Origin of the sequence: Paenibacillus flagellatus, from assembly GCF_003217775.1 — a bacterium.
Classification (GTDB): domain Bacteria; phylum Bacillota; class Bacilli; order Paenibacillales; family NBRC-103111; genus Paenibacillus_AB; species Paenibacillus_AB flagellatus.
In genome coordinates this window covers 1-115343 of record NZ_QJVJ01000012.1, presented here as the reverse complement: position 1 = coordinate 115343, position 115343 = coordinate 1, and the positions used below count along the sequence as shown (strand labels likewise).

Annotated in this window: 76 protein-coding genes, 1 pseudogene and 2 riboswitches (1 of these 79 running past the window's edge); of the genes and pseudogenes, 25 read left to right on the top strand and 52 right to left on the bottom strand. The window is 58.1% G+C overall.

Annotation, left to right across the window (positions count from 1 at the left end; all coding sequences use genetic code 11):
• From DLM86_RS24270 to DLM86_RS24245, 6 genes are all read left to right on the top strand, one after another.
• Positions 1–308 carry the 3' end of an FAD-dependent oxidoreductase gene (locus DLM86_RS24270; RefSeq protein ID WP_211326581.1) on the top strand. 1507 nt of this gene lie to the left of the window's left edge, so 308 of the gene's 1815 nt are visible here — the last part of the coding sequence; the start codon falls outside the window, past its left edge; the stop codon is at positions 306–308.
• 35 nt (positions 309–343) lie between these two features.
• The gene (locus DLM86_RS24265; protein ID WP_245954872.1) at positions 344–1261 is read left to right on the top strand and encodes an ABC transporter permease; all 918 of its coding nucleotides are present in this window, start codon (positions 344–346) and stop codon (positions 1259–1261) included.
• 15 nt (positions 1262–1276) lie between these two features.
• Positions 1277–2152, top strand: coding sequence for a carbohydrate ABC transporter permease (locus DLM86_RS24260; protein ID WP_211326580.1), 876 nt, complete (start codon positions 1277–1279; stop codon positions 2150–2152).
• Between the two features lie 50 nt (positions 2153–2202).
• The gene (locus tag DLM86_RS24255) at positions 2203–3726 is read left to right on the top strand and encodes an extracellular solute-binding protein (protein WP_110842659.1); all 1524 of its coding nucleotides are present in this window, start codon (positions 2203–2205) and stop codon (positions 3724–3726) included.
• A gap of 128 nt (positions 3727–3854) precedes the next feature.
• On the top strand, positions 3855–6197 hold the full coding sequence (locus tag DLM86_RS24250) for a DUF4838 domain-containing protein (protein ID WP_245954890.1): 2343 nt from the start codon (positions 3855–3857) through the stop codon (positions 6195–6197).
• Positions 6136–8460 (top strand): hypothetical protein, encoded by a 2325-nt coding sequence (locus DLM86_RS24245; RefSeq protein WP_146250284.1) that lies wholly within the window; start codon positions 6136–6138, stop codon positions 8458–8460. Before DLM86_RS24250 ends, DLM86_RS24245 begins: the two co-directional genes overlap by 62 nt.
• 121 nt (positions 8461–8581) lie before the next feature.
• Here DLM86_RS24245 and DLM86_RS24240 read toward each other — a convergent pair whose 3' ends face one another.
• The 10 genes from DLM86_RS24240 to kdpF all read right to left on the bottom strand — a co-directional run bounded on the left by DLM86_RS24240 (position 8582) and on the right by kdpF (position 18231).
• Positions 8582–9352, bottom strand: coding sequence for an ABC transporter permease (locus tag DLM86_RS24240; RefSeq protein WP_110842656.1), 771 nt, complete (start codon positions 9350–9352; stop codon positions 8582–8584).
• On the bottom strand, positions 9352–10110 hold the full coding sequence (locus DLM86_RS24235; protein ID WP_110842655.1) for an ABC transporter ATP-binding protein: 759 nt from the start codon (positions 10108–10110) through the stop codon (positions 9352–9354). Before DLM86_RS24235 ends, DLM86_RS24240 begins: the two co-directional genes overlap by 1 nt.
• Positions 10111–10124: 14 nt before the next feature.
• Positions 10125–10475, bottom strand: a complete 351-nt coding sequence (locus DLM86_RS24230) for a DUF1048 domain-containing protein (protein WP_110842654.1) — start codon at positions 10473–10475, stop codon at positions 10125–10127.
• A gap of 9 nt (positions 10476–10484) precedes the next feature.
• Positions 10485–10832 carry a DUF1048 domain-containing protein gene (locus tag DLM86_RS24225; RefSeq protein ID WP_110842653.1) on the bottom strand — a complete coding sequence of 116 codons (348 nt, stop codon included), beginning with the start codon at positions 10830–10832 and terminating at the stop codon, positions 10485–10487.
• The gene (locus tag DLM86_RS24220; protein ID WP_110842652.1) at positions 10829–11158 is read right to left on the bottom strand and encodes a PadR family transcriptional regulator; all 330 of its coding nucleotides are present in this window, start codon (positions 11156–11158) and stop codon (positions 10829–10831) included. The genes DLM86_RS24225 and DLM86_RS24220 overlap by 4 nt, the downstream gene beginning before the upstream one ends.
• Before the next feature lie 178 nt (positions 11159–11336).
• Positions 11337–13655 carry a universal stress protein gene (locus DLM86_RS24215; protein ID WP_110842651.1) on the bottom strand — a complete coding sequence of 773 codons (2319 nt, stop codon included), beginning with the start codon at positions 13653–13655 and terminating at the stop codon, positions 11337–11339.
• 100 nt (positions 13656–13755) lie between these two features.
• Positions 13756–14364 (bottom strand): potassium-transporting ATPase subunit KdpC, encoded by a 609-nt coding sequence (gene kdpC, locus DLM86_RS24210; RefSeq protein WP_211326579.1) that lies wholly within the window; start codon positions 14362–14364, stop codon positions 13756–13758.
• A 27-nt stretch (positions 14365–14391) separates the two neighbouring features.
• Positions 14392–16422, bottom strand: coding sequence for a potassium-transporting ATPase subunit KdpB (kdpB, locus tag DLM86_RS24205; RefSeq protein WP_110842650.1), 2031 nt, complete (start codon positions 16420–16422; stop codon positions 14392–14394).
• Between the two features lie 20 nt (positions 16423–16442).
• Entirely contained in the window at positions 16443–18122 is a 1680-nt protein-coding gene (gene kdpA / locus DLM86_RS24200) for a potassium-transporting ATPase subunit KdpA (RefSeq protein WP_110842649.1), read from the bottom strand.
• A 31-nt stretch (positions 18123–18153) separates the two neighbouring features.
• Positions 18154–18231, bottom strand: coding sequence for a K(+)-transporting ATPase subunit F (gene kdpF / locus DLM86_RS33235; RefSeq protein WP_425453997.1), 78 nt, complete (start codon positions 18229–18231; stop codon positions 18154–18156).
• 244 nt (positions 18232–18475) lie between these two features.
• A riboswitch (cyclic di-AMP (ydaO/yuaA leader) is annotated at positions 18476–18673 on the bottom strand.
• A gap of 339 nt (positions 18674–19012) precedes the next feature.
• Here kdpF and DLM86_RS32830 point away from each other — a divergent pair.
• From DLM86_RS32830 to DLM86_RS24185, 3 genes and pseudogenes are all read left to right on the top strand, one after another.
• Positions 19013–19327 (top strand): annotated as a pseudogene (locus DLM86_RS32830) (DUF4118 domain-containing protein); the annotation flags it as partial.
• 78 nt (positions 19328–19405) lie between these two features.
• Positions 19406–20545 carry a sensor histidine kinase gene (locus DLM86_RS24190; RefSeq protein ID WP_245954889.1) on the top strand — a complete coding sequence of 380 codons (1140 nt, stop codon included), beginning with the start codon at positions 19406–19408 and terminating at the stop codon, positions 20543–20545.
• Entirely contained in the window at positions 20532–21233 is a 702-nt protein-coding gene (locus tag DLM86_RS24185; RefSeq protein WP_110842647.1) for a response regulator, read from the top strand. Before DLM86_RS24190 ends, DLM86_RS24185 begins: the two co-directional genes overlap by 14 nt.
• A 144-nt stretch (positions 21234–21377) precedes the next feature.
• Here the strand turns inward: DLM86_RS24185 and DLM86_RS24180 are convergent, their stop codons facing one another.
• The 9 genes from DLM86_RS24180 to DLM86_RS24140 all read right to left on the bottom strand — a co-directional run bounded on the left by DLM86_RS24180 (position 21378) and on the right by DLM86_RS24140 (position 35396).
• Positions 21378–23882 (bottom strand): M60 family metallopeptidase, encoded by a 2505-nt coding sequence (locus DLM86_RS24180; protein WP_110842646.1) that lies wholly within the window; start codon positions 23880–23882, stop codon positions 21378–21380.
• A 31-nt stretch (positions 23883–23913) separates the two neighbouring features.
• The gene (locus tag DLM86_RS24175; RefSeq protein WP_110842645.1) at positions 23914–25101 is read right to left on the bottom strand and encodes a glycoside hydrolase family 88 protein; all 1188 of its coding nucleotides are present in this window, start codon (positions 25099–25101) and stop codon (positions 23914–23916) included.
• A 22-nt stretch (positions 25102–25123) separates the two neighbouring features.
• Positions 25124–27490 (bottom strand): helix-turn-helix domain-containing protein, encoded by a 2367-nt coding sequence (locus tag DLM86_RS24170; protein WP_110842644.1) that lies wholly within the window; start codon positions 27488–27490, stop codon positions 25124–25126.
• 112 nt (positions 27491–27602) lie between these two features.
• Entirely contained in the window at positions 27603–29303 is a 1701-nt protein-coding gene (locus DLM86_RS24165) for an alpha-L-fucosidase (RefSeq protein WP_110842643.1), read from the bottom strand.
• A 31-nt stretch (positions 29304–29334) separates the two neighbouring features.
• A complete protein-coding gene (locus tag DLM86_RS24160; protein ID WP_110842642.1) occupies positions 29335–30216 on the bottom strand; it encodes a carbohydrate ABC transporter permease in 882 nt (293 codons plus the stop codon).
• A gap of 15 nt (positions 30217–30231) precedes the next feature.
• On the bottom strand, positions 30232–31203 hold the full coding sequence (locus DLM86_RS24155; protein WP_110842641.1) for an ABC transporter permease: 972 nt from the start codon (positions 31201–31203) through the stop codon (positions 30232–30234).
• A 78-nt stretch (positions 31204–31281) separates the two neighbouring features.
• A complete protein-coding gene (locus DLM86_RS24150) occupies positions 31282–32838 on the bottom strand; it encodes a type 2 periplasmic-binding domain-containing protein (protein ID WP_425453996.1) in 1557 nt (518 codons plus the stop codon).
• 441 nt (positions 32839–33279) lie between these two features.
• Positions 33280–34710 (bottom strand): HAMP domain-containing sensor histidine kinase, encoded by a 1431-nt coding sequence (locus DLM86_RS24145; RefSeq protein WP_110842640.1) that lies wholly within the window; start codon positions 34708–34710, stop codon positions 33280–33282.
• On the bottom strand, positions 34707–35396 hold the full coding sequence (locus tag DLM86_RS24140; protein WP_158289643.1) for a response regulator transcription factor: 690 nt from the start codon (positions 35394–35396) through the stop codon (positions 34707–34709). Before DLM86_RS24140 ends, DLM86_RS24145 begins: the two co-directional genes overlap by 4 nt.
• A 185-nt stretch (positions 35397–35581) precedes the next feature.
• On the opposite strand from DLM86_RS24140, the gene DLM86_RS24135 reads away from it, so the two are divergent.
• Positions 35582–40477 (top strand): cadherin-like beta sandwich domain-containing protein, encoded by a 4896-nt coding sequence (locus DLM86_RS24135; protein WP_110842638.1) that lies wholly within the window; start codon positions 35582–35584, stop codon positions 40475–40477.
• A gap of 270 nt (positions 40478–40747) precedes the next feature.
• On the opposite strand, the gene DLM86_RS24130 is transcribed toward DLM86_RS24135, so the two are convergent.
• A complete protein-coding gene (locus tag DLM86_RS24130; RefSeq protein ID WP_110842637.1) occupies positions 40748–43861 on the bottom strand; it encodes a polysaccharide lyase family 8 super-sandwich domain-containing protein in 3114 nt (1037 codons plus the stop codon).
• Positions 43862–43921: 60 nt separating this feature from the next.
• Entirely contained in the window at positions 43922–47143 is a 3222-nt protein-coding gene (locus DLM86_RS24125; protein WP_110842636.1) for a M60 family metallopeptidase, read from the bottom strand.
• A gap of 292 nt (positions 47144–47435) precedes the next feature.
• Here DLM86_RS24125 and DLM86_RS24120 point away from each other — a divergent pair, with 292 nt between their 5' ends.
• Positions 47436–48269: a stalk domain-containing protein gene (locus DLM86_RS24120; RefSeq protein WP_110842635.1), complete on the top strand. Its 834-nt coding sequence runs from the start codon at positions 47436–47438 to the stop codon at positions 48267–48269.
• 479 nt (positions 48270–48748) lie between these two features.
• On the opposite strand, the gene DLM86_RS24115 is transcribed toward DLM86_RS24120, so the two are convergent.
• Positions 48749–48958, bottom strand: coding sequence for a hypothetical protein (locus DLM86_RS24115; protein WP_245954871.1), 210 nt, complete (start codon positions 48956–48958; stop codon positions 48749–48751).
• Positions 48959–49264: 306 nt separating this feature from the next.
• Here DLM86_RS24115 and DLM86_RS24110 point away from each other — a divergent pair, with 306 nt between their 5' ends.
• From DLM86_RS24110 to DLM86_RS24095, 4 genes are all read left to right on the top strand, one after another.
• Positions 49265–51424: a WG repeat-containing protein gene (locus DLM86_RS24110; protein WP_110842633.1), complete on the top strand. Its 2160-nt coding sequence runs from the start codon at positions 49265–49267 to the stop codon at positions 51422–51424.
• Positions 51425–51479: 55 nt separating this feature from the next.
• Positions 51480–51571: riboswitch (cyclic di-GMP riboswitch) on the top strand.
• 127 nt (positions 51572–51698) lie between these two features.
• On the top strand, positions 51699–52778 hold the full coding sequence (locus DLM86_RS24105) for a copper amine oxidase N-terminal domain-containing protein (RefSeq protein WP_110842632.1): 1080 nt from the start codon (positions 51699–51701) through the stop codon (positions 52776–52778).
• A 47-nt stretch (positions 52779–52825) separates the two neighbouring features.
• The gene (locus DLM86_RS24100; RefSeq protein ID WP_158289642.1) at positions 52826–55195 is read left to right on the top strand and encodes an S-layer homology domain-containing protein; all 2370 of its coding nucleotides are present in this window, start codon (positions 52826–52828) and stop codon (positions 55193–55195) included.
• 240 nt (positions 55196–55435) lie between these two features.
• Positions 55436–56443 (top strand): polysaccharide deacetylase family protein, encoded by a 1008-nt coding sequence (locus tag DLM86_RS24095; RefSeq protein WP_245954869.1) that lies wholly within the window; start codon positions 55436–55438, stop codon positions 56441–56443.
• An 87-nt stretch (positions 56444–56530) separates the two neighbouring features.
• Here DLM86_RS24095 and DLM86_RS24090 read toward each other — a convergent pair whose 3' ends face one another.
• A complete protein-coding gene (locus DLM86_RS24090) occupies positions 56531–57565 on the bottom strand; it encodes a zinc-binding alcohol dehydrogenase family protein (RefSeq protein WP_110842630.1) in 1035 nt (344 codons plus the stop codon).
• A gap of 128 nt (positions 57566–57693) precedes the next feature.
• Between DLM86_RS24090 and DLM86_RS24085 the strand changes: the two genes are divergently transcribed.
• Positions 57694–58059 carry a winged helix-turn-helix transcriptional regulator gene (locus DLM86_RS24085; protein WP_110842629.1) on the top strand — a complete coding sequence of 122 codons (366 nt, stop codon included), beginning with the start codon at positions 57694–57696 and terminating at the stop codon, positions 58057–58059.
• A 171-nt stretch (positions 58060–58230) separates the two neighbouring features.
• Positions 58231–58863: a hypothetical protein gene (locus DLM86_RS24080; protein WP_110842628.1), complete on the top strand. Its 633-nt coding sequence runs from the start codon at positions 58231–58233 to the stop codon at positions 58861–58863.
• Between the two features lie 11 nt (positions 58864–58874).
• Here the strand turns inward: DLM86_RS24080 and DLM86_RS24075 are convergent, their stop codons facing one another.
• The gene (locus DLM86_RS24075; RefSeq protein ID WP_110842768.1) at positions 58875–60011 is read right to left on the bottom strand and encodes a nitric oxide synthase oxygenase; all 1137 of its coding nucleotides are present in this window, start codon (positions 60009–60011) and stop codon (positions 58875–58877) included.
• Between the two features lie 165 nt (positions 60012–60176).
• Between DLM86_RS24075 and DLM86_RS24070 the strand changes: the two genes are divergently transcribed.
• Positions 60177–60845, top strand: a complete 669-nt coding sequence (locus DLM86_RS24070) for a cysteine hydrolase family protein (protein ID WP_110842627.1) — start codon at positions 60177–60179, stop codon at positions 60843–60845.
• Between the two features lie 44 nt (positions 60846–60889).
• Here the strand turns inward: DLM86_RS24070 and ptsP are convergent, their stop codons facing one another.
• The 9 genes from ptsP to DLM86_RS24025 all read right to left on the bottom strand — a co-directional run bounded on the left by ptsP (position 60890) and on the right by DLM86_RS24025 (position 69878).
• Positions 60890–62671, bottom strand: a complete 1782-nt coding sequence (gene ptsP / locus DLM86_RS24065) for a phosphoenolpyruvate--protein phosphotransferase (protein WP_245954868.1) — start codon at positions 62669–62671, stop codon at positions 60890–60892.
• Positions 62671–62937 carry an HPr family phosphocarrier protein gene (locus DLM86_RS24060; protein ID WP_110842626.1) on the bottom strand — a complete coding sequence of 89 codons (267 nt, stop codon included), beginning with the start codon at positions 62935–62937 and terminating at the stop codon, positions 62671–62673. Before DLM86_RS24060 ends, ptsP begins: the two co-directional genes overlap by 1 nt.
• 17 nt (positions 62938–62954) lie before the next feature.
• The gene (locus DLM86_RS24055) at positions 62955–63689 is read right to left on the bottom strand and encodes an SIS domain-containing protein (protein WP_110842625.1); all 735 of its coding nucleotides are present in this window, start codon (positions 63687–63689) and stop codon (positions 62955–62957) included.
• Positions 63690–63769: 80 nt separating this feature from the next.
• Entirely contained in the window at positions 63770–64504 is a 735-nt protein-coding gene (locus DLM86_RS24050) for a creatininase family protein (protein WP_110842624.1), read from the bottom strand.
• A gap of 14 nt (positions 64505–64518) precedes the next feature.
• Positions 64519–65511: a phosphotriesterase family protein gene (locus DLM86_RS24045; RefSeq protein ID WP_110842623.1), complete on the bottom strand. Its 993-nt coding sequence runs from the start codon at positions 65509–65511 to the stop codon at positions 64519–64521.
• Between the two features lie 29 nt (positions 65512–65540).
• Positions 65541–66836, bottom strand: a complete 1296-nt coding sequence (locus DLM86_RS24040) for a PTS ascorbate transporter subunit IIC (RefSeq protein WP_110842622.1) — start codon at positions 66834–66836, stop codon at positions 65541–65543.
• 36 nt (positions 66837–66872) lie between these two features.
• A complete protein-coding gene (locus DLM86_RS24035; protein WP_110842766.1) occupies positions 66873–67139 on the bottom strand; it encodes a PTS sugar transporter subunit IIB in 267 nt (88 codons plus the stop codon).
• A 28-nt stretch (positions 67140–67167) separates the two neighbouring features.
• Positions 67168–67611, bottom strand: a complete 444-nt coding sequence (locus tag DLM86_RS24030) for a PTS sugar transporter subunit IIA (protein ID WP_110842621.1) — start codon at positions 67609–67611, stop codon at positions 67168–67170.
• Positions 67608–69878: a BglG family transcription antiterminator gene (locus DLM86_RS24025; protein WP_110842620.1), complete on the bottom strand. Its 2271-nt coding sequence runs from the start codon at positions 69876–69878 to the stop codon at positions 67608–67610. The genes DLM86_RS24030 and DLM86_RS24025 overlap by 4 nt, the downstream gene beginning before the upstream one ends.
• Before the next feature lie 284 nt (positions 69879–70162).
• On the opposite strand from DLM86_RS24025, the gene DLM86_RS24020 reads away from it, so the two are divergent.
• Entirely contained in the window at positions 70163–73945 is a 3783-nt protein-coding gene (locus DLM86_RS24020; protein WP_158289641.1) for an S-layer homology domain-containing protein, read from the top strand.
• Positions 73946–74006: 61 nt separating this feature from the next.
• Here the strand turns inward: DLM86_RS24020 and DLM86_RS24015 are convergent, their stop codons facing one another.
• Both DLM86_RS24015 and DLM86_RS24010 read right to left on the bottom strand, forming a co-directional pair.
• On the bottom strand, positions 74007–74534 hold the full coding sequence (locus DLM86_RS24015) for a DinB family protein (protein WP_110842618.1): 528 nt from the start codon (positions 74532–74534) through the stop codon (positions 74007–74009).
• A 115-nt stretch (positions 74535–74649) separates the two neighbouring features.
• Entirely contained in the window at positions 74650–76803 is a 2154-nt protein-coding gene (locus DLM86_RS24010; protein ID WP_110842617.1) for an OTU domain-containing protein, read from the bottom strand.
• 337 nt (positions 76804–77140) lie between these two features.
• Between DLM86_RS24010 and DLM86_RS24005 the strand changes: the two genes are divergently transcribed.
• Both DLM86_RS24005 and DLM86_RS24000 read left to right on the top strand, forming a co-directional pair.
• Complete coding sequence (locus DLM86_RS24005; protein WP_110842616.1) at positions 77141–77713, top strand: dihydrofolate reductase family protein; 573 nt, start codon at positions 77141–77143, stop codon at positions 77711–77713.
• 68 nt (positions 77714–77781) lie between these two features.
• Positions 77782–78510: an alpha/beta fold hydrolase gene (locus DLM86_RS24000; RefSeq protein ID WP_245954866.1), complete on the top strand. Its 729-nt coding sequence runs from the start codon at positions 77782–77784 to the stop codon at positions 78508–78510.
• Positions 78511–78636: 126 nt separating this feature from the next.
• Here DLM86_RS24000 and uvrA read toward each other — a convergent pair whose 3' ends face one another.
• The 3 genes from uvrA to DLM86_RS23985 form a co-directional block, all read right to left on the bottom strand.
• Positions 78637–81156 carry an excinuclease ABC subunit UvrA gene (gene uvrA, locus DLM86_RS23995; RefSeq protein ID WP_110842765.1) on the bottom strand — a complete coding sequence of 840 codons (2520 nt, stop codon included), beginning with the start codon at positions 81154–81156 and terminating at the stop codon, positions 78637–78639.
• Between the two features lie 125 nt (positions 81157–81281).
• Positions 81282–82136 (bottom strand): ABC transporter permease, encoded by an 855-nt coding sequence (locus DLM86_RS23990; protein ID WP_110842614.1) that lies wholly within the window; start codon positions 82134–82136, stop codon positions 81282–81284.
• Positions 82133–83110, bottom strand: coding sequence for an ATP-binding cassette domain-containing protein (locus tag DLM86_RS23985; RefSeq protein WP_110842613.1), 978 nt, complete (start codon positions 83108–83110; stop codon positions 82133–82135). The genes DLM86_RS23990 and DLM86_RS23985 overlap by 4 nt, the downstream gene beginning before the upstream one ends.
• A gap of 316 nt (positions 83111–83426) precedes the next feature.
• Here DLM86_RS23985 and DLM86_RS23980 point away from each other — a divergent pair, with 316 nt between their 5' ends.
• Positions 83427–84431, top strand: a complete 1005-nt coding sequence (locus DLM86_RS23980; protein WP_110842612.1) for a hypothetical protein — start codon at positions 83427–83429, stop codon at positions 84429–84431.
• A gap of 74 nt (positions 84432–84505) precedes the next feature.
• Here DLM86_RS23980 and DLM86_RS23975 read toward each other — a convergent pair whose 3' ends face one another.
• The 3 genes from DLM86_RS23975 to htpG all read right to left on the bottom strand — a co-directional run bounded on the left by DLM86_RS23975 (position 84506) and on the right by htpG (position 90796).
• Entirely contained in the window at positions 84506–87382 is a 2877-nt protein-coding gene (locus DLM86_RS23975) for an S-layer homology domain-containing protein (RefSeq protein ID WP_110842611.1), read from the bottom strand.
• A 73-nt stretch (positions 87383–87455) separates the two neighbouring features.
• Positions 87456–88769 (bottom strand): hypothetical protein, encoded by a 1314-nt coding sequence (locus DLM86_RS23970; protein ID WP_110842610.1) that lies wholly within the window; start codon positions 88767–88769, stop codon positions 87456–87458.
• 146 nt (positions 88770–88915) lie between these two features.
• The gene (gene htpG, locus DLM86_RS23965) at positions 88916–90796 is read right to left on the bottom strand and encodes a molecular chaperone HtpG (protein WP_110842609.1); all 1881 of its coding nucleotides are present in this window, start codon (positions 90794–90796) and stop codon (positions 88916–88918) included.
• 177 nt (positions 90797–90973) lie between these two features.
• Here htpG and DLM86_RS23960 point away from each other — a divergent pair, with 177 nt between their 5' ends.
• Entirely contained in the window at positions 90974–92992 is a 2019-nt protein-coding gene (locus DLM86_RS23960; RefSeq protein ID WP_110842608.1) for a hypothetical protein, read from the top strand.
• A gap of 376 nt (positions 92993–93368) precedes the next feature.
• Positions 93369–98039, top strand: a complete 4671-nt coding sequence (locus DLM86_RS23950; RefSeq protein ID WP_110842606.1) for an S-layer homology domain-containing protein — start codon at positions 93369–93371, stop codon at positions 98037–98039.
• A gap of 99 nt (positions 98040–98138) precedes the next feature.
• Here the strand turns inward: DLM86_RS23950 and DLM86_RS23945 are convergent, their stop codons facing one another.
• The 6 genes from DLM86_RS23945 to DLM86_RS23920 all read right to left on the bottom strand — a co-directional run bounded on the left by DLM86_RS23945 (position 98139) and on the right by DLM86_RS23920 (position 105776).
• Positions 98139–99524 carry a stalk domain-containing protein gene (locus DLM86_RS23945; RefSeq protein WP_158289640.1) on the bottom strand — a complete coding sequence of 462 codons (1386 nt, stop codon included), beginning with the start codon at positions 99522–99524 and terminating at the stop codon, positions 98139–98141.
• Between the two features lie 399 nt (positions 99525–99923).
• The gene (locus DLM86_RS23940; protein ID WP_158289639.1) at positions 99924–100901 is read right to left on the bottom strand and encodes a DUF2268 domain-containing putative Zn-dependent protease; all 978 of its coding nucleotides are present in this window, start codon (positions 100899–100901) and stop codon (positions 99924–99926) included.
• 1019 nt (positions 100902–101920) lie between these two features.
• The gene (locus DLM86_RS23935) at positions 101921–103036 is read right to left on the bottom strand and encodes a slipin family protein (RefSeq protein ID WP_110842604.1); all 1116 of its coding nucleotides are present in this window, start codon (positions 103034–103036) and stop codon (positions 101921–101923) included.
• A 544-nt stretch (positions 103037–103580) separates the two neighbouring features.
• On the bottom strand, positions 103581–104999 hold the full coding sequence (locus DLM86_RS23930) for an RtcB family protein (protein ID WP_110842603.1): 1419 nt from the start codon (positions 104997–104999) through the stop codon (positions 103581–103583).
• A 164-nt stretch (positions 105000–105163) separates the two neighbouring features.
• Positions 105164–105451, bottom strand: a complete 288-nt coding sequence (locus DLM86_RS23925) for a hypothetical protein (RefSeq protein ID WP_110842602.1) — start codon at positions 105449–105451, stop codon at positions 105164–105166.
• Between the two features lie 37 nt (positions 105452–105488).
• Positions 105489–105776, bottom strand: coding sequence for a hypothetical protein (locus DLM86_RS23920; RefSeq protein ID WP_110842601.1), 288 nt, complete (start codon positions 105774–105776; stop codon positions 105489–105491).
• A gap of 120 nt (positions 105777–105896) precedes the next feature.
• On the opposite strand from DLM86_RS23920, the gene DLM86_RS23915 reads away from it, so the two are divergent.
• Entirely contained in the window at positions 105897–106112 is a 216-nt protein-coding gene (locus DLM86_RS23915) for a helix-turn-helix domain-containing protein (protein ID WP_110842600.1), read from the top strand.
• Between the two features lie 337 nt (positions 106113–106449).
• On the opposite strand, the gene DLM86_RS31805 is transcribed toward DLM86_RS23915, so the two are convergent.
• The 5 genes from DLM86_RS31805 to DLM86_RS32190 all read right to left on the bottom strand — a co-directional run bounded on the left by DLM86_RS31805 (position 106450) and on the right by DLM86_RS32190 (position 115196).
• Positions 106450–107433: a hypothetical protein gene (locus tag DLM86_RS31805; RefSeq protein WP_146250282.1), complete on the bottom strand. Its 984-nt coding sequence runs from the start codon at positions 107431–107433 to the stop codon at positions 106450–106452.
• Between the two features lie 340 nt (positions 107434–107773).
• Positions 107774–108463: a DNA/RNA nuclease SfsA gene (locus DLM86_RS23905; RefSeq protein WP_158289638.1), complete on the bottom strand. Its 690-nt coding sequence runs from the start codon at positions 108461–108463 to the stop codon at positions 107774–107776.
• Positions 108464–108532: 69 nt separating this feature from the next.
• Positions 108533–113197 (bottom strand): FtsK/SpoIIIE domain-containing protein, encoded by a 4665-nt coding sequence (locus DLM86_RS23900; RefSeq protein WP_110842597.1) that lies wholly within the window; start codon positions 113195–113197, stop codon positions 108533–108535.
• Positions 113198–113200: 3 nt separating this feature from the next.
• Entirely contained in the window at positions 113201–114676 is a 1476-nt protein-coding gene (locus DLM86_RS31800; RefSeq protein WP_146250281.1) for a hypothetical protein, read from the bottom strand.
• A gap of 4 nt (positions 114677–114680) precedes the next feature.
• The gene (locus DLM86_RS32190) at positions 114681–115196 is read right to left on the bottom strand and encodes a hypothetical protein (protein WP_158289637.1); all 516 of its coding nucleotides are present in this window, start codon (positions 115194–115196) and stop codon (positions 114681–114683) included.
• Positions 115197–115343 lie beyond the last annotated feature (147 nt).

Genomic DNA, 115343 nt, shown 5'->3' with positions numbered 1-115343 from the left:
AGCCGGTAACGGTTTCCCGGATTACGATCGTACTGGATACCGGGCTTCACCGTTTGTTGATGCTATGCCATTTGGACGTGCTTCAGAAGCATATGCAGTGGGGGCGGCCGCAAGCCGAAACGCTGAAGGAGTTTAAGCTGATTGCGCATAGCGAGCAAGGGAGGACGGAAATCGCGCATATCAAGGGCAATTATCAACGAATGATTCATTTGCCGGTAACGCTGAAAAATCTGAAGACGCTCCGTCTGGAGGTCATCTCTACGAACGGTTTGGACCATGCGCGAGTGGTTGAAATCGTTTGCGAGTAACTCGCTTGCGGTCACGTTCTTGGAAGGAGAATGGGATGAATAACGGCAAAGCAAGTCCTGTCTGGCTGTATATGAGAAAAAACAAGTGGCTGTATGTTTTGCTGATACCGGGATTTGTTTATCTGCTTATTTTCAAGTATGTCCCGATGTTCGGCATCGTCATTGCGTTCCAGGATTTCAATTTGCTGAAAGGCATCTGGGGAAGCGATTGGGTCGGCTTCGAAAATTTTCGCTATCTGTTCCAGTCGGATGATTTCTTCACGATTTTACGAAATTCGTTAATCATCAGCTTCTATCAAGTCTTGTTCGGATTTCCCGCGCCGATCTTGCTGGCTATCCTGCTGAACGAAATTCGGAATCTGCTGTTCAAAAGGGTCGCCCAAACGGTGCTGTATTTGCCGCACTTCATATCGTGGGTCGTTATAGCCGGCATCATTATCAACATGCTGTCCCCGTCGTCGGGCTGGGTCAACAGGCTGATCGCAGATTTCGGCGGGGAGCCGATTCATTTCCTGCTGAAGCCCGAATATTTCCGGACTATACTGGTTTCCGCGGAAATATGGAAAGAGCTCGGATGGGGAACGATTATTTACCTGGCCGCGCTTACGTCCGTGGACCCGTCCCTTTATGAATCGGCCACCATCGACGGGGCCAACAGGCTGCAAAAAATATGGTATATTTCGCTTCCCGGCATAACGACGACGATCGTCATTATTTTGGTCTTGCGAGTCGGGAGCGTTTTGGATATCGGCTTCGAGCAAATCTTCTTGTTATACAATCCCGCCACTTACAAAGTGGCCGATGTGTTTGAAACCTATACGTACCGGGTCGGTTTGTTGGAAGGAAGACTCTCGTTCACGGCTGCCGTCGGCTTGTTCAAATCGGTGGTCGGACTCGTTATGATCGTGCTGGCCAACCGGATTGCGCGCTTATTCGGAAAGTCATTATGGTAGGAGGTGAAGAGGAATTTGCACAAGAAAATCGAGCTTTTTGACATCGCCGTCTATCTAATCGTGTCTTTGATTTGCGTGGTCATGCTGTATCCCCTTCTGAACGTCGCCGCGGTTTCGATCAGCTCGCACAGCGCGTATTTGGAAAACCCGATGCGCATATGGCCCGGCGAAATATCGTTCGACGCCTATAAGGACATCCTTTCGCATCCCGTTCTTGCCAGAAGCTATTTAAATACGCTCATTGTTACCGTCAGCGGCGTAGCATTAGGCATCTTTCTGTATATCATTACGGCGTATCCTCTCTCCAAACCGCATTTGAAAGGCAGAGCGATCCTGATCAATTTGGTCATCTTCACGATGCTGTTCAACGGCGGACTCATTCCGAACTTTTATTTGATTCGTTCGCTCGGCATGCTGGACACGCTGGCCGCTCTCGTGTTTCCCGGATTGTTTTCCGCATTCAGCTTGATCCTGATGGTCAATTTTATGCAGAACATTCCGGAGGAGCTGGAGGAAGCGGCCAAGATGGACGGAGCCTCCGAGCCCTACATTTTGTTCAAAATCGTCGTTCCGCTCTCCATGCCGATTATCGCCACATTGACGCTGTTCGCGGCGGTAGGCTATTGGAACAGCTTTTTCTCTGCGGTCATCTATATCCGAAGCGTGGAAAACTGGCCGTTGATGCTATTTTTGCGGGAGGTCATCGAGGGCGCCAAAATGCTGCAAATTTCTGCGGGCGATAACAGCGCCGAGATCGGCAATATGAACGTCATGCCGGAGACGCTGAAATACGCGACGATCATGATCGTCATGGTCCCGATTTTGTCGGTGTACCCGTTTCTGCAACGATTTTTCGTCAAAGGAATTATGCTGGGGTCCGTAAAAGGTTGATTGCGCCGGATCCTTGTCATAGATAAACATTCCAAGGGGGCTGAACCAAGATGTTTAAGAAAGTATGGGCCGGGGTGGGAGCCGCGGTGCTGCTCGCCGGAGTTACCGCGTGCGGAAGCAAAGACAAGCCGGCGGAAACCGCCAAAGCCAAAGCAAGCATGAAGATTATGGGCAATTTTGCATCATCCAACCTTTCGGAAACGGACAAGCTGCTTGTTCAATCCATCGAGAAAGCAACGAATACGGAGATCAAATTCGACATACCGCCGTCGACAGGCTACAGTGAGCGGCTTCAATTATCGCTTACGACCGGAGATTTCCCCGACGTCGTCTATTTTCCGAGTCCCAGCGATGCCGCGTTCTTGAAAGCGGTTAAGGACGGCGTTATCCTCCCGATCGATGATTATTTGAAGAGCGCCGACAACATTAAAAAATATTCGTATGACATCTCATGGGACGCCTTGCAGGTAAACAACGACGGCAAAATTTACGGCATTCCGCGGACGACCGTTATTCGCTCCGACGGGTACTGGCTCCGAAAAGACTGGCTCGATAAATGGAATATCAAGCTCCCGGACAATAACGAAATTACGCTGGATCAAATGATCGAGATTATGCGCAAATTTTCGAAGGAAGACCCGGACGGCAATGGAAAGCACGATACGTACGGGTACGGTACGGCCGCATCCGGAAGCAATAAATCGCTCAAGCCGATTTTCCAGAACGAGCTCGGCCTTTACGGCTGGCAGGAGACCGGCGGGGGCGAGTATAAATACATGAATCCCCAGTACGATGTGAACTCCGATCAATATACGAAGGCTTTGGAGTTAACGGCCAAGCTGTTCAAAGAAGGGCTGATCGATCCGGATTCGCCTTCGATCGATGCCACTAAAACGCTGGAACGGTTTCAAAGCGGCAAAACGGGGGTAATCGAAGGGTTTGCAGGTCATTACGAAACCTTCCTGAATGCCGGTAAAAAGATCAACCCGAATTTCGATCTTGCCTATGTATTCGTTAAGAACGAGCAAGGCGAGATGAAAGGTCTGGGGCTTGGAACAGGGTTGTGGGGCTTCTGGGCGGTAACGCGCAATGCGAAGGATCCGCAAAGAGTCGTCGACGTATTCGACTACATGCTATCGGACAAAGGCTGGGATTCCATCTACGCCGGCGTGGAAGGGTATGATTTCAAGGTGGAAAACAACAAGCGCACCTTTGTGGAGCCGCCGCTGGAAACGTTTGTCCGCAAAAATATGGTTCGCCGCGCCAACGACTACATGTTCTTCATTAATCCGGCTATGTCGGAGGAGCTGAAACAGAAGCTCGTGCCGAATATCGAGAAGGCCGTAAAAAGAATCGTGATGTCCAAGGACCGCGATTTCACGCCGGCGATTGCGAAAACGCCGCCTTACCTGGATTTCAACAAAAAGTTCAGCGAAGTTACGACGAAAATCATTATCGGCGATGCGGAGCCGTCCGAGTACAAGAAGGTGCTGCAGGACTGGCATACGAAATTCGGCCAAACGTATCTGAAGGAAATGAACGATTATATCGCTCAAATGGAAAGCAAGAAGTAAGGTGGAAAGATTGTTCCCGCTCCCTCTATTGGGGGTGAAACAATAAAACACCTCGGCCATCAGGCCGGAGCCTCTCGGAATGATCGTTCCGAGAGGCTTAAAAAAAGGAGGATTCGATTTTGAGCTTGATGAAAGGAAAAAGGTTCATTTTGCTGTTGATTTTCATTATGGCCGTAACCCCGTTAGTAACGGCGGCCGGGCAAGCGAGCGCCAATGATCAGGGCTTGGCGGTTGAGGCAGGAAAGAACCAAGGCTTGGAGCAAGGCGTTGTGCTTGTAAGCGACGGCAACCCTTCGGCAACGGTTGTGACGACGGTATATGCTGCGGCATTGGAGAAGAAGGCGGCAACGGAGCTGGTGTCTTACATCAAAAGCATATCCGGGGCGGAGCTCCCCATTGTGACGAATGAGGCGGAGGCAACCGGAACGAAAATCTTTATCGGAGGGGCAACACCTGATATCGACTTGAACGCCATTCGTCAAGGCGGAGACGATCCCGCATCTTTCCGTTTAGCGGCAGCGGCGGACTCCATCCGGTTGTACGGGCTTTCGGATCAAGGTACGTTATTTGCAGCCTTCGAGCTTCTTGAGCAGCTTGGCGTACGTTGGTTCATGCCCGGCGACATGGGCACGGTAATCCCGTTCAACAAAACGATAGCGCTTCCAATACAAGATACGATTCAGCACCCGGGTTTTTCGGCCAGGGCGATGCAAGCAACCGAAGCCTATCAGAAACCGCCCGGACTTCCGAATGGTGTCCATTTGAATGAAGGCAAGCCTTGGGTCGAGCATATGAGGCTCAATCAAAAGTTTTACGGAACGCATGGCATTCCGTGCGCCTTCACCCCAAAGACTCGGCCCGATCTGTTTCTGCCGAACGAGAATGGAACGCCGACGAATCAATTCGACGTCACGAAGTCTGACGTTTTGGCCTGTGTCGTACAGAGCTCGGTGACGAAATTGCAGCAAGATCCGAATCTGAAAGTGCTGCACATGGGACCGAACGACGGTCTTGTGAAGGTGCTTCAGCCTAATCCGGACTGGGATGGGACCGACTGGGATGCTACGCACGACACGTTGTCGTTAACGGATCGTTATGTGAAATTTTACAATCTTGTTCTGGAAGAGCTTGAGAAGCTCGGATATACGGATGTCAGCATCGCCTTCTACGCTTACGACACGTACTACCAACCGCCGGTACGCTGGACACCGAATCCGAAACTCATTCCGGTTATCGCTTCGATTACGGTAGACCGTTACCATGCCATAGACAATCCTCTTTCCTGGGAGCGCGGTCACCTGAAAGATATGATTGATGGATGGAGAAGGTTGGGTGTTAAACCTTTCATTTATCAATACTTATACAATCTTGCCGATCCCGGCCTTCCCTTTTCGCCCGTCGATCAAGTGTCCAGCGAGTTTAAGTTTTATAAGCATAACGGCATCACCGGCATTCGCGCCGAAAACTTGCCGGCTTGGGCCTATCACGGTCCGGGACTTTATTTGGCGGCCAAGATGATGTGGAATCCGGATCTGGATGTCGAGGCTTTGCTGGACGATTACTATACGAAGTTATACGGTCCTGCGGCCAAATCTATGCGGGAGCATTTTGAAGCGCTGGAGCAAGCTTTTGCCAAGGCCGATTCCTTTGCCGGAAACATCTATGATTTCCCTCACATTTTGACGGACAAGGTTAGGAAAGAAATGGAGAAAACGCTCGGCAAAGCCGAGAAGGAAGCGAGTCAATCGAACGACCCGGTATACGGCAAACGCGTTGCGATGGTGCGGCTTGCTTACAGCTTCGGCGACAATTTCCTCGGCATGATGGATACCATCAATCGCTTGGATTTTGTGAAGGCCAAAGAGCAGTTGGATCGAATTTATGCTCTCCGGAATGAAGCTGTCCTCCATTCCCCTGTCGTTTTAAATCCGTGGGCATCGTTTCTGTATACGGATATATTTTGGAAAAATATGGTCACCCAAGGCGAGCAGCGCGTTACCGGAGGAAACCGGGTTGTCGCCCAAATGCCCGACGAATGGAACGTCATGCTGCTCCCGCACGACAACGGCGATCTGTTAGGCTTGTGGAAACCCGGCTTGGGAACGAAGTCGTGGATGAAGCTGAAGACGTATTCCGAGACATGGTCCAGCCAAGGACTTCGCTATTACAAAGGCCACGCTTGGTATCGGACGGAGGTTAAGGTAGACAAGAAATTCGACAACGGCAATCCGATCCGCCTTTGGTTCAGCAGTATCGACGAGACGGCCCGGGTTTGGATGAACGGGCAAGAACTGCCGTTAGTGAAAAAGGGCAGCGGGTTAACGTCGCCATGGGAGTTTGATGCTACTAACGCAATCCAATTCGGACAGTCCAATTTGATCGTTGTTGATGTAGGCAATGCCGTATTGGATGAATTGGGTACAGGCGGTATTACGGGCCCGGCCATGCTTTGGGAGGCTGTGTCCGACTAATCTGTCATTCATTGGTGAGGGAGGATTCGGCATGCCGGGTAAACGGAAGCAAGGCAACGCGAAAGCGCAAGGGCACGCATTCGATGAGACGGAGGCGGCGGGCGGGCAACCCTGCGCAAGCATCGAGGAACGGAAAGGTGCAGAAACGGAGGGCAAAATTACCCGCAGGACACTGATCGCTTCTTTAGGTACGGCCGGGGCCGCAATCGCGTTTGCCGGACCTGCGGCATGGGGGAAGGCGGCTTCCGGCCCACCGGTGACGTCAGCGGTTTACGGGGGTCCGGACAGCGGGGTTTCCTTGTCCTGCAAAGTGGAAACCATCGATTCCGTTCATGCATTGTTGGATCAAACGGCAGATGAACAAACCATGTATTGGGTAAAAGCGTATTATGTCGGCGAACGGGTCGGCGGCGGCGAATTTTTCTACAAGCCGGATGAGCCGAAGGCGAACCATAACGGCGGCGACATCATTAGCAGCACCGTTCCTTGGGACGGGTCGGCAGCGGCACTGGCCGATTTTTTAAGCGGAACGGGCGAGACGAACCCGGGCGGTAACGGCTGTTTCGTCCGCAAATCTTGCGTATTGAACCCGTATATGTTCGGTTGCCTTGACGGCGTGGACCTCACCGCAGGGTTGCAAGCGTTTGCGGCGCGTGCGTCGACAGTGAAAGGTGAGATCAACTGGGACATCGACACGATCGTTTCAAGCAAAATCGTATTTCGCGGCGGCAGTGCGGAGTGGCCGTCGACAGTCTGCGGCACGCTCAAGCTGCAATCGAATTACGCCTCCGACGACTGGATGCTGGAAATCGACCGCTTCCCGTATACCCAGTTCGACAGTTTTGTTTTGAAAGGAAAAGGCAATCCGGTTCTGACGTCAAGAACGAATCATCGGGGAGCCAAAATCACGGACGTCAGCGGCAGCGTATTCCGCAGGATGGACGTACGTTATATGAAAGTGCAAGGAATCGAAATCAACTTCAACGCTTACCACGTGCAAATCGAATCGGTTGCGGCGTTTTATTGCGGATTTGGTATCACGCCGACAATCGGGAAAGTGTTTCAATATGCCGGGCATTCCTTGTCCGGATCCAGCGGAGGTCCCGCGCAGTTTACCCAATTTACCGGCGTCACCGATATTCCGGACGAAGCGCAAGTCGGCTCTAGCCTTGTTATCGGCAGAAACGAATATACGATTACGGATATCGACCGCAACTCGGGGACCGTCACCGTCCGGCTGTGGGTGACCAACGACGATTTCGCGTTTGCAAAAGAACCGTACTGGTGCATCGGGTCCGGCTTTAAAGTTGCGGGCGGCACGACAGGCCCGCTTTCCGTAACTTCGATGACAACGCTTGGCTGTTCCATCGGCTATTTTATCTCTCAATTGTATCCCGGTTTTGTCGGCAAGCTGAGCGGCGAATCCAATCTCGTAACGGCCAAACTCGGCTCCAGTCCTTACAACGGCCATTTAGGCGGTTTTCTCGATACCGTATATGCCGAAGCCGGACGAATCGCTGTCTCCAATAACAACGTGATCGGACGGTACGTCATCGGAAATCTGGATCCGGTTACATGCGACCAGCGAATCAGCCAAGGCGTCGGGCGCTATCTGATCGATTTTGATTTCAGCAAAGGCGCCGTTGAAGCGATCGATCTCGATTTCCAGGATCCTTCCGCCGCCACCGCCTACCGCAGACTGGAAGTGCCGGTCGTGGATCCCGCCATTTACGGTCCGGACGTGCCTGCCACCGTCGTTACCGGTACAAGTGCGACGCTTGCTTTTTCGCGCGACGACTTCATCTCATCCGGCATTTCCCACCGGCTGCTCGTGTTTCCGCGAACGGGGACGCGAACGGTCACCATCAATGCCGGTGCCGGTACGACGATCGGCAGTCCCGCCGCTTCCTCGCAATCGTTCATGTTGAGCGGGCCGAGCCTCCTGTTTGCGGAATTTTACCGCGCCTCCAAAAATTGGCGCATCAGCCGCTTTGACGCGAGCTCCGCGCTCGTTGCCGCGACATTGTACAATGCGCCGTCTCTCGCAAGCGGAGAGCGCGATCCGGCCCCGCCTTCTCTCCCTGTATCCGGCGCCGCATTGGGCGATTTCGTCGAAGCGTCGCTGAGCGTCAACCCCCAGGGCATCGAGTTGTTTCCGTACGTTTCGGCGCCGGGTACGGTCACCGTGGAAGTGGTCAACCGGATGCCGACAACGATCGATTTGCCCAATGCCACGTTGACCGTGCGCGTGCACAAACGGTAGACGCAACAAAAAGCGATCGTTAACGAAACGGTCCGGAGCAGGATGCTCCGGGCCTTTTCCTTTTTGTTTACTCTTCAGGCAACGGTCGCATGACGTTTATGAAGCTCTCGTTTTCGTACCATTATGCGGCATTCCGTTTGTATGCGCGCACCGCAAATCGATTGGCGACGATCATGATCCCGATGCACCACGCTAAAGCGACCCAGATATCGTTGCCAACCGGCTGACTGGACAATAATGCACGGATGGTCTCGACGATCGACGTCACCGGCTGGTTCTCGGCAAAGACGCGTACGACGGACGGCATCGTCTCGGTCGGCACAAAGGCGGAACTGATGAAGGGCAGGAAGATCAAAGGATAGGAAAAGGCGCTTGCTCCTTCCACCGTTTTGGCGGACAGTCCGGCAATGGCCGCGATCCAAGTCAAAGCCAGCGTAAACAGCACGAGAATACCGACTACGGCAAGCCAGGACAGTATCCCCGCAGACGAGCGAAAGCCTATAAGGAGCGCTACGAGAACGATGACGGCAACCGAAATGACGTTGGATACCACCGACGTCAGCACGTGCCCCCACAGCACGGTGGAACGCGCAATCGGCATGGAGCGGAACCGCTCGATGATGCCCCGTTGCTTATCCAAAAACAGGCGGTAAGCCACGTAGGCCACCCCGCTGGCAATCGCCATAAGCAGTATGCCGGGCAGCAGGAAGTTCACATAGTTATCCGTACCGGTCTCGATTGCGCCGCCAAACACATAAACGAACAGCAGCATCATCGCAATCGGAGTGAGGCAGACCGTGAAGATGGTGTCCAGACTGCGGAAAATATGGCGCATGGAACGTCCGAGCATCACGCTCATATCGCTGAAAAAATGGCTTTTTGCCGTCTCCATCAGATAGCCTCCTTTTTACCGATGATGGCGAGGAATATTTCCTCCAAGGTCGGCTGTTTTTCCACATACTCGACCTTCGCTTTCGGGAACAGCCGCTTCAGCTCCGCGAGCGTGCCGCCGGCGATAATCCTGCCCTCGTGCAGAATGGCAATTCGGTCGGCAAGCTGCTCGGCTTCCTCCAAATACTGCGTGGTCAAAAATACCGTCGTGCCGCCTTCGGCGAGCTCTTTTACAATTTTCCAAACCTCGATACGCGCTTCGGGGTCAAGGCCGGTCGTCGGCTCGTCGAGGAAAAGGATCTGCGGGTTTCCCACAAGGCTTAAGGCGATGTCGAGCCTGCGGCGCATACCACCCGAATAGGTGGACGGCTTGCGGTCGGCCGCGTCGGTTAAACCGAAACGTTTCAGCAAGTCGTCCGCAACTTGACGCGGACGATCCAGATGCCGCAGCCTGGCTATCATGATCAGATTTTCCCGCCCGGTCAAGATTTCGTCCACGGCGGCGAATTGACCGGTCAGACTAATCGCATGCCGCACATTCTCGGGTTTTGCCGCGACGTCAAATCCGTTTACGGCGGCGGTGCCTCCGTCCGGTTTGAGCAGCGTGGCGAGGATTCGGACAATGGTCGTCTTGCCCGCGCCGTTTGCGCCAAGCAGAGCGAAAATCTCGCCCCTCTTCACTTCCAAATCGACGCCCTTCAGGACTTCCGTGTTCTTGAAGGACTTTCGCAGACCTTTCACTTCAATTGCTTTTTTCATCCCGATATCCCCTTTTACTTTGTTTTATCGGAAGCCTTGTTCATGGCCTTGTTGCCTTCTCGGGCAACAGATTCTTGATAGATATCGGAGTAAGTTTTCGAGTCTTTGATTAGATCGTCGCAGAAAGCCGCTACGTCGCTGCCCGTCACTTCAAGCACACCTTTCCCCAAGGACGCGCCCTCTTCAAAAAGATCGACAATCCCCGAGAGCAAACCCGTCCCGTCGGTTAGCTCGACAGGTCCGACCTTAAAGAGATATTTTTGAATCTCTTTATAAACAATCTGATAATCTTTCGGGAGCGCTTTGACACGGGCCATGTGCGCCCGCCACTCCTTTTTGCCTTCGATGATCTCTCGTATTTTCATTGGAACCTCCTATTTCCCTAGTTTTTTGGCGATATTACGGTTCAGCTGCTCGCGCCACTTGTCGCGAAAAGACTTTGCCCCCGCTTCGCCGGCCAGCGCCGAACAGAAGCCTTCGATATCGTCACCCAAAGCCTCTCGGACGCTCTGACCGTCCGCCGCCGTTTCTTCAAGCAGGCCAAGCACACCGTCAAGAATGGGCATGAGGCTGCGGCCGGTGAAATCGGAGTGCGGCCAAAGATTGGCATTAATTTTCTCCCACGCCGCTTGATATTCAGCCGGCAGCTTTTTGACTCTCGATTCAAACGCTTTGAATTCTTTCGTCATGTCGCTGCCGGTGATTTTTTCCCAAAAATTCATTGTTTTGCCTCCTTTAACTCGTTCAGTTTCGACGAGACGAACTCCCACTTTTCCCAGAACCTCCGCAGCTCCTCGCGCCCCGCGTCGTTGATCGCGAAAAACTTTCGCGGCGGTCCCATTTCGGAGGGCTTCTTGGTAATCTCCACCAGCTTGTTTTTCTCAAGCCGGATCAGGATCGTGTACACCGTTCCCTCCACGACATCCGTGAAGCCGAGGGCGTTCAGCCGCCGCGTGATTTCGTAGCCGTAGCTTTCCTTGCGGCTTATAATTTCAAGAACACAGCCCTCGAGCACGCCTTTGAGCATTTCCGTCAGGTTTTCCAGCATAAACACTCCTTGCTATTCTGTATCACTGGTATGAAGTATTACTTACTACCACTATAAAGTAACACGCAGTAGCCGGTTTGTCAATGGCGTTTGCGCTGATACGAAGGTAGCTGTGCGCGACGCGGCCCGACAGCTTGCGCGAGGCGATTGCCCGGCGAGCTGTAGCCGTGCGAGAAGCTCACATCGGATCGTAGTCGGCAACGACCAGAACATCCATGTGCCGAGCGGACCGAAGCAATTTTTTCAAAATAGAGCCTTGCCATAATCCCTTCCAAAAGGACGCCTTCGTTTGTCCTACAATCATTTGCGTAGCTCCATGCTCGGTCGCTTGGCGTACGAGAACGTCGGCAACCTCCTTCGTCTTTCTCGAATGTCGGATCTCAAAAATCCCCCCTAATCTCTCCGTCAATTTTTTCAGGACTTCAAGCCGTTGCGCCAATTCGGAAGGTTGGGTTGCATGCTCTACCCGAACGTACGTCACGTACCAAACGGCTTTCAACCGGTAGGCAATCCGAAATCCTCTGCGAATGAGTCTTTCGGCGTTCTGCATGCTGCCCACGCACACATAAATGACTTCTTTGCGTCGCCACGGTCCTCTGAGAGAACCGCTGCGTTCCCATGCCTCCAGCCTTTCGTCCACATCATCGGCTATTTCCCGAAGCGCCAACTCCCGAAGCGCAATCAAATTACCCGTTTTGAAAAAGTTGTTAAGGGCTTGGTGAACCTTTTCCATCGCATAGATTTTGCCTTCCTTCATCCGCTGCTGCAACGATTGAGGAGTCACATCAATCAGCTGCACTTCGTCCGCCAATCTCAATATATGATCCGGCACCGTCTCTCGGACTCGCACGCCCGTTAATTGTTCGACGGAATCATTCAAGCTCTCCAGATGCTGAACATTGACCGTAGCAATGACCGATATGCCTGCAGCCAACACTTCAAGGACGTCTTCATACCGTTTCTTGTTTTTGCTGCCGGGAACGTTTGTATGCGCAAGCTCGTCGATCAATACGACATCCGGATTGCGCCGGATCAACTCGTCCGTATCCATTTCTTCCAATCGGGTTCCTCTGTAATCGATCGCCTTTCGCGGCAAAACTTCAAGCGCGCCTACTTGATCCATCGTTTCTTTGCGGCCGTGCGTCTCGAGCAATCCGACACATACTTGGATCCCCTTTTTCAACAGGTCGTTACCTTCCCGCAGCATCGTAAAGGTTTTTCCGACTCCGGGAGCGGCGCCGATGTACACCTTGAACCGTCCTCGCCGGATATGCCTCATTTTTTGATTCAACTCTTGCGAGCTTAACCGGCGGAACAAATCGGCGTCTTCATCCGGCTTGGACATTTGGGCCGGCAAAATGCGCTCTCCTTCGTGTTCCACCCGGTCGGCTACGACGAAAATATCGACATTGCGCGTCTTCTTCAGCATGGCATGCACGATAGAACCTTGCCAAAATTCCTGCCATCTGTTTTTTTTGGAATGACCGAGCACGATGCGTGTCACATTATTATTCAGGGCATACTGGACAAGGACGCCTGGCAAAGCTCTTCTTGAACCGAGCGGTAACTCTTCAAACTCGGCTCCGATTCGTTCGACCAGCTTCATGATGGAACGTTTTAATGCGGCCTCATCATTGCCGAGTTGTTTTTTGGGATTGACAAACGTTACGACACGCATATCCCCGTTTAGTCTTCTGGCGATTTGTTGTCCTTTGCGTACGTAGATTGAGCCGTTCCAGTGATATTGCGCAGACACCAGAATCCGTTCCGCGGCGCCGGATGGACCGACCAGCCCCAGTTCCTCGCGGAACTTTTCAAGGGAATCGTTAACCCCTTCGGCAACCAAACGCAAAGCTAGCTCGCGCAGCACCTCCAAATTGCCGCGCTTCAACATCTCGGAGCTTTGTCCGCGCAACGTTCCTTCCTCTACCCGGCTTAATATCGTTTCCGGGGTCACATCGATGAGCACCACTTCATCCGCCATATCCAGCGTGTCCGGCGGCACCGTTTCGGAAACTTCGATACCGGTCAGCTTCTTCGCGATCATGCGAGCATCTTCCAGCTCGTATACGTTCACGGTCGTGATGACGCTGATGCCGCGGCGGAGTAAAAACCGGATATCCTCGAGCCGGGTCGGAAATCGGGCGTTGTCCCGATTGTGATGAGCCAATCCGTCGACGAGAACGACTTCGGGATTTCTTTCGATCAGGGCCTCCAAGTTTAGGTCTTTCCTTTCCTTTCCATCCTTTTGCCAATGTATGCTCGGAACTCGCTCCAGCCTCCCGATCTGTTCCGCCGTCTCCGGACGCCGCATCGTCGATACGGCGCAAATGACGACATCGATCCCTTGATCACGCAGCGCTTGACCCTCTCGCAGCATATGGTACGTCTTCCCCGATCCGCTCACGGCACCGATATATACTTTCAGCCGACCGCGATGGAGCTTGGAGATGGATAGCAGTATTTCTTCCGGCGTCTTCCTTTTGAAATTCACCATGGGACCCCACCCTCGGATTCGATTTCCCATTCCGGACCATGAAGAAGAACATGTCGAGAAGAACTCAGCGCGTCATCCCGACATGTTCTCCAAAACCTTGTTAGTTGCCAAGCCATCCATTCAAGGCCAAGTTCAGCTTCAGCACGTTTACCCGAGGCTCACCGAATAGGCCGAGATCCCTCCCGTCGGTTTTCGCATCGATCAGCTTGTTCAACCGATCGATGGAAAGCCCGGTCCGCTTACTGATTCGAGGCACTTGCACTTTGGCCGATTCCGGCGTAATGTGCGGGTCGAGCCCGGAGCCGGAGTTCGTGATCAGGTCGATCGGAAGCCGGCCAATCGGTACTTCCGGGTTATTCTTTTTCCACTCTTCGATCGACTCCTCCGTCCGCTTCAACATATCCGGGTTGGAAGGCGCGTAGTTGTTCGAACCCGACGCCTCCGCCCTATAATCGATGCTGGACACGCGGCCATGGAAATAGTTGGGGTCCGTAAACTTCTGTCCGATCAGCTCCGAGCCGACAACCTCTCCTTTGGCGTTCTCGACCAAGCTGCCGTTTGCATGGGCCGGGAATAGCACCTGGGCTACCCCCGTGCATGCCAGGGGATAGACGATGCCGCACAGCACGATAAATACGAAACTGATCCGTATGACGACTCCCGGAGACAGCCGGTCCGTCTCCCGCTCGATGTTCGCCGATTGCTTCATCCTTTGCATCCCTCTCATGGTCTTTATTTAAATCCACAAATGAACGACAAGATCGATCAGCTTGATCCCGACGAACGGAACGGCGATGCCGCCCAGACCGTAAACGAAAATATTGCGCTGCAGCAGCTTCGTCGAGCTCATCGGCTTATACGCGACCCCTTTCATGGCGAGCGGAATAAGCAGCGGAATAATGATTGCGTTGAAAATGAGCGCAGACAATATGGCCGAGAGCGGCGAGCCGAGCTTCATGACGTTCAATACTTCCATTTCGGGAATGGCCAGCGTGAACATCGCCGGGATGATGGCGAAATATTTGGCCACATCGTTGGCGATGCTGAACGTGGTCAAGGCGCCGCGCGTCATGAGCAGTTGCTTGCCGATCGCGACGACTTCGATGATTTTCGACGGATCGGAGTCCAAATCGACCATGTTCGCCGCTTCTTTTGCCGCCACCGTACCGCTGTTCATCGCGAGCCCGACGTCCGCTTGCGCCAGCGCCGGGGCGTCGTTCGTGCCGTCTCCCGTCATCGCCACGAGCTTGCCTTCCGCCTGCTCCCGGCGAATGACCGCGATTTTATCCTCCGGCTTGCTTTCCGCGATAAAATCGTCCACGCCGGCTTCGAGGGCGATCGTGGCCGCTGTGAGCGGGTTGTCGCCCGTGCACATCATCGTTTTGATCCCCATTTTGCGCAGCTGATCAAACCTCTCCCGCATTCCCGGTTTGACCGTATCCTTTAAATAAATCAATCCGAAAATGGAGTTGTCTACGGCTACGGCGAGAGGCGTACCGCCTTCTTTGGCAATTGAATTTCCTTTTTGTTCCAAATCGGACGGAATGGATCCGCCTTGGGCTTCCACCCACTTTTTGACGGCATCGACCGCACCTTTGCGGACTTTGCGTCCGTCCTTCAAATCGATGCCGCTCATGCGGGTTTCGGCTTTGAATGCGATGAATTCCCCGTCAATCGGAACGGATTCGTCATAAGAGAGTCCTTGCTTCTTCATCAATTCCAGCACCGAGCGGCCTTCCGGCGTCTCGTCCTTCACGGATCCGATCGCCGCCCATTCTGCAACCGTCATAACGTTCTCGGAGCCGACGGGGACAAATTCGCTTGCCATCCGGTTGCCGAACGTGATCGTCCCCGTTTTGTCCAGTATCATCGTGTTGATGTCGCCCGACGCTTCCACCGCTTTGCCGGACATGGCGATCACATTGAACTGCGTCACGCGGTCCATGCCCGCAATTCCGATCGCGGACAGCAATCCGCCGATCGTCGTCGGAATCAAGCAGACGAGCAGCGAAATGAGGACCGGGACGGAAAGCCCGATTTCCAAATATTTCGCAATCGGGGCGAGTGTCACGACGACAATCAGAAAAATGAGCGTCAGGCTCGTAAGCAACGTATTCAGCGCGATTTCATTCGGCGTCTTCTGCCGCTTCGCCCCTTCGACCAACGCGATCATCCGATCGAGGAACGACTCGCCGGGATCGCTCGTCATCTTCACTCGGATCCGATCGCTTACGACGCGGGTCCCCCCCGTTACGGAACCGAAGTCGCCGCCGGCTTCCTTGATGACCGGTGCCGATTCTCCCGTTATCGCCGATTCGTCGACGGATGCCAACCCTTCGATCACCTCGCCGTCGCCGGGAATTAGTTCGCCCTGCGACACGACGACGATATCGCCTTTGCGAAGGTCGGATGACGGTACTTGCTTCATAACGCCGTTTACGTCTATGTTCGCCGTTATCTCCTTCTTCGTCTTCTTGAGCGAATCGGCTTGCGCTTTGCCGCGGCCCTCCGCCAACGCTTCCGCGAAGTTGGCGAACAATACCGTAAAAAGCAGGATCAGAAATACGGTCAAGTTGAAGCCCATGCTTTCTTCCGTGCCGAAGTAACCCGGAATCAAGGTCATCAGAAGTACGATGAACGTCCCAACCTCGACGACGAACATGACCGGATTTTTCGCCATGGCGATGGGATTCAGTTTGATGAAGCTGTCTTTGACGGCGTTTATGACGATGTCGCCGGTCACCGATTTCTTCCTATTCGTACTCATGGTCGCAGTCCACCTCTTTATCAACGAATCGTCAAATATTCCGCAATGGGACCCAGCACGATCGCCGGCAAAAACGTCAGCGCCCCGATAATCAGCACGGTGCCCACTAAAATTCCGGCGAACAGGCCGTTATCCGTACGGAACGTACCGATCGTCTCCGGAACCCATTGCTTGCGCATGAGAGATCCGGCGACCGCCAGAAGCGCGAGCATGGAAATGTAACGGCCGAATAGCATGACGAGCCCCGTGGACATATTCCAAAACGGCGTATTGTCGCCGAGCCCCTCGAAGCCCGAGCCGTTGTTGGCCGCAGAGGAGGTGTATTCATACAAGACTTGCGAAATGCCGTGGAAGCTTGGATTCGTAATAGCCGCTTTGCCGAGCTCCGACCCGAACGCAATGGCGGTCGGAGCCAAGATGATTAGCGGATGGGTCAATATCGCGATCGCGATCAGCTTCATCTCGCGCGCTTCGATTTTGCGTCCCAAAAACTCCGGCGTCCGCCCAACCATCAAACCGCACAAGAACACGGCCAAGATCGCGTACATCAGCATGTTGACCAGACCGACGCCTTTGCCGCCGAACACGCAGTTCAGCATCATAAGTGCAAGCGGCGTTATTCCGCCGAGCGGCGTCAGCGTATCGTGCATATTGTTGACCGTACCGGTCGTTGCCGCCGTCGTTACTGTCGTGAACAAGGCGGATTGCGGGATGCCGAATCGCACTTCTTTTCCTTCCATGCTGCCTTGGGAGGCGTCGATGCCCAGTCTGTTCATCGCCGGATTGCCGTTGGATTCGGATACGTACGCCAACGACAAGAACATAACAAACAAGATCATCATCGCCGAGAAAATGACCCAGCCCTGCTTGCGGCTTTTGGCGAACAAGCCGAACGTGTAAGGGAGTGCCGCCGCCACCATCCACATGGACAACATTTCGATCACGTTGGTGACCCCGTTCGGATTTTCGAACGGATGGGCCGAGTTTGCACCGAAAAATCCACCGCCGTTCGTACCCAAATGCTTGATGGATTCCAAAGAAGCGACCGGTCCGATGGCGATTTTCTGTTCCTGTCCTTCGAGGCCCGTTACGGACAGCGTCGGCTTCAGCGTTTGCGGAACCTGGAAAGCGACCAGAATCATCGCGACGATAAAGGCGAGCGGGAAAAAGATGCGCGTATGCGCCTTGACGAAATCCTCGAAGAAGTTCCCGATCGTTCGTCCTTTGCTCGTGATTCCTCTTACGAACGCGATGGCGACGCACAAGCCCGTCGCGGCGGACGTGAACATCATCATCATGATAACGGCCATCTGGGAAAAGTAAGACAGCCCCGTTTCCCCGCTGTAATGCTGCAAGTTCGTGTTGGTCATGAAGCTGATGACCGTATTGAACGTCAGCGTCTGTTCCATGTTGTCGATCCCGTTCGGATTGAACGGCAAAAACTTTTGCGTCCTCAGTATGAAATAACCGACGGCCGCCATCGCGATATTGGTTAACAGAAAGCCGAGGCCGTATGTTTTCCAAGTCATGCCCTTGCGTTCCTTCAATCCGATCAAGGCAAAGATCGGTTTTTCGGCCCACGCGAACCATTTGTCCGTGACGTTCGCCTCATTGCGGAAAACGTTGTACAAATAAGTGCCCATCGGTTTGACCGACAGGATCAGCAGCACGATCACGACGACAATCTGCAAAATGCCCATGGTTAACGATGCCCTCCCTTATCCCGACCCGTTAAAACTTCTCCGGGTGCATCAATGCGTAGACCAAGTAAAGAAAAAGAAATACGGTGCATGCATAAACAATGATCATTCGCGTTCCCCTCCCGTATCCTCGATCACCTTGCCGCACCAGGCCATGAAACCGGCGAACAGGATATAGGTACCTGCAAGGATCACAATCATGTATAGATCCAACATTCGAATCCCTCCAACAACGATGTCGTTCAAGTCGTCAGAGAAGGCAACAAAAAAAAGCCTGCGAACGGAGAAGGTCTCCTCTAGCGGCTTCTTCTGGCACGGCCGAATAAACCGTGTCGTCGGAATGACGATCGATGGTTGCCTCTCCCTTGCGCTTACGAGGTTAGCTGACGGATTCGGGCGGTGAGAGTCGCCCTACCTTGTGCCCATTGTCGTACATCGGCACAAGGATTCACCCCATGCGGCTCCGGCCGGCTCGCTCTCACACAAGCCCGATCCGCGAACCGCGATTGGTTCCCCCGTTTTCCTGATCGGAAATTCAGCGATTTCGGAATGGAAATCGTTCCATTCATGGATCGTATCTTACTCCCCTCCATGCCAGGTGTAAAGCAGCACGCGTTGCGTGTCCGTCGATATAGGGAGCGAAACGATGGAGATAGCGTTCTCTTCACAGGCGATCTCCGTATTTCTCGCCAATACTTGCCGTTTCACCCCTTTATCTCGATTTTTATGGAATTTTTACGCCGAATGCGATATCTTTTATCCGTTTTTTACGGTACATTGGATTCGGATTACCGTTTCCGGGACCATGTCCTGTCATGGAAAGGGGCCGGAATAAGGAAGGCGGGAAGTGATACAACGTGCTTAAGCCTAAGCTCTTCGGCAAGCCGTGGATGCCTTATGCAAGCGTCACGATGATGATCGCTCTACTGACAGCAGCCTTGCATCCGTTTGGACTCGCTTTCGATTTGGTCAATATCGCGCTTGTTTTTTTATTTCCCGTGCTTATAAGCGCGGTCTATTGGGGAAGCCGCCCCGCTTTCTTCGCGGCGGTCTTGAGTGTATTGGCGTTCGATTTCTACTTCGTCCCTCCCGTGTTAAGCTTCACGGTGGCGGACTTGCGCTATTTGGTTTCATTCGGCGTTTATTTGGCGGTAGCCGCGCTAACGGCCAGCTTGGCGGCCAGGCTAAAGCAGCAGTTGCACGTTTCCAAGCGGAGAGAGGCGCATACGGCCGCACTCTATGCGCTAAGCCGACAAATTAGCGCCTTCGCGGACGTCCCTTCCTTGCTGGATAACGTCTCCCGGCAAATATCGCTGACCGTCGGCGCGGAAGTCGCCGTGTATATGGCGAATGACGACAACAGGCTGATACTCGCCCACCGGTCCGCCGCTCACAACGATTGGGGAGAAGGCGATGGAGAAAAGGTTATAGCCAAATGGGTATACGAGCACGGCCAACCGGCCGGAAAAGGGTCCCCTACGTTAAAAGAATCTCCGGGTTATTACGTTCCGCTCCGGACCGAGGACCGCGTATACGGGGTGTTGGCGATTAATCTAAAAGAATGGAACGGCGAGTTCTCCACCGATCAACGGCTTCTGCTGGATGCTCTCGGCGGTTTGGCGGCAAGCGCGATAGCCCGCGCGGAGTTGGCGGAGAAAGCCAAAATCGCCCATTTGACGGCAGAATCGGAACGACTGCGCACCGCGATTTTGGATTCCGTCTCCCATGAGCTTCGTACACCGTTGGCGACCATGATCGGCTCGGCAACCGCACTTATCGAGGGCGATCCGCTGTTCTCGGCGGAGGATCGGACGGAACTGCTCTCGACGATCAGGGACGGCGCCCTGCGTATGAATCGATTGGTGAAAAATTTACTTGGCATGGCGCAATTGGAAAGCGGGATGCTGCGTCTAAGGAAGCGTTGGTGCGACGTGGAGGATTTGATCGGTGTCGCCCTGGCTCAGGTCAAAGATTTTCAGCAGCATCGCAAGATAAGGGTACGGCTGCCGGAATGCGTCCCTCCGGTGCCGGGCGACGAAGGGTTGTTGGAGCAGGTGCTGGTCAATGTGCTCGGCAACGCGATCAAATATAGCCCGGATCGCAGCGAAATCGATATCTCCGTTTCGGCCGATGAAGACGAACTGATCCTCTCCGTCGCCGATCGAGGGAACGGACTGGCCGCCGACGAATACGATCGGATATTCGAAAAATTTTATCGCTCCGATGCAACCGTGCATGTGACCGGTACGGGACTGGGATTGGCGATTTGCAAAGGGATCGTGGAGCTTCACGGGGGGACGATTTCGGCGAAGCCGAATCGGCCTCAAGGCACCGTGATTCGAATTGCGCTTCCCCTGAACGAACGAAGCGGACCAGACGCGGCGCCTCAAGAAAAGGGATCAGGGGGGGATGACCATGAATGAGCACGGCGCCCGCATTTTGATCGTCGATGACGAGCCTCAAATTCGCAAGCTTCTGAAAGTGACGTTGCAGGCGCATCAATTCGACATTCACGAAGCGTCTACAGGCGAGGAAGGCGTGCGGCAGGCGTCCATGATCGTTCCGGATTTGATCGTGCTCGATCTCGGGCTGCCGGACCTGTCCGGCATGGACGTGCTTAGCCGCATCCGGGACTGGTCGAGTGTGCCGGTCATCGTCCTGACGGCAAAAGACCGGGAGGAAGACAAGATTGCGGCGCTGGACAGCGGCGCCGACGATTACGTGACCAAGCCGTTCGGCATGGGCGAGCTGATCGCCCGAATTCGCGTGGCGCTGCGGCATGTGGCCAAGTCGGCGAATGAGCCCCTTCTCCAAATCGGCAAACTGACGATCGATCTGGCGCAGCGAATCGTGGAGTTGAACGGCGAGCGGGTCAAGCTGACGCCGACGGAGTACGACCTTTTGAAGATATTGGCCTCCAACGCCGGGAAAGTCGTGACACAGCGGCAGCTGCTCCAGCAAGTGTGGGGCGGTCAGCACCATGAGGCCGATAGCCATTACTTGCGGGTGTATATCGGCCACTTGCGCAAAAAGCTGGAGGAAGACTCGACTCGACCCAAATTTATCATTACGGAACCGGGTATCGGGTATCGCTTTTTGTCCCGGGAATAACGGGATTCGATTTTTTGCTGCCGTCTAGCGGTACAATCATGCTCCCATTTTCGACACAAACCTATCCTCGTTCTCCGCGCAGCGAAAAGACGCGTTCCCCGCCTCGGCCGAGGTTGGTTACGCGTCTTTTCAGCATTCGAACCGCTATTCCCGAAGCGTCCAAGGCGGTGTTTGCGGCTGCGGCAAATTCATCGCCCGGATGCGCGCCTTGCCTTCGTCTGACAAACCGACCGACCATTTGACGAAAAATTCCGTCAAATCTTCCCCGGCCAGCTTGGACGCCGTCACGGCGAACGTGTCGATCTGCTGCTGATTCGTTCCGGGCCGCTCCTCCTTCGGCATTTCCCGGTAATGCGCGAACAGCCGGGTATAGAACGGCCAGCCGTATGCCATTTGCAGCTGCTTGAACAGCACGAGACGATCGTAGTTGTCAAGCTGGCCGTATTTTTTGTTCGGATCGGCGCTTTCCAGGAAGTCGATCGCCCGCTGGTAGTACGTTTTGCCGTTTTTCGTCTTCAGCAGCTCCGAAGGGTTTCCGTACTTCTCTTGAATGAACAGGGAGTAGATGTTGACGGTCACTTCGCCCACGTCCCCCCACGTCCACGCGCTTTGCTGGTACTCGTGCCCGAGCTCGTGCCAGTACCCCCACGCCTTCGTCTTGATGTAGTCCAGATTCGTCAAGTCTTTACCGGCGCCGAACGGAGCCATGATCGGGTAACCGGCGTGCAGCGCCCCGGAGCTGATCTGGCGGTCCACGACGTAATAGCGGGGGTACCGCTCCGCCGTATGCGGCAGCGGCGCCGTCGGCGATTGCCCGGACAGCCCGTCGTAGCTGTCCACGATGTCGTCCCACGTCTTCATCAGCTCTTCCGGATTCGTCAGCTCGCGGATAAACTCGGACGGCACGGTCAGCACGATCCGCTCGCTCTTCAGCTCGGCGTACGGGGTAGCCGGGCTGCCGCGCATCGCGTCCCACTGCTCGGCCGTCGTCTTGCCCAGCTCGTAATAAGGCGCCTGAACGGCCCCGCTTATCGTCACCGTCACGGTTTTGCCCGCCGTCGGCTTCATCGGGATCAAATAAATCATCCCGCCGTACGGGCTGCTGACCTGCACCGTACCCGGCGTCAGCTTCTTGAAGTGCACGAGCAGCGGCACCCGGTTCCACGTCGACGATCCGCGCAGGTCGTCGTCCGTCGAGCCGATTTGGACGGACACGTTCTCGGTTCCGGCCGGTACCTCGAGCGTCACCGTCTTTCCCGGAGGCGCGTACAGGCCGGTGCTGACCCAGTTTTTGTTCGGCAGCCGCAGCGAATAATTCACGTCCTCCGGGAAATCGAGGTCCACCTCCACTTCCCTGCCGGTCACCGTCGGGGCGTCGTCGGCCACTCGTCCCGGAAAATCGTCCGCGTACGGAGACTTCGCGTTGCCCGGATCGAGCGTGAAATGACTGAACTCGAAGTTCAGCAGCGCGTTGCGATACGGTTGGTTCACCTTGACGATCGGGAAATCGACCTCTCCGAAACGCCGCACCTCCTGCTCCGCCCAGGCGTACAGGTCCGTCTCCGGCGTGATCGTCTCGAGCGTTTCCGTCAAAACGTCCGTCAGCAGCTGCCGCTTCTTGGCCGGGGCGGCCCCGGGGAGCCCGATGTCGATTTGCTCGATGGCGAGCGTTCCTTCCTCCAGCCCCTTTCCTTGCTCCAGCCGGACGCGGATCCGGTTGTTCACCGCCTGCTCGGGCGTGAGCGCCGTCGGCGAGGCGACCGCCGCCAGCTCCCGGTTCATGAGCGACAAGCCGGCACGGTTGAGCAGCCTCTGCACCGGGAAGTCCGCACTGATCCGGGCGCCGCGCCAGTTGCCGATGCGGACGCGCTCCTCGAGCGGCGTGGAGCGGGTAATGCTCTCGAGCGGCCGTCCGTTCTGCGCGACGATCAAGGCCCCGCCCCGCCGGACGTAGTCGTCGAGCGCTTCCGCATCCGCTTCGGTCATCGTGCCGTCCGCATAGGCGACCGCCACCTTTTGCGGGTTCAAGTTCCCATTCGCCCAGCTTTCGACGCGGACGACCTCAATCGGCAGCGCGGGGTCGACGGCCAAGCTGCCGGACGTCGTCGCCAGCCGAATTTTTTTGTTTCCCCGGCTCGCCAAAGCGTCCTCGTACCGGTTCGTCCTGTCGTTGCCGCCCCCTTGGTTCGTATGGGCTTCGTCGGTCAGCCAGAGCAGCACGTTCCGCGCCAGCGTCCTTTGCGCTTCGTCGGCCGACGGGGAAAGGTTCGCATATTGCGCGCTGCCGGACAACACGATCCGCCCTTTCCCGTAGCGGGCCGCACCGATGGAGGCCATCCCTTCGGGAGCGGATACCGGAAACGCCGACTCGCCGAGGATGCCGACGCCGCCCGTTCCTCCGTATACGGGAATGCCCGTCAAATCCCGGTACAGCATATCCAAATCCCGCCGCAGCACGCGGTCGGCAGAATCGGGCTGTGCCTTCCTATCCGCAGCCGTATCGATCGAAGCGCCGGCCGCGCCCGCCTCGGCCGCAGGCGCGGCCGCCTGCGACAGCCCGCCCTCCGCCCGCACGGCGGGAACGGCCGGCGTCAGCGTGACGAGCGAAACGCAAAGACATGCGCCGATTGTCGTTTTGATGAGGTTCATCCCATCGTCTCCTTCCTTGTTCGACGATCCGTTACCAATATCGCTGCCAATCTTTCATGATGCGCACAAGCGCTTCGAAGTAGAAGTAATCGCCCCAGATGCAGCATTCGTCGATGCCGTTGCCGAGCGGCTTTCCGTATACGGCGTGCAGCAGCACGCCGTTCGAATGCGGCGCGGACGCCGTCGTATAACGGTCCGCGAGCGATTCGAGCATGAGCAGCGCCGCATTCTCGTAGAGGCGGCGGTCCGGATCCGCAAGGGGCATATGGCCGGCCAGCTCCAGCATGCCGCAGGCGGCGATGGCGGCGGCCGAGCTGTCCCGCTCCTGGTCGCCTTCGGTGAAGATCAGATCCCAATAGCACACATAGTCGTCCGGAATCCGGTTCAGGAAATAGTTCGTCACGCGCCGGGCGTCCTCCAGCAGAGCCGCCTCCTTCGTGTACGCATAGCTGAGCGGCAGCCCGTATATCGCCCACGCCTGGCCGCGCGACCAGCACGAGTCGTCGGAGTAGCCTTGGGCCGTCTTGCCGAACCGGGGCTCCCCGGTCTCCGCATCCATATAGAACGTATGGTACGTGGACGAATCGTCGCGGATCAAATACGCCGCCGATTGCCGCGCGTGGCTGACGGCGGCGCGACGATAGGCGGGGTTACCGGTCACCCCGGAAGCCCAATAAAGCAAAGGCAAATTCATGCAGCAATCGACGATCATCCGGCCCCGCTGGTTCGGATTGCCCAGATTCCCCCATGCCTGAATAATGCCCGCCCGCTCCAAATACCGCTCCATCAACAGATCCGCCGCCGTCAGGGCGATCCGCTTCGCCTCCTCGCTGCCGGTCAGCTTGTGCGCGGCGACGCAGGAGAGCGAATACAGGAAGCCCAGGTCATGCGTTTCCGTGGCGATCCGCTTCTCCGCGCGCTCCTTATAGCTTTCCAGCTGCCGCTCGGCGGCGGTCCGGTATTTGTCCGCGCCCGTCGTCTCGTAGGCGAGCCACAGCATGCCCGTCCAGAACGACGACGTCCATTCCGTATTGCCGATCGGCTCGTAGACGTTGTGGCGGCTCGCCGGCGACGGGAATCGGTCGGAGAACGCGTCCAAATTCCGGTCGATCCTCTCGACGACAAATGCGGCCGCCGACTCGGCCTTTTCCAGCGTCCAAGCCGGAGCTTGGGCGAATTTCGAAGGGGTGCGTATCGCTTCCTTCCGCTTGTTCTTCATGTCAGTCCTCCCTGTGTCGTACTTACGGGGCGAATGCGCTCACCCGATATTTGCCCGGCGTGACCCCCTCCAATTTTTTGAACGCCCGGATGAATACGACGTCGTTCGTATACCCGACCATCTGGGCCAGCTGCGCGTTCGTCAGCTCGGATCGTTCCATCAACCGCTTGGCCATCTCGATGCGGGAGCGCGTAATGTGGTCGATCAAATTGTGCCCGCTCGTCTTCTTGAAGAAGCTCGACACGTATTGGGGGGTCATGCCGAATTGATCCGCGATCATGGTCAAGCCGAGATTGGCGTCGGACAAGTTCCGCTCGACGAAAGACATCATGTCGTGCAGCAGCTGCTTGCTGTGGTCGCTCGCATCGGTTTGGAACGAACGGGCGAGCGTATCGTACAGCCTTTTCGTCTCCGCATGCATCTCCTCCGCCGTCCCGCAGCCGAACAACTGCTTGACCGGATCGAAGTCGCGTCCCAGCAGCGCGTCGGGATCGAGGTTGCTTGCGTTAATAATTTTCAGGAACGTGCTTACGATGTTGAAAAACAAACATTTTCCGAGCTCCGGGGTCATCCCCCCCGAGTGAAAGTTCATCTCGAACAAATTGTCCAGCAGCTTGCCGACATGCTCCGCATCCCCGCTTTTCACCGAATTGACGAGCTGAACCTCGAATTCGATCGGGTAGTAATAATGCGGCTTCGCTTCACGAATGTCCCCGAAATGGATGATGGCGTTTCTCCCCTTGAACATGCGGTAATCGAGCGCCGCCATCGCTTCGAGATAAGCGGCCCCGATTCGCCCCGCCCCTTCATGGACGCCGCTCGCGGCGATCGTGAGAGACACGGCGAACCGCTCCTTCATGATCGTATGAAGCGTCTCCGCCATCTCGTGCAGCTCCTCGGCCTCTGCGGCGCCGGTCTCGCGGAAATTGATCAGAAACGCCACCCGATCGCGCTCCAGATCGACGGCATAGCCCAGATGACGCGCATTCGCGACGTCCGTCCCGATATTCGAGACGATGAAACGGATTTGCGCCCACAATCGCTCCGTCTGCTCCCCTCCGAACCGGGATATTTCCTCCACTTGGACGAGGAAAACGGCAAACCGTTCCGATTCGAAGCGCACGCCCATGAAGTCGAGCGACAGCTGCTCCTCCTCGACCTGCTCGGGATCGACATGCCCCCGGATCAGCCGCGACAAAAAATTGGCGCGGATGGCGGGGGTTTGCCGGGAAAGCCGGTCGCGCAAATGCCGTTCCTCCGTAAACGAGCCTTCGATCGTTTGCCGGATGAATTCGTATTCGTTCGCCACCGACCGGCCGGCGATCGGCTTGCCCTGCATAATCGCGTCGACGGTACGCTTCACCGGACGGTAATGCCGGTAGGCGAACCCGCACGCCGCGACCGCCCCGATGACGAGCGAGAAGACGAGGACGGTCAGCGCCAGCTTCTTGATTTGGGTGACGCGCTGCATGAACCGGTCCATCGGCATGACGGACACGTAGTGCCAGCCGGTCTGCTCCGACGACGTGTAGGAGATCATGCTGTCGACGCCGTCGAGCGGCTCGTCGAACAAGCCCGAAGGTCCCGCCAGCCGGTTCAGCACCCGCTCCGGGAGCGGCTCGCCCTGCCCGGTGCTGGCGATGACGGTGCGGTTCCGGTCGACGATATAGATGGCGCTGTCGTTCGCCGTTTCGATCTGCCGGAACATGTCCTGTACCTGCTCTTCGTCGATCAAAATGACGAGCGCCCCCCGCATGCCGGACACGTCGTGAAGCGGCAGCGACTGGACGTAGGTGATGACGCCCGCCGGGTTGCCGTCGCCGTCCTCCGGGTTTTGCAGCAGCACGCGGGAAGGCAGGTAGGCCATATTGCGGTAGCCGCTCAGCACCGATTGCCGCCACGCTTCGTAGTCCATATCCCGGTACTTGTAATATTTGTCGTAAAACGTCCGGGCGTCGGTGCGCAGGCCCGGCTTCAGGATGACGTCTCCCGTCTGCACATGCACGTAAAAATCTTTCACGAATCCGCTTACAAAACTTTGGTAGCGGTTCAAGTAATCGCGGACGAACTCCACTTGCCGGTAGGACTCCGTACGATCGTCGCCTTCCGTATTGAGCAGGAAGTTCAGCTTCGGATTGAAGGCGACCTGCTTGGCGAGAATATCCACTTCCTTGAGCTTGTTGTCCACCGACAGCCGCAGCTGTTCCAGCATCGCCGAATTCGAGCGCTCCGCATTGTGCTCCATCACCTTCTCCACCCAGACGTACAGGAACAATCCCATCGCCATCGGAAGCAGCAGAATGAGCATGTTGGAGACGATCATCGCGTTCAGCACTCGGCTCCGGCCGCGCTTGCGCAGACGGGGCATCAGGTCGGATATCCGGATCATGACGCATTCCCCCATGGATAAGTAAGGTAAACTGATCATGACTGTTTCGCCAAGCCGGTGCCGGTCTCCTCCCGTCCGAGCCCGCCGCGCCCCGCCGCCGCCCGTCCGAGCGCTAGACGCGGACGAGCTTCACCGAGCGCAGCTTCACGGCGGCCGCCTGCCAAATTTCCGGGCCGGCCGGCTTCGGCTTCGCCTGCCGCGAGCGGAGGACGAGCGTGTGCGTGCCCGGCGCCTCGATCGCGATGCGCCCGATCACCGAGTGAATTTCCTGATACGGGTGCTGGCACGAAATGGAGTCTTCGACGACCCGGTCTTCCTTCGGCACGCACGCCACCGACCGGCCCGCCGCTTCGACGGACACTTCATGATCGTATTCGCGCTCCCATACGGCGCCGCTTTTCTTGAAGCTGACCAGCACGACGTCGAACAGCCCCGGCTCGACCGCCTTGAAGCTCCAGCGGGCCGTATTCGTCCCGCTCCCCTCGGCGATGTCGGCTAGCGCCAAGTCCGCCTTCAGCGATCCGGACGCTTGCGGGACGAGCGTGCGGTCCACGTCCGGCTCGCCCTCGATCTCCAGCGCGATCACCGACACGTAATCGTCCGGAGCGTGTTCCGGTACGCGAACCGCCATCGTATGATGATCGGTTTCCGCCCGGTATTCCTGCCGCACGTCGAGCGGCCGCCGTTCCGGATCGGCGAGCGCATACGCCTTGCGGACGTTGTTCTTCAGTCCGTTCAGGACGAGCTCCCCGTTCGGCCAATTTCCGTTGTACACGTGGAGGTAGACGACGCCCGGCTTAACCGTTACGGCGCCCCATTCCAGCTCGTACGGGAACGGGCTCTCGCCGGTGCCGTAAATCGCTTCGCCGTTCCTCCCGAGCCAGGCGCCCACCTCCTCCAGCCGCTCGACCGACTTCTCCGGAATGACGCCCAGCTCCGTCGGCCCGACGTTCAGAAGCAGGTTGCCGCCCTTGCTGACGATATGCACCATTTTGCGGACGAGGGCGTCCGCCGTTTTCCATACTTGATCTCTCGTGCTGTATCCCCACGACTGGTTCAGCGTCATCGGCGTTTCCCACGGTCGCGTCTCTTCGCCGTACATCGGAATTTCGTTGTCGCCCTTCGACTGGTAGTCGCCGAAGCCCGGCCAATGGCTCACTCTGCTGTTGATCAGGCAATCCGGCTGAAGCTCGCGGATCATCGCCACGATCGCTTCGCTTTCTTTGCGGGACAGCCCGCCGGACGTGTCGAACCAGAGCAGGCCGACAGGCCCGTACTCGCTCAGCAGCTCGCGGATTTGCCCTTTCGCCTTGTTGTTCCAGTAGCTGTAGAACGCCTTCTTCTCCAGCTCGTAATCCCACAAGTTGTTGTACGTGTCGTGCAGCGCGTGCGGGTGGTGCCAGTCGATCACGTGCGAATAGTAAAAGCAGAGCCGGATTCCCGCCTCCCGGCACGCGTCGGCCAACTCCTTCATCGGGTCTCGGCCGAACGGCGAGGCGTCGACAATATTGAACGGATCCGCCTTCGAACGGTACATGGCGAAGCCGTCGTGGTGCTTCGCGGTAATGACGATATACTTCATGCCGGCCCTTCGGGCGACGTCGACCCATTCCTTGGCGTCGAACTCGACCGGATTGAACTCGCTTGCCAGCTTCTCGTATTCGCTCACCGGGATTTTCGAGGCGTACATCACCCATTCGCCCCGGCCGAGCAGCGAGTAAACGCCCCAATGGACGAACATGCCGAACTTGGCGTCCTTCCACCAGCGCAGCCGGCTTTCCTTTTCGGTTTCGGTTCCTATCGCGTTGACCATGCGGCTTCCTCCTCGTTCATGGTGCTGGTTGTCATTCTTTTAACGAGCCGATCATGACGCCCTTGACGAAATATTTTTGCAGAAAGGGGTACAGGAGCAAAATCGGCAAAGTGGACACGATGATCGTCGCGTATTTGATCGTTTCCGCTATGGCGATCTTGTCCTCCGCCGCCGCTCCCGTCATCATGCCGTCCGTCGTGTTCGTGATCAAAATTTCGCGCAGCACGAGCTGCAGCGGGAACAGCTCCCGGTCGCGCAGGTAGATCAAGGCGCTGAAGTACGAGTTCCAATGCCCGACCGCGTACCACAAGATCATGACCGCGATGACCGGCATGGACAGCGGAATAATGATCCGGAACAGCACGGTCAGATCGTTGGCCCCGTCGATTTTCGCGGATTCCTCGAGGCTTGCGGGAACGGATTGGAAGGCGGTCCGCATGATGATCATGTTGAACGTGCCGATCGCTCCCGGAATGAGCAGCGCCCAAACCGTGTTCAGCATGCCCAGCTTGTTGATGAGCAGGTAGGTCGGAATCAAGCCCCCTCCGAAAAACATCGTGACGACGATCAGCAGCATGAGCGCGTTTTTGAAATACAGGTTTCTCCGCGACAGCACGTACGCTCCGATCGCCGTCGCCACGAGATTGATCGCCGTCCCGGCCGCCACATAAAACAGCGTGTTCCGGTAGCCGGTCGTGATCATCGGGTTGTCGAACACCGCCTTGTAGGCGTCGAAGTTGACGCCGAGCGGCTTGAGCAGCAGTCCGCGGTGCTGAGCGAGCGAGGCGGGGTCGCTGAGCGAGGCGAGCGCAACGTACACGAACGGGTACAAGGTCGCAAAGCAAAGCCCGAGCATGAACAGCGTATTGAAGACGGTGAACGCTTTTTCTCCGGCGGATAACCGGTTCGGCATGGCCCTGCCCCCTTTCTACCACAAATGGTGTTCGCTGACCCGCTTGCTGATCGCGTTCGACAACATGAGCAGCACGAAGCTGACGACGGAATTGAACAGCCCGACGGCCGCCGTGAAGCCGTAGTCCGTCTCCAGCACGCCTCTCCGGTACACGAAGGTGGAGATGACGTCCGCCGTCTCGTACGTGAGCGGGCTGTACATGAGCAGCACCTTCTCGCTCCCGACGCTCATCATCGAGCCCATGTTCAGAATGAAGATAATGACGATCGTCGGCATCATCCCGGGGAGCGTGATGTGCAGCATCTGCTTCCATCGGCCGGCCCCGTCCATCTTCGCCGCTTCGTACAAGGTCGGATCGATCGTGGCGATCGCCGCCAGGTAGATGATCGAGCCCCAGCCGACGCCCTGCCATATGCCCGAGCCGACGAACAGCGTCCGGAACCAGCCGGGCTCCTTCATAAACTGGATCGATTCGATGCCGAAGAAGGCTAGGATTTGGTTGACCAATCCGTCTCTCGCGAGGAAATCGAACAGAATCCCGACGACGACGACGATCGAGATGAAATGCGGCAAATACGATATCGTCTGCACCGCGCGCTTGAACAAGCCGCCGCGGATTTCGTTCAGCAAAAGCGCCAGGATGATCGGCGCCGGAAAGGCGAACAGCAGCTCGTAGACGTTGATCAGAACCGTATTGCGCAGCAGCCGCCAAAAGTAATAGCTTTCGAAAAAATTGCGGAAATGGTCGAACCCGACCCACTTGCTCCCCCAGACGCCGTCCGGTATGCTGTAATCTTTAAACGCGATCAGCAGCCCGTACATCGGACCGTAGTGGAACACGGCGTAATACAGGACGACGGGCAGCGCCAGCAGGTAAATGATTTTATTCCGCTTCCAATCCTTCGCAATCGTCTTCCACGTTCCCGGCTCTCGGACGGAAACGGCCGCATCCCGGTTTTCGAGCGTATAGTGCCGTGCAGCAGACAACCGAATCCCCACTTTCCCGATGTAAAATGCGGGCGGCGGAGGAGGCGACGGCGCTTCCCCCGCTTTGCCCGCGCCCGATTAACGTTTGGCGTAACGCTCCAAAGCCGATTGCTGGATTTTCAGCGCTTCGTCGAGCCCCATCCCTTGAATCGTCTTCACGTATTTGTCGAAGTTATCCAAAGGCTCGGCGCCCATAATGAACTTCAAATACATTTCGTCCTTGTACGTGTTGATATCGGCCATAATCGACGCATACCGGCTGCTCTCTTCCTTCGTCGGCGTCGTGCGCGGCATTTTTTTCTCGAGCGTCGGGGCGGCCCATATTTTCTTCGATTCCAGCTGGTCCGGCGAGTTCGTATACTGCTCGTCGAAGCGGATATCGAGCATGAACGGACCGCTGAACGTGGCGCGGTTATGCTTCGACATCGATTGGATGAGCGGAAGCCCCGTCGGGTCGTTCATCACTTCGGGCTTGAACGTCGGCTTGCCGTTCTGCATCGTGTAGCTGACGCCTTCCTTGCCGAAGTTGAACAGCAGCGTGCCTTGCTCGGAGTACCCGTAATCGAGCCATTTGATCGTTTCGATCGGGTTTTTGTTGCTCGTCGAAATGGCGGCGCTCGTCGGCGCGACGGAGAAGTCCTTGTACCCCCAAATTTGCTTGTCGCCTTTGTTCAAAACCGGATACGGCGCGGCCACGAGCCGGAAGTTTTTGTCCTTGTCCTTCATGAGCGTCGCATATTTGCCGATGCCGCTGCCGGTGTACAGCACGGCCGAGCCGATCTGGCCGCCGGTAATTTTCGCCTCCAGCATTTTCGCGTCGGTCGTGGCGAAATCTTTGTCGAGCAGCCCTTCCTTGTACCATTTGTTCATGAGCGTCAAAAACTCTTTGAATTTCGGGTCGGTCGGGCCGTATTTCACTTTGCCGCCTTCCTGGTAAAAGCCGGCGTTGATGCCGAAGGCGCCGAGGAACGCGGTCGACGTGTCGACGTCGCCCTTCGCCAGATAGAGCGGAATTTCGTCCGGCTTGCCGTTGCCGTTCGGGTCCCGTTCTTTAAACGCTTTCAAGACGGCGTACCATTCGTCGATCGTCGTGGGCAGCTGCAGCCCCAGCTTGTCGAGCCAATCTTTGCGGATCGTCGGGCCGAGGAACACTTTCAATTGCTCGTGCGAGCGGATGAACGGCAGCCCGTAAATGCTTCCTTCGTCAGTCATCATTTCTTTTTTCCAGTCGGGATGGTCGGCCAGCACTTTTTTGAAGTTCGGCGCGTACTTGTCGATCAGGTCGTTCAGCTTCACGATTTTGCCGTCCTTGATCGCCTTCTCCGGCCCGCCCGGATAACCGGTCCACGAATATTCGATCACGTCCGGCAGCTTGTCGGACGTCATCATCAGGTTGAATTGCTCCGTCGCCTGCTGGCCTTGCGGCGGATGCTGGAAGTCCACCTTGACGCCGGTGACGCGCTCCAGCTCCTTGTACGCTTCGATCTCGTTGTAGCTTTTCATCGTCGCGGTCACTTGACTGACGGCTTGCACCCAGTAGGTCAAGTTGGTCAGCTTCGGGGCCGCCTCCTGTCCGTTGTCCGCCGCCGGTTTATCCCCGGACGAACCGCCGCAGCCTGCCGCCGCCGCGGCCATCGCGGCGGCCAGCAGCACCGCGCCGCTTTGCTTCAGCTTGTGTCGAGCCAATTCGATGCCCCTCCCTTGTTTATGCGTGAGCGAATAGGTAAGATCCGACCGTCGGGTGCACGGCTCGCGGCTTGCTTGCAGCAGGTTGCCGCATATCGATCGTCCGCCGGCCGTTTCGAACCTTACGGCTCTCACTTTACCGGCGGCGCCTCCATTTGAACACTTCCACGTTTACTAGGGTACAATATTTTTTTAAGCCGAATCACTGCTTTTATTTAAGATGCACTGCCTTTTTTACGGATTGCCGGACGAAATGGCCTGAACTTCCGCCAGGCTGAGCGGGTTCGTCCCGGAATCCAATCAAACGCGTCGGGCAACGTTATGAACCGGGAAAAGCCGCAACCCGCTTTGTCGAGGCGGGCTGCGGCTTGAGGTGGATAATGGGGGAATTTACGCTTTTAGCGAAACGGGCGTTTTGGGCAGACGGAGCTCAAAGACGGTTTCCGCTCCGCCGTCTTCGGCGGGCGCGAGCAACCGGACGGTACCGCGGTGCAGCTCCGCAATTTCCTTGACGATCGACAGACCGATACCGAGCCCCTCGCCTTTGCGCCCGCCGTCGGCGCGGTAAAACCGCTCGAAAATCCGTTCCCGGTCCTCGACTGCGACGCCTTTGCCCCGATCCCGGACCGTCAGCCGCACCTCATCGGCCGTTTCCTCCAATCCGACCCCGAGAAACTGTCCGTCACCTCCGTAGCGAACGGCGTTGTCCAGCAAATTGCGCAAGGCGCGTTCGATCAGGGGCGCGTCGAAGACGACCTCGATGTCGTCGTCGGGGATGTCCGCCGCCACCTCGAACGGCTTTCCGTCCAAGACCAACAGGTAGTCCGCGACGATCTTCCGCAGCAGCTCCGACAAGTTATGCCGGGCCGGACGAAGCTCCGGCACATGATCTTCATGCCGGGCGATGTCGAGCAGCTGATCCAACAGCTTGTCCATGTACCGGGAGCGCTGCAAAATAATTTTGGCTCCGGTCTGCAGCTCGTTTTCGTCCTTGTACCCGCCGGTGCGGATCGTTTCGGCATAGCCGAGAATCATCGTCAGCGGCGTCCGCAAATCGTGGGACAAGTTCGACAGCAGCAGCCTGCGCCGATTTTCGAACTGCCCGATCTGGGCGGCCTGGCTGCGAATCCGCTCCACCATCGAATTGTAATGCCGGGTCAACTGGCCGATCTCGTCTCTCGATCCGTCTTCCAGCAAGACCGCGTCGCTTCGAATCCCGACCCGATTCAGCGCGGTGTTGAGCCTTCGAATGCGCCGATCGGACGATGAGAAAAACCATAGGGAAATCCCGTAAGGCAAAAGCGCCGCCACCAGAAAAGGCAAGGCGAACGCCATCAGCGTCTGGTACGTGCGCAAGTAAAAGTAAATCTGGCCCGGCTTCATCGCCTCGCTGGACAAGCTTACCAGCAAATAATAGGACTGTCCGCCATGCTCGGCCGTATCCACGAGCGTGACCACGCCGTCTTCGCTCCACAAGTTGTTCGGCATATGGACGAAGCGCTCGGCCAATTGGCGGAAGTCGTAAGTGTGCGATTGGCCGGAAGTATCATAAAGCGTCGATCCGTCCGCGGCCAGCCACTCCAGACGAAGCTCCGGGTGCCGGGCATGCGCTTCGTCCAGAATCGCTCGAAGCCGCGTTCCCGAGAATGCGTTCTGCCGCTCGATGGACGTCAGCGTCCCTTGCGAGACGGCATTCAGCGAGTTCAGGTCGTAGCCCTTGTTCCATGCCTTCCCCGTGACCATGGAAATCGTAAAAAACAAGACGATGCTGCTTGCAGCGCCGATCAGCATAACGAGCCATAGCTTCGTGCGGCTCTTCATCGCCCGTCCCCCGAGAAGCGATAGCCGACCCCGCGAATGTTATGCAGATGAACCGGCGAATCGGGGGCGCTTTCGAGCATTTTGCGGATGCGGCTTATAAACACGCTCAAGTTGTTGTCGTCGTAATTTTCATGCTGCCAAATGTGCTTGTAGATTTCCCGTTTGGTCAGCACCCGATCGGGGTTGCGCATAAGAAACTGCAGAAGCTCGCACTCGACCGGGGTCAAGTCGTGCCGCCGCCCGTCGTTATAAAGCACGAAATTGTCGATATCGAGCACCAGCTTGTTCAACCGGATGACATCCGGCCGATGATGTCCGTCGGGACGGTGCCGGCGGAAGTGGGCCTGGATTCGGGCTTGCAGCTCCATCGGACTGAACGGCTTGGTGACGTAGTCGTCCGCTCCGAGGCCAAGCGCGTCGATTTTATCCTGCACCTCGCGGCGTGCGCTAAGCGCGATCACGAGCGTGTCCGGGCAATGCTCCCTTGTATGGCGCAGCAGCTCGAAGCCGTCGCCGTCATCCATCATGATGTCCAGCACGATTAGCGAGACGGGCCTCTCCCGAAGCCGTTCGATCGCCTGTCGTCCGGACTCCGCCTCGACGGTTTCCCATCCCGCGCGCTCCAGATGAAACCGGATCAGCTCGCGAATTTCCGGCTCGTCGTCAACGATCAAAATCCGTTCCATAAACTCGACCTCTCCCCCGCACATAGGCTGCGATTCCATCATAGCAGGAGCGGTGCCAAAAGAACATCGTCGCCTTCGCGGCGGTACATTCCATTAAGACTTCATTAAGATACGGGGGAAGAATCCCCCTCTACAATAAAAAGGAATCAGGCAATCGACAATATGGAGCAAAGGTGTGTGAGGCATTGATCATCAAACGTAGCATCGCGATATGGACGATGATGTTTTTGTTGCTGGGGATGCTCCCGTCTCCGTCGTCCGCCGCTTCCGGCAGCATGAGAGCCGTCGAATACGGAGGGGGGTTGTTCGTCGCCGTGGGGGACGAAGGAGCCGTGCAAACATCCCCCGACGGGACGACGTGGACGAGTCGAAGCTCGGGAACCCATATGGATCTGTATGCCGTCGCCTATGGCGGGGGGACCTACGTGGCGACAGGGATGTTCGGCACGATCCTCACTTCCGTCGACGGGATTCAGTGGACGGCGCGCTCGTCGGACACGATGGAGTACTTGAACGACGTCGTCTACAGCAACGGCATGTTCGTGGCGGTCGGCAACAAGGGAATGATACTCACTTCCGCCGACGGCATCGTCTGGGCGAAGCAATCGTCCGGCACGACGAACCATTTGGGAGGTATCGCCTACGGCAACGGCACGTACGTCGCGGCAGGCGCTTCGTCGACGCTCCTGACTTCGACCGACGGTACGGTGTGGACGGCGCGCGACGCCGGCATAAGCGGCAATTTGACGGCATCGGTATTCGCCAACGGAAAGTTTGTCGTAGTAGGGTACAGCGGCATCGCCCTCTATTCGGCGGACGGAACGACCTGGACGGTTGCCGACACGGGGACGTACTCCATGTTGCACGATGTCGCCTACGGCAACGGGAAGTTTATGGCGGTTGGCGCCGACGGTCTCGCGTTAACTTCCGCCGACGGCATCGACTGGACGAGTCGATCCTCGGGAACGATGAATACGCTCTATGGGATCGGATACGGCAACGGCATATTCGTCGTCGCCGGCGCCTCCGGCACGGTGTTCATTCCGAGCGAAGGGTCGACCTGGACGACGCCCGATTCGGGCACCATGCAAAACCTAAGCGGGGTCGATTACGGGGACGGCAGGTTCGCGGCGGTCGGCGCGGCCGGTACGATCGTCACCTCCGACAACGGCATCGACTGGACGGCGCGCTCGTCGGGCGTCGATTACGGCTTGCTCGGCATCGCCTATGGCAATTCCCGATTCGTGGCGGTCGGGTACGGCGGCATGGTCCTGAACTCCGCCGACGGCGTTTCGTGGACGAACCATCAGGCAACGTCGGGGACGACGAATCCGATCTGGAGCGTCGTCTACGGCAACGGCAAGTTCGTGGCGGTCGGCAGCGGAGGGGTGATCCTGTCTTCTTTTGACGGGGAAACCTGGGCGACCCGTTCCGCCGGAACGACCGAGCTATTCTACGGGGTAGCCTTCGGCGGCGGCATGTTCGTGGCGGTAGGGGAGAACGGAACGATCGTGACGTCCCCGGACGGCGACAACTGGACGCCCCGCGTCTCGGGGACGGATCTGTTTTTGGGAAGCGTCCGGTACGGCAACGGCATCTTTTTGGCCGGGGGCTCGGTGGGTACGGTTCTGGTTTCCGAGGACGGCGGCGTCACTTGGGAGGAGCGCACTCCGTATTTAAGCGAGCATATTTTCGGCGTGGCCTTCGCCAACGGCCGGTTCTTCACCGTCGGCAACGGCGGCACGATCAAGTCTTCCGCCAACGGAGTCGAGTGGAGCGACTTGTCGTGGGCAACGACGAAGACGCTTCGCAGCTTCGCCTACGGCAAAGGGATGTATGTGGCGGTCGGGGAAGGCGGGACGATCGTGCAATACAGCGTGGCGGATCTGAGCGGCTTGTCGTTGTCCGGAGGGGCGCTCGCCCCCGCGTTCGACAGCTCGACCGGACGCTATGCGGTGAACGTGCCGAACGACGTGAGCAGCGTAACCGTGACGCCGACGACGATGGACGAAGGCGCGACGGTGACGGTGAACGGCAAGGCGGTCGCAAGCGGCTCGGCGTCGGATGCGATCGCGCTGGACGTCGGCGGCAACACGATCAAGGTCGACGTGACGGCGGCGGACGGCGTGGGGACGAAGACGTACACGATTACGGTGACGCGGGCGGCGCCGGCGCCGATCGGCAACGCGGACCTGAGCGGGCTTGCGCTTTCCGGCGGCGCGGAACTGGCCCCGGCGTTCGCGTCGGGGACGACGAGCTACGTCGCGGGCGTATCGGACGCCGTGAGCGAAATGACGGTGACGCCGACGACCGCAGACGCGGGAGCGAAGGTGACGGTGAACGGCAAGCCGGTCGCAAGCGGCGCGGCATCGGACGCGATCGCGCTCCAGGACGGCAGCAACACGATTACGGTCGTCGTCACGGCGGCGGACGGCAAGACGACGAAGACGTATACGGTGACGGTGGTGCGGTCGAAATCGCCGCTGGTCAATGCCGACTTGAAGGGGCTGGCGCTCTCCGGCGGCGCGGCGCTCAATCCGGCGTTCGCGGCGGGGACGACGAGCTACACGGCGAGCGTGCCTCATGCGGTGGACGGCATTGCGGTTACGCCTACGCTGGCGCAGCCCGCCGCGACCATGACGGTGAACGGCAAGAAGGTGCTTAGCGGAGACGCGTCGAGCCTGATCCCGTTAAACGTCGGCGGCAACACGATCACGATCGTCGTGACGGCGGCGGACGGCGTGACGACGAAGACGTATACGGTAACGGTGACGCGGGCGGAGCCGGCGCCGATCGGCAACGCGAACCTGAGCGGGCTCGCGCTCTCCGGCGGCGCAGCGCTGACCCCGGCGTTCGCCGCGGAGACTACAGGGTACACGTCGAACGTGCCGAACGACGTGGGCAGCGTAACGGTGACGCCGACGACAGCCGACCCCGTTGCGACGGTGACGGTGAACGGCAAGACGGTCGCAAGCGGCGCGGTGTCGGACGCGATCGCGCTGGACTTGGGCGGCAACGCGATTACGGTCGTCGTGACGGCCGCGGACGGCGTGACGACGAAGACGTACACGATTACGGTAACGCGCGCGGAGCCGACGCCGCTTCCCGGCAGCGACGCGAACCTGAGCGGACTCGCGCTTTCCGGCGGCGCGGAGCTCAACCCGACGTTCGCGGCGGGGACGACGAGCTACACGGCGGGCGTATCGAACGCCGTGAGCGAAATGACGGTGACGCCGACGACCGCGGACGCAGGCGCGACGGTGACGGTGAACGGCAAGGCGGTCGCAAGCGGCTCGGCATCGGACGCGATCGCGCTGGACGTGGGCGGCAACGCGATTACGGTCGTCGTGACGGCGGCGGACGGCAAGACGACGAAGACGTACACGGTGACGGTGATACGGGCGAAATCTCCGCTTTTCAATGCCGACTTGAAGGGGCTGACGCTCTCCGGCGGCGCGGCGCTCCATCCGACTTTCGCGGCGGAGACGACGAGTTATACGTCGAGCGTGCCTCATGCGGTGGACAGCATTGCGGTTACGCCGACTCTGGCACAGCCCGCCGCGGCCATGACGGTGAACGGCAAGAAGGTGCTTAGCGGAGACGCGTCGAGCCTGATCCCGTTAAACGTCGGCGGCAACACGATCACGATCGTCGTCACGGCGGCGGACGGCGTGACGACGAAGACGTATACGGTAACGGTGACGCGGGCGGAGCCGGCGCCGATCGGCAACGCGAACCTGAGCGGGCTCGCGCTCTCCGGCGGTGCTGCGCTGACCCCGTCGTTCACGGCGGAAACTGCGGGTTACACCGCCAGCGTGCCGAACGATGTAAGCAGCGTAACGGTGACGCCGACGACAGCCGAAGCCGGTGCGACGTTGACGGTAAACGGCAAGACGGTCGCAAGCGGCTCGGCGTCGGACGCGATCGCGCTCCATGTCGGCGGCAACGCGATCACGATCGTCGTGACGGCGCCGGACGGCGTGACGACGAAGACGTATACGGTAACGGTGACGCGGGCGGCCGACTCGTCGTCCCCATCCGACTCGTCTTCCCCGGCCCCCTCGTCCTCCGGGCCCGCCCCTTCCAACAATAACCGGATTTCGGATAACGGCGAGCTGTCATTGTCCGCGGGGCAATCGGGCGAAGTGAGCCTGAACGACGCGATCAAGGTCGTCGTTCCCGCCGGCGCTTCCGACCGGGCGCTGCGAATCGCGATCGAAGAAGTGAAGGACCATCAAGATCTGCCGACAGGCCAAGACATTTTGGTCAGCAAGATCTACGAAATCACGAAAAGCATGACGGAAAACTTCGATGAGCCGGTCGCGTTGATCTTTTCGTTCGATCCCGGCAGCTTGCGGCCCGATCAAAAGCCGGTCGTGTTTTATTTCGACGAAAAGAAGCGGGAATGGGTGGAAGTAGGCGGCGAGGTCACCGGCAATCAAATTCGCGTGGAGGTCGACCATTTCACAAAATTCGCCGTGTTTGCCGTAGACGAGAAGGCCGGGCCGGAAACGCCGGGAGCGCCGGAAACGCCGATCGAGGAAATCACCTTCCGGGATACGGCGGGACATTGGGCTGAAGCGAACATTCGACAGGCGGTAAGCGCCGGCTTCGTGGCCGGGTACGCCGACGGCACGTTCCAGCCGGATCGTACGGTAACCCGGGCGGAATTCGCGGTCATGCTGACGAGAGCGCTGAAGCTCCCGCCGTCCGGCACGGCACCGACTTTCGCAGATGCGGAGGAATTCGGGGACTGGTCGAAGGAAGCTATCGCCCAAGCGGCGGAGGCGGGAATCGTCAAAGGCTATGCTGACGGTACCTTCCGCCCGAATGCCGAGGTGACGCGTGCGGAGATGGCGGCGATGATCGCGGCGGCGGTGAACGTATCCGCTCCGACCGGCTCCGCCACCGGATTCTCGGATGACGAACTTATCCCGGCTTGGGCCAAGGGAGCGGCAGCCGCCCTCCGCGCATCGGGCTTGCTGGAAGGCGCGGACGACAATCGGTTCGACCCGCTAGGCCAAGCGACGCGAGCGGAGGCCGTGACGCTGCTTCTTCGAATATTGGATTCTCAAGCTTAATATACCGGCAGATTCAACGGGTCGAAGGTATCCCCAGGAACGACTGAACGTCGTTGCGGGAAACCTTCGACCCGTTGATTTAGCGTTAGGTGAATCGGGGCGCTACTCGGCGGGATTCCGCTGGAAGAATCGGAAAGTCCGTCTAACGCGGGCGCTCGATCTCGACTTCCCCGACGATATCGTTTTTCGGCCGCTCGTCGCCAGACAGCGGAGGCCCGGGGTCGCAAACGCGAGCGTCGTATCCTTCAGCCGGTTTTGCCGTGCCTTTTTTTACGGATTGCCGGACGAAATGACCTGAACTTCCGCCAGGCTGAGCGGGTTCGTCCCGGAAAGCTGCACTCGGACGTACCGCCCGGTCCGGCCCACCTCGATCGCCGTCGGCCTGCCCGCCGTTCCGGATTCGTACGTCGACCAGACGTCGGGCTGTCGGAGCGTATCGGCCAGAGAGGCGCTCTCGAACGGGCGGTCGGAGACGAACACGTAATACTGGCTCAGCCGGTTGGAGCAGCAGTCCGTCCGGTTCCAGAGGACGATTTCGTCGACAAGGTAATCCGCCCCGAGGTCCGTCTGCCAATAAGGCTGCGCTTCCGGCGCGGTATGGGATACGGAGCCGGCCGAATACGCCCCGTTCGTGTTGCCGTCCACCGCCCGCTCCGGCACCCCGCCGAAAGCGGTGCTGGATTGCGAGGCCGGCTTGCCCGCCGCCACGTTCCGTTTCACGACATCGACGGCGTCGGACCCTTCGAACGTCGCGTTCCCCGTTTTCTGCACGGCCGTGATGCGGTGCCGGGCATACGCGGCGTTCGAAGGCACGTATACGGTCGCCGTCACCGTCGCCGATTCGTCCGGGCCGAGCGACCGGATCGGGTAACGGAGCGGTCCGTTCGCCGTCCAGCCGTCCGGCAGCCGAAGCTCCAGCGTGCCTCCCGGGGTGCGCTCCCCCAGGTTCGTGACGGTAACCGCAACGTTTGCGGAATCTCCGCGATACAGCCTGCTCTCGGCGATGTCGACCGTCACCCGGTTCACATCCGGAAGATGATTCCGGCTCGCCGGATTGATGCGAAGCTTGACGGTGTGCGTTCGGCCAAGCGATCCGGCCGTATCGATGTCCAGCCGGATGTACGGAGCTTTGCGCGTGACGGCGACCGTTTCGTCGGCGCTAAGGACCGATACGGCGCTTTTGCCCAGCTCGATCGTCAGCTTCTCCTGCAGCATCGTCGGATCCGACACCGCGACCGTCAGCTCGTCACCGTCCTCCTTGATCATGACGGAGGCGGGCTGGTAGCTGCGGACGAAGTCGTACGTGCCGTCCTGCCAGAAATTCAAGCCCGTCACCCCGAGCTTGCGCTCCCGCACCGCCTGAAGACGCTCCGTATTGCTCAGCACCCCGACATCCGGATCGGCGCCATAGCTTCCGGTGGAAGCGGCGTCCCGGTTCGGCAGCAGGACGTACGAATACGATTCGCCGGACGGATTCGTGCCGTGATCGAGCGACAGGCTCAAGTAGTTGCGGGTAATCGGCTCGGTCGGATTCATCAGCGTATTGATGTCGCTCCAGCTGCCGGTTCGCTGCTCCCGAAGGCCGTTCACCGTCGGACGGTCCGGGAAATAATACCCGATGTCCGCGCCCGGCCGGCTGCCGGCCAGATGCGCCCATGAGACGCTCTCCATCGTCTCGGACCATCCGAGCTCCGACGGCATCGCTTCTCCGTTTACGGTGAACGCGTTGTCGCCGGCGATCATGCGGTTTTCCACGATCGTCTCCACCCTGCGGTTATCCGTACTGGTAAGCCCTGCACCCAAGGCGACGATTTCGTCGTCGAACAGAAACCACGATTTTTTCCCGCCTAGCGTACTGTTGTCGGGATCGAGATCCATCCCGGCCGTTCCGTACAAGCCGTCGATCGACGAGCCGCCCACCCATGTTTTGGACGTGGTCCGCAAATGCCGGCGCGTGGCGCCGTCCGACGTCGTGCCGGGCAGCCGCATCGCGTCGACCGTCGGCCAGAAGCCGTCGAAAAACTGGTCGATGTCGCTGTTGTACAAGTACGTCATGCCGTCCCCCGTGTACCAGCCCTTCAAGTTTTCGGTGCCGGACTCGAAGTTCGCGATCCGGGCGGACGACATGCTGATGCCGAACCCGAAGCCGGGCCGCAAGTGAACGTACCGGTCCATCGCCGCGAACGGCTTGCTCATGATCAGGCTGCCCTTCGGCTGCACCGCGGGGTCGTTCAGGATCGATTTGACCATCCGGATCGCGCTCAACCCCGATTTCTCGTAAAGCGACGGCAGCCACGGGTTGGCGGTCAGCCATCCTTTGACGATGCGCTTGTATTCGGCCGCTCGGTCGGGCGGGGCGAATTCCGCCATCCAGGCGATCGTCGAGATCGGTCCCCACATGGAACGGTCTTTCCGGGAAATCGACCGGCCGTTGACCATATCCATCATGACTCCCCGATACACGAGCGGCTCGAACGAATCGGTCACCCACCGAAACGCGTTGTCCAAATTCGGGTCGGTCACCTGCCAGGAGGAGCCGGTCAGCAAGTAAAGCAGCTTGGCGATGTCGCCGAGCAGCACCGAGCCATAGCTTCCGGTATAAGCCAAGTTGTCGTGGAAGACGAACGAGCCGTCGCGATAAAATCCGTCGTCCTTCGTCACGTACGGGAACACTTGACTCATGGCGTCGCGCCCTTGCTCGATTTTGGCGGCGGACTTCGTCACGATGCCCCGCAGGACGACGATCAGCGCCTTGTCCAGACGGTTCGCGCCGGTTTCCTCGAAATTGCTCAAATTCGTCCGCTTCGTCGGGTCGGGACAAAACTTGTCGATCGCCCTTACATAGTCGGCGATCTGGGTCGCGGACAGGTGGTCGTACATCAGCGTCATCGTATCGGCAAGCAGCATCGGCGAGCCGATTTCCCAATCCCACCAGTTGTTGTATTCGGATTTGCGCTCGTTGTACCGGTTCGCGTACGTCCAATCCAGACCGCCGACGATATCGTTTTTCAACCGCTCGTCGCCGAACAGCGGAGAGCCCGGAGTCGCGAACGCGAGCGCCATCTCCTTCAGCCGGGTGTAGTGGGACGATACTTGCGCGGAGTTCGTCGTGCTGGTCAAATCGCTCCACAGGTAGCCCCGGTCCGGCGCCTTGTTCATCCGGTCCCAGACGCCGGTTCCCTCCGCATTCGTCACGCTGCGGGCGATCCGTTCGATCGCCTTGGCGTAATCCGGATCGGACGGATCGACCTCCGTCCCTCCGGTCAAGTAGTCGCGCCACTTTAGGCGAAGCGCATCGTATTCGTCGGCAGCCGAAACGGCCGAGCCGTACAGAACCGGAATGGCGATAGCGAAAACGATCAGCAGCAGCAGCATTTTTCTCATTAGAATGCCTCCTTCGGATGGAAAGTGAACGAAGGGCGGCCTTCCGACCGCCCTTCTCTATTACGGATTGGCGCTCCGGCTCTTGATGTAGGCGATATCGCCGATCAGAAGTCCGGCAAATCCGGCATCGATATGTTTGCCCGACTGGGCGTTCACCTCGTTTTCCAGCGCATTCAGGGCGTTCGACGCTTCCTGGCTGCCTGCGGGCTGCTGCTGCAAGCGCTCGATTTTGGCCAATAGGCTCCGAGCGATCCCCTCGTTGCCGATCCACCCCTTCGCCCTTCCCGCTTGGACCGCTTCGGCCAGATGGGCGGCATCGATCGCGACTTCGAAGGCGAACTCCTTCGCGACGGCGTTGCCGGCGGCGTCGACCGCCTCCACGCGGAGCGTATGCGGCCCTGCGGCGAGCGATAACGGCTCGATGGCGACGGGCGCTGCGACTTCCTTGCCGTCCAGCCGAACGGTCGTCGCCGCTACGCCGCTCTCCCCGTCGGAGACGGTAACCGGGATCGTCAAGCGTTCGGTCTGATATACCGACTGCGTAACGGTCGCTTCGACAGCCGGCGCGATCCGGTCGATTTTCACCGTCTTGACCGCTTCCGGGCCGGTCACCCCGGACAGCTCGGCCGAGCGGGCGTATACGGCCGTCCCTCCCTCGGCCTCTACGGTTACCGGACCGGTGTAATCGGTCCACTTGCCGTTAGGGCCGAGCTTGTATTGGCCTCGCAAGCCGGCGGTACCGGACGTCTGCACGTTCACCGTCACGCGAACCTCGCCGTTATGCCATTCCTTGGCCGGCTCGAGGACGATCTCCGGAGCGCTCAGCACGTTCGTCTCCCGAAGCGTCCAGATATCCTGCGCCGGCATCGGCAAGTTCAAGGCGGCGATTTGCGCCCGCACCGCGTCCTTGGAATACGGCACCGCCCACTTGTCGAAAAACGCGGTCAAGTTTTCGCCGGCCGTTTTCGAAGCCATGACGACAAAGGTGTCGATTTCCTCTTGATTCGTCTTCGGCAGTTGAGCCGCCGGCAGCTCCCGGTACGCCCGGTGCAGCTTGGCGTAGAATTCCCATCCGTAAGCGAGAGAAAGCTGGCGGAAAAGGACCAGATAGCCGAACAGGTCCAGCTGGGCGGTATCGCCGAACGACTTGTTCGGGATGCTGCTCGCCATATAATCGAAGGCGCGGTCGTAGAAGTCTTTTCCTTCGGCGTTGCGGATCAGCAGGTTGCTGCTGTTGCCGAACTTTTGCTGGACATAGAGGGAGTAGATGTTGACGGTAATTTCGCCCGTCACGTTCCAGTTCCAAGCCCCCTGCTGGAACTCGTGTCCCGTCTCGTGCCAGAACCCCCATCCGCCTCGCGTCACCCGGTTGATATCGACGGCGTGGGCCGCCGAAGGGTCGATCTGGAACATGATCGGGTAGCCGGCATGCATGAAGCCCGCGCTGATTTGCCGGTCCGCCACGTAGCGAAACGGGAGGTTCGCGCTTTTATGCGGCAGCGGATTATCCGGCGAGAGGCCCGCCACCTCGTCCTGGTAGTCGACGATGGCGTCCCATTTCTCCATCAGCTCCCGCGGGTCGTCCAGGCTGCGAACGACTTCCGACGGCAGCGTCACGATGACGCGGCGCCCTTGCAGCTCGGCCCATGGCGCGGGGTTGTTCCGGACGGTCGTCCTCCATTCGTCCGCGGACGTCTGCCCGAGCACGTAATAAGGCGCGGCGAACCCGCCGGCGATCGAAATGTCTTTCGCGACGCCCGGCTGCGGCTTCGTCGGGATCAAGTAGATCAAGCCGCCGTAAGGGCTGCGGATCCGGTTCTCGCCGGGGACGAGCGTCTTGCGCTGCGTAATGACGGGGACGCGCTTCCATACGTTCTGGCTCGTCAAATTGTCGGTGTGCGCCCCGACCTGCACGTCCAAATTCGTCGTGCCGGCCGGAACGTTGACGGTCACCCACTCGCCTGCGGGCGCATACAGTCCGGTGCTGATCCAGTTTTTCGGCACCGTGCCCTGGCGCAAATAATCGAACGTCGAATAGTCGAAGTCGACGCGGACGACCCGATTCGGCACGGTCGGCGCGCCGGCCGGAACCGCGCCGGGGAAGTTATCGGCGTACGGCGACTTGGGCGCGTCCAGATTGGTGCCGACCCGGTTCAGCTTGTAGGCGAGAAGCGCGCTCGTGTAAGGCGCCTTGGACCGGTCGAGCGGGAACGCCAGCCGCGTGTCCAGCTCGGCCGCATCGCGCTGCACCGCCTCGTACAGCGGGCTTGCGGGAGATACGCTGCTGAACGTGCCCCCGGCGACGGCCGCGATAATTTGCAGCTTCTTGGCGGCGTCCGCTCCGGGAGGACCGACGTTCACGTCGTCCGGGGACAGCGTGCCGGCCTCGATCGCCTTGGCCTGCTCCACCAGCTTGACCGCATGGTAGTTGGCGGACTGCTCCGCCGTCAGCTTGGGCAGCGTCGCGGTCCGGGTCGTGGCCGTATTGTTCATCAAGCCGAGTCCCATCCGGTTCAAGAGCCGCTGCACCGGAAAATCGTCGCTCAGCTTGCCCGAGCGTCCCTCGTATTCGCTGCCGAGGAAGACGTGCGGATACTGCTCCATCACCCATCCCTTCAAAGGAACGACGACATGCCCGCCCTGACGGACATAGGCTTCCAGAGCATCAATCTCTTCAGCACGAAGCGTTCCGTCGACATAAGCGACCGGGTAGCGGGCCGGGTCGAGATGTTCCGCCGTGAACTTCGCCGCGTTGAACAGCTCGATCGGCGCGCCGTTTTCGATCTTGTAATTTTTCCACGTCGCCGACAGCATGGGCAGCTTCCCTTTGCCGTCCAGCGCCTCCTGGTACGTCAACGTATCCGAGTCCTCGGTCAGCCACAGCAGGATGTTGCGGGCCACCGTTTTCCGGTCGTCGGCGATATCGGGCGTAAACTTGAAGTAGGAGTCGTCGCCGGCGACGACCACCTTGCCCGCGCCGTAGCGGGCCGCCGCCAAAATCGGCGTCGTATCGGGATTCACGGCCAATACGAAAGCGTTGTCCCCGATCGCCGCAACGCCGCCGTTATAGGTGGCGGATACGGACGGATAGCCGGACAAATCTTTGTATATGACGTCGAGGTCGTGCTGCGTCGCCGCCCTTGCAGCGGTCGAATTCTGCACGGAGCTGGAAAGCGTGCCGTCAGCCGCCGCGCTTAGAGTCGAGACGGGCGGTAGAACGCAAATGGTAAGCGCAACCAAAGAAGCGAGCAATCGAACCGATTTTTTGGCGTGTCTGTTCATTCTCTTCGATTCATCTCCTTTTTATCGAATGTAGCGCCGCGATCGTATAAACCGCATTCCGGTTTCGGCCTATCCCCTCCGTTTCGAGCGGTCGTACAGCTTCCTGCGCTGCCGCTTTCACTATAAAGCGGACGGTCGGACGTCTGCTACAGCCGATATTAAAGATCGGACCGTATTTTTTTCCGAACGGCGGTTTCCTCTTTTTAATAGGGATAGAAAATATTTCACCGATATTGGGCGAATTTTGGTATTCTGGGAGGAAGTGATAACAATCTTTGGAAGGAGACTCCATATGAAAATCAAATATGCGGCCGCCAGCGTGCTGCTGGTCTTGGGCTGCGCCGGCGTCGTCCAAGCCTCCAGCCTTCATGGCGACTTCAACGGGGATCCGATCGTCAACGTGATCGCCGGAGGGAAAAAACTGCTCGTCGAGGATGTACCGGCCGTCATTCGCGAAGGGCGCACGTTGGTGCCGCTCTATTTGCTGAAACAAGCGGGTGTGGACGTCAAATGGGATGCCGACAACTACAACGTCGAGCTCACCTTGCCCGACCCTTCCCAGTCGTTTTCCGGCAATCTGAAAAAGATGAATGAACAAGCGAAAGAGCACGAAGCCGGAAACGTGCGGCTGACCTACAACGAATACGGCCCGTATTTGCAGGTCGACTTGAAGAAGGCGAACGATTCGAACAAGGATAACGATCGGATACTGGCCTTATCGAAGTTTTTGATCGATTCGACGGCGGAGACGCTTGTGATCGACATCATTCATTTGGATGACGTTGCGGGCAGGGTGATCGTGCGGAAGGCGGATGCCTTGGAGTTTCATAACAAGAAGCTGGAAGATTATAAATTCGTGAGCAAATGGGAAAGAGCGACCGTCGAGAAGTGGAAAAGCGGCTATGTGCCCAACAAGCCGCCGGAGCCCGAGACGCCACAGGCGCAATATCCGGGAATGGCGTGCCGCGAGATGATCGCCGCCTATGACGCGCGGGTCCGAGAAGCGGTGGCCAATTACAACCGGAACAACCCCAACAATCCGCAAGGGCTGGAGCAGTACATCGAGGATTTTAAGAAGGGTATGAATACCGTTTTGAAAGAAGCCAATTGCGGGCTATTGGAGTAGCGCGGTACGAACGACGGCGTTCTCACATGAAAAAATGCGGACCGGAGCTCGCTTGGAGCCCTGTCCGCATTCGTCGTTTTCCAGACGTCCCCTCCAACAATCGTCGGGGGGCGTTCTCCATTACTTCGCCTGATCGCGAGCACCCCTTGTAGAAAAATCGCTTTGGATACAAACATATATTTATGTGTTTGAGCAACACCCACCATTTGGCGACAAAGCGAAAGGGTTGCTTGAGAAGATGGAGGAAGGAACCTATTCGGCAGTTGCTTAGCCATTTCCAGAGATCCTCGTGAAACCGATTCGGGATGGAAGCTCAGCTTGAGAGAAGCAATATGAGTTGCTCTATGCCAGCCCGGTTGCCGAAAGGGCATTGGTAATCGCATCCGCTATTGTTGCCCCAGCGGACGTGTTTGTAACAAATGATCTGCGATTAGTGCAAGTGGAGCTTACATCAATTATCGATAATCACCCTTATTTCATCAAGGATCAAGAACATGGTTTTCTCGCTCGTTATCCTCATCAATAAGCTCTACCCGATATGTTTTGATATGTTTTGAGCCTTTGAAAACATGGACTCTATCACATTGTTTACAATGCCATACTTCATATTTGGGTTCGGGCATATAATCCAATGAATCAATTTCATTAATGACTTCCCACTCTACACTGGTGTAGACAATCAACTCCACATCATTAGGTATCCTATGATTCGATAAGCCCATTCCACACCTGCACCTAAATTTTCCCATCGGACCCTACACCCCTATATATTGCTCCCTCTTGTCAGTCGCCTGCAACGCGAATCCGTTCAACGATTATTGTAGCGAATAATCTTACTTAATGCGAGCTACGAGTGATATTCAGGATCATCAAGGAATATCGACAAAATAACCCGCCAATCAACTCCACCTATCCCCCTTTTCCTCACCAATCCGCCCGTTCGCCCATATGCTGTAGGCAAACATCCAAAATCGAACATAAGGAGTTTGACTCGCATGTCGATGAGAAACGAACTTCACTGGCTCCGCGCGGCCTTGCCGGCCGGGGCCGAGTGGGTCATACCCGATCAGTGGCCGTACGGCGATTCTCCCGTCGTGGCGACGGACGTGGACGGGGACGGAATGCCGGAATGGATCGGCGCCTGCCGGTGGCAGGACGACTTGTACGTCGTCGTCTTCAAATGGAACGGCGCGCAATGGGTGCCCGTCGCCGCCGAGAAAGGCAAGGGCGACGGCATCGGCGCCTTCTACGCCGCCCATACGAGCGATCCGTACCGGGCCGACGTGATCGTCGGCTGGGCTCGCCGGGACGGCCGCCCCCGGCTGTCCATCTACCAATGGACCGAATATGGGCTAACCGATATCGCCCCCGATTGGCGGGAGCTCCCCGCGGACGATGGCTATCGGACGGACGACGCCGACCGGGAGACCGGCGAAGATCGGGCGATCCGCCTTTACCCGATTCCGGTCAAAACGACGCGGGGAACGCTGTGGGGCTATATCGACAAGCGCGGACGGACGGTTCTTCCCCCGACGTACGAGTACGCGATGAGCTTCCAGGACAACGGGCTGGCCGTCGTGCAGCAGCACGGCAAGCAGGGCGTGATCGACGCGAAGGGCGACTACGTGGCCAAGCCCGTGTACGATTCGATTTCCCCGTTCTCGGAGGGCGTCGCTACCGTCTATGATCGCGAAGGGTCCAAGATGATGGACGACCTCGGGCACATCCTCACGCCCCGTGCCTACGATTACATCGGTACGCTCAAAAACGGCCGGGCCGTCTTCAACCGGATGGACGAAGCCGGACATACCCGGTACGGCTATCTCGATCGTCAAGGCAAGGAAGCGATTCCCGCCCGGTACGAGGAGGCCGGCGATTTCGAAGACGGCCGGGCGGTCGTGAAGATCAAGGACGGCGAATACGCGCTGATCGGCAAAAACGGCCAACGGCTCGCCACCTACCGTCAGGCGTCCGTCGGACCGTTAAGCGAAGGGCGGATGTCGTTCCAGCGGGAGCCGAACGGCAAGTACGGCTACATCGACGAGAAAGGCCGGGTCGTCATCCCTCCCCGCTTCACGGCGGCCATGCCGTTCCGTGACGGCCGGGCGGTTGTCGATACGGCGGGCCAGCCCGACAGCCGGTACGGGCTGATCGACAAGTCGGGCGCGTTCGTCATTCCGGCCGAGTACAACGACATCCTGCCGCTCGGCGACCAGCGGGTGGCGATCGGCCAGGCGATCGATCCGGCCCGGGCTTACATCGGCTCCAAGTACGCCTTGGCCACGACCGGCGGCAGACGGCTGACCGGGTTCGACTTTTACGAGATGCTCCCGTTCGACAAAGGCTATTCGTCCGTGTCGGACCGGAACTACACGTACTTCATCGACCGTAACGGCAAGCCGGCCGCCGGCCTCCCCCGGCTCGAGGGCAGCGGTTCGCTGGAATTTACGGGGAGCCTGATCGGCGCCGACGTCGATCAGCGGAGGTCGTATTACGACCGATCCGGCAAGCCCGTCTGGAAGCCGGACCCGACGATCCCGCTCGAGCCCCCCTACCTCATCCGGGAGATGAAGTACCGGCCGAACCGGGACTACGTCGTCTACTACCCGCAAATCGAAGGGATGGCCGATCCCGCCGTCGAACGGAGAACGAACGAGAAGCTGAAGCGGCTGTCGGCCGTGAAGCCGGTTCCCGCCGACAAGCAGCTGGATGCGGATTATACCGGCGACTTCGACGTCGTCTTTTACCGGGACGACCTGCTCGTCCTCGAGCTGTTCGCCTACAACTATCCGTTCGGTGCGGCCCACGGCATGCCGTCGAGGGAATACGTCCACCTCAACCTGGCGAACGGCGACATGTACGCCCTGAAGGATTTGTTCAAGCCGGGCGCGCCCTTTACGAAGACGCTGACCGACATCGTGAAGAAGCAAATCGCGACGAACCCGGAGTATTCTTACGTGTTTCCCGACAGCACCGTGGAGGTGAAGCCGGACCAGCTGTTCCACGTCACCGAGGACGCGCTGCATATCCTGTTCCCGCCGTACGAGATCGCCCCTTACGCGGCCGGCTTCCCGACATTCGTCATCCCGTTCTCGCAATTGGCGGACATCGTCGATACGAACGGGGCGTTCTGGAAGTCGTTCCATCGAGCTTGAGTCCGACCCGCAACGCAAGTCGAAATTTGTTGCATCATCTAGGATGTACGACCTATAATGAAGGTGGCAAAACTCCCGAAAGGGAGTGACGCAAAGCCATGGGTCTACCGCTCCGCCCTACGGAGCCACGATCGCCAGGTTGCCGGCATGCGAGCGAGCACGCCGTAATCGAATTCGGTTTCGCGTATCGATTCGGTTTCAGCCTGCGCTTTTGTGGCGCAGGCTTTTTGCGCTTTATCGCCGGGCAGCGGCCAACCGGAAAGGGGAATAAGGATTGAACAAGAATCGACTCATTCGGCATCGGACAAGCATCAGGGCGCTCCTGTGCGGAGCGCTTGCCGTGCTGCTCGCGCTCCCCGCCGCACCCCGAGCTTCGGCCGAGCCGGACATTTCCGTCTATGCGGAAGGCCGGCCGATCCGCTTCGAGACGCCTCCTTTGATGCTCGGGGATACGACGATGGTCCCCTTCCGTCCCGTATTCGAAGCGCTTGGCTTGAAGGTGCAGTGGGACGCCGACACGCAAACCGTAACCGGGACGGGAGACGCCCTTATGATCCGGCTGCAAATCGGCAGCGCACAGGCGGATATTAACGGGGCTGTCAAGCGGATGCCCCTCGCCCCGCGTCTCGTCGGCTCCACCGCTTACGTGCCGCTTCGCTTCGTCGGCGAAGCGACCGGCCGCGAGGTCGTATGGAACGAAGAAGGACCGACGGTCACGATCGGCCCGGCGCGGGATTTGTTCGTGTACGAAGGAGAGACGAAGGACGGCGTCCGCGAAGGGCGCGGCAAGCTGTACTGGAACGGGGCGCTCCTTTACGAGGGGGAGTTTCGCCGGGGTTTGCCCGACGGCCGGGGCGTCAAATATTACGCCGACGGGACCGTCATGTACGAGGGCGGCTTCTCCGCCGGCGCCATGGAAGGCAAAGGCAAGCTGTACCGGTCCGACGGCACGCTCTGGTACGACGCTACGTTCGACGACAACGGCATTAACGGTCCGGGGACGTGCTACTTCCCTCAAGGCCACCGTCTCGTCGGCTCGTTCCGGGACGGCGTCCCCGAAGGTCCGGGCGAATATTACTACGGAGACGGAACCCTCCGCTTCGTCGGCGTCTGGAAGAACGGCACCCGCAACGGCTTCGGTACATGGTATTACGCGAACGGCAAGCCTTTCTTCGAGGGGGAGCTCGAGTACAGCTATCCGCTGCACGGCAAGCTGTACTACGAATCCGGGACGCTGAAGTACGAAGGGAAGCTGAACCGGGACTTCGCCCCCGACGGAGAAGGTACGCTGTACGCCGAGGATGGAACCGTCCGCTTCCGGGGTTCGTTCGACGACGGAGTCCCCGTAAAGTAACAACGCACGATTGCATCTTACATAAGCCGGAGAAGGAGTTTATCGCCATGACCATCGCCAAGACGCTCGCATGCGGCGTCGCCCTGACCGCGGCACTGCTGCTGGGCGCACCCTCGGCCGGAGCCGCCGATTGGGCCAAAGCCGAATCGGCCCGCTTCACGGACAGCCATAACGAGAAAGGCAAGCTGTACGGCACGGTCGAATTCAAGCCCCCTGCAAACGCAGCCGGCATTACGGATTACGCCGTCTATTTCACCGATTCGAAGGGTCGCAAAATTCGTTACGTGGGGAACGTCAACGTCAAGGAGCAGGAGGAATTTCGCGCCTATACGCGCAGCATGGGGTTCGACTTCACCGACGGCTATTACGGCTTGAACATCGAGAACGGCACCGCGCTGCCGCCCGGGGCGGACTCGTTCGGCATTTTCGCCAAAAATGCGGACGGCGAAAGCGACAGCGGCGCGATCGTCTACATCTGGGACCGCCCCGTCTCCCTCGTCACCGACGTGTCGTTCGCGGACGAAAACCCGAAACGCGGCTTGAAAGGGGCGATCCGCTGGAAGGCGGCGCCCGGCTTTCCCGGCGTAACGGGCTACCGGCTGACCTACTTCAACGGCACCGACTGGCTGCCGCTGCAGGTGCCGGAATCGCTGTTGGCGCCGGGCAAGGAAGCGTACGACATTCCGTTCGACAGCGGCGATTTCCCCGCCCGCTCGGCTTTCATTACGCTGAAGGTGGCGCCGCTGACGAGCGGCGGGGGCGATGCGCCGGCCGGTTACGCGGATATGGTCGACGACATCTCGGGCGAGACGTCCGGGATCGGCGTGAAAACGTCCGGCACGCCGAAGCTGTCGGAGCTCCGGTTTACCGACACCGACGAACGGCCCGGCTTGATCGGCGGCCAATTCCGGTTCGAGGCGGACGATGAATCCTTTCTGAAGAAGGACTATTCGACCGGAGGCTCCCCGTTCGTGTACAGCCTGTACTTCTTGGACGCGTCGAACCGAAAGCTGAAAGGCCTTATTTCGAAAGCTCCATACGAAGATGCGGCCGGCTACTATTATTACCAAATCCCGAAAGGAACGGCCGTTCCGAAAGGCGCGGCCGCGATCGGCGCGTTCGCCGAGCTGCCGGCGGCGGAAGGGGTCGATTTCGGCAAAGTCGAGCTGCGGGATTACGCCGGCAACGACCTGTACGCGCAGGATGTCCGGTTTATCGACGCCAATCCGGCGCCCGGCGTCATCGAGGGCAAGCTGACGTGGAAAGCGTCTCCTCACGAGGAGGAGCTCCGCGGATACGCCTTGTTCGCCGGCGACGACGCCGCGCCCTTCGCCACCGTCGACAAAGGCGCCTCGCCCTACGAAGCGGCGGTGCCCGCCCTTCTGACGGCGCCGGGCAGCCTGAAGCTGTCGGTCATTCCGATCGCTGCGGACGGCACGTATCGCTACAGCGTCAACTTCAAGGACGGTACGACGAATTTGGCGGATACGGCGATGGTGTCGGAAGGGTTCGAAGCAGGTCAAACGGACCGTTTCGCCGGTTATTCGAGCTCGAACTTGTTCAAGGACGACGATCCCCGTCCCGGGTATATCGGCGGCTTGATGAATTTGAACGTGTACGGCGACCCGGGTCAGGGCTCCGCGGACATTTATTTCTACGACCGTTACGGCAAACGGATCGCCAAGCTCGGCCAGCTGACCTACAGCGGCCGCGGCAGCACGGGTTCGGTCTACTTCACCGTACCGGAAGGAACGGCCGTTCCGGCCGACGCCCTGTACATCGGCCGAAGCGCTCCCGGCCCGGAAGGCAAGCCGAACGAATTGGCCGCCTTTCTGAACGACAACAGCCTGCAAAACAAAGTGACGTTCAAGGACGTGAAAACGAGCGAAGCCGGCTCCCTTTACAGCCTCATGACGCAGGGCATTCTGACCGGGTTCGAGGACGGCACGTTCCGGCCGCACGACACCGTGACGAGGGCGCAGTTCGCCGCGATCGCCTCCCGCTTCTTCAAGCTGCCGGCGGAGACGTACGCGAATTCGTTCCGGGACGTCGATGCGGACGACTGGTACGCCGGAGCGGTGGCGGCGGCGGTGGCGAACGGGCTGCTGGAAGGGTACGAGGACGGCACGTTCCGGCCGGACCGGACGATTACGCATCGGGAAATGTACGTCATGATGTACCGCGCTCTCGCTTGGCGCTACGGCGGACAAATCCCGGACCTCGACCCTTCGTACCAGGATACGATCGTCAGCCAATATACGGGAGGCAAGCAGTATCCCGACTGGTTGAAGCCGGCCGTCGCCTGGCTGTATTTGAACGGCATGATGTACAAGTCCGGCGATCTGAAGGTCGACGAAAACGTCACGCGGGAAGACTGCGCCAACATGTTCGGCCGTTTCATGCAGCCGATTTATTAGGAATTCGAGCGTGCGGCGGATGCTTCATAAGGGGTGTCCGCCGCCTTTTGTCGGCTCGTGAAAAAATTTGTTGAGCCAAGCCGAAACGGGTAAACTTGCGCGGCCGTCCCGACGTCTAATGCTGGTAGAGAGTTCGTTACGGAGCGTACGCCGGACTCCTTGGCGCAAACCGCGGTGCGCCGTCTTTTGTTCGAACAGCAGTGTCATTGGGAGAGGTAGAGACAGATGGGAAGAAAACGGTTGTTTAGGCTAACATTCGTTAGCCTGCTAGTGCTGCTGTTCGTAACCGGCTATACGAACGAAACGTCGCTGCTTACGGGCGAGCGACAAATGACGGCGGTCGCGGACGAAATCCATGCCGGGACGGATCCGGCTTCGCCGGGGCCGAACGTCGTGACGGCCGAAGGCGCGGCGAAGCCGGGCTTGCCGGGAAGTGCGCCGCCCCCGGTGCACGCCGATGCGGGCAAACCGGCGGGGCGGCCGGACGCCTCGCCGGGACCGGCGACAGGGCCGGTACCCGGGACACCGGCGAAGCCCGACAACGTCCCGCATCCGACTGCGGCGAAGCGGGTCGCGCTGACGTTCGACGACGGCCCCGACAAGAAGTATACGCCGCAAATTCTCGACATTTTGAAAAAGCGCGAGGTGAAGGCGACGTTTTTCGTCGTCGGCCTGCAGGTCGAGAAGTGCGCGGACGTGCTCAAGCGCATCGTCGAGGAAGGTCACGCGGTCGGCAACCATACGTACGACCACGCGAACTTGACGGAGCGGACGGCCGCGGAAATCGCCGAGGAAATTCGCCAAACCGACGAGGCGATTCGCAAGGCGCTCGGAACGGGAACGGACTTGTTCCGTCCGCCGTACGGAGCGACGAACGACGTCGTGAAGAAAACCGTCGCGGACTCCAAGCAGGAGCTCGTCCAATGGACCGTCGATACGCGCGACTGGGCGGGGACGACGCCCGACGAAATCATGGAGAAGGTGAAGAGCCAGACGAAGCCGGACGGCATCATCCTGATGCACTGCTTCGGCGGCAAAAACGGCAAGCTCGACAATACGGTCGAGGCGCTCCCGCGGGTCATCGACTATTTGAAGGACGAGGGCTATACGTTCGTGACGGTGCCGGAGCTGCTCGCCGCGGAAGCGGAGACGCGGGAGCAGAAGAAGGCGCAAGGCAATGGACATGGTCATGGGCAAGGGCAGGTGCAAGCGCAAGCGCCGCGATCGGAGGCGCAAGTCCAAGCGTAATTCGCGGGCTCGCCGGAAGGCGGGCGAACAAAAGAGAAGGCTGTTTCCGAGCGACGCGGCGCTCCGGGAAACAGCCTTCTTTGCCGATTAACGGAAACGCTCCAGCACGACCTTTCCCATCATACGGCCCGTTTCCACCATGGCGTGGGCTTTGCGCAGATTGGCGGCGTCGATCGGCTCCAGCTTCTCGGTTACCGTCGTCCGGACGATGTTCCGATCGACCAAGTCCGCTACCGCGTTCAGCAGGTTGTGCTGCTCGATCATATCCTCGGTCCGGAACATCGGCCGGGTAAACATCAGCTCCCAGACGAACGTGACGCTTTTGTTTTTCAGCGGCAGGAGATCCAACGGGCCGCCCGTCTCGGCGATCGCGCATATTTTGCCTTGCGGCGCAATCGCTTCGGCCATCCTGCTCCAATGCTTCTCCATGCTGTTCAAGCAAAAGATGTAGTCGACCTGCTGCAAGCCGATCGCCTGGAGCTGTGGCACGAACTCCTCATAATGATTGATCGTGTAGTCCGCGCCGAGGCTCTTCACCCACTCGACCGATTCGGGACGGGAGGCCGTGCCGACGACCGTCAGTCCGGCGTATCGGGCCAGCTGTGTCGCAACCGAGCCGACGCCGCCCGCGGCGCCGATGATCAAGATCGATTTGCCCGCATTTTCGGCGGGGTCGGATGAAACGCCGAGACGGTCGAACAGCCCTTCCCAAGCGGTGATGGACGTTAACGGCAGCGCCGCCGCTTGCGCGAAATCGAGCGAGGCCGGCTTCCTGCCGACGATTCGCTCGTCGACGAGATGGAACTCGCTGTTGCCTCCCGGACGATCGATGCTGCCGGCGTAGTACACGTCGTCGCCGGGCTGGAACAGCACGCACTCCGGCCCGATCTGCTCCACCACGCCCGCGACGTCCCAGCCGAGCACTCTCGGCGTGCGTTCCTCCCGGTCTTTCGGCGACCGGACTTTGACGTCGACCGGATTGACGGAAATCGCCTTCACCCGGACCAGCACGTCCCGGCCTGCCGGAACCGGCTTCTCGATCTCGACGTCCATCAAGCTCTCCGCATGGCCGATCGGCAAATAACGGTACAGCCCGACCGCTTTCATCGTGTTTGGCGTCATATTCCCATTCCTCCTGTTTCCTTCTTTGCGTTCTTGGTTGTTATCTTATCGCAATCGTTTTAGAATAGTAAGTACGCACATGAATGTGATATAGTATCCATTTGTATACTGTGAAGGAGGAAGCGGGAATGCGCGATCGCAAAAGCGGATACGGTCATTGTCCGAACGAGCAAGGGTGTCCGGTGGAATATACGCTGGATGTCATCGGAGGCAAGTGGAAGGGCGTGCTGCTGTTTCATATGATCCGAGGGCCGGTCCGATTCAACGAGTTTCGGAAAATATGCCCCGCGATCACGCAGCGGATGTTGACGCTGCAGCTCCGGGAATTGGAGGAGGACGGCATCGTCCATCGCGAGGTCTATCACCAGGTTCCCCCCAAAGTGGAATATTCGCTCACGCCGTTCGGCCAGACGCTCGTCCCGATCATTTTGAAAATGAAGGAATGGGGCGAAACGTACCGGTCGAAAACCGCGCTGGCCGGCAAAACCGAATAGCCGGAATCGGGGGCGTCCTCGAACGAACGTCATTCCGGAGGATGCGGCCACGCGGTTTCGCGCGGCAGCCGATTATTTTTGAAACCTGCCGGACGGGCTTTGCGTTATAATGGAAGTACTTGCCGGAAGGATCGGTTCGGGGGGGTTACGACAATCGGATGGAATGAGGCTTTGGTTTACATAGCATTAGCCGTTTTTTTCGTATACGTCTTCGTGGAAGCGGTTCGGCTTCACCTGTTGAAAGACGAGCTGGAGCACCCGCTTGCTTCGTATATGCGGGAATGGGAGCGTCTTCCCGGCAGAGTCCGGAGGAATCGCAAGCGGGACGTCGAGCTCCGGCGGCTGTGCTACGCTTACGGCCGTTTGGACGAGACCGAACTGAAAGGAATCCGCTTGCAATTGACCGTTCGCGGCGGCCGCCTATCCTACTTTCAAGGCGCGTTCGAGCTGCTGACGAGGTTCGTTCTCCCCGTCTTCACGTTCATGCTCGGGATTCTCGTGACGACGTCGAACAACCTGCTCGCGTTTGTCGTAAACCGCCCAGCTTCAACAACGGGGTCGGAAAGCGGCTCGGCCGGCGATCTATTCGGCGCCGTCATCGGCTCGCTCGCCCCGATTACGACGACGGTGATTACGCTTTTTTTCGTCGCTCTGGTACATACCTGGTACCGGACCGCACACCGCAATAAAATCGCGTACCATCTGCACATCGTCGAGCAGACGATCGAGGATAACAGTCGACGAGACGCGGGGCAAACGCAGCCGGCGACGCTTGCGGAGTCTCCCCCGTCGGCGTCGCCGTAATGCCCCTCACACTATGATGTAGCCGCCGCTCCCGCGGAGAACGGGCAGGTCCGACTCTCGGGCGGCGCCGCCTCGTCCGGATAAAAGAAATTCGGCGTCACCGTCCGGTTGTCGTAATGCCGGTGGAAGACGGGCGTCGCCGCCGGCGAAACCGGCGGAATGAGCCACGTCCACTCTCCCGTCACGTCGCGGCCGCATGTCCGTTCCCGTTCCTCGAACTGGACGAACTGCCGCGCCGCCGTATGATGGTCGACGATCGACACCCCCTGCCGCTTGTACGAATGAAGCACGGCAATGTTTAGCTCCACGAGCGCCCTATCCCGCCACAAGGACGATTCCCGCGACGTATCGAGCCCCATCAGCGAAGCGACGCGCGGCAGCATGTCGTACCGTCCCGCGTCCGCGAAGTTGCGCGCCGCGATCTCCGTCCCCATGTACCAGCCGTTGAACGGCGCCGCCGAATAGGAAACGCCCCCGATGTCGAGCCGCATGTTGGAGACGATCGGTACGGCGTACCATTTCAAGCCCAGCTCCGCGAACCCGGCCAGCTCGGGATGCGCGATCGGCACTTCGAGCACGAGCTCCCGCGGAATCGGGAACAGCTTCGGCTCCCGTCCCCCGACCTGCACGACGAGCGGAAGCACGTCGAACGCCGTCCCTTCGCCGCTCCAGCCCAGCTTCCGGCACACGTTCGTCATCGCCACCGAGTCGGGATCGCCGACGATGCCGTGCTCCGTCTCGTAGCCGGCGTACCGGATCAGCTGGTAGTTCCAAAGGCGCACCCGCTCCTCGGGACTCCGGTCGGCCGGAAAAACCGTAATGGCCGGGCGGACTTTGCCGCCGTTCGTCGCGTATTCGATATGCCCGAGCAGCGACTCGAAGATCGCTTCCTCCGTATCGAGATGGCGCGCGTCGCGCACCTCCAGCGTCTCCCAGAACAGCCGGCCGATGCACCGGTTGCTGTTGCGCCAAGCCATCCGCGCGCCGTGGCGCAGCTCCTCCGCCGTATGCTCGTACCGTCCGGCCGAAGCGATCGCCTCCCGCACGTCGCGCACCCGACTCTCCGTCGCCTCCCGGCTCCACCCCAGCTCGCCGCCGCACGCGCGGATAAACCGCTCGGCTTCCTCCCGTAACCGTTCCCGCCGCATCGCCACACGCCCTACCCCGTTTACGTTATGATACGTTTATTATAGCGAAGCGGCGGTCCGACTCCTAATGAGCACTTTGTGAACGGCCGGCAGGTTGCAACCGCCAATCGAACGATGTAAAATTCAGGAAAATGGGATGAAAATCCATCCAACGGAGGCCCCGACATGGAACATTCGACGGACGAACTTCCCGGAACCGCTCCCGCAAGGCGCGATACCGCCCTCCTGATCGTGGACGTGCAGCATTACGCCGCTCACCGCCAGGGCGGCGAGTTCCGGCATTTGAGCGACGACGAGCTCGAGCGGCAGTACGGGTATTTTTTCGAGCAGCTGCATGCGAGAGCGCTGCCCGGCATGCGGCGGCTGCTGCACGGCTGCCGGCAATCCGGCGTCGAAGTGCTGTACACGGTCATCGAAAGCTTGACGCTCGACGGACGCGACCGCAGCCGCGATCATAAGCTGGCCGGCATCCACGTGCCCAAAGGATCGTGGGACGCCCAGGTGCTGGCCGACATTGCGCCGATCGGCGACGAAATCGTCCTCCCGAAGACGGCGACGAACGTGTTCATCGCCACGCACATCGACTATATTCTCCGCAATCTCGGCATCCGCCATCTGATCGTCTGCGGCTTGCTGACCGACCAATGCGTCGAATCCGCGGTCCGCGACGCCTGCGACTTGAACTACGACGTAACGCTCGCCGTCGACGCCTGCGTCACGTATTCGGCCGAGCAGCACGACAACGCGCTGAAGGCGATGAGCGGCTTCTGCCGCCAGCTGGCGACGGACGACATCCTGCGGGAATTGGGCGCGGGCCGAGGCCGAGAAACGTAAAGCAGGCAAACGAGGGAAGCGGCCGCAGCCGCTTCCCTCGTCGCTCATTCCCCGCCTCCAACACGCACGAATCGTTCCAGCTCCGCCCTTACTTCCTCCGGCGTATCGAGCGCGACCGCCCGATCGGCCAGCTCGCGGCATCGTCCGCTGTCGAGCCGGGACAGCGCGGCCTTCACCTTCGGGATCGCCCCCGCCTCCATGCTCCATTCGTCCAGCCCGAAGCCGAGCAGAAGCGGCGCGGCGAGCGGATCGCCGGCCATCCCGCCGCACATGCCCGTCCATTTGCCGCAGGCATGGGACGCGTCGATGACGCGGCGGACGAGCTGCAGCACCGCCGGATGGAAGTAATCGTACAGCGGCGCCACCTTCTCGTTCATCCGGTCGACGGCAAGCGTATATTGGACGAGATCGTTCGTGCCGATGCTGAAAAAGTCGACCTCGCGGGCGAACCGGTCGGCGAGCAGCGCCGCCGACGGCACCTCGACCATAATGCCGGCTTCGATCCGTTCGGCGACCGGATGTCCCTCGTCCCGCAGCCGGGCGTGCTCCTCCTCGAGCAGCCGCTTCGCCCGGCGCCATTCGCCGAGCCCAGATATCATCGGGAACAGCGCCTTGACCGTCCCGTGGGCGCTCGCCCGCGCGATGGCGCGCAGCTGGACGCGCAGCCATTCCTCGCGGTCGAGACCGATCCGGATGGCGCGGTAGCCGAGGAACGGGTTCGCCTCCTCCGGCAGCCGCAAGTACGGCAGCGCCTTGTCCCCGCCGATATCCATCGTGCGGATGACGACCGGGCGTCCGCCCATCCGCTCCGCCGCCTCGCGGTACGCGCGGTACTGCTCGTCCTCGTCCGGCAGCCGGTCGGCCTGCATGAACAGAAACTCCGTGCGGAACAGCCCAACGCCGTCCGCCCCGCTGTCGGCCGCCGTCTCGGCGTCGGCCGCCGAGCCGATGTTGGCGCCGATCTCGACGCGCCGTCCGTCGGCCGACGCCGCCGGGCGGAACCGGCTCTCGCGCTCGGCGGCGAGCCGGTCGAGCTCGGCGGCCAGGCGCGCCTTGTAGGCGCGAATCGTCGCCTCGTCCGGCCGGACGAGGCAGACGCCGGCCGCCCCGTCGACGATGAGCGTGTCGCCGGTGCGCACCGCGTCGAGCGGCTCGCCGGCGCCGACGACGGCCGGGATGCCGAGCGAGCGCGACAAGATCGCCGTGTGCGACGTCTTCCCGCCGGTGCGGGTGACGAACGCGAGCACGCGGCGCTTGTCCAGCTGCACCGTCTCGGACGGCGACAAGTCGGCCGCCACGAGAATCGCCGGCTCGCGCAGCGCCGCCAGCCCGGCCGGCCCGCCCGCCGCATCGTCCGCGCCGCCGCGCAGCGCGCCCAGCAGCCGCTTGCCGACGTCGCGGACGTCGGCCGCGCGCTCGCGCATGTACGCGCTGCCGAGCGCCTCGAACTTCGCGGCGAGCGCCTCGACGACGTCGCGCACCGCTTCCTCCGCCGACCGACCCTCCTCCCGCACCCGCTTCGCGATGGGCGGGTAGAAGGCCGGGTCGCTCAGGAAGCCGCGCTGGCCGGCGAGAATCGCCGCCTTGTCGTCGCCGAGCTCGGCGCGCGCCTTCTCCGCGAGCGCCGCGAGTTGCTCCGCGCTGCAGTCGCGCGCCCGCTCGAGCCGGCGCAGCTCGGCTGCCTCGTCGAGCGGCTCCCTCGCCGCCGCGCCCTCGCTCGCCCACGGCGCCGACGCCGCTGCCTCCGGCTCGTCGAGCCGGAACGCGCGGCCGATGCGGATGCCGTCGGATGCGCCGATCGCCTCGATCCTCAGCATCGCCGCCATCACGCTTCACCGAACCGGCCGTCGACAAGCTCGGCCAGCGTGCGTACCGCCTCGGCCTCGTCCGGGCCGTCCGCTTCGATCGTCAGCGCCGATCCCTTTTCCAGCCCGAGCGTCATCAGCTCCAGCATGCTTTTGCCGTCCGCCTCGCCGGCGCCGCCGCGCACCCGGATGCGGGCTTCGAACGCCCCCGCCTTCTCGACGAACAGCTGCGCCGGGCGGACGTGGAACCCTTGCTCGTTTTGCACCGTCACCGTTCGGACTATCATGATGTCGCCCTCCTATCTCAAGACAGAAGCGGGATGCGCCCGCGATACTTCGCGATGAGCGCCTCATTGTGCGCATCCGCTCCGTCGATATTTCCGCTCAAAAAGACCGGCGGCTCCACGCCGCGCTCGGCCAGCGCGACGATCGCCTGCGCGAGAACGGCGTTCAGGATCGCCGCTCCGATCACTGTCGACGTCGGCGTGAACGGCACCTTCACCCGCTCGTGCGTCAGAACGGCGTCGCCCTTCACCGCGCGGTTGTCGATCGCGAGATCGACCGCGTCGGACAGCCGCTTGCCGCTCTCGTGGCGCGACAGCTGGCTGTGCGAATAGGCGATCGACGTAATGCCGATCGTATACGCGCCCTTCGCCTTGGCCGCGAGCGCGACGTCGACCGGAACCGGGTTGCGCCCGGACGTGGACAGCACGAACATGACTTCGCCCTCGCGGATGTCCTGACCGTCCATGAACGCGCCGGCCAGCCCGTTCATCCGCTCCAGCTCCGACGAGCGGACCGCCCCTTCATGCAGCATGAGCGGCTCGTAAAAGATCGGCCGTACGGGAACGAGTCCCCCGGCTCGATAAAACACTTCCTCCGTCAAAAGGTGCGAGTGGCCGCAGCCGAACAAGTGGACGACGCCTCCCGCTTCGATGCAGTCCGCCACCTTGACGGCGGCTTGCTTCATCCGGCCGGCTTCGGCCGCAAGCACGTCTTCGAGCATCGTCCCGATCGTACGGAAATACGTTTCAATCATGGTTCTCCCTCATTCCTTCCCGATCCGGATGTTCGCCATCCGTGATTTTCTCTAATCGACCTTCCCGACCCGGAGTCGCCTTATCCGGACGCACGCTCCTTCGCCCGGTTCACCATCTCCGCCATGACGGCCAGGCTCGCCTCCACGATCGCTTCGCCCTTCTCCTTCGTGGCGAGCGTCGCATCGCCCAGCACCGCCGTCTCCGTGAACGTTTCCCAGGGCGTCGGCGTGCAGTCCGCCTCGTCGCCGATATTCGGAATATCGCAAATCGCTTTGTCCATGTCAACCAGCTCCCCCGCCAAGTACAGCATGTAGGACGTCTCGATCTCGCAGGCGTGGAAGTACGCGCCGTGGACCGGGGGCGACTCGCGGACGCGGGCGATCGTGTCCTTGGAGCCGGGGTAGAAGAAATGATACACCTTCAGCTCCGGCACCGACTCCGCAAGCCGCCTCGCCGCTTCCTTCAGCGCCGTCCCGTTGCCGAGGTGGCCGTTGACCATCGCGAACACGCGGAACCCTTGGCGGTGCAGGCTTTCCCCGATATCGCACAGCAGCAGGACGAGCGCCTCGTTCGACACGCTCAGGCTGCCGGGAAAGCTCCGCAAGCTCCATACTTGCCCGTACGGCAGCGTCGGCAGCAAATAGCTATCCGTCCGCTCGGCCAGCTTCGCCGCGAGCCGCTCCGCCAGCACGTTGTCGGTGCCGAGCGGCAGATGGGGGCCGTGCGCCTCGACCGCGCCGATCGGCAGGATCGCGGCCCGCTTCGATCGGATGCGCTCCTTGACGTCGTACGCGTTCTCGTATTGGAACTGCATCGCCCCGTCCCCCTTCACCTTTTGAAGGCGAAGCAAGCCGCCGGATTGCGCACGAAAAACTTTTCCGCCAGCGCCTCGCCGTCGAAGCCCGCCCGCTCCGCTTCGTTCTTGAACCGCGGCAGCCATTTCGCCGCGATATACTCCAGCCCGAGGCCGTAGTCGTAATGCTTGTAGTACGATTTGCGCGCCGTGTCGCCGCTGATCAGGATTTGGTCCTCGTACCCTTTGCGCACGAGCTCGAGAATGAGCGCGATGCGGGCGCTCTCCGGCGCGTATTTGATTTTGCCGATGCCGTCGAAGCACAGGTAGACGCCTGTCTTGGCCAGCTGCTCATGCAAGTACGGATCCGGATTGCGGTCCATGTGCCCCAGGCTCACATGGCGCAGGTCGACCTTCTCGCTGCGCAGCAGCTCGAGCTGCTCGAGCGCCATCGTACCGGCCTCCGTATGCGAATGGATCGGCGCCTTCGTCTCGTGATGGGCCCGGGCGACCGCCCGAAGCGTCTTCTCCTCGAGCGGCGTAATCCGGTTGTAGCCGGTGCCGAACTTCACCTGGCCGGCTTTGTGCGGCGTCCCTTCCAGCCCTTCCTCCACCTCGCGGACGACGAACTCGGCCAGCTCGTTGATCGACCGGCTCTCGATCCATTCCGCATACGTCCCGTAATCGCCGATGACCGGCTTCAGCTCCTCCTTGATCCGGGCGTTCCATAGAAAGCTCTTGTTGAAGCCCGCCGTCCCGACGATGCGGACGCCCGTTTCACGCCCGATCCGGTAAACCGCGGGAACGTCCCGGCCGTAATCGACCGCCGTCGCATCCACGATCGCCCGGCCGCCGCAAGCCTTGAAATCTTCGACGTCCCGGCGGGACTTCTCCGGGTCGTCCAGCAGCAGATCGTCCTCGCCCCGCTCCGCCCAGTAGGCCGGCCGGCATACGATATGCTCGTGCGAGTACGTGAACCCGAGCTGCTCCGGCCGTATGTCTCCGTCCAATGTCCGAATGAAGCTCATCTCTCTGGTCTCCTTCCCTGGTTAAACGGTTAGAACAGCAGCTGCGCCAGCAGCCGGATCACCGGTCCGATGATGAACATATCCGAGTCGGCCGCCCACATCGCCGTATCCGGAATCGTCGACGAGAGGAGGAATTTCACCATGACGAATTGCCCCCATGCGACGACCGTCGCCGTAGCGAAGCCGCCGAGCAGCGCCCCGCGCGTCCCGCCGGTCGCATTGCCGAACACCCCCGCCGTCGCGCCGTGGAAAAACAGCACGATCATCGTCGGCACGAAAATGTACGACACCGTATTGCCGAGCACGACGAGCCAGATGAGCGCCCCGGCGAAGCCGCCGATAAAGCCGAGAATGACCGCGTTCGGCGCGTACGGGAACGTGACCGGACAGTCGAGCGCCGGCTTCGCGCCCGGCACGAGCTTGGTGGCGATCCCGTTGAACGCGGGCACCAGCTCCCCGATGAACATCCGCACGCCCATCAGCACAATGGCGATGCCGCCGGCGAATGTAAACGATTGCACGATCGAGTATATGATGAAGTTTTGGTCGCCCGCCTTCTTCACGAGCGCCTCCGCTCCGGGCGTTCCTTTCAGCGAGACGACGATCGCCCCGATGAGGAACAGCGCGCCCATGCTGAGCGCCGTAATGACGTTCGAGTCACGGAGGAATTCCAGCCCTTTCGGCACCTTAATCCGTTCCGAATCGTTGGCGCGGTTGCCGAACGCTTTGCCGAGCAAGCCGCCGAGCAGGGCGACCGACGCGGACGTGTGGCCGAGGGCGATGTTGTCGTTGCCCGTAATTTTGCGCATGATCGGCTGCGTCAGCGCGGGCTGGAACGTCCAGTACAGGCCGAGAATGACCGACAGGAACACGACCAGCTTCCAGAACGGCACGTCTCCGGCCGTATGGACGACGACGCCGGCGAACACCGTGGACGTCCAGAACATCATATGACCCGTCAAATAAATGTACTTGAACTTCGTAAAGCGTGCGAGCAGGACGTTGATCAGAAACCCGAGGAACATCGCCAGCGTCACGGCGCTGCCGTACTGCGCATTGAATTTCTCTTGCCCGAGAAACTGGCCGAGCGACTCCGACTCGAGCCCGAACACTTCCTTCCACATCGGCTCGAACACGTTCAGCGCCCCTACGATGACGCCAGCGCCAGCGCCGATGATCAGGAAGCCGATAATGGCCTTGAACGTGCCGCTGATCACTTGGCTCGTCGTCTTGCGCTGCAGCAGCAGGCCGAGCAGGACGATCGCGCCGAGCAGGATGGCCGGCGTCCCGAATACGTTCGTGGCGATCCAGAAAATGATATCCATCGATGACCCTCCCAAGGTTCGCGTTCTAGTATCGCGTTAACGGAGTGCGTCGTTCAGCTTCGTCTTGATCTCGTTCAAATCGAAATAATTATCGATGACGACGATGCGGGCCGCGTGTCCTTGCAGGCTTTGCGCCAGCTCGTTGCTCGTGAGAATATAGTCGGCCGCCACTCCCGAAGCGGAGGAAACGTCCATATGGTCCACATCGGCTTGTATGCCGAGGTCCCGGCAGGCGGTCTCCACGTTCATCCGCAATATCAGGCTCGTTCCTTGACCCAGACCGCATACGCACAATAGCTTGATCATGTTGAGGCCCTCCTTGGTTGTCGTTTCAGGCGATTTCGCCCGCGAACAGCGCGACGACGTCTTCCGCCGTCTCCGCCCTGCGCAGCGCCGCGATGTTGGCCGGATCGTTCAGCGCGACCGTCAGCCTGCGCAGCATCGCGATATGCTCGGCGTTCGAAGCCGAGCCGAGCGCGAAGACGAGATCGACGGGATCGTTCGTCTTGTGCCCGAACCGGATCGGCCGGCTTAACCGGACGAACGATACCGACGCTTCGCGGACGCCCCGCTCCGCCTTCGCGTGCGGCAGCGCGATACCCGGGGCGAGCACGAAGTACGGCCCCTTCTCGCGATAAGCCTCCACCATCGCCTCCGTGTAGGCGGCGTCGGCCGCTCCGGAAGCGGCGAGCAGCTCGCCGGCCGCCCGGATGGCGTCCTCCGCCGTATCGGCGAGTCGATCCAATGCAATCAGATCCGCGGGTATGAATTTCATGCCGAGTCTCCCCTTTCCCGGTTGGTTGCCGTATCGGCGGATCTTTCGATCAATGTTTGCAACGACGCGGCGCTTTCCGGACGCGTCAGCGCCGTTCGGTTCTCCTCCTTGCGCAGCAGGATCGTCAGCTCCGACAGCGCCCGGAGGTGCGATTCGCCGTCGTCGCTCGCGAGCGCAAACAGCGCTCTCACCCGGTGCTTCGGCTCCGGCGAGAAGGCGACGCCTTCCGGGACGACGAGCAGGCTCATCCCCGTCCCGTGCACCCCCTCTTCCGGCTTCGCGTGGGCGATGGCCACCTCGGGGGCGACGACGATGTAGGGCCCGAGCTTGTTCACCTTCCCGATCATCGCCTCGACGTACCGCAGCTCGACGAGCCCTTCCTCGACGAGCGGCTCCGCCGCCATCCGGATCGCCCGGCGCCAGTCGTCCGGGGGCGCCTCCGCGATCCGGATGCGCGACGCTGGCAGCGCATCGGCGAGCGACGGCTTGCCCGGCTCCGCGTAATCCGGCTTGTTCGCCTTCGCCGCCGCCCAATAACCCGACAGCGCATCGGCGAGTCCGGCCTCGTCCGTCACGACGGCGTACCGCTTGATCAGCTCGATCATGCCGGCGACCGGGGGACTATGCATGTCGGCAGGGCCGCCGCCCGCCTCGAGCCGGCGGTTCACCTCGTGAAGCAGCTGCGCCTTGTCGCGGTCGGACAGCACCGCATTCACGACGAATACCGGCGCGTCCGCCCGCTGAAGCTGCACCGTCGAGAACAGGACGTCCACCGGCCGGCGAAACTTCTCGTATTCGCGCAGCGACAGGACGGCGACGATGTCGAGGTACGGGAACAGCGCCTCGAGCTGGATGCGCAGCATGCGCGACGTCGATACGCCGTTGACGCAGACGATCGCCGCCCGGCGTCTCCGGACCGGCACCGCGTTTTGCCGCCGCATCCATCCGCCGAAGTGCATCGCGAAAAACGCCGTCTCGTCGTCCGAGACCGGCTTGCCGAGCTTCTCCTCGAGCGGCTGCACCGCCTTGCGCGTCAGCTCGAACACGTCGCGATACTTCGTCCGCATCGTATCGAGCATCGGATGCTCGACCTCGAGCCCGTACTTGATCCGGTAATACGCCGGCTTCAGATGGAGGAACAGCTGCTCCTCCAGCTCCGCCCGCTTCTCGAAGAACAGGCAGGCGAGCTGCTCGAACCGGTCGACGAGGCGGGCCGTCAGCTCCCGCAGCGCGGCGGTCTCCCCGTTGGAAGGAAACGCGTCCCCCGGCTTGTTCCGGCTCTCCGGAGCTTCCCGGCGATTGTGCTCGTCCCGCTCGTCTTGCCCTTCGGCGTGTCTCCGGTCTCGACGCTCGTCCCGGCTCTCCGCTTCCCCTTCGGTGTCGGGCTCGCCCAGCCGGTTCAGCCTTGCCCCGAGCAGATGCATCGTCAAATAGCACACTTCGTCCTCCGGAAACTCGACCCGGTACAGCTCACCGAGTCCGGCGGCCAGCCTCTTCGCCCCTTGGTATTCCGGCATGCGCCGGAGCGTCGCTTTCTCGTCCTCGTCCAGCTTCACCGTCTTGCCCTGCCTGAGCCGGGCCGCGAAGAGAGGCAGCCGCGAAGTCAGCGTGAACACCATCTCGTCGGTGAACTCCATCCCGAGCGAACGCTCGCACGCCGCGACGAGCCGATGCAGCTCGGCCGATTGCGCCTCGTCCGGCAGCGGGAACGGCCGGTCCGCGAGCGAGCTCCGGACCGCACCCTGCACCTGCTCGGTGAAGCGTTTCCAGTTGGCCGGCGTCAGCAGCTGCGACAAGTAATGCGCCAGCGCCTTGCGCTTGTCCCCTTCTTCGCCCGCCGCCGCGTACCCCGCCTTGCGGTCCGCGGTCACGCTCAATCGGAAGGCCGCCAATTCCTCCTTCAGCCGCTTCATGTCCTGCAGCGCCGTCACCCGGCTCACTTGCAGAAAGTCGGCCATATCCTGCACATGCACCGGTTCGGACCGCGCGAACAGCAGCAGCGCCATCCACGCCTTCCGTTCTTTCGGAGACCAGACGTATTCGTAAGGACGAACCCGCGCCGCCAGCTCCGGCAGACCGGCCCGGCACGACTCCGTCAGCCGGAAGCCCGCCCGGCGCACGTACTCCACCGGTTCGAGCCCGTTGCCGCGCAGCCATTCGTTGATTTTCTCCATGTCGTAATACACCGTGCGACGCGACACCTGAAGCTCCTCCATCAGCTTCTCGGCGGTCACGTAACCCGGCGATTCCTGCAGCAGTGCGAGCATCGCGGTCCGACGTTCGTCCAGAATCGTCCTTCCCTCCCTCCGGCCTGTCTCATGGCGGATGATTCTTAGTCTTATTATATGTGGCGACGCGCCGGTCTAACAGAACAACAATTGTACGAAGCAATTTGCAAAAGTGTACCGATGCTTCTCTTTGGAAAAAAAAGCTCCGCTTCGGCCCGTTTTTCTCCCTTAAAGGGATTTCTTGTCTTCCGTTTTCGATTACAATGGAAAATGGGTCCAACGTCCGATGGCGACGACCTAGGGAGATTAAGACGAGAGGATCGATGGAAACGGTGGAGAGGAGAACGAATTTACATAAGGCCGCCGGCACCGCAAGGCGTACGTGGCAGCTGTCGCTGCTGGTGCTGGCGCTGCTTGTCGCGTCGATACCCGCGCCGGCGAAAGCCGCGGATGCGTCTTCGCGCTGGCCGGATATCGCCGGTCATTGGGCGGAAAAGATTTTGTCGGCATGGGCCGGTCAAGGGAGAATCGGCGGGTATCCCGACGGAACGCTCCGGCCGGACGCGGCGATTACGCGCGCCGAATGGATGAAGCTGGTCAACCGGCTGTTCGGATACGCAGGGTCGTCCGACACGGCCTTCGCCGACGTGCGCGACGGCGATTGGTATGCCGCGGACGTATCGGCCGCCGTTCACGCCGGGTACATGAACGGTTACGAGGACGGCACGATGCGGCCCGACGGCCCGCTGAGCCGGGAAGAGGCGGCCGTCATGCTGTCGAGGCTCGGCAAGCGGAGCGACAACGCGGCGGCGGCCGGCCGATTCTCGGACCCGATCGCCGCCTGGAGCCGCGGAAGCGTCGGCGCCGCGGTGGCCGCCGGATGGATGGACGGCTACCCCGACGGCACGTTCGGTCCGGCCAAGCCGATGTCGCGCGCGGAAGCAATCGTCGTGCTGGACCGGCTGGCCGAAGCCGGGAAGCTCCCCGAGGGCGGTCCGAAGCCGACGGCCCGGATTTACGACCGCGCCGGAACGTACGGGCCGGCCTCGGGCTCGGAGACGATCGGAGGCGACGTCACGATCGCGAAGCCGGACGTGACACTGCGCCATACGGTTGTGGAAGGGAGCTTGACGATCGCCGAATCGGTCGGGGACGGGGACGTCCGGCTGGAAGGCGTTGCGGTCAAGGGCGTCATGACCGTTCTCGGCGGCGGGGAGAACAGCATTGCATTGACCGGCACCGAAGCCGGTACGGTCGAGGTCGACAAGCCGGACGGCAAAGTGCGTCTCGCGGCCGAAGGCGGCAGCCGCATCGCCCGGACGACGCTTCGCTCCGGCGCGATATTGGAAGAAACGGACTTGGAGGGTACGGGCTTCGACGACGTGCAGCTCGCCGACGATATGCCGGGCGGGCCCTCCGTACGATTGAGCGGAAGCTTTCGCCAAGTCCGGGCCGACGCCTCGAACGTACGGTTGGAGGTAACGAAAGGCCGCATCGAAACGTTGGTCGTCGGACCGTCGGTCAAAGGGCTCGTCGTTCATTTGGCCGCCGGCGTCATCGTCGCGAAGGCGGTCGTTCACGGAGAAGTTTCCTTTACGGGACCCGGCACGGTGCTGATCAAGGAAGGGCCGGCCGTGTCGATCGAACCCTCCGAAACGTCCGGCGACTCGGACTCGGGGCCCGGAAACGGGCCGGAACAGCCCGCCCCTTCCACGGTGAAGGCCGTCGTCAAGGGAGAGTTGGGCCGGGTGCTGCTGCACGCGGAGCGGGCTACCGTAAGCCGGCTGCAAACCGGCGTCAGCGTCCCCGGCATCGGCAGCGTCACCGTGAGCGTATACGAGCCGAACGGCGCGGACTGGTACTTGCTCGACTTGGCCGGTGCGGCGTACGACACGGCGTATACGCTGCAGTTCGCAAGCGGCATCGTCCTCGCCGACGGATTATCGCCCACCGTCAGTTGGGCGCGGCCGGAAGACCCCGTGCCCCCGCCGACGGTAAGGGCTATCGTCAAGGCGGAGCTGGGTCGCGTGCTGCTGCACGCCGAACGGACTACCGCGAGCTTGCTGCAAAGCGGCGTCAGCGTCCCCGGCATCGCGAGCGTGGCGGTAACCGTCTACGAGCCGAACGGTGCGGACTGGTACCGGCTCGACTTGGCCGGCGCCGCGTACGATACGGCGTATACACTGCAGTTCGCCGATGGAATCGTCCTGGCGGACGGACTGTCGCCCACCGTCAGCTGGGCGCGGCCGGTTACGGTAACCGAGCTCGTCTATTCGCCGTCCTCCGTTCTATTGAGCGCCCTGGGCGCGACGGCCGACATCCAATTAAATGCCCGGCTGAGCGACGGAACGGAGCGGCCCGCCGCCGCCGAAGCCGTCTGGACGACCGGCGACGGGCTGGTCGCCACCGTATCCGGCGGTGTCGTGCAGGCGACGGGGACGGGATCCACTTGGGTCGAAGCGTCTTACGCCGGGTTTACCGTACGCGTGCCGGTCACGGTCACGCTTGCCGCCTACGGCGTCGCGGTATCGGCCGACACGTCCCCGATCGCGGCGGGAACGCCGAGGACGGTCCGTTTCGTCGTGAAAAAGTCGGACGGTATGACGGATACCGAATTTAACGGCACCCGAACGATCGCCGTGTCCGGCCTGCAGCCCGCACCGGACGGCAGCTACGGCAGCTGGGGAGGCGTCCCCGCGACATCGGCGGCCGTGCAGACGGACGCCGTCTTCACCGGCGGCGAGGCGGACGTCGCCCTGATCTTGAACGGCGCCGCGGCACAAACGGTGACGTTCTCGGTGTACGGCGTCGTGCAGCCTGCCGGGCAGCTCGCCTACCCGGTCACGACCGCGGCCCCCGCCAAGCTGGCCATTCAGACGCAGCCGTCCGGCGGGGTGGACGGCAAGCCGCTGTCGACGCAGCCGGTCGTCCGGATCGTCGACGCGTACGGCAATCCGACGACCGCGGCAATGGCGGTGTCGGCGGCGGTCGCGAGCGGGTCGTCGACGCTGACCGGCACGAATACGGTCAACGCGGCAAACGGCGTCGCGACCTTCACGAACATCGGTCTAAACGGCGTTTCTCCGGCCGTGACGCTGTCGTTCTCGGCGTCCGGATTGACCGGAGCGGTCAGCGATTCGTTCTCTGTCGAGAATCGGTTCTCCGAGGGCGACGGCTCGTCGGCGACCCCCTACATCGTGACGACGGCGAGTCAGCTGAACGATATCCGCAACTACTTGTCGAGCCACTTCAAGCTCGGGGCGGACATCGATCTGAGCGGCTACGCTTCGGGTTCGGGCTGGGAGCCGATCGGCACGTACACCGCTCCTTTTACAGGAACGTTCGACGGCCAGGACCATACCGTCACCGGCTTGAGGATCTACCGTCCCGGTACGTCGAACGTAGGCCTGTTCGGCAGTATCGGGCTGCCCGCTGTCGTTCGCAACGTCAAGCTCGAACAGGCGAACGTGACGGGCTCGGGGAACGTAGGCTCGTTGGTCGGCGCGTTCCGGGGCGGCACCGTGGAGAACGTCTCCGCAAAGGGCACGGTCAACGACAATGGCAACGGTTTTTACACGGGAGGACTTATCGGGAGAGCTTATGCCGGCACGGTCATTTCCCGTTCGTATGTCGATATGAACGTCAACGGATTCCAGGCGGTAGGCGGTCTCGTCGGGGCCATTGAAGGAACGGTATCCGAATCGTACGCCGTCGGGGTCGTCGTTTCTAACGCTTCCGGCTTGGGCGGTTTGGTCGGCGAAAATTACGGTACCGTCCGGCAATCGTACTCGCGGGCAAGCGTAACCGGCGGGTCGAACAATGTGGGCGGACTCGTGGGCGACAACCGGGGGACGATCGACGAAACGTACGCCGCCGGTACCGTTTTGACGAACTCGCCGAACAAAGGCGGGCTGGTCGGCAATAACGGCGGCGCCGTAAGCCTGACGAAATCGTACTATGACCAACAGGTCGCCCAACAAATCGACGCGGGCAAAGGCACGCCGCTGACGACGATTCAGATGAAGGATCAAGCTTCCTTCGCAGGCTGGTCGTTCGGAAGCGTCTGGGGCATCAACGGCAATTATCCTTATCTGCTTTGGCCGTAACTGAATCGAGACGCAAAAAAACTGTCGCGACATCAATCATCGCGGCAGTTTTCCTTTTCGCTTAAAGATTATTTTTTTCATTATACCACTTTCTGAGCAAATGAATATGAGCCTGATGATAGCGGCTATGGTCAGCCATATGCCATAATCCCCAACGAACGGTTGCTTGCTTTTCATTTTCGTGGCCAAAAGAGACAACTTTATCTAGATCGGCATCTTTAAGTTGCACACATGTCTCTTTCAACATGGCTAGCACACCTTTATAGTCGGACATCAGTGTGTTCAAAGACTTGCCTTCGACCATCGGAAGCCTGTTATTTGCATCTATCATGGGCCCAAATTGTTCTTTCAAAGAAGGAGGAAGCGATTGTCCCTTTATCCTATAAACCCAATTAAGATCGACATACATGATATGCTTTATTAATTGAGCCGTACTATTAAAACGGTTATCCAGCCCTTTGTAATCGACTTCTTCTTGCGACATGCCCTCCGTGATCTGATGTAGACGCTGGCTATTTTCTTTCACAGCGGAATATAACATCCCTACAATCGGCGACATTTTCGCTTCACCTCGTAAATCGTAAAACATTCCAGCTATCCCCTCCTTTCATGTTTTGTTAATACGGCGGACGCCGGAGAAAGTCCTCTTCCGGCTCAAACCGAATGAAGGTTCCCCTTTACAATCAGCCGTATCCGCCGCTGGTTTATTTTTTCGACTTCCGACGTTGGCCGACGGCAGAGGGATTGGGAGCAATCCGCAGCGGCGAGAAATGGTTCCCTCGCAGCAGCAGCACGACGGGGTTCCGCCCCATGAATACCGCGAGATTCATCCCCTGCAGCTCTACACCGCCGTCGAAAAAATTGAACCGGTTTTCGGCAGCGTTCAGCACAAGGATCGCCCGCCTATAAGAAAACGCCCGCAGCTCGGGAACCCCTCCCCAGACGCCCGGCTGTCGCATCACTCTAGGATAGTCGTTTCGCGGAATCATATAAATCCCGTTGTGTCCCTCCGGCGCATTCTTTTTAAACAGCTTGGATATCGTGTCAGCACCTGACACCACAACCGGATTGTTTCGTCCGACCAGTTCATTCTCGTGCGCGTGAAGCTCATCGGCGATCAGTCCGCGAACGTCTCCCGCACTTCCTCCGGTTATCGCAGCAATGGAGCTGAACAAGCAGTCCCCGTTGCCGGGCACCCGATCAATCTCGACCGTCACACGAGCCTCCGTATGAAGTCTTTGGAGCAAGGAATCGGTCTGGTCTCCTTCTTTCGCTTTGCCTCGCTTTTTCGGAAACGCCTTTCGGTAAGCCTCAAGCGCCTGTTGCAGCCGATTGTGGATTTTCGAGTAATCGTCCAAGGCTAAGCTATACCGGGTCGTGATCCAAAGCACAAGATCCTGCAAAGCCAGATCGTCCAGCCCAAGCTCCTCCTTTGCCTTCTCAAGCTCCTTGTACAACTGCGATTCGGCCGAACCGTTTTCTTTCTCCGAATCCCCTTCCAATTCGATATGCGCATAAATGGGCCGATGGTCGGACAGCCCCATTATTTTGTCCAATATATTCTTGGTTACCGATTGACGGACCGGGCGTCCCTTTTTCGACTTCGTCATGCCGGCGTTTTCGGACTTCACCTGTTTCTTCAAAAGCTCTTCGGCGTCGCCCTCGTTATTCTCCAGCTCGGCCAACCGTCTTTTCCCGTTGACGCTGGAGTCGCCTCCGGCATTGCCGGTACGAAGCAGCTCGCTCAACAGCTTCACGTCCTTCACGCCGGTAAAATTCTTCCCCGCATACACTTTATCGAGCGGCTGGTTCGCCCTCGACGAAGGGAGACCTCCGGACTTGAGGGTATACCTTTCGTTGTTCTGCAGCCGCTCGCTCTTCCGCGCGTCGGGTGCTCGATGTCCGGTGTTGTACGTATTGGCATCCCCGATGAGCACGTTCGAGTCCACTTTGTTCTTCAGTTCCCCCATATATTGCGATGCCGAGCCTTTGTTTTGTTCGTAAGGCGCGTGAAACGTCGTAAACGATGCCTTCTGCCCATTCTTGTCCGCGTTGAACGAAACGGCCTGCCGCCAGTTCTCCCGAATCGGGATCGGAACCGCGTCATCGACCTTGACCTTGCGATTCTCATTAACAAGGATGACGATATATTCCCGGCTGCCGGCGGGTCCTTTGCTTCGGCGGGTTTTCCCGGGCCCCATCTTATCGTACTCGGCTTGCTTCTCCAACGGCGTAATGTCCTTTTTAATCGTCGTCCACCCGTCGATATTCAGCGTTTTCTGCTTGTCCTTATACTCGCCCAGGATGACGATGTCCAGATTTTGAAATGCTTTCAGAAATGACTCGACGTTGCGGTCGCGGAATTCGCCCTTCCCTTGAATGTTCCAAAATACGACGTTAATCTCTTCCTTTTGGCTGGGAGTGAGCTTCGTCCCTTGCGCGAGCGGGGATGACGAATCGGCGGCCTCCTCCTCAATGGCCGTACTCTCGCTTCCGGTCTCGGCCTCGCTCTCGATATCGATTTCGCTTTCAGTGTCGAACTCGTTATCGCCCTCGATATCGATTTCGGTTTCGCTCTCCTTCTCCTCCTCGATCGACTCCTTCTTCGCCGGCTTTCCCTTATCCCGCGCCGGCTGCACCAGTACTCGATTCTCCATGTAACGGGAAATGGCCCGATTGCCGACGGTACGCTGCAGCGCGGCGACATTCGCGGGGCGAACCATACCCGGGCCGAGTCGATCCGGTCCCGGACGGACGGCTGCGTTCGAATGCGGCGCCGCATCGGTCCGGTCGGACGCGGCGTTCGAGCGGGCGGGCGAAGCCGCGAAGTGATTTGTCGATTGGCGGTGATGACTCATAGTACCCGGTACCCCCGTCTTTGAGGCGAAATGCCCATTGTTGTACCCATCCTAGCAAATCCCACTGAACAAACGCTAAACAAAGGCGGCACTCTTGGTCGGGTCGCCTCTCGGTCGAAGCCAAATCGTCGATGCGCTGTTGACGTGGAGAGCGTGACGGGGTACGGAAGCGATCATGGGAGGCCGCAACGGATGCAAGGGAGAGCGGGGCCGTGTTACTGCCTCCCGGGGGCTTATTCGGGCGTCGCCGAAATCAGCAATCCGTAAGAAATGTCGCCGCCGCATGGGTGCTATTATGTCGTTGATACCTATATCAGGACAGGAGCTGTTGCCAAAAATGGGAAGCGTGATTCTGACGATGCAACTTTCGCTGGACGGGGTCGTTTCGGACGAATATCGATGGATGACGCTAAGCGAACAAATTTTTGAGGATTATTTGGAGTATTACAATTCGGTAGATACGATCGTCGTCGGCCGAAACTCGTATGCTTCACTCGCCGAGCATTGGCAGCGGGCCGAAAATTCGTCCAATTCGCTGGAGCGGGCGATCGCCCGACGGATGAATGAAATTCCCAAAGTGGTCGTTTCTCATGCCGAAGTCGATTTGGTATGGAGAAATTCGCAGCAGCTCGTCGTCAAGGACGAGCGGTCGCTGGCCGCGGAGCTGGAAGCGTTGAAGCGGCGGGCGAACCGCATTTCGGTCGAAAGCGGAGTAAAGACATGGCAATCGTTTATCCGGCATGATCTGTACGACGAGCTGTGGCTGCTCGTCCATCCCGTCGTCGCCTCCCACGGCGAGCGGTTATTCTCCCTCGCCGAGCGGCAGCAGCCTCTCCGTCTCACCGGCAGCAAAACGTATGGCAATGGCGTCATCGGATTACATTACCAAAAATCGGAGACGGGGACATGAACAACATCATCTCGAAAGACGGTACGAGCATCGCATTCGATCGGTACGGCAGCGGTCCGGCGGTCATTATGGTTACCGGCGCCCTCGGTTATCGCGCGTTCCCTGCGCAAACGCAAATGGCCGACTTGCTCTCTGATCGTTTCACCGTGTTCAATTACGATCGCCGGGGGAGGGGCGATAGCGGCGACACCATGCCCTACGCGGTCGAGCGCGAGATAGAGGATATTGCGGCTTTAATCGAGGCCGCCGGCGGAAGCGCCTTCCTTTACGGCATGTCGTCCGGCGCGATTCTTTCCCTGGAAGCCGCCGAAAAGCTGGCGGGCAAGATCCCGAAGCTGGCCTTGTACGAACCGCCCCTCATCCTCGACGGCAGCCGTCCGCCGCTTCCCCGGGATTACGTCGAGCGGATCGGCGAAGCCGTCGAGGCCGGCCGGCGCGAGCAAGCTTTGGAAATTTTTATGACGCAGGCACTGCTCATTCCGGACGAATATTTGGCCCCGATGAAAGAAAGTCCGATATGGAGCGATCTCTTGGCTGTGGCGCACACGCTCGCCTATGACGGAATGGTGTCGCGAGACGTCATGGCCGGAAGGCCGTTGCCGCCCGGGAAATGGGCCGGCGTAACGTCCGACACCTTCGTGGTCAGCGGCGAGCTCAGCGAACCGTTTTTCCACGATGCCGCGAAGACGCTGGTACACCGCCTCGCCAGGGCGAAGCATCAAGTGTTGGCGGGACAAGGCCACGATGTCGCACCCGAAGCGCTGGCGCCGCTGCTGATCGAATTTTTCGGCGGTTGAAGGTTGAATCGGCCATCGGCCATCGGACACGGGAAACGTTGCGGATATGGAACCACTCGTGCAAGAGCCGCACCGCACGGGTGCAGCACGAAAGCGCCGCCCGCCCGGGCGACGCTTTCGTTCGCTTTACACGGTCCCCGCTCCCGCGAGCGCCGTCTTCAGGTAACGCCCCGTGTGCGAAGCGTCCACGGCTGCGACCGTCTCCGGCGTCCCCGCCGCCACGACCGAGCCGCCCGCCTCTCCCCCTTCCGGGCCGATGTCGACGACCCAGTCCGATTCGCGGATGACGTCGACGTTATGCTCGACGACGATGACGGTGTTGCCGGCATCGACGAGCTTGTTCAGCAGCACGACCAGCTGCCGCGTATCGGCCGGATGCAGGCCGGTGGACGGCTCGTCCAGCAAGTACAGCGTATGGTTCTTCGTTCTGCCGCTCAATTCCTTGGCGAGCCGGAGCCGCTGCCCCTCCCCGCCCGACAGTGTCCTCACCGACTGCCCCCATTGCAGGTAGCCGAGCCCGACCTCGCACAGCAGCCCGATGATGCCGGCGATCTTGTCCTGATCCTGCAGCAGCGGCAAGCTCTCCTGCACGGTCATGTCCAGCAGGTCGGATATCGTGAAGCCTTTATAAATTACCCGCAGCACCTCGTCCTTGAACCGCCGGCCGCGGCAATCGGGACAGCGAACCTCGAGGTCGGGAAGAAAATGCATGTTCATGGACACGACGCCGAGACCTTGGCACGTCTCGCACCGCCCGCCGGGCGTGTTGAACGAGAAATGCTTCGACGTCAGCTTCGCGCTCTTCGCTTCCGGCAGTCCGGCGAACAAGCTGCGCAGCAGCGTGAACACGTCCGTATACGTGGCGACGTTCGACCGGCTCATCCGCCCGATCGGGGACTGGTCGACGGTGACCATCTGGCCGATGGCGTCGAGTCCGGTAATACGCTCGCAGCCGCGCCGCTTCTGCCCGTCGCGCCCGCCGGCCGCCAGCAGGTCGAACAGCAGCGTCGACTTGCCCGAGCCCGACACCCCGGTTACCGAGACGAGGCAGCCGAGCGGGAACGACACGGTAATATGCTTCAAGTTCCGCTCGTAGGCGTCGTGAATCGTCAGCCATCGCCCGTTGCCCGGCCGTCTCCGGCGCGGCTCCACCGCCCGGGCGAGCTCGTCCCGAAGGTACGCGCCCGTCACCGACTCCGGGCTTGCGACCAGATCGTCCAGCGTCCCTTGCCCGACGACGCGTCCGCCGAAGCTGCCCGCTCCGGGCCCCATGTCGATGACGTGGTCGGCGGCACGCATCATCTCGACGTCGTGCTCGATGACGAGCACCGTATTGCCGAGATCGCGTAGCTGCTTCAGCACCTGGATGAGCCCGGCCGTATCGCGCGGATGAAGTCCGGCCGTCGGCTCGTCGAGAATGTACAGGACGCCGGTCAGGCCCGAGCCGAGAATCGAGGCGAGCCGGAGCCGCTGCGCTTCGCCGCCGGACAGCGTCACCGCCTGCCGGTCCAGCGACAAGTAGCCGAGGCCGACATCCGTAATCCGCCTCAGGCGAACGAGCAAGTCGTGCAGCAGCGCCTCCGCGATCGATTTGTCGTCGGGGCCGAGCCCTTGCAGGAGACGGTTCAGCCAGGCAAACGCCGTTTCCAGCGACCAGCCGGATACGTCGGCGATCGACGCCCCGTTCACCCGGACGAGCAAGCTTTCCCGCTTCAGCCTCGCCCCGCGGCAATCGGGGCATATCTCCTCATGGAACAGCGCCGCCTCGCCGGATTCGCCGTTTTTTTCCTTGTACCGCCGCCATATGCCCGTGACGACGCCCTCGAACTTCCCTTGGCCGACCGCCTTCGGCGGCTTCACGCCGGGAACGTGCCGTACGAACTCCTCGCTCTCCACGCCGTAGTACAGCAAATCGCGCAGGGCGGGGGCGAATTCCTTCAAAGGCTTGTCGGGGTCGAACGGAATGCCGTAATGGCTGGCCGCCGCGGCAAGGGTCGAGACTTGGTACTTCGCGAGCATCTCGAACCAGAACGTCACGCCGCCGTCGAGCAGGCTCCGCTCCGGATTGAACACGGCGTCCAAATCGAGGCTGGCCACGCTGCCGAGCCCGCTGCACGTCTCGCAGGCGCCCTCCGGCTTGTTGAACGAGAAGTGGCTCCGTTCCAGCTTCTTCATCGTATGGCCGCAATGCGGGCAATCGACGTACTTCTGGAACCCGCCGCCGTCCTCGTCCCCGATCGCGGGGCTTTCCGCATCCTTCGCGGGGGACGGCGGAACCGTCCTGCCGCAGCTCGAGCACGGGCGCTCGCCCAGCTTCTCGTAGACGACGCGCAAGTACGTATAGATGTCGGTCACGGTGCCGACCGTCGATCTCGGATTGCGGTTCGTGACGTGCTGCCCTACGCTGATCGACGGAGACAGTCCGACGATGGAGTCCACCTTCGGCTTGCCGACCTGATCGGCCGCCATCCCCATCGATTCCATATACTGGCGCTGGCATTCCCGCTGAAGCGTATCCATCGCGAGCGTCGACTTGCCGGAGCCGGAAGGTCCGGTCAGGACGACCAGCTTATGCTTCGGAATGTCCAGGGAGACGTGCTTCAAATTGTTTTCGCGAGCGCCGCGGATAACGATCTTGTCGTTCAGACGACTTCCTCCTTTTTGCGATGCTCCCCCGAAAGGAGGAGCCGGTCTTCGTAACGCCGACGGCTCCCGTCCCGAAGGAAGCATCCTTTGTTAGGTTCGGTTATGCCATTTTCAAAAGCACGGCTTCAAACCGCTTTGCGTCGATACCCGTAAAACGTCAGCGGCGCGAACACCGCGACGAGAACGGCGCATCCCGCCAACGCCCAAGCGACGTCGCCGGCGGCGGCCGTGCCGTGCATCAGCCCCCGGACCGCCGTCGAGGCGAGGCTGAGCGGATTCAGGTCGACGAAGCCGCGGAGCCAGCCGGGCATCGTGGACGAATCGACGAACACGTTGCTCGCGAACATAAGCGGATACAGCGCCAGGTAGCTCGTCGTTGTGAGCGATTCGGTTTTCTTCACGACGACGCCGAGCCAGGCGAAGATCCAGCTGACGCTGAAGGCGAACAGGACGACGGTCAGCACGGCGAGCGCGGCGCCCGTCCACCCCGCCTCCGGGCGGAAGCCGAGCAGCGTCCCGATGCCAGCGGTGGCGACGACCGCCGCGGCGTACCGAACGATATCGACCGCCACCGAGCCGAGAATCGCCGCCGATTGCCAGAACGGCAGCGTTCGGAACCGGTTGAACACTCCTTTCGTGATGTCCGTGTTGATCGCCACCCCGGTATATACCGTCATCGACGTCACCGTATACACGAGCATCCCCGGAAGCAGAAACTGCAAATAATCGCCGGTCGACCCGGAGATGGCGCCCCCGAACAAAAAGGTGAAGATGAGCAGGAACAGCGCGGGGAACAGCAGGATGTCGACCAAGGCGGTCCAGCCGTACGCTTTCGTCTTCTGCACCGTCCTCCAGACGAACGTCATCGTAGCGGAAAGCGCGCTTGGACGTTTCGGCCGGACGCGGGCGGACAGCGCCTGCGTCAGCTTCCGGTCGGCGGCCGTACGGACTTGCCCTTGCCCCTGCATCGTTGCGTTCATATCGATCCCCCTCCGTTCTCGGCGGCTTCTTCGGCCGGTCGGCCGGTCAAAGCCAAGAACACTTCGTCAAGGCTGGGCTGGCCGAGCGAAAAATGAGTCGTCGGGATGCCGGCCTGCAGCAGCTCGGTCAACGCCCGTGCGGCCAGCCCCGGATCGGACACGCGCGCCGACAGCGCCGCCGGATCGGAATCCGGGCGTACCTCCGCGCCTAGCGTGCGGGACAGGATCCGCTCCGCCTCCGGGCGCTGCTCCGGCTTATCCAGCCTCACCTGCACGGTGCCCGAGCCGACCGACGCCTTCAGCGCGCTTGCGGTCCCTTCGGCGATCACCTTGCCGTGGTCGATGACGGCGATCCGGTCGGCCAGCTGGTCCGCCTCCTCCAAGTATTGCGTCGTCAGCAGCACCGTCGTCCCTTGGGCGACCAGCGTCCGGACGATGTCCCACACCTGGTTGCGGCTGCGGGGATCGAGTCCGGTCGTCGGCTCGTCGAGAAACAGCAGGTCCGGCGTCACGACGAGGCTGGCCGCGATGTCGAGCCGGCGCCGCATCCCTCCCGAGTAGGCGCTCGCCGGGCGGCCCGCCGCCTCCGTCAGGTCGAACGCGTCCAGCAGCTCGTTCGCGCGAACGACGGCCTCCTTCTTGGAATAGCCCATCAAGCGCGCGATCATCGCCAAGTTGTCGCGGCCGGACATCCCCTCGTCGATCGACGCGAACTGGCCGGTCAGACTGACCCGGCTGCGGACCGCGTCCGCCTCGCGCACGACGTCGTGCCCGCATATGTTCACCTTCCCCGAGTCCGGGACGAGCAGCGTGGACAGGATGCTGACGATCGTCGTCTTCCCCGCCCCGTTCGGCCCGAGCAGCGCGAAAACGGTTCCCCGCTCCACGCGAAGGTCGACCCCCTGCAGCACCTCCGTCTTCCCGAACGATTTCCTCAACCCGCTTACTTCAATGACAGGCTCGAACGTACCCATAAACGCCTCCTCGCTTATTTTGGACGAACGGCCTCGGTCGGACCTTCTCCGGACCTTCCCGGACCTTCTCCTCCTTTCGCCCCGACCCCGCCGCCCCGTAGACAATTCAAGTCTACAACATTTATGCAAGTGGAAAGGTTGGTTGAAATTTTGCACCGATACGGCTATTTCCCTAATTAGTAACCTAGACATGCTACTTTAAGCTTTTTTTACAGACACCGTCGACCCGCCCCAAGGTTCCCGACCGATCCGGCTAGGCAGCCGACCGCGGTGCATCGTACAATGGAACAATCCATGCCATCCGGGAGGTTACCGAATGAATCCATCGAATCGCCTGTCCAAGCCCGAGTACGACGTCCTTTTATCCTACGTAGGCTGCGGAAGTTTTCCGGGCGCCGACATCATCGTATTCGGCAACGAGGAAGGAACCGGCGGCTACAGCGTCGGGGCCAACGTGGAGGCGCGCCTGCGCGATTTCGGCCGGGACGCCCCGGACGGCGCTTACCGGTTTTGCATCCACGGGGGCGACTGGACGCGCGGCTTCTATGAGCCCAACGCCGGCGAGGGAGGCGGCAAGGTCGAGCGGTATTTGCGGCCCGGCGAGAAGCGGCGGCGGCAGCATTTTACGAAGGGCGTCTTCAATCCGGCCGTCGCCCGGATTTGTTTGGCGTTCGAAGAGCCGGACGGCTCCTGGTTCGAAAGCGGACGGGACAATCCGCGAGCGTGGGCCCGCATCAAACGGTTTATCGGCGAAAGTCTGTACAAGCCCCGGACCGGCGTCCAAACCGCGCTCGCCGATTGGCGGCCGCTCCCCCGGGAGAAGGAGGACGTCTGGTACCCCGAGGAGTACGGCGCCATCGCCGAATCGATCGCAAACAACCCGTATTTGGCCGCGTTCAACCATCCGGCCAAGCCGTTTAACGCCTCGGCGTACGGGCAGCCGCTATTCAGCGATTTCGGCGGCGACGTGCGGAAGCGTGCCGACCTCTTGAAATCGCTGTTCGTCGCCTCCAAGGCGAAGGTCGTCATCGGCATCGGCGGTGCGGGCGCCAACGGCTTCAAGAAGCAGGCGCTGGAGCTGATGTTCGGGCCGGACATTTTCAAGCCGCTGACGTTCCGGCTCGCCGATATGACGACGAAGCGGGGAGCGGCACTCGAATCGTACCGGGCGGACATCCGGCTCGCCCATAAATCGCTGCATCTGTTCCTCGTTCCGTTCCCTTCGCCGGGCACCGTGTTCAAGACGCAGCGGGATGCGCTGAGCATGCTGAAGGAGCTCGCCGACGATCAGATCCGGCCCGCACTTCTATCCGGCCCATAAAAAAAACACCCCTGCGATCGCGGATGTTTCCGCGCGCAGAGGTGCGAGGCTGCGAGCCGACCGACGTCGTCGCGTCAGTTGACGGTCACGGTCGCCGAGCGACCGCTCTCGAAGCCTTGATAAGTCTGGATGATATAATAAGTGCCTGCCGGAACGGCCGGTATGGTCGCCGTACCGTCCTGACCCGCCGTGTAAGGGCTGCCGACGATCGTATCGGAGCTTGCGTCGTACAGGCCGACCGCGGCTCCCGAGACGAGTCCGGACGCCGTCAGCGTCGACGCGTCCGACGACGATACGGCCAACGACGGAGCGAGCAGAACGATGACCGGAATGTCCTTCGTCAAGCCGCCGTACACGGCGCTCACGACCGTCGAGCCGGATGTGACAGCCGTAATAACGCCGTTCGGATCGATGTCCGCAATATCCGGGCGATTGGACGCATAAGTCGCCTGATACGTCACGTCCGTCACGGTCGTGCCGACGGTCGCCAGAAGCCGGATGCCGATCGGCGACGTCGTATCGTACAAGACGATCGGACCCGCCGGCTCGTATGTGAGCGACGTCACCGTAGGCGCGGAGCTTACCCGTACCGTATAGGTCCGGGACGTCCTTCCGTCGGCGGCTCGGACGACGACTTTGTCTCCGTCCGCTACGATGTCCGTACGCGGCGTCACGCCGTCCGCTTGATACACCTTGAGCGTAGCGCCCGGCGCGGCGGAAAGTCCCGCCTTGAAGCTTTCCGCCGGCACGTTGGCCGGTACCGTAATTTCGCGCACGTTTTGATCGATACCGTATACGGAGGACGTTACCGTGGCGTCGGTCATCCCCGCGCCCAAGCTGCCCTGCGCGGCCGATTCGGTGGCATAGAACTGGTTGATGTCGGTGAAGGAGGCGATCGAGCCGTTCGCGATCGTCATTTCGAATGCGGTCCAGTACCGCTCCGTCCCCGTTCCCGTCGGGATATCGTACGTCTTGGCCGGCGTCGTCGTGGAGCCTTCGTACACCTCGATATGGGCACCCGAATCCCGCATGTTCGTCTCGCCGGAGTAGTTATGAACGTAGAAGCGGTACAGGCCGTCCACCGTATGGCGAATCGTCGTCGTTTCGGGTCCGTAGGACGTCGTGTCGTCATGGTCCAGATCGTCGTAGACGACCGAGCCTACGGTGTATACCTTATCCGAGTACCACGTGTGGAACACGCCGCCCGTCGGCGTCGGCCCGACGAGATGCGAATCGAGATCGCGAGGACGTTCGCCCCATGAGAGCACGATACGGATTTCGTTCGCCGCCGCTACGCGGATCGCGGTCGCATCCTCGGCGGTATTGCGGACGTTCGAAGCCGAGACGCCGATCAGATAAGTTGTAATAAATCCTTCCTTGACCAGCTCGCCCGTATAAATGCCGGGTGCCAGGTCGACGGTGTAGCGTCCTTCGGCGTCGGTGACGACCGTCGCGACGACGTCGCCGTCCTTGTTGTCCAGCCCGCGGCGGAATTGGATGGTCATGCCGGCGACCGGCTGATTCGAGACGTCGACGATTTTCCCGCCGAAGCCGGTGACGAATCCGCTGTCGTCATCGGACGATCCGTCCCCGGAAGAACCGCCGTCGGAGGACCCGCCGCCGGAAGGCGCAGCCGTGCCCACTCCCACTTGCACGCCTTCGCCGGTCGTCATCGCGCCGGGATTGCGCTCGAAGCTGGAGCCGTTCGCGTTGACGGTCGCCTGTCCGATCGAGCCTTGGCCGACGACCGAAGCGGCGGCGTTCAGCACGAGCTGCGCGACCGACGCTCCCGTACCGACCTGCAGCGTCGAGCGATCCGCCCCTTGCGAGACGGTCAGCTGTTGAATCGCGCCTTCCGTCAAGCTGACCCGGACGCTCGTCGCCTGCACGTCGACCGAGTTGAACTGACCGGCCATCGAGACTTGAGCCCCTGAAGGAAGCAGACTGGACAGAACGACGTCGGCGATCGTGCTCGTACCGCGCGACTCGAGCAGCGCGCTCGATTGCACCGTGAACTGCTGAACGCTGGTGGACCCTTCCGCTACGATCCGGATGCTGCCGTCCGCTTTGTTCACGATAACCGTAAGCAGCACGGAGTCCTCGAAGTGAACGGAGCGCGCGCCGCCGCCGTTGACCGTCGTAGCGCCTTTGACGGTGACGTTTTTCAGGAAAACGTCGCCTTCGCCGATCGATTCCGCCAGCAGCAGATCGCCCTCGATAACCGTATTGCGCAGCGTGACGCCCGGAGCGCTGATCGTGACGTTGCCCGCGATCGTCGTCGTCCCGGATTCGGGACCGTATGTACCTTTTGCATCATAAACCGTCGTAGGGACCGCATCGGCGACGGCGCGATCGAGCACCGCGACCATCTCGGCGCGGGTCATCGACCGGCCCGGCTTGTACGTGCCGTCCTCGTAGCCGGACAAATACCCTTTCGCGGCCAGTGCGCCGATCGAGCCCTTGCTCCAGTCGGCGAATTGCGCCGCGTCTTGGAACGCGCCCGCCTTCGCGGCGTCCTCCTGCAGCTTCAGCACGCTGCGGAGCACGACGGCCGCCTCTTCCCGGCTGATCGGCCGATCCGGGCGAATCGTGCCGTCCGGATACCCGTCGGCATAGCCCGCCGCCTTCGCGCGCTTCAGCTCGGCAACCGCCCAATGGGACGCGTCCAGATCGGCAAACGAAACGGAAGCCTCCTGCGTAAAGCGGAACGAACGATTGACGAGCGCGAAAAACTCCGCTCTGCTGATGCTGCGGTCCGGCTGGAACGTGCCGTCCTCGTAGCCGGACAACAGCCCTTTGCCGATCCAGCCGCTCAATTCCTTTTCCGCCCAGTGGCCGCCGATATCGGATGCGGCGGACGGAGCGCCGGCCGCAAACGCCTGGAAAGGCACCGCGATCAGCAAGATCAGCAGCAGGATGATGGCCCTGCCGGTCTTCCTCATGTGACTCATTGTGTTACTCCTCTCGATGTCATAGGTACAAAGTCATAGTACCATCGCCGTGACTTTTCGACAATATTCTATTTCAAATCACGTTATTCGACACATTTTCGTCAGGGAAGTAATGGTCGTGCACCTCGTGCAAAAACATCGTCAGGTCGAACAGGTCGAGCAGCGTCAAGATCAGCTCGTAGCAGCCGTAGCCGAACTGCAGCAGCGACATGACCTTGCGGCCGTTGTCGTAGACGATCTTCTGCTCCAAGCTGTCGTAACGGTAAGCATAATGGCCGATCGCATTGCGCAGCTTGTTGTTCAGCTCGCCGTGCATCGCGACGGAGAACGCCTCCCCGTAGTCGATCAGCTTCATCTTGTCGGCCGCCGTATACAAGTCGACATACTGCTCCAGCGACGAGACGCTCGTCTTTTTGCCGGTCGCGCCGCCGTTCAAGAACGCGTGATGACTGCCCCGGTGGAGCAAATTGTTCAGCCCGACGATGACGGGCAAAACCTTTACCACGCTTTCGAACAGGTCGACGTACAGAAACTTGATGTCCTCGAACGACAGCGTCGTCATCCCGTATGCGGAATCCGGGGCGAACAAAGCCGCCCGCTCGGCATCGGTCAGCTCGCTCAGCGTGAACGCCGGAATAAGCTGCTCGAAGCGGCCGAGCCCGTTTCTCAGCTGTCCGTAGGCGATTTTCTCGCACGAATCGAACAACCCCATCTCGTGCAGACGGCGCAAATAAGCCTTCAAGCCGGCTTCCCGGGTAATCTTCAACGTCCGCAACGAAGCCGAGACGCGCCGGACGAATTCGCCGTTCCGCTCCGACCCGTACAAGGGCGCGAACAGCGTCCGCGTCAGCTTGCGGATCGCCTGCACGTAACGCCCGGCGCTTACCGGGCCCGCAAGCGGCGTCCCGTCCAGCACGTCCGCCAGCTGCGCCGACAAGTACGCGTGCTTGCCGTTGAACCATAGGTCCAGCACCCGGCTCCACTCGTGCGCGGCCGGCCCGTTGACGGTACGGTGAAGCTCGACCATCCGGCCGAACAGCGCCTTCATCCCGTTCGGTCCAAGCCGGCGGTGGAACGCCATCCAGACCGGAGGAACCATCAAATCCGCCGCGCGCTGCGCCGGGGCGACCTTTCGCATGATCAGCTCCCCGGACGCGTCGCAGAAGTAATCGACCGTATCCGCCTCCGAAGCGTCGATCTCCGTCGCATTGCGGAACACGGCGGAGGCCGTCACCTCCTCGTCGTTTTTGGCATACCGGCCCGAGAACAGCGTCCCGCAATGGCCGCAGTTGACGTACAGCGGGAAGGCGTCCAAGTAGCCGACCTCGATTTTCACCTGGGTCACTTTGGCGCACACCTCGCATCGCAAATATCCGGTCTTCGTCATCGTCCGCACCCCTTCTTTTCTCTCCGATCGTACCTGCATTATCCGCTATCCCGCGACGTCCGAACATGGCGAAAGTATGGCAAGCCCCGGATCGCAAGCGCAAAAAAAATCTCCGATGCGGGTAAGCATCGGAGACGATCGGTCCGTCACACCATCACTTTGCAAATGTCGTTCGTGAACTCCACCGGGTCCTGGATCGGCAGCCCTTCGATGAGCAGCGCCTGGTGGTACAGCAGGTTCGTGTACAGCCGCAGCTTCTCCTCGTCGGATTTGAACGCCGCCTTGAGCGACCGGAACACGTCGTGGTTCACGTTGATTTCGAGCACCTTGTCGGCTTTGACGTCTTGGCCGTTCGGCATCGCCTTCAATATTTTCTCCATCTCGATCGAGAGCTCGCCCTCGGTGGACAGGCAGACCGGATGCGACTTGAGCCGCTTCGACGCCTTGACGCCCGTTACCTTGCCGTCCAGAATCGCCTTCATCCGCTCGAACAGCTCCTTGCTGTCGCCGTCCTCGGCTTCCGACGCGCTGTCGTTCGCATCCGCCTCGATTCCGAGATCGCCGCTCGATACCGACTTGAACTCCTTCTCCTTGTACGTCATCAGCATCTTGATCGCGAATTCGTCGATATCGTCGGTGAAGTACAGAATTTCGTAGCCCTTATCCAAGACGAGCTCGGTTTGCGGCAGCTTCTCGAGCCGCTCGATCGAATCGCCGGACGCGTAGTAAATATATTTCTGGTCCTCCGGCATTCTCGACACGTACTCGTCGAGCGTTACCGGCTTTTTCTCCTTCGAGGAGTGGAACAGCAGCAGGTCCTGCAGCAGCTCCTTGTTCGCGCCGTAGTCGCTGTAGACGCCGAACTTGAGCTGGCGGCCGAACGCCTTGTAGAACGTCTCGTACTTCTCCCGCTCGTCCTTCAGCATGCTTTGCAGCGCGCTCTTGATCTTGCTCTTGATGTTCTTCGCGATAAGCGTCAGCTGCCGGTCGTGCTGCAGCATCTCGCGCGAAATGTTGAGCGACAAGTCCTCGGAGTCGACCATCCCTTTCACGAAGCTGAAGTAGTCGGGGAGCAGGTCCGCGCACTTGTTCATGATGAGCACGCCGTTGGAGTACAGCTCGAGCCCCTTCTCGTATTCCTTCGTGTAATAGTCGAACGGCGTGTTCTCCGGGATGAACAAAATCGCGTTGTACACGACGGCGCCGTCCGCGCTGATATGGAGATGCTTCAGCGGCTTGTCGAAGCCGTACCGTTTCTCGCGGTAGAAGTTCTCGTAATCCTCGGCCGTCAGCTCGCTCTTGTTTTTGCGCCAAATCGGGACCATGCTGTTGATCGTCTGCTCTTCCTCGTAGTCCTCGAATTCGTTGTCGCTGCCTTCCTTCGGCCGCTTGCCCTTCACGTCCATCTTGATCGGATAGCGGATGAAGTCCGAATATTTCTTGACGATCGACTTCAGCCGGTATTCCTCCAAAAACTCGTCGTACCGGTCGTCCTCGGTGTTCGGCTTGATCTTCATGATGATGTCGGTGCCGACCGTCGCCTTCTCGCTCGGCTCGATCGTGTAGCCGTCCGCGCCTTCGGACTCCCACTTGTACGCCTCGTCGCTGCCGAGCGCCCGGCTGATCACCGTCACCACGTCCGCAACCATGAAGGCGGAGTAAAAGCCGACGCCGAACTGGCCGATAATGTTGTGCCCGTCCTTCAGCTCGTTCTCCTGCTTGAACGCGAGCGAGCCGCTCTTCGCGATGACGCCGAGGTTGTTCTCGAGCTCCTCCTTCGTCATCCCGATCCCGGTATCGGAAATCGTCAACGTCCGCTTGTCCTTATCGGCCGTAATCTTGATGTAGTAGTTGTCCTTGTCGAATACCAGCTGATCGTCGGCCAGCGACTTGTAATAAATTTTGTCGATGGCGTCGCTTGCGTTCGAGATCAGCTCCCGCAGAAAAATTTCCCGCTGCGTGTAGATGGAGTTGATCATCATTTCCAGCAATCGCTTCGATTCCGCCTTGAACTGCTTCTTGGCCACCGGTAAATCCCCTTTCGCCTATAAAAATATCGTTACGCCTATTTTAGCACTCATACGCCACGAGTGCCAATCGTAATTTTTATATAGCACAAGCCCGTTCGGGGTGTCAATTCCGTTTAGACATGTAGTATATTGGAAAAAGAAAAGGTCGATTACGCCCGCAAAGGGGGAACGCCCATGTCCCGCCAATCGGCGCCAAGCGCCAAGCAACCGAAGGAAGCGTCCGCGGGCAAAAGCCCGGAGCGGAAGGAAGACGCGTCGGCGATCGCCGAATCGCCTCCCGGACTCTACGCCCCGTCGCCGGCGACGGTCGGCTACCTGCAGCGCTCCATCGGCAACCGGGCCGTAGGCTCGCTGCTCCGCGACCGCCAAGCGCCGGGCAGACCGGGCGCGCGAATCCAGCGCAACATGCTGAAGTACGACGAAATTCCCGATCCGAACACCCACCATCGATGGGTGCCGTTCCGGACCGGGGTCGGCCGGGGCGCGGCCGTCGACGGTTCGCCGACGTCGCCTTGGACGACGGCTATAACTTGGCAGAACGCATCTCGCGACGAAGGGACCGAGATGACCGCCAACCCGCTCGGACCGGACCATCCGTTGGGCAGCAAGCCGGGGACGAGCGGCAAATGGGTCGACAAACGCAAAGCCCAGGAAAAACGCGCCGGCAACAAAACGGACTATGTGGCCGGCCACCTGCTGAACGAAAACTTGGGCGGTCCCGGCAACGACGTCCGCAACCTGGCCGCCATCCCCAAAGCCGCCAATACGCAGCATTTGGAGAAAGCCGAAGACAAGATCAAGTCGATCGTCAACGATCATCACGGCTGGGTGTACTACAAGGTATGGACCGACCAGCTGCGGGATAATGCGGCGCAACATAAGCCTTACTATACGTCCGCTATTCATTGCGAGTGGCATCAGTTGGACCCGAACACGAAAACCGCGGTACCGGGCACCGACGGCAAAGTGGATATCGATATTCCCCCGCCGTCCTACTATAAAGGCGGTAGCACCGGCTTGCGAAACGTTCCGGCCCTGAGCGGAGCCGGCGTGAACCGGTCGGACCGCGACGGCGCGGCGGCTTGGACCCACGTGGCGCGAAAGGAGGTCGTCCTGACGAATACGGACGACCTGAGCTCGGCGGCGGCGGTCATGAAGCCGATCCAAGCGGTGCTCGACAAGATGGGCTTGAGCGACTACTTGCTCGACGTGAACGACGCCGACTTGAAGAAGAGCTTGACGTCCATTACCAAGGCCACCGCCTTGAGCACGGAGGAGAAGGATGCCAACGACGTCATCGAGCGCGAGCTGGACGTTTTGAAGGATCTGGAGACGAAGCTCCAGCTGGCCGATTACGGATTCCCGGCCGAATTGGGCCAGGCGCTGCAAAACGCTCCGCAAGAGCGCAAGAAGCGCTTCGAAACCGTTATGGCCGAAACCGACAAGCTGTATAAGCTGATCTATCAAGCGAGCGAGGCGGCCACGCTGATGAACGACGTGAAGGAAGCTTGGGAGCAGGAGGAGGCGCCTCGCGTCCGAGTGGAGCAGATGTGCATCCAGTTGATCAACGCCGCACTGGAGTTGAAAAAGCAGCGCGACCAATCGATGTCCGCCTCCATCCCGCACGCTAATGCGAGCCTGGGCTTCCACGGACTGTCCAGCGTCGATACGAGCTTGTCGTTCACCGACCAGCTGAAGGCGGTTCAACAAACCGAGGTCGTCAACCCGATCGAAATGGACGAGGTCGAGGAGATGTGGGCCCCGATGTCGCCCTACCGGACGGAGATGGCGGAGGAGCAGGTGGTGCAGGAGCTCCCGGACTACGTTCCGCGCGGGAACAAGACGGCGCAGCAGAGCATCCGCGCCAACCAGAAGAAGCTCAACTCGAGCAGCTTCCTCAAGTCGATGAAGAAGCACGGTCTGGCCTACAGCCGCATGAAGCCGCACGAATACGACCGGAGGCTGATCGACCTGATCCGCAAGCGGAAAAACCCGGAAGACTTCCGTGGCGCGATCGGCGGGCTCGTTTTGCAGATCGGGGCGGAAATCACCGTTATTCTCCTGAAATATGTAGAGGCAAGGTCCAAGCAGGACGAGGACGCACAAGAAGAAGCGAAAGAACTGATCCGCAGAAGCTATCCGGGTAACGGCAGAAAGTACAAGATTGCTTACGAGGAATTATCGAGGGTGTAACCCGCGGCGGCGCGATGTCCGACCGCCCAAGGATGACGCCCTATCGCAAGCCTCCGAAAAAAGGAGCGGGGATGCGCTGCACGCCGGCGCCGTTTCGTTCCCGAAACCGGAGGCTTTTTTGCGTTCGCTCGACAAACGCCCTCTCCTTTTCCCCGCATTCCTTCTGTAAGTCCCCATCCTTATCCCGCTCCCGGAAAGACTTCCACCCTAGCGCCCCGCCGACAACCGCCCCCATTCTCGCCGAACTCTCCCCCCTTCTCCAACCGGAAAAGTCATCATAGTCCCAAAACATGTCATCATCGCACCTACTTGATGAAACCGCTCCCAACTATAATGAAAACGTATTCGCAAACTACTACATAGGAGAAGGTGAATCATGAGAACCGGACGGTACCGAATGAATGTGTTCCTGATCGTCTGTCTGCTGGTGTCGCTGTTCCCGACTTTCGGGACGGGCGCGCTGGCGGCCGATGCCGGGAGCGGCTCCGTAACCGACGACGTGTATGCGGTGTCGTTGGACGGGAGCAGGAAGCTGAAATTGAACCATGTGAACGTGAATGTGGACGCTGCGCCGCAGAAGAAAGATTACGTGGCTCTCTTCACGAGCGGTACGTCGGTAACGAACGTCTCCGGCAACAACAATGCCGTCTTCGTGAAAACGACGAACGCCGCTATCCAAGTGGATGCGCAGGGCAACGTATTGAAGATGGTCGGCCCCCAGGGAGGCATCAATCCCAGCAACAATAAACCGTACAGCTGGGACCCGGACCAAAATGTCACGATTCCGCCCGGAGGTTTCGTCCTTCTGGCATCCGATGACAATTGGCTCGATAAAAACTTCCGCAAGGCGCTCTATAATACGTTTCAAGCCGGCGACACCATTGCCCTCGAGCGCGGAGGCGTACGGGTAACCGCGGCAGACTTTTTGCCCGATCCGGCCCAGCCGACTCTCCAACTTTCGACCGCATCCGGCACGACCGTGACGACGGCTACGTACACCATTCAGGGAAAAGTGCTGAACTATGTGTCCGGCACCGGCCTTGCGGTGAAGGTGGGCGACGCGGACGCTAGCGTGCAGCCCGACGGCTCGTTCAGCCAGCCGGTCACCTTGACCGCGGGCGCCAATACGATTCCCGTCAAGCTGCTCCGCAACGCGGACGTGCTGCAGAGCGAATCGGTCGTGATTACGTATCACGTCGGCGACCTGATCGAGATCGAGGCGCCGCCGGAGGACATCACGATCGTCGTCGAAGGGCCGAAGAAGCCGATCAATTACATCGACAAAGATGTGACCGGCATCCCGAACATCATCGCCCTGTTCACGACCGAATACGCGTCGAAGATTACGATTCCGGCTACCAACGTCGCGATTCAAGTCGACGCGTCCGGCAAAGTGATGAAGATGATCAACAAGGCGAACGGCACCAGCCCGCCGTCCTGGGTAGGCGGCGAGCTCGACATTCCGCAAGGCGGATACGTCGTCATGGCGCAGGACAACAGCTACGCCACGCTGGATTTCAAAAAATATTTGGCGACCAAATTCAATGTAGGCGACGTCGTCAAGCTGCGCAAAAACGGCAACGTCGTTCCCGTCAGCGAGCTCATGACCGGTCTCGGCGCCATTCCGCGCCTGCAGCTGGACGGCCTGACCATGTACACGACGCCGTCGACGACCGCGACGATTGCCGGCAAGGTGACGAACCCGGACGGCGCCGTCCTGCAGATCGGCGGAACGACCGTCGCCATCGGAGCGAACGGCACGTTCTCCCACCAAGCGGCGCTTACGGCCGGCCCGAACTATATCGATGTCACGGTTTCGAAGGGCGGCACCCAGCACGACAAGAAGTCCGTCATCGTGTACAGCCGGCCGTCCCTGCCCGCCGAGAAGCAAGTCATTTTGTGGGTGGACCAGGCGTCGAACGCGAAGAAATTCCAGTCGAGCCAAGCCGTCCTCGACTTCCTGACCAAGGCGAAGAACGCCGGCGTTACCGATGTCGCCTTTGACGTCAAAGGCGTGGAAGGCTTCGTCTCGTACAAGAAAAACGATCTGACCCATCGTCCGTACGTCAGCGAGATGACCGCGGTCGATCGGCAGGGCTCCAACCCCGATCTCGACCTGCTGGAGCTGTTCCTGACGCACAGCCATGCGCTCGGCCTGAAGGTGCACGCGGCGTTTAACGTCTTCGCCGAAGGCTCGATCGCCGTGAAGGACTTCGCCATCATCGATCAGCATCTCGACTGGGAGGAGCGCGTCTACCGCGTCGACGACGGCGGAGAGATCAAGCGGCTTCGCGAGAGCGCCTACGGCCAGCGCGGCTTGTCCGGCGCCGCCAACGGCGCGGCCGTCCTGTTCGTCAACCCGGCGAACGACGAGGTGCGCGACTTCCAGCTGAAGACGTTCGAGGAAGTGCTGAAAAACTACGACGTCGACGGCATCATTCTCGACCGCGGCCGGTACGACAACGAAACCGCCGATTTCAGCGACGTAACGAAGCAGAAATTCGAGGCGTTTTTGCAGCAGCGCGGCAAGCAGCTGAACGCTTGGCCTCAAGATATTTTCCGCTATGAGGACGGCAGACGGGTAGACGGTCCGCTCATCCAGGATTGGTGGGAGTTCCGTTCCGGCACGATCGAGAGCTTCGTGAAAGAAACGCGCCAGCTCGTCGACCGGTACACGGCCTCGAAGGGACGGAAAATCGAAACGTCCGCCTACGTCGGCGCCTGGTTCGAATCGTACTACTTGAACGGCGTCCATTGGGGCAGCAAAAACTTCCGGTACGACAGCCGGTTGAACTTCCCGACGAATTCGATCTACACGGACGGCTATTACCAAACCGGCTACATCGACCATATGGACTTCCTGATGGTCGGCACGTATTACAGCACGCCGCAAGAAATTCAGCGTTACATTACGCTCGACTCGATCGTGACCAACGGCGAAGTGCCGCTGTACGCGGGCATGGCGCTCGCGGACCTGCAGTCGCCGGAGCTGCAGCGCACCATTTTCCAGACGGCGCTCGGCAGCTCGAACGGGCTCATGCTGTTCGACGCCTCGCTCGCCAACTGGCCGATCATCAAAGCGTCGATCGATAACGAAACGTACGTGAAGGATTACCAGATCGGCATGAGCAAGCCCGGCAGTCCTTCCTCGTTCATCGAGGGCGACTTCTACAACGTCAGCCGCAACCTCGGCGACCTGAACGTGTACAACGACGAGTACGGCACCTCGACCGGCGGGAACCGGTTCGGCGTCGAAGTCGTCGCGGACGCGACGGGCAAAGTCGTCAAGATGGCCAACAAATCGCAGGCGATCAACTGGAACTGGAGCGCGCCGCAGGACAACAACAGCGCCATTCCGCCGGGCGGCATGGTCATCTCCGCGCTCGACCTGAACGGCGTGCGCACGAAGCGCCAGCTCATCGCCAACTCGTACAATATCGGCGACGACATTCGGGCCGCGGCTCTCTCGGGCTTCCTGAACTACGACGGCAAAACCGTATCGACCCCGAACCCGGAGCTGCGCGGCAACGTCAAGGTGCTCGGTGCCGGAACGACCGTTAACGTCACCTTGAACGGAACCGCGGCCGCCGTCGCTCCGAACGGCGATTTCGCCGGACGGGTGAACTTGCAGCAAGGCGTCAACACGGTCACCTTTGCGGTTTACGTAGACAACATGAAGACGAACGAGAAGTCGATTCAATTGACGTACACGCCGGAATCGAGCAGCGACGATTCGTCCACGACGCCACCGCCGTCGTCCGGCCCGGTCGTGACGACTCCGAACCAACCGGCACCGACGACTCCTGCGGAATCCGGTGTCGTGATCCCGGCAACGCCGGTTCAGACGACGGACGACAGCGGCAAGCCGGCGATGAAGGTGACGCTCGACGCGGACGCGCTGAACAAAGCGATCTCCTCGTTGCGGCAGCAAGGATCGACGTCGAAGCAGCTGATCGTCGAAGTGTCGGATACCCAGCCGGTCGCGATCGTATCGCTTCCCGCACAGTCGCTGAACCAAGCGGCCGACTCCGTGGACGGGGCCGTGCTGACCGTCAGATCCGGCGGCGTGACGTATCACCTGCCGGCCGACCTGCTCGACATCGACGCGATAGCGAGTGAATTGGGCGTTCAAGCGGGAGACATGCAAGTGCTGATCACGCTCGAGAAGATAACCGGCACGGAAGCGGACGCCATCGCCGATGCGGTGGAAAAGCAAGGCGGCGAAGTGATCGGCGACGTCTACGACTTCAGCCTCCGCGTGCAAGCCGGCGGCAAGACGCGGACGATCGACGATTTCGGCAGCCGGTATGCGGAGCGTTCGCTCACCCTGTCCGGCAACGTATCCGGTTCCGCAACCGCCGTCGTCATCGACCCGGCTACCGGCGAGATGACGTTCGTTCCGGCCCGCTTCATCCAAGCGAACGGCAAAACGACCGTCATCATCAAGCGGACCGGCAACAGCCTGTATACCGTCGTCTCCTACAGCAAGACGTTTGACGACATGAAAGGCCATTGGGCGCAAGCGGACATCGAGCGCCTCGCGTCGAAGCTGCTCGTGAAGGGCGTTACCGACACGGCGTTCGCCCCCGACCAATCAATTACGCGCGCCGAATTCGCCGCACTGCTCGTACGCGCGCTCGGTCTGACTCCGCAGGACGGCTCGTCGTCGTTCGGCGACGTCCGCGCCTCCGACTGGTTCGCGTCCGCGGCGGCAACCGCCTCCAAGGCCGGGCTGATCGAAGGCTACGAGGACGGCACGTTCCGTCCGAACCAAGCGATCAGCCGCGAAGAGCTCGCCGTGCTGGCCGCACGCGCGTTCGACTTCGTGGACGGCCGGGCCGCATCGGGCAGCCCGTCCGCGCTGCAGGCGTTCGCGGACGCCGGCAAGATCAGCGGCTGGGCCCGCGACGCAGCGGCACTCGCCGTCAGCGAAGGCATTCTGAACGGCGTCGACGATTCCGTCTTCGCCCCGCAAGACCATACGAGTCGCGCGCAAGCCGCCGTCATGCTGAAACGGCTCGCGACGAAGCTCGGATTGATGAACTGATCCGCATCCTACGAACGGGGGCATGGCGTTATCGCCAGCCCCCGTTTTCCATGTCACACAAAAAGAAGATGATGCCCATAGGGCACCATCTCTACCGGATTATTTCCCCTTCTTGAGGAACCCTTCGATCGGATAAAGGTCCGAACCGATCAGCGTCGTCGCCGTTACGGTTTCATCTTCGCCAGGGTAGTACGTTTTTTCTTCAATCTTCAGCTTGACATGCGTTCCCTTTTCCACCTTGTACGTACTCCGTTCCAAATCGCCGGCTTCATTGATCTTCGTAAACGTAAAGGAGATATAGGCTATCGAGCTGTCCGCTTCTCTTAACACAAGGGCAAGCTCGTCCCCGGCTTTGTACCCCTCATAGTCGAAAGTCAGGTTGTAGACGCCGATATTCCGGTCGTAATGACTTGCATTCGCCTGAACGGCCCCCAACAGGTTGTCTTCCTTCACGGACCAAAGCTCGAGTTGGAATTCCGGAACCGTCCCCGTCTGCGTGTCGTTGTTGATTTTCACATGGAACCCTTTTGCCGCCGGCACCGTTTCACCCGAAGGAGACTTCTCCGCTTCCGGCTCCACGTATTCGGCTGCCGAGTCCATCCCGATCCGGTTGCTCGTTCCGTCCCAAGTCACGCCGAAATTGATCGCTTTGGCGATATCGCGCAATTTGAAATAGTTATTGCCGTTGATATTGTAGGCAGTTAATTGCGTTTGCTTCCCATCGATGTAAATAACGGATGCGGTCGACGACGCCTTCTGCGTAACCGGCTTGTCCGACAGGGCGAGCTCTCCGCCTACGGAGGTATAGGCTTTTCCGGTGATCAGATTGATCGCATTTTTGTCGCTGTCCCAGCTCACTTCGAACTGCTTCCGGGTTCCGCTCAAAACGGCGGCAAGGTCCCGCAGCTTGAAGAAGTTATTGCCGTTAATGTTGTACGCCTCGAACGATTTTTCATGCCCGTCGACCCTGACATTCGAAGCCGTCGGTTCGGCATTCACCGCCTCTTGTACGTCCGCGGGGGCACGCTCGGTTTTCGTATCCCCCTCGGAATTCGACCCGTTACCCAAAATTTGTACGACAAACTCCGCTACCGTATCGGCGGAGAAGTCGCTGCCGAACCGCACATTCACCCCGTAGTAGCCGGGCTTGCTTAAGGTGGCGACACGGTTGGCCACTTCGACGTCCTCCCGCTCGCTCCCGAGATCGAAAGACCGCCCGTTCAGGCTCGCTTTCGGGCGATAGCTGATATTCGGATGAGGATCGTTTCCTTGGATGGTAAGCGTGACCGCCGTATCCGAAACGAAGATGATGTTGCCCACTCCCGCGCCCTCATCCTCAAATTCCTTCTCATCGATGACATTCGATACGGATACGGATCCCCCGTTTTTCGTATCGACGCGAACCCCGCCGGCCGCCATAGCCGTAAGCGACGCAAAAACCGAAACGATTAAGCTGAATACCACCAATATGGAAAACTTCTTCATGGCGCTAATCCCCCTTCTCCCCAATTGCATGCAATAGGCTGCTCCATAAGCCATAATACCCGGTTATCCGAACGATTGCAGCCGACTATAAGTCACATGGACCGGAATCGTTACACACGGATGGTCGAATGGCGAGCATGCCGATTCCATGTCCAACATCCTCTTGGGTATTGGTACGGCATTGGGACAAGGTGAACCGAGCGTTTTCGTGGACCATCGGGACGTGAAGGCTTCGGAGGGTGGCGAGCCGGCGGTATACCCGCCCGAAGCAGCAAAAAAAGCGTTCTGTTCCAGCAAGAGCCGATCCATTACAGCCCTAAAGCGTCGTACTCTGCCATTCCGGGTTTAGGGTTCAACAGAGGAACGTTGTCACCGAGTCGTTTGGATGTTCGGTTCTCCCTACCTTTCCGCCTGGACCATGTCTTCCCACGGTACGGACAACGCCGACGACAAGCTGCTGCGTGTCTTTTGCAAAAATCGTCTGACGATGCGGTATCCCGCCTCGAAGCCTCCGAGATGCGGGATTCCGAAGGACGGGAGCCCTTGCGCGGTGATGAGCGGATCTCCGTAAAGATGGGCGGCGACGACGTTGGCCTCCTGACGGAACGCTTGCGGCGCAAGGCGTGTGCAACTCGCCTCCAGCTCCTCTTCCGTCAATGGAACCACCTTCGGAGGCCGCATGCTGCCGGCCTTGATCGGCGTCCCGTATATATTGACCGATACGTCGTCGTAGCTTGCTTCGCCGTAGTATCTTGCAATAGTCGAGAGGTGCTCCTCCCAGTCCGCCGGCGGAAGGAAGCTTGCCAGCTCCGGATGGGCTGCTTCGGGAACCATACTTTGCACGAAAGCGGCCGCCAATCCTTCCATAACAAAGGCTTCGCCGAGCGGGATGGCGGATTCGATCCGCTGTACGCCTCGCCGAATTCCGTGGATGAAGCTCCTCGCGAGAACGGAATCGAGGCGACTCAGATTGCCCGTAGAAGGCCAGATGCGCAGCAGCAAATAACCCGGCGCGCGACCGTAACAGCTGATCCCGGAACCGTTCAGCATCAGCGTTCCGTTCGCGCAATCCGCCGGCAGGACGACGACGACGAGCCGTTCCGGCAGCAGAGAGGACGGGAGCGCCCTCGCCAACGTTTCCAGCCTCGTCAAAACCCGGGTATCCAGCTGCTGCCGTTCCGATTGGTCAAAGCTCCATTTCGTCGCTTCCAGGTTCCTCGACGGATTAAACAGACCGTACTGCTGCTGCGCTTCCAAAATATCGATACCGTCGCTTCGGACGGCGGAAAGGATATCGGCGTCTTGGAACGACGGCTTCCGTCCTTTCACCTTCTTCAGCAAAGTAATCGTACCGTGCTCGCTTTCTGCCCACTCCAAGTATCGGGATAAACGTTCATTAGGAGGAATTCGTTCCGTAAAAAAACGTTTTAGGGCAGGCAAGGTGTTTTGAAGCTCAATATGCATCGGATTCTTCCCCCTTTATGTCGAATATCGTTGTGCGTTTCCTTCAATTGCGGACATATATTCATTTTTATCGCTTCGGCGTTGGAGTCGTGCCCCCGTTCATTATGCCGCCATTCTGAACGGTCTTATTTGCCATTTCTCATAATCATCATGGGTACTAGGTGCTCGGAATCTATGTTGTATAGCGGCGAATCCCTTTCTTTATGTACTTACTTTAAGGGTTGACGCAGCGTAAGTGTCAATACGTTCGGATCCCGGAATAGCGACAAATCGGCTGCTCCTCCTTCAAATACTCACTCCGAAAAATGAAGGGACCTCCCATAACACGTTGTCTCTTCTCACTAACCGATACAGTCCAATTCGCGGACATCCCCGGTCAAGGGCGGTGCAGACAGATGTGCCGACAAGGCAACCGCCCCGCCCCACCCTGGCCTTCCGTATTTTACGCAGGCCTGCTTGCGGCTGCAATCTTCAATGGTGCTCGGAGCAACACAGCGAATACCTTCGATTGGGGGCTATCTACTAAACGAAACGCTAGCGCATCATTTACCGCCGTTCAATGATCTTGCCCGTCGAGGCTGCCCAGCTCGATTTATAAAAAATGCGCTGAGTGTTTTCTCCGGAACATCCGGATCATCCCCGCCAGTGCCCGCCTTCTCCGTCGCCGTGACACCTACTTCTTCGGATAGGACTTCCGGTCCTCCCTTGTTCCGAAGCAAATATAAGGATTGCCCAAAATCCCGCCAACGATCTAGCAGCCTCGTTATCCGCTATCCCTCCATCGTCACACCGCATTCGATCGTTCTTCGCACTACGGGCGCGATCGATCACGATCAACATACACACCCTTACCAAAAAAAGGTACGAAGCCATATACCGCTCAGCCTCGTACCCGTATCGTCCCATTTATTCAGGAGGCTCACTCTCCCACGCTACGCCTTCCCCGCGTTACGCTCGCCGAGCAGCGAGTTCAGCTGCTCCAGCAGGTTGCCGCCGCCCGTGAGCGAGATCGTGCCGATTTTCTCGCATATTTTCTCGAGAAATTCCAGCTCCTTCAGCCGGAACAGCGTCTCGTTCTCGTCCATCAGCTTCGCCGTGTTCAACAGGCTGCGGGTCGACGCCGTCTCCTCGCGCCGGGTGATCGTGTTCGCCTGCGCCTTCTTCTCCGCCAGCAGCACCGTGTTCAAGATGTCCTTGATGTCCCCCGGCAGGATGATGTCCTTCACGCCAGCCGACAAGAACCGGACGCCGTACTCCTCGCTCTTCGCGTTCAAGCGGGACAGGACGAACGTCGCGATCTCCTGCTTCATGCGGAGCAGGTCGTCGAGCTTCATCGTGCCGACGTATTCCCGCAGGTGGAGCTGCAGCTGGATGTACAGCTGCTCCTCGAACGACTTGAACGACAGCGCCCGCAGCGGGTTCGCGATCTGGTATTGGCAGACGAAGTTCAGCCGCAGCGTCACCTTGTCCTCCGTCATCATCTCCTGGCCGGTCATGTCGATCTGCTGCTGACGCAGGTCCACTGTCTTCACCGTTACCGAGACCGGTCCTTTCCAGAAATAGTACTTGCCCGGCGCCAGCTCCCGCTGCATGACGTGGTTGTAGAACAGGACGCCCGACTCGTGGTTCGCCACCTCGAACGTCTGGTAGTACAGCATCAGCTTCGGCAGCACCGCCGGGTTCAAGCTCGCCGGCAGCTCGGGCTCGCGGATGTCGATGCGGACGAATTCGTGCTTTTTCAGCACGTTCCAGAACGCATGGCTCCCCGCCTTCAGCAGCGACGCGAACTTGCCGTCCTCGTAGTGCAGCGCCACCTCGTGGTCGGCCACGTGGATCACGTCCAGCTCGCGCAGCAGCCTCTCGTCGTGCGCGAACAGCGCCAGCTCCTTGCCCGGCACCTCGAACGGCTTCACGATCGAGAGCGTCTCGACCGTATAGCCGGACCACGACAAGAACCGGTACGTGCCCGGCGCCAGCATCCTTTCGTAGCTTCCGCGGCGGAACAGCAAGCCGCGCTCGTCCGTTTGGATCGTTATCGTTTTCAACATGGGATGGAACCCCCTTGTATAGTCGTTGGTTGGGTGACCCCGAACCTTGGAATCCTCCTGCGTCGGCAGCGGAATCCCGCTTGAGAACCGGGGAGGCCGAGGCGTCTCGCCGGACTTGCCGGGAACGGAGGATCGGCCCGCTTGCAGCCTGCCTCCCTCCCCGTCCGTTCGACGGTCGGGCCCGCCTGCCCGGTTCGGTATCCGCGGATTGCAGAGCCCCGGCGCAGCGTGCGTAAGGTGCCACCGAGGATTCCAGGCGAAGGTCGGTTTGCTTAATAGGTATCCCTCGATGGAAAGTCGAGTTCTCTACCAGAGACATCGTGTCAAGACGATGCGGGGAATCGAACCCCATTGGCGGAGCAAGAGCCGGAGAGGCCGTACAGCATACCCGCACACAGCGTGCGCGAGCACTGCGGGACGGTGAAGACGTCCCTGCCCGGGTACGCCACCCGTACATCAAGCCCATGTATGATCAAACGTCCTTCGGACGTCAACCACCGTTAGTGGTGAAAGGTTTGGCGGCCGGGAAACCCGGCGCCTCGGTTTATACGCCCTTGATGGCGGCCATCGGCTTGCATGTCGCCACCACATCGGCAAGCGACGCGCCGACGACGCTGTCGATGATTTGGTCGACGTCCTTGTACGCTTGCGGGCATTCGTCGAGAATCGACTGGAGCGACCGGTGGTTGACCAGAACCTCGTCGTCCGTCCCGACCCGCAGCGACCGTTCGAACTGATCGACCGTCACGAGCTCCTTCGTCGCCTTGCGGGAGCGAGCCCGGCCGGCACCATGGCAGATCGAGTAAAAGTTTTTGATCCCCTCCGGCCGACCGACCATGATATACGACGATGTTCCCATCGAGCCGGGGATCAAGGCCGGGTGCCCCGTCTCCTTGTACGCCGCCGCGTTCAGGAAGTGTCCCGGCGGCAGCGCCCGCGTCGCGCCTTTGCGATGGACGAGCATCGGCTCGTTGCGGTGGAACTCCTTGAGCGCATAATTGTGCATCAAGTCGTAGAGCACCGGCAGCTCCATCTCCGCCCCGAACACGTCGCGGAACGCTTCCCGCACCCCGTAGGCGATCATATGGCGGTTGCTCACCGCGAAGTTCAGCGCCGAGTACATCAGGTTCAAGTACGACTGCCCTTCCCGGCTCGCGATCGGGGCGTAGATCAGGTTGCGGTCCGGGTTCTCCACGCCCCAGCTGTACATCGCCTCGCGCAGCTCCTTCGTGTACGCCTGACCGAGCATCGCGCCCCACGCCCGGGAGCCGGAATGGATCATGACAACGACCTGACCGTCGAACAAGCCCCACCGTTCCGCCAGCTCCCGCTGCTCCTCCGCCAGCTCCACATACTGCAGCTCGATGAAATGATTCCCGCCTCCCAGCGTCCCGAGCTGCCCGTGAGCATACTTGCGAATCTTCGGCGGCAGATGCTCCAGGTACGCATGGTCGAACTTGAACGTCGACTCCTCCACGTGCGTCAGCCACCGTTCATCCGGGACGTACCGCTCCGGCAATCCCTTCAAGCCGTGCCGCACGACGTCCATGATGTCGATATCCGCATAGTGCGTATTCGTCCGCTCGTTCGTCGGCACGTACCGCTCGATCGCCTCGATCAGCGCCCGGCGCACCGCCCGGTCCTGTATGTCACGACGATGCAGCGGCGTCAGATGCACCCGCATCCCGCACCCGATGTCCACCCCGACGATCGACGGCGACACGAAGCCGTCCTTCATCCGCCACACCGCCGTCGTCCCGATGCACGTCCCGACACCCACATGCGCGTCCGGGGTATAGCTCATATACACATTGCGCGGAATGCGCAAATTGTTGTCCGCCATCTCGTATACCTTCGCCTCGAACGATCGCATCACGTCCGGGCTCGCGTACAGATGCAGCCGGCCGTGCGGCAGCTCCATCTCGTAATGATTGTGTCCATGCTCGATTGCTTGACGTTCCATGTTCCTCATAAGCCTCCGCTTCGTTGATCTCTGCCTCCTATATTCGCTCATCCGAGGCGCCGCGAACATGGCGAAAGTATTACGACGTGGAAAATGTTTGGGGAAAATGGAAAGCCGCCCGATTGGGACGGCTATGGCTGAGCGGGGCTACGTAAGAGTTCGGGTCAGGACCGGCTGGTTTTGCTGGGGGGATCTCCTTCCTCGTTCGGGATCGCCGAACGGTTATCTGGCGCGGGGGCATCCGGCTTGCGAGGCTTCGTGATCGTGCGCCAGTAGCCGTAGTCTTGGATCGGGGCGTTTGTGCTCCGTGACCCGCTGGCTTTTTCGCCGTCTTCCGATGCTTTCGCCTCCTCCTTTTTGCGGTGGCGGAATTCCAAGTACAGGTTGAGGAGGATGACCGGGACGCCGATGGCGATGACCCACCAGAGAGGGATGTCTTGGGTAAGGATCATGCAAGCTCCTTTCTTTTCGGGGAATGGTAGGTACCCATTATTTATTGGACTCCAAAATGCCGTCGTCAAACAGGAAAAAGATAAGAAGTTGGATGCCGTCCTGTAGTCCTTTGGCATAGAAGTGCTTGTTATGTAGGGTGTCGAGTTCTGTGAGCAGGTTGAGCAGGTTGTCTAGATGCTCTCTTTCATGCGGCATGTTTGCGAGGAGTTGTTGTTCGGCTTCCCTAGTACGGGCTCGTAGTACCTTAACCTCTTCTAGTTGTTCGGCGTTGCCGGATAAGAGGCGGAACCTCTCTACGATCGTTTCATTGATCCATTCATGCATAGGCCTCCTCCAATCGCGGAATACTGAATAAATGATGTTACGCATATACGTACCAGCCCTTCTTCAATTATATGGTACGTTATCGCGTATAGTCAATTCCAAAGTGGAGCGGTGATCCAAATGTCCAAGAAAGTGGTTGTGAAAATTCCGGAGTTGTTGAAACAACGAGGTATTTCCTTAAGGGAGCTCTCCCGCTTGTCCGACGTCCGCCATGCCGCCTTAAGCGAGTTAGCCAACGGCAAGCGCGCGAACATCAACTTCTCGCATATTGAAAAAATCGCCGATGCTCTAGGCATCAGCGATATTCGGGAGATTGTGGATTTGGTGGAGGGTTAGAAAAAGCCCCTCAGTGCCTCAAAATCACGTAAAATCAAGGCTCTTAATGTTCTGTGACGCACTATTCTCTTAATTTATCATACTTTATTACGAATTTTTGCGGCAGTTTTTAAGGCAATGACTCATATAATGCCAGGCTAGTTTTTCGCCTATTTAATAGAGTTAAAATAATGCCTCTAGGCGAAGATACCCTAATTTGATGTAAGGACGTCAATGCGGCGAACCGTAGCATGCTGTCCTGACTGGGTTTTCGGCGTTTTGTATTATTTCCAATTATCGCTAAATTCGCGACATTTTGTTACATGATTGTTACCGTATCAATAAACTTATTTTCGGGTTATTTCTTATTGAAAACACGGAATAACTCAGCTACTGAAAGAAAAAACAAAAATATCGCTATCCAAATAATCCAACGATGGCAAGGCAATATGTAATTGAACTTGGTGAAGTAATTTACTACTCCAACACAACTCGCAGCTTTCGCAGATAATATCCCAAAATAGAAAGACTTAGTTCTATTTCGTTTTATTTTAAACTGTAATGGAACCGAATATTGTACACTTCCGTCCTTAGAAGTAGCATTGTACGTAACATAAGAATATAGCGACGAAGACTCTAATGTATTTGTCTTCAATGTTATCTCTCTGTCATCCAAAGAACCAGAAACTATTATTTTTGAAGGTTCGTTTACAAATATTAAGTTTGGGTCAGTTACATCTCGAGTATACTCAGAAATCTCATCATTTGAAGATGTGTTATAAAGCGACAATTCGATTTTGTAATCTTTATTATCTCGCAATTCATAGATTGATTCATAGTTTTTAAACTTGCTTTTAATACGCTTTTTTCCACTTTTATTATAAAAGCCATTAATATTAAAAAAAGCGAGATCTGGAAACTCCGCTTTCAAATTATCTATTCTCTCAAACCATTCATGCTTTGCTCCGTTTTTTAAATCCAAGTCTGAAAAGTGTATGCCATCAAGTGGTGTTTTACCTTGAGCCGTAGATATGTCGATTTCCATATCAATAAATTTCTCAAATTCAATATAGAAATGGTATTGCTTTGTTACAGGACTAATTTTATAATCGATTATCTTCGCCTTTCTAATAGAATGAAAACTCTGATTGTTTTTTTCATAAAAGAAAAGGATACAATCGGTTTTATTCTTTTTATAATACTCAAGTTTATTGACAACATCTTGATGTAACCATTGCTTCCTATATCTTAGTTGAATTACATGTCCATTAGGATAGGACAGTGCACGATAAATTGATTCTTTATAAAGGGGTCTATGATTTGAACTAAAAAATGCCAGCATGCCTTACACCTCTGATCGTTTTTGAAATATATACTGCAATTGCTTTTTGATGTATAATGTAGTATATAGACGTGTCGGGGGGTACAATTATGTCTGAGGTCGGTAAGCCTATACAACTTAAGGAATCTTCAAGAACATATTTTTTTCCAAATGGTGGGAAAGTAGTTCTTTTAAATGTAACTGAACTTATTGTTCGTGACTCTGGGACTCACCGTTTGAAGACCGCTGATAACAAACTCCACATCATCCCAACTGGATGGATTCATATCGAGATTGATGAATCCGAATGGACCTCCTGAAAGAGGCTGGGTTACCTGCCTCTGCCTCTTTCTTTTACACACTATAAAGGAATAATCCTTATTCGTTTACCAAATGTAATGACCCCATCATGAAAATTGACTGAAAAAGCCTGAACTTGCATACCTAATTCAAGACACTCTTTGAAACTATGATAATATTCCCTGTAAGTATCATCAAGAATAATTCTTCTAACTGTAGGACTTAATGAGACAATAATATATGAAACTTTTTCACCTGCCTGAAGCAATTGTTTTATCCTCGATAATTGTAAAATTGCTCTTTCAGAATAAATACTTGGAAACATGACCTCTTGTTTAGAAGATATTATCCCTTTGACTTCAATGACAATCCGAATTCCTTCTTCATTTTCTAACAATAAATCGGCTTTGTATCTGTTAATTAATTGTTCTCGTTTGATACTAAAACCACTCAATGTTTTTAATTTATTTTCCTGAATCATAAATTGAACGATTGAATTTATCATATTCAAATTAATTAATATATACTTATTGTAATACTTCACCGCGAACAATGAATATTCAGTTCGTTTTTTTTTACTTTGATTTTTAGTTAATAGTACCTCACGATTGTGCAATTCCAAATAATTCTCAATGCGTGAAGAACTAGGTACGTAGCACTCATTAACCAGCCCATTAATCAGTACTGTACATAGAAATCTATTTTTACTTTCTTTAATAAAGATTCCCTTAATTGTCTCATTTACAAACACACCACACACACTCTCTTTCTACCATCTAAGAAGTACACCGTCAGGTTCGTTTCTGACGGTGTACTATAATTAAATATACTTCTCTAAAAAGCTCTCTAATTCCTCTTCACTGATGTACAGTCCCTGAAGTCTAGTCATATCACCATTAAGTGAGAATAGCATATCGCCTTTACCTAACAAATCCTCAGCACCCGGCGAATCCAGAATAGTCATTGAATCCTGGTGCGCTGGTAATCTGAAAGAAATCCTGCAAGGGATGTTTGTTTTTAGATTCGAAGTGACAATATCAGCGCTTGGTCTCTGGGTAGCAACTACTAAATGTATTCCTACATTTCTAGAGCGTTGAGCCAGTCGTATCATTTGTCTCTCAAAATCCTTTTTTCGACCTTCAAGGTCTGCTACCTGAACAAGGTCAGCATATTCATCAATTATTACAACGATCGGCTTTAATGGTGCTTCAGGATTCTTCTGGTTGTAGCTAAACAAATCTCTACTACGCGATTGACGAAGTAGTTCAGTTCTTCTTTCCAATTCATTCTCAGTCAAATCAGTAAGTATTTCGACTGCCTTCTCCGCATCCAGTATTACCTCTTTATTCCGAAGATGCGGCAGACCGTCAAAGAATATAAAATCAGTTTGCTTTGGGTCAATAATTACAAGTTCAAGTTGTTCGTGGCTATACTGAGAAATTAAGCTCACAATCAAGCTATAAAGGAAAATTGTCTTTCCCGAGCCAGTAGAGCCAGCAGTTAGCATGTGAGGAGCCTGGGCAATGTTAAGCAGCTTAAATTCTCCACTTGGATCTTGTCCAATGACCACATTTAGATTTCCAACCGGCGTATCGCGCGGCAGCATATTAAGATAATCTAAAAGCCTAATTGAATCGCTGCTCTTACGAGGAACATCAACAAAAACAAATTGAGTACCACGTTCGTTCCCAACAAGAATTTCAGATTCTGCTTCTATTTCTCTAGTAATATCCGTACGATACCTCAAAACCTTTTGCAATGTTTCGCCAGCCCTTAGTCTTACTCGGAATCTAATAAATCTTGATGCTACTAAAGCCAACTCTGGATCAACGGACGAAACATCGATTGAATAATCACGCATTGCTCTAAATAATGTACCCGCATTTTTAATAATTAGGTCCTTTAACTCCGCCGTTGTATCTCCAGCTAGTTTTTGAAATGCCTCTGCAGTTTCAATTTTATCATCAATAATATTGATTCCATCAGCCTTGTAACTTCTTTCTATTGCTGCATCTGATACAACAGTGATTTTCTCGATTACTCTTTCAACATCCCGCTGGGTCGTACTCTCATCAGATGAAATGTTAGAATTTGAGAAAGCATCTGTTGAAGGTTGAGTTGGATTTCTGCTTCCCTTAAAGCTTAAGGAATCGAACTTACTTTCGAAGCTGACCTCACAACAATTTACTAGAACCTTATTAATAAAATCATCACGTATCTCCAGCAGGTTAATTTTATAATCTGAGTCCAACTGCCTGCTCGTGGAAGTTCCTTGCTCGCTAAACCTGACATGATGAATTGATGAGTTTATTGTGACAGGTATCTCCCCTGCGAACAGCCGATTTAATTGGTATGTCCACTCCTTTTTTTCAGACTTTGATAATGGAAGCCGATAAAAAGACCTAAAAGCCTGAAACCTCAGTAGCTCTCTTCTTGATGTGCTTGTAATCTTGTCCCTCTCATTAAAAATCTCGTGAATGATGCTTCTGACTGAATTAACCTGTTCAACAGCCTTTCCTGTGATCTCATTTTGGTCAACTTGATAAGCACCATCGTATGTTTTTACCTCAATGATATCTATTACTGCTTGATGCTCATCAAAAGTGATTCCAATTAGATCAGAGAAAGTCCCTTCTTCACGTTCATCTAGCCAACTCTGTGCAAGCTCTGTATCTAAGCTTACTATAATAAAATTCTTTGAATTTTGCTTTGACCAAATTGCAGAGATAGCCGTACCAAGGGCACCTTTAGTATGATTAATATTAAAGGTTCTATCTACCTTTGAAGATGCAAGACTCAAAACGCCCCTTTCATTCAAGCCTTGAATTGTTCTTAATACCTTACCCACACACTCTTCCCTTGGATCATAATTTCCAATGGATCGAATTGTATAGTCCATCCCCTTTGTAAGCTTTGCCCAGTCATTTGAATAAATTCCTACGTCACGAAAGGACTTTGACTGATAAAAGATACACTTCTCTGAGCCTATAACGCTCAATTCAAGATTCTTTAAATTGGCATCAGCTATTATTAGCCATGGCACAGTTTCAAGCAGCCTATTAAATTCCTGTTTACTTGTCTCTAGCTCTAAAACAATTGTGTGATGCCACCCCTGAGGCTTGTCGTTTAGACGACCAATTAAATCATGATGATCAGAGAATATATTTCCATCTGAAGCAGGTAGTATCTCTACTTTATCCGCGATAGGGTCATACTCAAATACCTTCGGAATGCACAAAGGATGAATTTTAAGTAGTGGATTTCTTCTAATATTTGAAACGGACTTTCCACATGGATCAAACAATACAACTGTATGGAAGTGATTCTTTTTCACTAATTCAACTAGTGCATCGAAACCTAATACAATTGTGTCGATCTTAATTGAAAAGTTTGGATCATTTGAGAGGGCAAACTTACTGTATATGGTATCATCCACATCATCAAAGCTTGACCAATTTTCAGGAGTCTCTTTAGTTTTAAATATATGTATATGAGCCCCCTGAAGGCTTATATCCTTTGCTCTAAGCATACCTTTAACCAAGTCAAAAACATGCTTAACGCTTGGAGGATTCACAAAGGCAACTCTCAGTCCGAACGAACTGTGAGGATATACCTTAATGAGCTTCGTAAGAGATTTTTCGATTACCTGAAGCCCGTCAAGCATTTGGTTGACCTGCTGCTCGCTTGAATAAATCGGCAGCTTACCAAGCAGGCTTACCTCTGGAATTACTCTGTCGCCTTTGTTTGAGATGTAGCTACTGACGAAAACTGTAGGTAATGGATTTGGAATTTCCCCTGATGCCCGAACAAGGAAATCTTTATCTATCTCGCTCAAACTGGAAGAGGATTCTCTTAATCTGACCGTAAGCTCGACGTATTTCCAAAGATATAATGGAAATAATGGTGTGCTAGTTGCGTGAACGCTTTCCTCACCAATGATGTAGATCATGTCTAAAGAATTAATGCTAGCTATTAATTGCTTCGAGCCTTTGGGGCTGAAGGAGCTTAATAAACCATAATGCTGCTTAATAAGCTTAAGAACTCTCCCGTACAAGTCTACATATTCAGAACAGCTTTTTAGAATTTCATCGGATTCAACAATCTTAAGCATTGGACAATCCGCTAAACGGTGAGCCGCGCTTACTAAGCTGCTTCTGATAGATAACAGTTCATTAAAGACTTCAAGTAACCCCTTGACCTCAGCGTATTCATCCTCGAATAGAGCGATAATTTCCTTAATTCCATCAATATATTCTCTATCAAACACTCTAACTCGAAATTGCTCCAATGAACGAAATGCATCTATTGGGTTTTTAACATTGGCTTTTATTACGCCTCCAAAGGAATTCTCACCAACAAAGGTTTGAATAAGGTTGTGGATCTCAGGAATAAATTCAATACGAGTGCTCTCATTTTCACTCTCAACATTGACTTTGCTTGCTTTACCTTTTTCCCACTCAGTATATTTTAGCTCAATCTCATCAAGCAGTCCTTTTACCTTATCAGTGTCATGCTCAATTATTAAATCAACCGCGGTTGATTCCGGCGAATCTGACTTTTTTCTTGATTTTCCCGAGATGCTATCAGTATCAGAGTCTTCTATATCATCATCAACGTCAACTGGCTTTTTCTTGTTTGTCTTCTCATTCTTCACCTTAGAAAGAAGTTCCTGTACCTCGCTGTATTTCATTTTTCCGAGAACAGAAACATCTCTTGTACTATAGTATCGAAGAATATTTGAACGAGTAGAATGGAATTTATCTGATTCAGGATTTGATTGAATTGCCTTTCGGTCCTCTTTATTTAAATTGCTTATTCGTGAAACTATCCTAGAGTTTTCAATTAGCCTCTGTCTGATTGAATCTATATTACTCTTCACAAATACACTATCATCAATTAACAAACCTAATCTAAATAGTTGCTCTACAGAATCTCTTGGAATATCTTCATCATTTAACGTAAGGTGCTGATAATAGTCAATCAGTCGTTCAAGTGAAATTCTATCCATTATTCTCTTTGAATTTAGAGACTTCCACATATTCCTTAACGACTCATTAATTCCCCCAAGCTGCTTTTCAGCATTGACACATAGCTCTTTATAAATCTCTTCTGCGGTTATTTGCTCATACCAACGAAGGGAGGAGAGCTTTGGAACTGCCCTTTTTACAATTACAATTCGTGTGCTATTAACGTCTCCGTCATTTCTAAAATCCTCAGCTTCCTCAACAGAATAGTACAGGGAAAGGTAGGTAAGCTGACCACTCAGCTCAAGTCGAAGCTCATCAAGCTCAACGTCTGTGAAGCCAACGAAAAAAACTTTAGGCATTGCTAGGTCTTGTTCTCTAACTCGAAGTTCAAGCATATTTATAAATTTACTATACGAGTATTTTGGTAAATCCTTCAGGAGAATACCATAGCTCTCATTAAATACTCTTTTGCTTACAATAGCAGCAAGTATATCAGAAAGTACAATTTCAGAAGACATTTTTTACCTCCTTAAGGAAATAACAGTTACACCATCCGCATAGCGCTTCCCGTATCCCATTGAGATTAATGTATCAGCGATTTTCTCCGCATTTTTCGCCAAATCTCCAGCCAGATCACCAGGCGTATTTGGGGTCACCTTCCAGGTAGTTAGCTTTTCAAAATCGGTCTCAGGGTTAGCACCAAAAATGATGCCGTATCTATCCCATAGCTCATGACCAAGTTGGCTTAAAGTCAAGCCACGTCCCGGTTCTAGAATAGTCAATAGTAAGATTTCCAAAATAAGTGGATCAGGAGAATATCTCTTTCGCTTTCCACCCTGTGCCCTCGGCGCGAGCAGAGCAATTCTTCCCCCAAAGGTTGAAATGAAGCTTGAAGGATCAGTATCATATTCGTCGGCAAAGAGCTTAAAGCGTGAAGCCTTAATAAAAGCTTGAAAGGGGTCTCGGAGTTGCTCAAAGTAACCTAGGTACAGTGCTCGGTAGCTTTTCCGCTTTTCCTCCTCCTCCTCACGGTTAGAGGTTCTTCTCGTGCTTTCCTCTAAACGCAAATCATTAATTCGTGCAAGCATTTCGTCATGGGTATATGTATCATATTTCTCAGGTGATAGAATTTCCTCTAAACCCTTCTCGAAGAACTGTTCAATAAGCAGCTTAGCTACCACCAAGGTCTCTTCGCTTGCATACTTCACTGAATCAAGCTCACCATCTGCATCCAAAAGAATGGGAACCCTATCATCAATAGAATACTCTGAGGATAAGTCTAGCACCTTTGAAGATAAATGATTTATAATAGCAAAACATCCAAACAGAATGATCCTTTCCAAGGTCAAGAGCTTGTTTCCCGAAGACATTTCATTTTGAGCTAGCTTATCAAATGAAGCCCTTAATCTAAACTCCACCCCACTCAGCAAAGGTAAATTTGAGTTGGTAGCTTGATCGTGAGTTTTCTTTTTTGCAAACTTGGTCAGAGGCGCTGCGATTCTACTAAGATCATCGTTCTCATTTTCTAAATATTCTTTGATTAGTCCTAGACATGGTGAAAACTGACCATTTACCTCTGTAGTAAGTAAGCGGTATAAGAAGCTGTGTAAGCCAGCTTCTAGCGCAACAGACCCTCGAACTTGGGTTTTACTGCTGATTGTCAATACAGTATTATTTGCACTTGGGAATGCAGCATTATCGGCATTAAAAATGATATTTAAGTAAAACCGAAGCATATTTATCTCATCATCGTCAAAGCCATTCTCATCGAAAGCATCGTTGTATTTATTCCTTATTTCTGATGCTGGATTTACCTCCTTACCTTGCCTCCAGCGAATTATCCATTCATTTAAAGCATCCACCGTATAGCTTTCTCCAGATACAAGTCTAAATAAGCCATTAGCAACATGAACCGGTTTAATAGATGATGAAGTAGGTCTATATTGGATATAATCATTTAATACCTGATTCCCATATTCCTTCAATCGGTTTGCCATTCTCTTACCTCCGCTTTGATACATATTGTGCATTATTGACCTTTACTCGATATAATGAACGATTATCCATATCCCTGATCAAAAACTCATTAGCTCTGCTTGTCGATTCTAACGAGGAAAGCTCGTTCATAAAACGAAGCAGCTTAAATTGATGCTGTTCAGGTACTAGCTGTGATGGATATCCTATTTGAACTAACGTTAAAACTCGATAAAGGTTTAGGTCAATTCTTAGCTCAACAAAGGCCTTTTCTTTCGACTTATATACGCGGAAGAGAAAATGGTCGGGAACGTATTCCATTTCCTTCAAATGGGCAGGCAGCCTTGGAACAAGCAGTTCAATTTGATTCGAATACGCATATTTACTTGTAACAGCTACCCTGGGATAAGTGCGAAGCTCGTATTTATGTGTCGTCCAGATTTTGAGCTTATCATCCTCATGATCATCAGGATTGAAAAATTTATTGATACCAGATATAATTTTCCTTATCATTTCATCCTGTCTATCGTAGCCTTGAATCAATATATCGTAATATGCTTTATACCTGAATTTCGAAAGCGCATAAGAATGCGGTGGCGATCATCCAGGAGCGGATCAACAACTGTGAATAAGTGGGAGTGGGACCAGCGAAATTTTGAAACCAATATCCACATGGGGATAACTCCCCCC

Bases quoted from the DNA above. Each gene is read 5' to 3' on its own strand.
- DLM86_RS24265 (WP_245954872.1), top strand. From the start codon at position 344: ATGAATAACGGCAAAGCAAGTCCTGTCTGGCTGTATATGAGAAAAAAC.
- DLM86_RS24255 (WP_110842659.1), top strand. From the start codon at position 2,203: ATGTTTAAGAAAGTATGGGCCGGGGTGGGAGCCGCGGTGCTGCTCGCC.
- DLM86_RS24250 (WP_245954890.1), top strand. From the start codon at position 3,855: ATGAAAGGAAAAAGGTTCATTTTGCTGTTGATTTTCATTATGGCCGTA.
- DLM86_RS24245 (WP_146250284.1), top strand. From the start codon at position 6,136: ATGAATTGGGTACAGGCGGTATTACGGGCCCGGCCATGCTTTGGGAGG.
- DLM86_RS24240 (WP_110842656.1), bottom strand. From the start codon at position 9,352: ATGGAGACGGCAAAAAGCCATTTTTTCAGCGATATGAGCGTGATGCTC.
- DLM86_RS24235 (WP_110842655.1), bottom strand. From the start codon at position 10,110: ATGAAAAAAGCAATTGAAGTGAAAGGTCTGCGAAAGTCCTTCAAGAAC.
- DLM86_RS24230 (WP_110842654.1), bottom strand. From the start codon at position 10,475: ATGAAAATACGAGAGATCATCGAAGGCAAAAAGGAGTGGCGGGCGCAC.
- DLM86_RS24225 (WP_110842653.1), bottom strand. From the start codon at position 10,832: ATGAATTTTTGGGAAAAAATCACCGGCAGCGACATGACGAAAGAATTC.
- DLM86_RS24220 (WP_110842652.1), bottom strand. From the start codon at position 11,158: ATGCTGGAAAACCTGACGGAAATGCTCAAAGGCGTGCTCGAGGGCTGT.
- DLM86_RS24215 (WP_110842651.1), bottom strand. From the start codon at position 13,655: ATGGTGAATTTCAAAAGGAAGACGCCGGAAGAAATACTGCTATCCATC.
- kdpC (WP_211326579.1), bottom strand. From the start codon at position 14,364: ATGAAGCAATCGGCGAACATCGAGCGGGAGACGGACCGGCTGTCTCCG.
- kdpB (WP_110842650.1), bottom strand. From the start codon at position 16,422: ATGAGTACGAATAGGAAGAAATCGGTGACCGGCGACATCGTCATAAAC.
- kdpA (WP_110842649.1), bottom strand. From the start codon at position 18,122: ATGGGCATTTTGCAGATTGTCGTCGTGATCGTGCTGCTGATCCTGTCG.
- kdpF (WP_425453997.1), bottom strand. From the start codon at position 18,231: ATGATCATTGTTTATGCATGCACCGTATTTCTTTTTCTTTACTTGGTC.
- DLM86_RS24185 (WP_110842647.1), top strand. From the start codon at position 20,532: ATGACCATGAATGAGCACGGCGCCCGCATTTTGATCGTCGATGACGAG.
- DLM86_RS24180 (WP_110842646.1), bottom strand. From the start codon at position 23,882: ATGAACCTCATCAAAACGACAATCGGCGCATGTCTTTGCGTTTCGCTC.
- DLM86_RS24175 (WP_110842645.1), bottom strand. From the start codon at position 25,101: ATGAAGAACAAGCGGAAGGAAGCGATACGCACCCCTTCGAAATTCGCC.
- DLM86_RS24170 (WP_110842644.1), bottom strand. From the start codon at position 27,490: ATGATCCGGATATCCGACCTGATGCCCCGTCTGCGCAAGCGCGGCCGG.
- DLM86_RS24165 (WP_110842643.1), bottom strand. From the start codon at position 29,303: ATGGTCAACGCGATAGGAACCGAAACCGAAAAGGAAAGCCGGCTGCGC.
- DLM86_RS24160 (WP_110842642.1), bottom strand. From the start codon at position 30,216: ATGCCGAACCGGTTATCCGCCGGAGAAAAAGCGTTCACCGTCTTCAAT.
- DLM86_RS24150 (WP_425453996.1), bottom strand. From the start codon at position 32,838: ATGGCCGCGGCGGCGGCAGGCTGCGGCGGTTCGTCCGGGGATAAACCG.
- DLM86_RS24145 (WP_110842640.1), bottom strand. From the start codon at position 34,710: ATGAAGAGCCGCACGAAGCTATGGCTCGTTATGCTGATCGGCGCTGCA.
- DLM86_RS24140 (WP_158289643.1), bottom strand. From the start codon at position 35,396: ATGGAACGGATTTTGATCGTTGACGACGAGCCGGAAATTCGCGAGCTG.
- DLM86_RS24130 (WP_110842637.1), bottom strand. From the start codon at position 43,861: ATGAGAAAAATGCTGCTGCTGCTGATCGTTTTCGCTATCGCCATTCCG.
- DLM86_RS24125 (WP_110842636.1), bottom strand. From the start codon at position 47,143: ATGAACAGACACGCCAAAAAATCGGTTCGATTGCTCGCTTCTTTGGTT.
- DLM86_RS24120 (WP_110842635.1), top strand. From the start codon at position 47,436: ATGAAAATCAAATATGCGGCCGCCAGCGTGCTGCTGGTCTTGGGCTGC.
- DLM86_RS24110 (WP_110842633.1), top strand. From the start codon at position 49,265: ATGTCGATGAGAAACGAACTTCACTGGCTCCGCGCGGCCTTGCCGGCC.
- DLM86_RS24100 (WP_158289642.1), top strand. From the start codon at position 52,826: ATGACCATCGCCAAGACGCTCGCATGCGGCGTCGCCCTGACCGCGGCA.
- DLM86_RS24090 (WP_110842630.1), bottom strand. From the start codon at position 57,565: ATGACGCCAAACACGATGAAAGCGGTCGGGCTGTACCGTTATTTGCCG.
- DLM86_RS24085 (WP_110842629.1), top strand. From the start codon at position 57,694: ATGCGCGATCGCAAAAGCGGATACGGTCATTGTCCGAACGAGCAAGGG.
- DLM86_RS24075 (WP_110842768.1), bottom strand. From the start codon at position 60,011: ATGCGGCGGGAACGGTTACGGGAGGAAGCCGAGCGGTTTATCCGCGCG.
- DLM86_RS24070 (WP_110842627.1), top strand. From the start codon at position 60,177: ATGGAACATTCGACGGACGAACTTCCCGGAACCGCTCCCGCAAGGCGC.
- ptsP (WP_245954868.1), bottom strand. From the start codon at position 62,671: ATGGCGGCGATGCTGAGGATCGAGGCGATCGGCGCATCCGACGGCATC.
- DLM86_RS24060 (WP_110842626.1), bottom strand. From the start codon at position 62,937: ATGATAGTCCGAACGGTGACGGTGCAAAACGAGCAAGGGTTCCACGTC.
- DLM86_RS24055 (WP_110842625.1), bottom strand. From the start codon at position 63,689: ATGATTGAAACGTATTTCCGTACGATCGGGACGATGCTCGAAGACGTG.
- DLM86_RS24050 (WP_110842624.1), bottom strand. From the start codon at position 64,504: ATGCAGTTCCAATACGAGAACGCGTACGACGTCAAGGAGCGCATCCGA.
- DLM86_RS24045 (WP_110842623.1), bottom strand. From the start codon at position 65,511: ATGAGCTTCATTCGGACATTGGACGGAGACATACGGCCGGAGCAGCTC.
- DLM86_RS24040 (WP_110842622.1), bottom strand. From the start codon at position 66,836: ATGGATATCATTTTCTGGATCGCCACGAACGTATTCGGGACGCCGGCC.
- DLM86_RS24030 (WP_110842621.1), bottom strand. From the start codon at position 67,611: ATGAAATTCATACCCGCGGATCTGATTGCATTGGATCGACTCGCCGAT.
- DLM86_RS24025 (WP_110842620.1), bottom strand. From the start codon at position 69,878: ATGCTCGCACTGCTGCAGGAATCGCCGGGTTACGTGACCGCCGAGAAG.
- DLM86_RS24020 (WP_158289641.1), top strand. From the start codon at position 70,163: ATGGAAACGGTGGAGAGGAGAACGAATTTACATAAGGCCGCCGGCACC.
- DLM86_RS24015 (WP_110842618.1), bottom strand. From the start codon at position 74,534: ATGTTTTACGATTTACGAGGTGAAGCGAAAATGTCGCCGATTGTAGGG.
- DLM86_RS24010 (WP_110842617.1), bottom strand. From the start codon at position 76,803: ATGAGTCATCACCGCCAATCGACAAATCACTTCGCGGCTTCGCCCGCC.
- DLM86_RS24005 (WP_110842616.1), top strand. From the start codon at position 77,141: ATGGGAAGCGTGATTCTGACGATGCAACTTTCGCTGGACGGGGTCGTT.
- DLM86_RS24000 (WP_245954866.1), top strand. From the start codon at position 77,782: ATGGTTACCGGCGCCCTCGGTTATCGCGCGTTCCCTGCGCAAACGCAA.
- DLM86_RS23990 (WP_110842614.1), bottom strand. From the start codon at position 82,136: ATGAACGCAACGATGCAGGGGCAAGGGCAAGTCCGTACGGCCGCCGAC.
- DLM86_RS23985 (WP_110842613.1), bottom strand. From the start codon at position 83,110: ATGGGTACGTTCGAGCCTGTCATTGAAGTAAGCGGGTTGAGGAAATCG.
- DLM86_RS23980 (WP_110842612.1), top strand. From the start codon at position 83,427: ATGAATCCATCGAATCGCCTGTCCAAGCCCGAGTACGACGTCCTTTTA.
- DLM86_RS23975 (WP_110842611.1), bottom strand. From the start codon at position 87,382: ATGAGTCACATGAGGAAGACCGGCAGGGCCATCATCCTGCTGCTGATC.
- DLM86_RS23970 (WP_110842610.1), bottom strand. From the start codon at position 88,769: ATGACGAAGACCGGATATTTGCGATGCGAGGTGTGCGCCAAAGTGACC.
- DLM86_RS23960 (WP_110842608.1), top strand. From the start codon at position 90,974: ATGTCCCGCCAATCGGCGCCAAGCGCCAAGCAACCGAAGGAAGCGTCC.
- DLM86_RS23950 (WP_110842606.1), top strand. From the start codon at position 93,369: ATGAGAACCGGACGGTACCGAATGAATGTGTTCCTGATCGTCTGTCTG.
- DLM86_RS23945 (WP_158289640.1), bottom strand. From the start codon at position 99,524: ATGAAGAAGTTTTCCATATTGGTGGTATTCAGCTTAATCGTTTCGGTT.
- DLM86_RS23935 (WP_110842604.1), bottom strand. From the start codon at position 103,036: ATGTTGAAAACGATAACGATCCAAACGGACGAGCGCGGCTTGCTGTTC.
- DLM86_RS23930 (WP_110842603.1), bottom strand. From the start codon at position 104,999: ATGGAACGTCAAGCAATCGAGCATGGACACAATCATTACGAGATGGAG.
- DLM86_RS23925 (WP_110842602.1), bottom strand. From the start codon at position 105,451: ATGATCCTTACCCAAGACATCCCTCTCTGGTGGGTCATCGCCATCGGC.
- DLM86_RS23920 (WP_110842601.1), bottom strand. From the start codon at position 105,776: ATGCATGAATGGATCAATGAAACGATCGTAGAGAGGTTCCGCCTCTTA.
- DLM86_RS23915 (WP_110842600.1), top strand. From the start codon at position 105,897: ATGTCCAAGAAAGTGGTTGTGAAAATTCCGGAGTTGTTGAAACAACGA.
- DLM86_RS31805 (WP_146250282.1), bottom strand. From the start codon at position 107,433: ATGCTGGCATTTTTTAGTTCAAATCATAGACCCCTTTATAAAGAATCA.
- DLM86_RS23900 (WP_110842597.1), bottom strand. From the start codon at position 113,197: ATGTCTTCTGAAATTGTACTTTCTGATATACTTGCTGCTATTGTAAGC.
- DLM86_RS31800 (WP_146250281.1), bottom strand. From the start codon at position 114,676: ATGGCAAACCGATTGAAGGAATATGGGAATCAGGTATTAAATGATTAT.